We start from the raw sequence: 115,343 nt of genomic DNA, 5'->3' as shown, positions 1-115,343 counted from the left end.
AAAGGTGCGCAGCATGAAACTCTCCAAAAACGTTCCAGCAGTGATTCTGGCATTTAAAGGAGACTTTGCGGGGTTTGCATCTGTTCCGCAGAAATAGCGCAATGGCAGGTTTGAGCCCCGAGCGGATGCGCATGCGCTCAGGGCAACCCTTCCCCAGCTGCTTCAACCACTCAGGAATCGTGCCGGGTGCCCTGTTGCAAGGCATCCAGCTGTTGTTGGGCGTGGGCAGCCTGGCAATACGCGTTGAGGATCTCGGCGATCTGGTCGCACTCCAGCGTACGGCCGTCATGCATCAGGCCAGCGGATTGAATGAGGACGTGCGGCTGGGGCTTCTTAAGGGCCAGCGCCTGGTTGCCGAACAGCTGGCGCGCGGAACGGTGCACAGGCAGGGGCGCATCCGCGCGCAACAGCAGTTTCTGCACGGTCAGCCAGCCTGGCTCACTGACCTCGAGATCGACGATGTCGGCCAGCTCGATCGGCGCGCTCAGGGTGTCGACAAACAGCTGGCGACGGGTCAGGCGCATAAAGACGTGTTGCCCGGCGTTGCGGTGCTGCCAGGTGAGTAGCCCGAACACCACCGCCATCACCGCAGCACACACGGCCAGGCCGGTGGAGCCCCGATGCAGGGCGAACCCCAGCAAGCCCAGCGCAATCAGCAAAAACAGCGGCCCGCACAGCTTGTAGCGGCGCGAGTTGGTGAATTCGGTCTGCTCGGGCACACGCTGGATGACCTGCTCCAGTTCGGCTATCGCACGCTCGCGCTGAGCCTCGCGGGAGTCGGCATAGTCCTGGCTAAGTGCGCTGGCAAGGTCCGACAGCGGGTCGCGGGGTTGGGTCATTGATCATTCTCCTTGAGGGTTTGTTATACGGGTGAGTTCACTGAACCAGTGTCGGTCGTGTTCGGTGGGCGCCCGGGTGGCCTGGGCCAGCAGTGCGTCATCCAGCACCACGCCCAGTTGCTGCAGGCGAAATACCGTTGGCGGGTGCGTATCAAAAGGGTGTGCGATGGCGTGGTCCAGCACCGCGTCGTTCAAGCGCAACGGGGTGTGCCGCAAGTGGTCGGCCAGGGCCTGGATCAGGTTGGGGTGGTGTTCGGCGAGCAGCCGGTTGATTTCAGCGTCCAGCGCAATCACGCGCAGCAGCGCCTGGCAGAACAACCGCGCACCGGCGATGTTGCCGCCCACCCGATCCGCGACCAGTTCCTGAGCGCGGCCCCAGTGATGCACCGCCAGGTGCCAGTGATGCAGGAAACGCTGCGTCATCCAGAGTGCCGGACGCTCGATCCACGCAGGCTCGGCCTCCTCAGCACTGAGAGAGGAAAAGTGCCGGCACATCAGGCTGAACTGCGCGCCGATTACGCTGCCGCGCTCGGTGTCGCGACTGCTGAAATGGCCCAGCTCATGGCCGATGATCGACGCCGTCTCGGCCTGGCTCAGGGTCGAAAGGTAGGTCAATGGCAGGTAAAGGGTGCGCCCGGTGAGCCGTTCGCCCGCCGGTTGCAGCGCCACATCGACGCTGGTCACGAAAAACGATTGGTCGATGCCCACCACGATATGGTCGGGCACCGGCGCGCCGGCGGCATGCGCCAGTTGCGCAATCCACGCCCATAAGGCCGGGGCCTTGTCGCGCCCCAGGGTTTGTCCCAGAAATGCCGAGGACGGGCGCTCCAGCACGTGCCATTGCTGGCGCAGCCGCTTGATCAGCAGGCACCCCGCCCACAGCACGCCAAGCACCGGCACCGCCACCAGCAGCATGAACCAGCCGCCAGCCTTGAAATGGCTCCAGCCCCAGCTCAGTTCATACGCCAGGCTCAGCGCCAGCGCGCCGACCAGCAGCGCAGTGTAGGCCACCAGCCAATGCCCCAGGGCACGCCAGCAGAGGAGCAGGCGGTCGTAGAGAAAGTCCCTGGATTGCCGCGCGCGCCAGGCGTCCAGCCGCAGCTTGAGCCACGTCGCGGGCCCCGCCACCAGCGCGGCGAGGGCCAGCCAGTACGCCAGCGCCGCCAGGGCCTGACGTACACGGATCCAGACGGGGTCGATGACCTGTGCCTCTCGCAGCACCTCATCGGCGCGCCAGCCCTGCACACTGGCCCAGCCCATCAGCGCCAGCGGTAACAACAGCAGCATCAGCGCCCATGACCCGCGTCCGAATCGGCCCATGGCTCAGTTGGCCTGCAGATAATCGGTCAGGAACGCCTGCGCATTGCCTTGGCTGGACAGCGACTCGTCATAGCCGACGCTCAGCGCTTGGGCTTCGCCGGGCAAGTACAGCTCGCCCCAGCTTTGTTGCAGCACCAGCACCACGAATTTCTGGCCGTCCACGCGGGTGGAGTAGCGGGTGTCCTTGGCGGTCTTTTCCACGGTCATTTTCTGGATCTTCAGGTTCCAGTCGTGATCCACGCCCTCCACCTGCACCAACGCCTGGTTGTCACTGCGCGCACCGATGCGCAGGGTCCAGACCTTCACACCGCCCGCGCCGGCATAGGCCAGCACTTTCTCCGCGACTTCCGGGCGATTGTCAGCGTGGGCAAGCCCCGCCATCACGGCCAGCACCAGGCCCAGCAGGGCCGCCCACTTGCGATAAATCAACATATCCGCTTCCTCAAAGTTTCAAAGCCGATCATTGAAATCAACACGCGGGGGTCTGCCAAGCGGTCCGGCCGCTGCGCACAACAATTAGGCCGTGGCTCACAACAACTGATCCGGTTGCCCGATGTCGGTATCATGCAACGCTGCCAACCAGCTCTGACGGACGCTTTTTCAATGGACCGCCGCAACCCGTATCTCGATACCCAATTCTGCTTTGATCATCCAGAAGCACTGGCCCAGGCCGGCGTATTCGATGACAGTGCGCGGCAGGTCATGGGCAGCGCAATCGGGCATTACCGTGCGCAGACGGTGCAGCCGTACTTGCAGTATTTCGACTGTGACTTGCTGTTCCCCGAGCCGTTGAGCATCCATAAAGTGCTGCCCGACAGCGTGTGCATCGTGCAAGTGCTGGGTGGGCAGTGGCAGCATCGGGTGGACGGCGTGCTGAACCACTACACGCCCGGCGCCCCCCATGTGCTGGGCTTGAGCGAAAGCATGGAAGCCATGGACCAGATGCCCGCAGGCAGCCGTGCACGCATGGCCGGGCTGCGCATCGGTGGCGACTACCTGCGCGAGATGGCCGAAGAAGACCCGGCACTGCAACCGTTGTCCACGCTGCTTGGTGATGGGATGCACTTTTCAGAGCTGAACGGCTGCCACGCCGTTGGGCGCTTGCTCGAGCGGCTTTATCACTCACCTTACGAGGGCACGCTGGAACGGCTGAACCAGGAAAGCCTGAGCCTGGCCGTGCTGGTCGAACTGGCCGCGCATCTGTCTGCGCCGCCGGTCGAGCCTGCGGCCACGCTGCGCAGCCATTCGGACCTGGCACACGAAGCACGCTTTCAGCTCGACGCCAACCTGATGAACCCGCCCGGCACCCAGGCGCTGGCACGGCAGTTGGGTGTGGGCGAAACCACCCTGAGACGGGCTTTCAACCGCGTGTATGGCCAGTCGATGCTCGATTACGTGCGCCACCAGCGCCTGGAACTGGCGCGCACCCTGCTGCGTCAGCGCAAATGGCACGTGGCGCAGATTGCCCACCGCGTGGGCTATGCCAACCCTGCCAACTTCAGCCATGCCTATAAAGCGTATTTCGGCCATCCGCCGGGGGCTGAATCCTGATGCCTGCTGCGCCTGAGCCCTTGAAAATCGTGGCCTGACCATTTTTTGCGCTTGCCTGTTCAAGGACAAGGCATTGTGATATCACTGCTCTCAAAGCCGCGATCCAAAGCGGCTGGCCTGGAGAGCTGGCGATGAGGGTATTTGGCCTGGCAGTACTTGTCCCAACCTGCGCCGTCAGCTCGCTGATCTGTACGGGTGACACGGCGATCGCCTTGGCAGCCAGTTTCCTGTTTTATCTCAGCGCCGTTTTGCTCTACATGTACCCATCGATCTGCGTCGCCCTCCTCCACCCGAACCCTCCGCGTGCCTTGCTCAAGATCAATCTCCTCGCGGGGTGGACCGTATTCGGTTGGGTCAAGGCCTATCGTTGGGCGCTTGCCGAACTGCATGAGCAGGAGGCCAATGTACTCAAGCGCAAAGATTGAAAGTGATGGCCTATTGGCACTTTTTGCACGCGCACGGGTCAATCGTGCATCACTACTTACGCTAGTACGTCATCATGCACAGCTGGAAGAAAATATCGTTGACTGAGGGTCTGGAGCGGAGTCTGCCGGGGCATACGGTGGATTGCGTTTTGATCAACGGCTGGACGGCCACCGTTTTTGTCAGGCAGCCAGAACATGAATCGATGTTTTGCACGACGGGTATCAACCTGGCCAAGCTGGCAGACAGCTCGAGCGTTCAGCAACTCGCTGACGAGATAACGTTTGAGGTTGATATGTCCAGGAACAGGAGCGCCGGCTAGCGCTCCCCTATCGACTTATTCTGCAGTGCTGGCGAGGTATTCGCCGGCTCGGCGAACAAGCTTCCTCCACTCTCTCCCATTGATGAGGCCGGTGCTCTCCATATCGTCGGCCCTGCTCAGCAACTTGAAATATTGATCCTCAATATCCTCGTGGTTTACGGCCTGGGCATACATTTCAGCCCAGCTTTGCACAGCGGAACGCCGCATTGGATGTTGCATGTGAGCACCTGATTATGTCCGCGCAGATAGAGCGGTGCCCTTCAAAAATCGTTCAGTAGTGCGAGGGGAGATCCGACCAACGGTGGCGCGAGGCCATTATCGATATCGATACCGCGCAGGTTGCGCTCGGTGTTTTCAAATGGCACACCCTCTCAATTTCGCTGCAAAAGCGTGTTGGGCGCGACGCCGAACTCCTTGCGAAACGCATGGCTGAAATGCGAGAAGTCAGAAAACCCGAAGTCCAGCGCGGCCTGCGAGACACTGCGCACCTGGCCACGCTCGATCGCTTCCCGGCTGGCATTCAGCCGTTCTCTCCAGATCTCCGCCGCAGGGGTCTTCTGGTAGCGCGCAAAGGCACGCGTAACGGTGCGGGTAGATACATTGTGGGCTTGGGCGATGGCCTCGATCGACAGATCCGGCTCGGCCAGATGGCGTTGGATGTACTGCATGATGCGGCCGTAGAGGTCCAGTTCCTGGTGAACGGCCTTCAGGTCCTGGAGTTCCAGGCTGATCACCAGCAGGTCGAGCAACGCCTCTGAATAACGACTGGAAATGCCTTCATCCTGGAATGCAGCAGGCGTATTAGCCGCGTGGCGCAGCATTTCACGCAAGGGGATCACGCCAGGCCGTCGATCATCGAGGACCATCGCGGTGTAATCCGCAATACGCGGCAGGCGTTCACTGAGCAGGGCTCGCGGGATGCGCACCAGGTGGTTTTCGGTACCACCGAGGCTGAATCGGAACGCTTGCGTTGCGTCATAAAGAAACAAATTACCGGTTGCCAGGCTGGCTTTCCTGCCGCCCTGTTCAATCTGGCCATGACCGTTTCTGGCAAACCCCAACCATAAATCGTCGGCCGGACCGCTGCGCAGATGCTGCTCGGAACGCTCCCAATAATGCAGTGGCGATGACAGCGAACAGATGTCCAGAGCGCCTAACGCATTGACCGCGAGCGCGCCATCGAAACTGCTCTGGGACAGGGGTTTGCTGTCGGCCGCCAGGCAATGGCGACAGACCACTTCTTTCCAGTATTCAAAGCGACGGGGTGCGGCGACAGCGAGGGTCGAATACTGAGTACTTGGATTCATGACACTGACCTCGGTACAGCAATGCAGTAAGAGCTGGAAAAGGTGTTACCGGCTTTTCAGCGCTAGCAATTAACAGGCCAGGCGCCTTCAGGGGCGCAGGTGAGTGATCGACACGCGTCTGTCACCGACATTGTCTCCCCTCGCCCGTATGCCGGGTGCCGACCTCGCCCTACCCATTAAGAGGCACGGCCCCGTGTGTTTACAGCGGTGGTGCACCAACCTCGATCATGCCCGCGCGCGCCTGCTTACGCTGTCTTTTCCAACCAAACGGTTGTCTCGACGAACCAAGCGGCTGCGCGTCGTCACGCCTAATTTCCACCTCACAGCAACTCAACCCCCGCTGATGAGGCTCGCCATGCATCGACCCTGTTCACCCCCCTTGGCTGACACCTCCTGGCTCCTGCAGAGGCGCGACCTCGTGCCTGAAGAGTCGGCGTATTGGTTGATCGAGTGGGGGGCGATGAAGCTGCTGCACCGACGACAGACCGCCAAGCGCGGCCAGCCGCCCAAGTACTGATGCCCAACCGTAGGCCTGAACCAAAATAACGAGGAGCCCAACATGGAATCTGCAATCGACACACATCTCAAATGCCCACGCACCCTGTCTCGCCGCGTCCCCGATGAGTACCAGCCGCCCTTTGCAATGTGGGTGGCACGCGCCGACGAGCATTTGGAACAGGTGGTGATGGCTTACTTCGGCGTGCAGTATCGCGGCGAAGCGCAGCGCGCAGCCGCGCTGCAGGCGATGCGTCATATCGTCGAAAGTTTCAGCCTGGCCGATGGCCCGCAGACCCATGACTTGACCCACCACACCGACAACAGCGGCTTCGATAATCTGATTGTGGTCGGCTACTGGAAGGACCCGGCGGCTCACTGCCGCTGGCTGCGCTCGGCACCGGTCAACGCCTGGTGGGCGTCAGAGGACAGGCTCAACGACGGCCTTGGCTATTTTCGCGAGATCAGCGCACCGCGCGCCGAGCAGTTCGAGACGCTGTACGCCTTCCAGGACAACCTGCCCGGTGTCGGCGCGGTCATGGATAACATCAGCGGCGAAATCGAAGAGCACGGTTACTGGGGCTCGATGCGCGACCGCTTCCCGATCTCGCAGACGGACTGGATGAAGCCGACGAGCGAGCTGCAAGTGATCGCCGGTGACCCGGCCCAAGGTGGGCGCGTGGTGGTTTTGGGGCATGACAACCTCACGCTGATCCGTTCCGGCCAGGACTGGGCGGATGCCGAGGCTGAAGAGCGCTCGCTGTACCTCGACGAAATCCTGCCGACCTTGCAGGACGGCATGGACTTCCTGCGAGACAACGGCCAACCGCTGGGCTGCTACAGCAACCGGTTCGTGCGCAATATCGACCTGGACGGCAACTTTCTCGACGTCAGCTACAACATCGGTCACTGGCGCTCGGTGGAGAAACTCGAACGCTGGGCCGAATCCCACCCGACCCACCTGCGCATTTTCGTGACCTTCTTTCGCGTGGCCGCGGGCTTGAAGAAGTTGCGGCTGTACCACGAAGTATCGGTATCGGACGCCAAGAGCCAGATCTTCGAGTACATCAACTGCCATCCGCAGACCGGCATGTTGCGCGACGCGCAAGTATCGCCCGCCTGACGCCAGCCCTGACTCCACTTTTAGCCCTGCGCTTTGCCTGACTGGCGATAGCGGGGCTCTTTTTGCCCGCAAAAAGGATCCTCGACCATGAAACAGTTTCGTTACCTGTCGCTTGCAGCCCTCCTCCCCAGCCTTTGCGCTCACGCGGTCGAGGTAGCCCCTGGCGACTACGAGCAGTTACCCGCTGATGCAACGCTTGGCCTGCTCTACTACCAGCACTCCACCACGAACAGTGCCTACGCCCAAGGCCACAAAATCAGTTCCGATTTCAACCTGACTTCCGACGTTGGCATTCTGCGACTGCTGCACGTCTACCAGCTGAGCGAGCGACTCACCGTCTCGCCACAACTCCTGTTGCCCTTCGGCCATGTCTCAAGCGGCGGTGACGCTTCCGCCTTGGGCAACACCAGTGGCGTGGGCGACCTCATTCTCACCGCGCCGCTCAAATACACGCTAAACGATGCCAAAGACGTCCTCGGCGCCACCGCTTACCTCTACGTGCCTAGCGGCAACTACGACAAGAACGACGCGCTCAACCTGGGCGAGAACCGCTGGAAGGTTGACCTCCAGGCGGCCTACATCAAGCACTTCTCGGAAAAGTGGGCCGTCGACCTCGTAGGCGATGCCATTTGGTATGGCGACAACAACGACTTCGGCGCCAACTCCGCCCGCAGGGAGCAGGACGTTTCCTACGAAACCCAGTTGATGGGCCGCTACATGCCTGACCCGACCACCGCGCTGGCCATTGGCTTTGGCCACAACTGGGGCGGTGAAACCCAGGTCGCGGGTGTCAACCAGGACGACAAGATGCAGACCACCAACTTTCGCGTCACCGCCACCAAGTTCGTCACCGCCAAGGACCAGCTTCAGCTGCAACTGGGCCGCGACCTGTCCGTGGAGAACGGGCCAAAGGAAAACTTTCGCATGAACCTGCGTTACGCACGGGTTTTCTGACCCCTGTCCGCCTGGATCAAACGGTTGTCTTCACCAGCCAAGCGTGCGCGCGAGAGCAGATCTAACGTGAACCCGCCAGCCGTAGCCAATGAGATTGTCCCCACTGAAACGGAGAAATCACACATGACCGACCAACAACCCGCCCTGGAACAACAGCCCTCCCTCTACACGCGCCTTGGGGGCTACGACGTTATCTATCAGTTCGCCGGCGCCGTGTTGAGAAAAACAATGGGCCACCCTGCCATCGGGCACATCTGGGCGCATATGTCCGAATCAACGTTCCAGAAAGAACACATCAATTTTGTCGATTTCCTCTCTGAGCACTGGGGCGGAAGCGCCAAATACCGGGGGCGGGACATGGTCACCGCGCATCGAGGCATGGGGCTTACCGAGGTGCACTGGCAAGCCGTGCTCGATTGTCTCGAGGAGTGCTACAACGACTACGACCTGGCGGCGAACCTGCGCAAAGAGGTCAATGACTTTCTCATCAAGTTCAAGCCGGCGGTGATAGGTAGCCCCTCCTATCGGGACGTCGTACTCGCCCACCCTGAAATGGACCCCGCCAAGGGCATGAAAAGCGTCGGCGTTATCTGGCCCAAACACGAGAAGTCATCTGCGCAAGACGCAACGCCTGAACCCCAGAAATAAGCCGTTTGGATCTTCAGGGCATACGCCCTGCTGCCGGGGTTCGCCCTGGCAGCTGAAGCTCACGGGACACACCCGTCCCTTTCAACCAAATGGCTGTCTTGCTCAACCAAGCGCCGTTCGATCACCAGAGATAGCTTAGTCACAGACCCCAGTCACGCGGACGCCTTTGCAGGACCTCGCCGCGAGACATGTGCACAGACATTTGCCAGCCCACTTCAGGAAACAGGACGTCTCATGGCCATCATCCGCCCGACTGTCGAACAACTGCAGGACCTCGCCACCAGCCTGCACATACAGCTGACACGCGAACAAGCCAGCGAATATCTGGCACTCATGCAACCCAGTTTCGATGCGTACGACCTGGTCGATGATCTGCCCGATTTCACACCGCTGGTGCGCTACGAGCGCAGCGCGGGCTATCGCCCCTCGCACACTGAAAATACGCTCAACGCCTGGTACTACAAGACGGAGGTGATGGGCGCCAGTTCAGGCACGCTGGCGGGCAAGACCGTCGCTCTCAAAGACAACATCGCCCTGGCCGGCGTCCCGATGATGAACGGCGCCGCGCCACTGGAGGGGTTTGTCCCTTCGTTCGACGCCACCGTGGTCACGCGTTTGCTCGATGCCGGCGCGACCATCCTCGGCAAAGCCACCTGCGAGCACTACTGCCTCTCGGGGGGCAGCCACACCTCTGACCCAGCCCCGGTGCACAACCCTCATCGTCACGGTTATGCCGCTGGCGGTTCCTCATCGGGCAGCGCTGCCTTGGTCGCCGCCGGTGAGGTGGACATCGCCGTGGGCGGCGACCAAGGCGGCTCCATCCGCATCCCGTCGGCTTTCTGCGGAACCTACGGAATGAAGCCAACCCATGGCCTGGTGCCCTACACCGGCATCATGGCGATTGAAGCAACCATCGATCACGTCGGCCCGATTACCGCCAACGTGCGCGACAACGCGCTGATGCTGCAGGCCATGGCCGGTTCCGATGGCCTCGACCCACGCCAGGCAGCGCCGCAGGTCGATGACTATGGCAGCTACCTGGGGCGGGGCGTGAGCGGGCTCAGAATCGGCGTGGTGCAGGAAGGGTTCGCGCTGGCCAATCAAGACCCGCGTGTGGCGGACAAGGTGCGCGAGGCCATCGCCCATCTCGAGGCCTTGGGCGCGCAGGTCGAGCCGGTGTCCATTCCCGAACACAACCTGGCGGGATCGCTGTGGCACCCCATCGGCTGCGAAGGTCTGACCATGCAGATGATGCATGGCAACGGCGCCGGCTTTAACTGGAAAGGCCTGTACGACATCGGCCTGCTGGACAAACAAGCCGGCTGGCGCGAACAGGCCGACCAATTGTCCGCATCTCTCAAGCTCTGCATGTTCGTCGGTCAATACGGCCTGACGCACTACAACGGGCGTTACTACGCCAAGGCCCAGAACCTGGCGCGCTTTGCCCGGCAAGGCTATGACAAGGCATTGCAGTCCTATGACCTGCTGGTGATGCCGACCACTCCCATCACGGCCCAACCGCACCCGCCAGCGCACTGCTCGATCACCGAATACGTGGCGCGCGCCCTGGAAATGATCGGCAACACCGCGCCTCAGGACATCACCGGGCATCCCGCCATGTCGATTCCGTGCGGCTCGGTGGACGGCATGCCCGTCGGCTTGATGCTGATCGCCAGGCACTACGCCGAAGGCACCATCTACCAGGCGGCGGCGGCGTTCGAAGCCGCGGTGGACTGGCGCACGCTCTGAGTTTCAACCCTGCAAAACAATAAGAACGACCGGCACGTTTCAATCACTCCACAACCGCGTTGACTGATAGGAGATACCTCAATGAGTCCATCTACGCCCACTTCTGCGAACACCTCGACACCCGGCGAACGAGCCTGGGCATTGTTTCAAGTCCTCAAGAGCAAGGAGCTCATCCCACAGGGTTACGTCGAGCAGCTCACGCAATTGATGGAGCACGGCTGGAGCCCGGAAAACGGTGCCCGCGTGGTCGCCAAGGCCTGGGTCGATCCGCAGTTCCGGGCGCTGTTGCTCAAGGACGGCACTGCCGCCTGCGCCCAGTTTGGCTACACCGGCCCGCAGGGCGAATACATCGTCGCCCTGGAAGACACGCCCCAGCTGAAAAACGTGATTGTCTGCAGCTTGTGTTCCTGCACCAACTGGCCTGTGCTCGGCCTGCCGCCTGAGTGGTACAAGGGCTTCGAGTTCCGTGCGCGCCTGGTTCGGGAGGGCCGCACCGTACTGCGTGAGCTGGGCACCGAGCTGCCGAGCGACGTGGTGGTCAAGGTCTGGGACACCAGCGCCGAAAGCCGCTACCTGGTGCTGCCGGTACGGCCTGAAGGCACCGAGCATATGAGCGAGGAGCAGCTTCAGGCCCTGGTGACCAAAGACGTGCTGATCGGCGTCGCCCTGCCCCGCGTTGATTGAGACAAACAACGCCCCATCGTTCAATTACCGGAGTTTCAATTATGGATGGTTTCCACGATCTCGGCGGTTTCCAAGGCTTTGGCAAAATCCCTCACACCATCAATAGCCTGGACTACAAAAAGGTCTTCAAGCAGGACTGGGAGCACCTGGCCTACAGCTTGATGTTTATCGGTGTCGATCAACTGAAGAAGTTCAGCGTGGACGAAGTGCGTCACGCCGTCGAACGCCTGGATGTTCGCCAACATGTCGGCACCCAGTACTACGAGCGCTATGTCATCGCGACCGCTACCCTGCTGGTCGAAACCGGCGTGCTCACCCAGGCCGAACTCGACCAGGCGCTGGGTAGCCACTTCAAGCTGGCGAACCCGGCGCATGCTGAAGGCCGTGCGGCGATCACCGGGCGAGCACCGTTTGAGGTCGGCGATCGGGTGGTGGTGCGCGACGAATATGTGGCGGGGCATATCCGCATGCCGGCCTACGTACGCGGCAAGCAGGGCGTGGTGTTGCATCGCACCTCGGAAAAATGGCCTTTCCCGGATGCCATAGGTCACGGCGATACCAGCGCGGCGCATCAGCCGACCTACCACGTCGAGTTCCACAGCAAAGACCTGTGGGGCGACGCGGCAGATGAAGGTTTCGTGGTGGTCGACCTGTTCGAAAGCTACCTGGACCCGGCCGAGGGCCGTCCAGCGGTGAACGTGTGATGGACGGCGCCCAGGCGGGCCGACTGCCGGTGACCGTGCTTTCCGGCTTCCTCGGCGCCGGCAAGACCACCCTGCTCAACCACATCCTGCGCAACCGCGAGGGCCTGAGAGTCGCGGTCATCGTCAATGACATGAGCGAGATCAACATCGATGCCGCAGAGGTGCAGCGCGATGTGTCGCTGCACCGTGGCCGCGATGAGTTGATCGAGATGAGCAATGGTTGTATCTGCTGCACGCTACGCGCCGATCTGCTCGAACAGATCAGCGCGCTCGCGCGTCAACAGCGCTTCGATTACCTGCTTATCGAGTCCACCGGGATCTCGGAGCCGATGCCGGTCGCGGAAACGTTCGCCTTCCTTGACGCCGAGGGCTTCAGCCTCAGCGAACTGGCGCGGCTCGATACCTTGGTGACGGTGGTCGACGGCAGCTGTTTTCAAGCATTGCTGGAGTCACCGGACGGCGTCGCCCGCGACGACGCCCAGGCAGACGCGCCCAGACGCCCGCTGGCGGACCTGCTGATTGAGCAGGTGGAGTACGCCAACGTGATCCTCGTCAACAAGCTGGACCTGATCGACGAGCCGGCCTATCAGGCTGTGCGGGCGATCCTTGCGGGCCTTAACCCGACCGCGCGGATCCTGCCGATGACCCAGGGCAACGTCAGATTGGCCAGCATCCTCGATACCCGTCTGTTCGATCTACCCAGCCTTGCCGCAGCACCGGGCTGGATGCGCAAGCTGGAGCCTGACAGTGCAACGGCGTCCGAGTCGGACACCTACGGCGTGACCTCCTGGGTGTACCGCGAGCGCGCACCGTTTCACCCCCAGCGCTTGCTCGACTTGCTCAAGCGCCCCTGGAGCAACGGGCGCCTGTTGCGCAGCAAAGGTTACTTCTGGCTTGCCAGCCGACACCTGGAAACCGGCTTGCTGGTACACAGCGGCAAGCAGTTCCAGTGGGACTATGTGGGGCATTGGTGGAGCTTCATAGCGCCGTCGCAATGGCCAAAGGACGAATACCGCTTGCAAGGCATCATGGCCAAGTGGGACGGCGTGGTCGGCGACTGTCGGCAGGAGTTGGTCTTTATCGGCCAGGACCTCGATACCCAGGCGTTGCAGCGCGAACTCGACCATTGCCTGCTCAGCCCCGAGGAAATCGCCGCGGGCCCGGCGGCCTGGCCCGCCCTGCCGGGGGCGACGACCTTTGACACCCGTGCCTTGTCGGCCAGCCCGACGGCGTCCATTTAACCGAGCTAGAGGTGTTTATGCTTTTTTTCAGCCGCACCGCCCGCTGGGTATTGGCGCCGCTCGCCGACAGGTTGGAGCAACCTGACCAGGCCTGCGCGCCCGTGTCGTCGAACAACCCATTACTGCGCCGCCTGCTGACCGGCGTCGACCACCTGCTGCAGGAGCGGCAAACCCTGAAGGCACAGGCACGTGCGCTGGCTGCGCAAGTCGCCCAATTGGAAGCACACCTGGCCGATCGTAACCAACAGACGCGCCAACATGAGGCGTACTGGGACCTGGTCAGCCAAGGCGCGGATGAACTGTTCTGGGTACTGGAACTGCAGGGCACCCCGGCCCCCGCGCCGACCTCTGCCATGCAGTGGGCGGGACCGACGTCGATCCAGGTCCAGGGGGTTAATCAACTGAGCCGATGGAGCGACCAGTTGCACCCGGCAGACCAGCCAGTGCATCTGGATGCGCTTACCCGGCATCTGGCCGATCGCAGTGGGCGCACGCCGTTTGCGTTGGACGTGCGCATGAAGCCTGCCGGCGACGGCGACTATCGCTGGTGCCGGGTCAGCGGAGTAGCGCGACGTGACGCACAAGGCATGGCGCTGGCCATCGGCGGCAGCGTGCGTGATATTCACGAGCAGCACCTGCATCACGAGGGCCTTGAGCTTGCGGCCACCCGCTTCGATATATCCCGGGAGATGCTGCATGACGGGCTGTGGGATATCGAGGTGGTGGCCGGCGACCCGGCGAACCCGAAAAACACCATTTGGTGGTCGTCACAAATGCGCCGGCTGCTGGGCTGCAACACCGTCGAGGAGTTCCCCAACACCCTGGAAAGCTGGACCTCGCGCTTGCACCCCGAGGACAGCGCGCGGGCCATTACGGCGTTTGTCGCCCATGTTGAAGACCGTAGCGGCAAGACCCCTTTCGACGTGGACTATCGCCTCAAACACCAGAACGGCAGTTACCGCTGGTTCCGTGGCCGCGGGCAAACGCGCCGGGCGCAGGACGGCTCCCCGCAGCGGGTGGTGGGCGCGATCACCGATATCCACGCCCGCCATGAAGAAAGCACGATGCGCGAGGCGCAGGCACAACAACATCGGGTGATGCAGGACACCCTCAACAAGCTCACGCAGATTGTCGCCACCATCCAGGGCATTGCCAGCCAGACCAACCTGCTGGCGTTGAACGCCGCCATCGAGGCGGCACGCGCTGGCGATGCCGGGCGCGGGTTCGCGGTGGTCGCCGATGAAGTACGCAAACTCGCCACCCGCACCAGCCAGGCAACCCAGCAAGCGGCCGAGATGATGCACAACTGATCAGATGAACAGCCCACGCGGCAGGCGTGGACACACAACCTATTCCAACAATAACAATCGGGTGCGTTATGCGCGATTACACCTCAGCAGTGAACTCTTTCGACTTTCTACAATTGGCCGCCCGGGACTTGCACGGCGAGCTGAATGCCTTGAATGCCTGTGTCGAATGCTGCGACCGGCACGCCGAGGGCGATGCCGTCGCGTTGTATTGCGAAACGCGGGATGGCCGCGCCACGCGCCACACCTTCCGCGAACTGCAGGACCACGCGGCGCGCTTCGGCAATTTCCTGCGCGAGCAAGGCGTCCAACCGGGAGATCGTGTCGCGGGCCTGATGCCCCGCACGGTTGAATTGTTGATCGCCATTCTGGGGACCTGGCGCATCGGCGCGGTCTACCAGCCGCTCTTTACCGCCTTCGGTCCCAAGGCCATCGAGCAGCGGTTGGGTTGCTCGAAGGCACGCTGGATCGTGACCGATGCCCTCAACCGCCCCAAGCTGGATGATGTCAGCGACTGCCCGCCCATCATCGTGACTGACGCAGCCCCGGTGCATCCGGGCGATTACGACTTCTGGCGTACGCTGGATCAGCACACGACGCAATGTACGCCGCAATTGCTGGACGCCAGCGCACCGTTTTTGCTGATGTGCACCTCCGGAACCACGGGGCCGGCCAAACCGCTGGAGGTGCCCTTGAGCGCCCTCCTGGCCTTCAAGGGCTACATGCGTGAAGCGATCGATCTGCGCGAAGACGACCGCTTCTGGAACCTGGCCGACCCGGGTTGGGCCTATGGCTTGTATTACGCGGTCACCGGCCCGTTGGCGTGCGGCCACGCCACGCTGTTCTATGACGGCGCGTTCTCGGTGGACACCACCTGCCGGATCATCAAAAAATACGCGATCAGCAACCTGGCCGGCTCACCTACGGCCTATCGCTTGCTGATCGCGGCGGGCGCGGAGTTCGCCGACGCTGCGCGGGGTCAGCTGCGTGTGGTCAGCAGCGCCGGCGAGCCGCTCAACCCCCAAGTCATCCGTTGGTTTGCCGAGCAGGCCGGCGTGGTCATCCATGATCATTACGGCCAGACCGAAATCGGCATGGTGCTGTGCAATCACCATGGGTTGCAGCACCCTGTTCGTGAGGGCTCGGCCGGTTACGCGATGCCGGGCCATCGGATTGTCGTGCTCGATCATCAGCAACGGGAACTGCCGGCCGGCCAGCCTGGCGTGTTGGCGGTGGACCGCGAGCGCTCGCCCCTGTGCTGGTTCAATGGATACTTCGGCATGCCGACCCAGGCGTTTGTCGGCCGTTATTACTTGAGCGGCGATATCGTTGAGCTCAATGACGACGGCAGTATCAGCTTCGTCGGCCGCAACGACGACGTGATCACCACCTCGGGCTATCGCGTCGGGCCGTTTGATGTGGAGAGTGCTCTCATCGAACACCCGGCCGTGGTTGAGGCTGCCGTCATCGGCAAACCCGACCCGCAACGCACTGAGCTGATCATGGCGTTTATCGTGTTGAACCGTGAGTACCTGCCCAGCTCCGAGTTGGCTGAGGTGCTGCGCCTGCATGTCCGACAGCGCCTGGCCGCGCATGCGTACCCTCGGGAAATCGAATTCGTCGAGCAACTGCCCAAGACCCCTAGCGGCAAATTGCAGCGATTCATCCTGCGCAACCAGGAAATCGCCAAGCAGCAGGCACTCGCCACATGACCCAGCGGAGGAGAATCTTGTGCTGAGCCGCTCGGAGTTCCAGCGTCGGGCGCTGGAGGTGTTCAAGGAGCGCAGTTTCAGCCAGGTCAGCATGCGTGAACTGGCGGCGCACATCGGCATAAGTCCCGGCGCGATCTATCACCATGTGGAGAGCAAGGAAACGCTGCTGTTCGAGTGGTTGATGGAGCTGTATCAGGCGTTGCTGGCGCACGTCGAGCGGGTCACAACGCAACGACTGACGCCTGCGCAACGCCTGACGACACTCATCGAAGGCCATCTTCAATTGCATGAAACCATGGGCGCGCACTTCAAGCTGGCGGTCATGGACGCCAACTGCCTGAGCGCGCCGATGGAAGACTGCGTGCGAGGGCTGAGAGCAGCCTATGAGGCCAAGATACTGGGCCTGGTCGCACAACCAGGCCCTGAACCCTGCGGCGCCTTGCGCAACAGTGCACTCACGACCCTCTTGCCGATGCTCAACAGCCTGCCTACGTGGTTGAGCCCGATGATCGAAGATTCCCAGCGCAGAATCATTACGAAGACCATCGCCGTTGCGGTAGTGCGCGCTATCAAGTCGCTGCCCTGAAGCTCGTTCTCGGTTGTAGTGAGCGGGCTTGCCCCGCGCCGGGTGGCAGAGCCGCCCCGACAAGGACGCCGTGGTGTTTCAGGAAGATCGCAGTGACTGGATTTGGGGCGGCTGCGCCACCCAGCGCGGGGCAAGCCCGCTCACTACAACGATGCCAGATTTCAGATGTTTCTTTATGATGTGGCCTTTCGCTCAATGCCTCAGGAATCACCATGCCCGCCCTCACCTTCCGCAACGCACTGCCTGCCGACGCCGCGCGTTGCTTTGAGATCGAATCCAGCGCCTACGAAGGTGACGAAGCCGCCACCCTGGAGAAGATCACCACACGCATCGCCCAGTACCCGCAAGGTTTTTTGATCCTGCAAGCCGATGGCGCCGTGGTGGGTTTCATCAACTCTGGCTGCGCCCATGAGGTGGTGATGTCGGATGAGGCGTTCAAGGAGCTGGTAGGCCATTCGCCGCAAGCGCCGAATGTGGTGATGATGTCGGTGGTGGTCGACCCGGCTCATCAGGGCAAAGGCTATTCCAGACTGCTGATGACCGAGTTCGTGCAGCGCATGCGGGCGCTGGGCAAGCAGACCATTCACCTGATGTGCAAAGAGCAACATGTGCCGCTGTACAGCCGCATGGGCTACCGCTATGTGCAGCCTTCCCCGTCGGATCACGGCGGTATGGCGTGGCATGAAATGATAATGGCTTTTTAATAGCCTCCTATAGACCTTATTACCGGGGTGCCGTCCAACGAGGCACCACGAATTGACTCGGAATGCATTGATGTACAGGAATCAGCTTAGCCGTCTGTTAGCCTCCTCGTTGATTGCAAGCACCTTGATGACCATCGTGCCGATTGCCTTAGGGGCCACAGCCCAAGACATCGAGCACCTGCGCAACTCATCCATGGAACAGCGCCAGCGCGAAGCCAACCAGCGGGCCGAAGAGCAGGCACGCCAGGTCAGAGAGCAGATGCGCAGGACGGCTGAGGAGAATCGCCAACGGGCCAAAGACCTTGAAGACACGATGCGCCGCCACGAACAGGAGCGTGTGGAAGCCGATCGCAAATTACGCCTGGAGGCACGGGAGAAAGAGATGGCGCAAGAGGCTGCAAAGCGAATGCCGTTGAGGGTGCCGCCTGCTCACGCCTGCAAAGATTTGCCTGAGTGCGCATCAGACGCCTCGCCCCATTAATCGCTTGAAGCTTTGTAACCAGGCGTATGTCGAGTCAGACGGCAAAGTCGGATGGCAATACACGTAACACAACCGAGAAACCGCCATGACCACGCCCCTCATTGAAATCGGTGACCAACCCAACCCCGCAGCCGAGGGCATCCTCGGTAGCGGCCTGGCCGCATTTAATGAAGGCATTACCGGCGTGAACGATCGCCTGCCGCTGACGGTATTGCTCAAGTGTCCCGACACTCAGCGAATTCTCGGCGGCATCACCGGCAAGACCAGCCTGGGCATGGCCTTTCTCGACCTGTTCCACCTGCCCGAGTCGCTACGCGGTTCGGGCCTTGGCAGCCGATTGCTGCAAGCCTTTGAAGACGAAGCCCGCCGCCGAGGTTGCGCGCATGCGGTGCTGTACACCCTGAGTTTCCAGGCACCGGGGTTTTATGAGAAGCACGGCTGGCTGCGGTTTGGTGAAATCCCGTGTGAGCCTGCGGGCAGCTGTCGGGTGTTTCTGTCTAAGCCGCTGTGACACCCAGGCGTTTGCCAAACAACCGATTGCCATGGGTCTCCCCCTGGAAGGTGTAGGTCGGCGCGCCCAGCGCCACATACCCACGCCGCGGGTAAAAACCCAGCGCACGCTCGTTGCCCTCCCACACCGTCGCCCATAATAGCGAAGCGCCTGCTTGCACGGCACACTGCTCTGCCGCTTGCAACAACCGATAACCGACGCCCTGGCCGGTGAAGCGCTCCTGGATGTACAGACGCTGCAACTCGGCAACGTCCGGCGCCTCGATCATCGGGTGGCGCGTATCGAGTCTGATCTGGGCGAAACCAACCAGGTGTCGGTCGGCTTCGGCGACAAGCAGCGCAATGCCGGGCTCGGCCATCAGCGCCGTGATTGCATCCGGGGCGAACGCTTGCAGTGCCTCATTGGCAATCGAGCTTCGGATACCTTGGGTCGCGTAGGTGTCGAGAAACACCTGCATGCCCAGCACACCGATGCACAGGGCATCCTCGGTGGTGGCGGGGCGAAGGGTGATGGCGGGCATCGAGTGTCCTTATTCAAATGGATGAGGATTAAAGTCTTACCAACTGCCCGATGCCCCACCGCCGCCACTGGAACCGCCGCCCCCGGACGAACTGCTGCTGGAACTGGAGCTGCTGGAACCCGAATCGCTTGAGCCGCTCGAACCGGAGCCCGAGCCGCCAGTGGTCTTGGCAAAAATGAACAAGGCCACGAACGACGCAATCGGAAACGCCATCAGCCACCCGTGACGCCCGGCGTCGGCGATCAGCCCTGCCGCCACATACACCGCCACCGCCGCGCATAGGCGTATGGCAAATCCAACCCGACTGGTGTTCCAGGCGCTTCTCATGACCATCCACAGCACCAGGTAGGCCCCCAGTACCGCCAGTGCGCCCAGCGGCAATGCGAGCCAATGGATAAAGTTGACGTCGAGATACCAGTGGTCCACCACCAGCAGGCCAATGATGTAGGCCAGCAACCCCACCACGCCGTAAAACACCGGGCGCGCCATCCATAACGCGCCGAACGTGGCGCCGCCGATCAGCAAGGTCAGCGGCAGGATGAACAGGTTCGCCAACCACTCCCGGCCGCCGGCCAAAAAGCTCAGCAGCAGGGTCAGCACCACCGCTGTCACCAATGCCTTGCGCCAGCGCAGCTTGCCGGCAGCCATCAATACACCGCCAACCGCCCCCAGGATAAACGCGAGCGCTATCGCCAGCGCTTGGGGGTTCAAGCCGGGCCCTGCGACTTTGGGCAAGTCGCCGCCGTCCACCAGCACGGTCAGGTCATTGACCGCCTGTTGCACGCCGCCCGCATAGTCGCCCTGGCGAAACGCCGGGGTGATGTGTTCCTCGATGATGCGATGGGCCAGCAGGTCGGTCACCGTACCTTCGAGCCCGTAACCCACCTCGATGCGCACGTTGCGATCATCCTTGGCCACCACCAGCAGGATGCCGTCGTTGACGTCCTTGCGCCCCAGCTTCCAGGCGCGGAACAGTTGGTTGGCGTAATCCTCGATGCTAGAGCCGCCGGTGGTGGGCACCAGCAGTACCGCCATTTGTGCGCCTTTGCGCTGTTCGAGGGCCGCCAGTTGTTGTTTCAGACCGGCGGTAGTGCCCGCGTCAAGGGTGTTGGTGAGGTCAATCACCCGCTGGTCAAGAGCCACGCCGATGGGCGATGTGTCGGCCCGGGCCAGGCTGAGCAGGCCCACGAGCAGCAGTGCCACGAGGCTCACAACCGATTGCCGCAAAATCACCAGCATGTTTTGTTACCTGAAGTTTCTTCCTGAAGCTGCCGACTCTACCTTATCGGCGCTATAAGGCGTGACCCAGAGGGCGCGACTCTCTAAACTCCTAGAGCTATAGCACTAGGCCATAATCGAGAACTCATCCATGGACCTCCGCCACCGCAACAATATCCACGTGATGGGCAACGGCTGTGCGACGCTGGTGTTCTCCCATGGTTTTGGTTGCAACCAGGCGATGTGGAACTACCTGGCGCCGCATTTCCTGGAGCGTTTCCGCGTGGTCCTGTACGACCTCGTCGGGGCCGGCCTGTCGGACCTGGGCGCCTTCGACAAACACAAATACAGCGTGTTGGACGGTTACGCCCGCGACCTCAACGAAATTATCGACGCTTACGCCCAGGGCCAGGTGATTCTGGTGGGCCATTCGGTCAGCGCGATGATTGGCACCCTTGCCGACCGCCTGGCGCCCGGCGGCATTGCCGCCCATGTGATGATCGGCCCCTCGCCGCGCTATATCGACACCGATAACTACGTGGGCGGCTTCAATCGCAGTGATATCGATGACCTGCTCGACACCCTCGACAGCAACTACCTCGGCTGGTCGAGCGCCATGGCGCCGGTGATCATGGGCGCGCCGGGCCAACCGGCGCTCAGCACGGAGCTGACCGAAAGTTTCTGCCGCACCGAGCCGGACATCGCCAAGCAGTTCGCGCGCGTCACCTTCCTCTCGGACAACCGCGAGGACGTGCTCGGCCTGAACGTGCCGGTGCTGATCCTGCAATCGAGCGATGACCTGATCGCCCCGGTTGCCGTGGGCGAATACTTGCACAGCGTGCTACCCGACAGCACCTACTGCCTGGTCGACAACGTCGGCCATTGCCCGCACATGAGCGCGCCGCTGGCCTGCGCAGCGGCAATGGACGCCTTCCTGGCCCCCTGGGCGACCACCGATGCTGTCTGAGCTGTTCGACAACGCCGCCTGCGCGCTGGCCGTCACCGCTGAAGACGGCACGATTGTGCGAGCCAATGCTCGCTTCGGCGACTGGCTGGGGTTCGACCCAGACGAGTTAGGCGGCCGCCGTTTCCAGGATCTGCTGACCATGGGCGGGCGGATTTTCCACCAGACCCACCTGGCACCCATGCTGCGCATGCATGGCCGCATCACCGAAGTGAAGCTCGACATCCTGCACCGCGACGGGCACAAAGTGACCGTGCTGCTCAACGGTATCAAGCGCGAGGTGCCCGAAGGTGCGGTCTACGACCTGGCGCTGTTCGGCACCACCGACCGCGACAAGTACGAGCGCGAACTGCTCAACGCACGCCACCTCGCCGAAGCCCTCGTGCAGGAAAAAACCGCCGCCGAGGTCGCGTTGCAACAGGCCCAGGCTGAACTGCACGAGGCCTATGCGATTTCACAGCGCCGTGCATTGTTTGCCGAGCAGATGGTGGCGATCGTCAGCCACGACCTGAAGAATCCGCTGACCGCCATCCGCATGGCGTCCGACTTTCTCAGCCGTGGCGAACGCACAGCCCGGGAACAACAACTGCTCGGGCATATCAGCCAATCGTCCGAGCGCGCCCAGCGCATGATCGCCGACCTGTTGGACTTCACCCAGGCCCGGGTCGGCCAGGGCATCACCATCAAGACCGCGCCGCTGGACTTGCATGCGGTGATTCGCCACGCCGTGGATGAGTTGCGCGTGGCGTTCCCCAAGGCCACACTGGAACATCGAGCCGAGGGCCAGGGCCATGCCTGTCTGGACGCCGACCGGGTGCAGCAGATCATCGGCAACCTGGTGGCCAATAGCGTGGCGTATGGCGACCTGCAACAGCCGATCACCATCACCTCACGCCTGGGTGACGGCGGCTGCGAAGTGGCGGTGCACAACCACGGCGCGGCAATTCCCAAAGCGCTGCTGGCGGGGCTGTTCGAACCCATGACCCGGGGCACCGACCAAGGCAGCGACGTACGCAGCGTGGGCCTGGGCCTGTACATCGTGCGCGAACTGGCCAAGGTGCATGGCGGGGATGTGGCGGTGAGCTCCGATGCGGCCGACGGCACGACCTTTACCGTGACGTTTCAAAGCCCGTAGGCACTGCCCTGCATGATCGGCTCGACGCTGCCGGTCAATATCACCCCGCCCTGCCCGTCCCACTGCACGGTGACGGTGCCGCCGTCGCACTGCACGGCCACCGTGTCATCCAGTAAACCGCGGCGGATCCCGTTGACCACCGCCGCGCAGCAGCACGAACCGGAACCCAGCGGCACGCCGCCACCACGCTCCCAGATGCGCAGACGGATGTGGCGGCGGTCCAGTACCTGCACGAAATGCACGTTGGTTTTGGCGGGGAACCATGGGTGAACCTCCAGCGCCGGGCCCAGCGCCGCCACGTCGATGGCGGCGACGTCGTCGACAAAATACGTGCAGTGCGGGTTGCCCATGCTGCACGCCGCCGGCGCGCCGTCGATGGCCAAGGCGCGGGTGTCCATCGCTTCGGCCAGCGGCACGTCAGCCCAGCCCAGCGACGGCGGGCCCATGTTCACCGCCACCTGCCGCCCCGGCGCACGCGTGCAGGTGAGCAGGCCGCGGTCGGTGCGCAACACCACCGACTGCGTGCCGGTTTCATGCATCAGGCGGTCGGCCACCCCACGGGTGGCGCTGCCGCAAGTGGCCAGCGGCGTGCCGTTGGGGTTCCAGAATTTGACGCGCGCAGCGGCGTCCGCGCAGTCGAGCACTACGGCCAGTTGGTTGAAACCGATGCCGGTGTGACGGTTGCCCAAGCGACGGGCGATTTGCGCGGTGATCAGGTCGTCCTGGCCGCGACGGTCGATGATGATGAAATCATCGCCATGGGCGTGCATTTTCACGAACGGCAAGGGCATGGACAGTCCTGTGGGCGAGCGGGCGGTGAACGCCAGCATACTGAGTCGAGGGGAGTTTCATCAAACCCGGTCCAGCCCCATGCTAGCGTGGTCGCGTTCCAGCCCAGCCGAGCTTTTCATGAAAACCAACCGACTCGCCTTAATTGCGGCACTCGCCGTGTTGTCCCAGGGGGCCATCGCGGCCACTCTTTGCCAGCCGGTCGCCACCAGCCCGAATGCCAAGGTGTTGCTGGCGGCGGCGCAACGGCACTTGGGCGACACGCCCAACCCGCTGCCCCGTGTGCATACCGAAGGGACCTTGCCCAACCAGGGTATCCGCGAGCAGAGCATCGCCGCCGAAAAGGACTGGCCGATCATGCGCCAGGCCGCGCTGGCCTGGCGCATGAGTGGCGACCCGCGCTACCTCAAGCAAGTCGATAACGACCTGGCCGCCTGGGCCGACGTGTATCAACCGGACTTCAACCCCATCGACGAAACCAACCTCGACATGCTGATCAGCGCCTACGCGCTCACCGCCGACCACCTGCGGCTGGAGACCCGCGACGCCAGCCGTCGCTTGATCCAACGCCTGGGCAACGGCTACATCGCGCAGATCCAGCAATTTCACGGCGCGAAGAAAGGCACCCAGACCAATAACTGGCAGAGCCATCGCGTCAAGCTGGTGACCGTTGCCGCCGCCGCACTGGGTGATCGGCCGATGCTGGAGCAGGCGCTGCAACTGTTTAAACAGCAGATCACCGACAATGTCCTGCCCGATGGTTCGGTGACCGACTTCCAGGACCGCGACGCTCTGCATTACGTGGTCTACGACCTCGAACCGCTGGTGCAGGCCGCACTGGCGGCGAAACCCTACGGCATCGGCGGCGACTGGTTGAAGCTCAGCGCCAACGGCGCTTCCCTGGGGGCTGCGCTGGACTGGCTGGTGCCCTATGCCAACGGCCAGCGCAGCCACCAGGAGTTCGTGCACACCCATGTGCAATTCGACAAAGACCGCGCCAACGTCGGTGAAGCCGGCTACAGCGGCACCTGGCAACCCAAGAGCAGCGCCACGCTGTTCTGGTTGGCGGCACAACTGGACAGCCGTTACCTGCCGGTGGCCAAACAATTGGCCGAGCACCCGGCGGACTGGATCAGCGCCTGCTATTTGAAGTAGACATCGCTAGACTGGCTGCGCCCACTCTTCGAAGGATCGACCATGCTTATTGTCTTCAGCGGCCTGCCCGGCACCGGCAAGACCACCATTGCCCGGGAACTGGCACGCCGGCTGAGTGCGGTTTACTTACGTATCGATGTGATCGAGCAGGCGCTGCGCGAGGCGGCCGTATTGGCCGGCGAGGTGGGGGCCAGCGGCTACCACGTGGCGAATGCGCTGGCCCTGAGCAACTTGCGCTTGGGGCTTGGAGTGGTCGCCGACTGCGTAAACCCCGTCGAAGAAAGCCGGCAAGCCTGGCGCGCCGTGGCGACGACGGCGAGCGTCGAGCTGATGAATATCCAAGTGACCTGCTCGGATCGCCAGAAACACCAACGTCGCGTGGAAACCCGCACAGGCGATATCCCAGGGCTGACGCCGCCGACCTGGCAGGCCGTTGCGGCCCACGAGTACGTCGCCTGGACCGAGCCGACGTTGACGCTCGACACCGCGAACGTCACGCCGGACCAGTCACTGGCGCTGATCCTCGAACGGCTCAGCCGGGGAAGTTAGCCCGCAGCGCCTCAAGCCCGCCGCGGTAGACCCCGGCGAACAGCGCTTCAACCTGCTCATCCGTGGTGCCGGCCGCCGGGGTGAACACGCCGGACCAGGTCGCCTTCGCCGACGTGTCAGTCAAGGCTTCAACCTGCAAGGTCGCGAGGTACGCCGACACCGGGAACGGCGACTGTTCGATGGTGTAGCTGTAGGTGCGCGCCACGTTGTCGAACGTCTGCAGACGCTCGACCACCACACCGCCATCGGCCGCTTGCAGATGACGCACACGGCCGCCTTCGCGGGTTTCGCTCTTGACGATCAAGGGCAGCCACTCGGGCAGCGCATCGAAGCCGCCGACCAATTGCCAGACCTCATCGGCCGATGCCGGTATTTCAATCACGCAAGCTGCTGTTGCCACGGGTCATACTCCATTGCAGAAAAATCAGATCGCCATGCTGTCGACGACACCACCATCGACTCGCAACGCCGCACCAGTGGTGGCCGACGACAGCGGTGAAGCAATGTACGCCACCAGGTTCGCCACTTCATCCACATTGGCTGCGCGCTGGATGATCGACGTCGGCCGGGCGTTTCGCACAAACACATCCGCTTCATCCCGGGCACTGCGTCCGGATTTGGCCGTGGCGTCCTTGAGCATCTGCTCCAGGCCATCGGTAAAGGTCGGTCCCGGCAGGATCGCGTTGACCGTCACACCGGTGCCCGCCAGGCGTTTGGCCAAACCATGGGACACCGCCAGGTTGGCACTTTTGGTCACGCCGTAGTTGATCATGTCGGCCGGGATCGCAATGCCGGACTCCGAAGACACGAAGATCACCCGGCCCCAGCCCTGCGTCACCATGCCCGGCACATAATGCCGCGCCAGGCGCACGCCGGAGATCACGTTGACCTCGTAGAAACGCGCCCACTCGCTGTCGGGCGCGTCGAAGAAGTCCACATCATTGAAGATGCCCAGGTTGTTGACCAGGATGTCGGCATGCGGCTCGGCGGCGAACAGTTTTTCTGCGCCCTCCAGGGTGCCGAGGTCGGCGACCACGCCACGCAGGTCCGCTCCCGGCACGTCCTGGCGAATGCTTGCCAGCGCCGCATCCACCTTGCCCGCCTCTCGCCCGATCACCACCACGGTGGCGCCGGACTGCGCCAGGGCGCGGCCGATGCCCAGGCCGATCCCGGCGGTGCTGCCGCTGACGATGGCGACTTTGCCACTCACATCAATATTCATCATCGAAATCCTCACGTTGAATCAACCAGTCTCAGGGTCGTCATGACCGTTGAAAAGATCCTAGACGGCAAAGATCGGACCGTCCAAGACATACTGCGACCAACTTGAGTCCTTCAAGGTCTAGCCAGCGACAAGCCCGCGCAAACGCAAGCCGAGCATGCCCAGGGCTAACAACGGTGATCGCAACAGCTTGCCACCGGGGAAGGTCATGTGCGGCACGCGACTGAACAGGTCCAGGCCCCGGCTCTGCCCGGCATGAATGCCTTCGGCCAGCAAGCGCGCGCACCAGTGGGTCACGTTGAGCCCATGCCCGGAATAGCCCTGGGCATAGAACACGTTAGGGTACTGCTGCAACCGCCCGACCTGGGGAAAGCGATTGGCGGTAATGCCGATCTTACCGCCCCACTGGAACTCGATAGCGGTGCTGGCCAACTGCGGGAACACCTTGAGCATCTTCGGTTGCATGTACGCCGCGATGTCGGCGGGGTCGCGTCCCGAATAATGACACGCGCCCCCGAACAACAGGCGGCGATCAGCTGAAAGGCGGTAGTAATCCAGGCCGATTTTCTGGTCGCACAGCGCAAGGTTTTGCGGGATCAGTTGCCTGGCCTGCGTTTCGCTCAACGGTTCGGTCGCGATGATGTAACTGCCCGCCGGCAACACCTTGCCGCTCAGGCGCGGTTCCAACTCCTCCAGGTGGGCATTGCACGCCAGCACCAGGTGGCCGGCGCGCACCGTGCCGCCCGCGCAACGCACCTGTACCCTGTCGCCGTGGATCAGCTCCAGCACCGGGCTGTGCTCGAAAATCCGCACCCCGAGGGCCTCGGCCACGCGGGCTTCGCCCAGCACCAGATTGAGCGGGTGCAGATGCCCGGAGCCCATGTCCACCAGGCCACCGGCATACACCGTGGAGTCCACCACCTGCGCCATCGCGTGGCGTGGCACCAGACGGGTTTCGGGGGTGTACCCCAACTGCGCCAGGTGTTCCTGCTCACGCGTGAACGCAGCGAACTGCGCCGGGGTGTTGGCCAATTCGCAAAAGCCCCAGCGCAGGTCGCAGTCGATGCCGTGCTCGCGGATGCGCTCGCCGACCAGCGCCACCGAATCGATGCCGGCACGCTCCAGGTACGCCACGCCCTCCTCGCCGATGTACTTGGCGAACCCCGAGACATCGTGGCCGATGCCGCGAATCAACTGCCCGCCATTGCGCCCGCTGGCGCCCCAACCGATGCGCCGGGCCTCCAGCAGGATCACCGAAAGCCCGCGCTGGGCCAGCTCGATGGCGGTATTGACGCCGGTGAAGCCACCGCCGATCACACAGACATCGGCGTCAAGATCCGCGTCCAATACCGCACGCTCAGGCATGGCATTGGCCGTCGCCCGGTAATAGGAACGGGCGTGCTCACTGGACTGCATCATTTGTTGGTCTTCACTTTGCTCCAGGCGCGGGTCATCAGGCGCATGGTCGCCGGGGTTGGCGTGGTGGAAATATAGAGTTTGTCGAGCACCGCCTGGGGTGGGTAAACCTCAGGGTTGTTCACCAGTTCCGGGGCCATGAACGGCTTGGCCGCGGGGTTGGCGTTGGCATACCCCACCGAGGCACTGACCTTGGCGATCACCTCGGGGTCCAGCAGGTAGTTGATGAAGGCGTGGGCTTCTTTGACGTTGCCGGCGTCGGCGGGAATGGCCAGCAGGTCGAACCACAGGTTGGAGCCTTCCTTGGGGATCGAATAGGCGATGTTCACCCCGTTCTTGGCTTCCTTGGCACGGTTGGCGGCCTGGAACACGTCGCCGGAATACCCGAACGCCACGCAGATGTCACCGTTGGCCAGGTCCGAGATGTACTTGGAGGAATGGAAGTAGGTGATATACGGCCGCAGCGTCAGCAGCTTGGCTTCCGCCTCCTGGTAATCCTTGGGGTTCTCGCTGCGGGGGTCCTTGCCCATGTAGTTGAGGATCGCCGGGAACAGCTCGTCCGCCGAGTCGAGGAAGGCCACGCCGCACTGGTTGAGCTTCTTGATGTTTTCCGGCTCGAACAGCACCGCCCACGAGTCGATATGGTCGATGCCCAGCACCTGCTTGACCTTGTCGACGTTATAGCCGATGCCGTTGGTGCCCCACAGGTAGGGCACCGAGTGCGCGTTGCCTGGATCATTTTTCTCGAGCAGCGCGAGCAACTTGGGGTCCAGGTTCTTGAAGTTGGGCAACTGCGCACGGTCGAGCTTGAGGAACGCCCCCGCTTTCACCTGCCGTGCCAGGAAGTGGTTGGACGGCACCACCACGTCATAGCCGGTGCGCCCGGCCAGCAGTTTGCCCTCCAGGGTTTCGTTGGAGTCGAATACGTCGTAGATCACTTTTATCCCGGTCTTGGCCTGGAAATCCGCCAAGGTGGTGTCGCCGATGTAATCGGTCCAGTTGTAGACACTCACCGTTTGCGCCGCCTGGCTGGTGCTGCTGAAGGCGGCTACCAGGGCCAGCGGGAGAAGCTTTTTCACAAGACGCATATCGACACCCCTTTTTTGGTTTTTTAGACGCTCAACAACAGGAACTCACGCTCCCAGGAACTGATCACGCGCTTGAAATTCTCATGCTCGGCGCGCTTGACCGCGACGTAGCCCCGCACGAACTTGTCGCCCAGGTAGTGCTTGACCGTGTCGCAATCCTCCATCCGCGCCAGCGCGTCTTCGAGGGTGAACGGCAGGCGCAGGTTGCGGCGCTCGTAGGCACGCCCTTCAACCGGCGCACTCGGCTCGATCTGTTCGACCATGCCCAGGTAGCCGCACAGCAAGCTCGCGGCAATCGCCAGGTAAGGGTTGGCATCGGCGCCGGGCAGGCGGTTTTCCACGCGCATGGCGTCGGGGCTGGAGGTGGGCACGCGCAGGCCGACGGTACGGTTTTCTTCACCCCACTCGACGTTGACCGGCGCCGAGGTGTCCGGCAAAAAGCGCCGGAACGAGTTCACGTTGGGTGCAAACATCGGCAGCAGCTTGGGGATGTACTTCTGCAAACCGCCGATGTGGTGCAGGAACAAGGTGCTCATCTTGCCGTCGCCATCGACGAATACCGGTTTGCCGGTGGCGATGTCCACCACGCTCTGGTGCAGGTGCATGGCGCTGCCCGGCTCGTCGGCCACCGGCTTGGCCATGAAGGTGGCGGCGACGTTGTGCTTGAGCGCGGCTTCGCGCAGGGTGCGCTTGAACACGGTGATCTGGTCGGCCAGGTCAAGGGCGTCACCATGACGGAAGTTGATTTCCATCTGTGCCGGGCCGTCTTCGTGGATCAGCGTATCGAGGTCCAGGCCCTGGGCTTCGCACCAGTCGTAGACGTCTTCGAACAGCGGGTCGAACTCGTTGGCGGCGTCGATGGAAAACGACTGGCGGCCGGTTTCGGCGCGCCCGGAACGGCCCACCGGGGTTTTCAGCGGCAGGTCCGGGTCTTCGCAACGCTGGGTCAGGTAGAACTCCATTTCCGGCGCGACAATCGGCTGCCAGCCGCGCTCGGTGTAGAGCTGCAATACCTTCTTCAGGACGTTGCGCGGCGACAGCTCGATGGGGTTGCCCTGCTTGTCGAAGGTGTCGTGGATCACGATCGCGGTGGGCTCTATGGCCCAGGGCACCACATAGGTCGCGTTGGATACCGGGCGGCACACCATGTCGATGTCGGCCGGGTCGAGCAGGTCGTAGTAGATATCGTCGTCGACGAAGTCCCCGGTCACCGTTTGCAGCAACACACTTTCCGGCAGGCGCATGCCTCGCTCATGCAGGAACTTGTTGGTGGGCGCAATCTTGCCGCGTGCGATGCCAGTCAAATCACTGATCACGCATTCGACTTCGGTAATCTTGTGTTCTTTCAGCCAGGCGGACAGCTGATCGAAGGGGGCGTTCATAAGGACCTCGTCATGGGTGGGATACACACGCCGGCTTGTACTCTCGGCGCATTGAGGTCTATCTTGGGCCAGCCTCCAACAGGCATCTATCCACTTTGCACGAACCATAACGCACCAATAGAGTGCGCCAAGGTCATTCATGACACAGGCAACCGCTTTGCGCGTACAGGCCTTCACCACCGGTGATGTGGCCGCTCAATGCAATGCAACACCCGGCTGGGTGCAGCAGTACCAGCAGATGTCACCGGGGCATTTTGCCGGGCAGGTCCGCTACCTCGACCTGCAAGGTGTGCAGGTGTACGAAGAGTGCATGAACACCCGCGTGGAACAGCATTTCAATGCACCGCCGGGCTCGCTGGCGTTCTGTTTCGACGGCAGCGACAACGCGCTGTACATGCTCAATGGCGAAAGCCGCAACACCTGGATCACCCCGGAAAACTACCGTGAGGTGGCCGTGGTATTCGGCCCGCAGTTCGTGCAGCGCCAAGGGTTGGACGTGGCGAAGCTGGACGGTTTGTTCATGGCGCCGCTGACCTGCCGGCAAAACGCGCTGTTCACCCGCTGGCTCAGCGGCACCCTGACGCGCTTGTCCGCCGTCAGCGACCCGATCAGTCGCGACGCCCTCACCCAGCAACTGCTCGATGACTGCCTGTTCATTCTCGATAACGCCTGCGTGTGCCTGGACGACAGTTCATTGCAACGTCGCAGCGCCGAACGCCAGTTGATGGCGCGCATCGGGGCTTGGGCGGCGGATGCGCCGGATGAAACCGTCAACCTGCTGGAACTGGCGCAGATTGCGGGGGTGCCGCTGCGTCAATTGCAGCAGGGCTTCAAGACCTACACCGGGATGAGCCCGGCGCAGTGGTTGCGCTTGCGCCGCTTGAATGGCGCCCGGCGGGAGTTGTTGAACTCGCCGGGAACGACCGTGGCCCAAGTGGCAATGAACTGGTCGTTCTGGCATTTGGGGCGGTTTTCCAATAGCTACCGTGCCCTGTTCAAGGAATTGCCCAGCGAAACCCTCAAGCGTCACGGTTGAAACTGTAGGAGCGAGCTTGCTCGCGAAAAACCTCAACGATACCCCGTGTTGCCTGAATCAACGCGGCGCCTGTGAGTGCTTCGCGAGCAAGCTCGCTCCTACCCTGGATGCCTCAAGGCTGTGACTTGAGAAACGCCGCCATCAACAGGTTGACCCGCTCCGCGGCCTCCAACTGCACCATATGCCCCTGCCCCGACAGGATCTCTACCCGGGCCTGCAACCCCTCGGCGTGGTTGGCCGGGATGATTGCATCGTCACTGCCCCAGATCACCAGGCTCGGTTGCCGCCCCACCACCTTGCGCAAATCCAGCGTCTGCCGCCCGCCGTCGAACAACTTGGCATTGAGCTGCCGCAACGCCTGATCCACCCCTTCCAGGCGCTTGAACTTGAGCATGTCCTCGAGCATCTGCCGCGTCACCAATGCGGGGTCGCTGAACAGCTGGGTCAATTGCGGCTTGAGCGCGTTGCGGTGGTTGGCCTCGACAAAGCCTTGCAGGTAATCACCATTGATATCCGGTCCCAGGCCGGCGCTGGCGATCAGCGTCAGTGAAGCAATACGCTCGGGGGCCTGGTCGGCGAGCGTCAGCGCGACCAACCCACCCATGGAGTGGCCCGCCAGGTGCACGCGGTCGAGTGCAAGGTGATCGAGCAACGCCAACACCGCATGGCTCAACTCGTGTGCATCCGCACTTTGCAGGTGCTTGCCCGACTCGCCATGCCCTGGCAGGTCGAGCGCGATCACGCGGCGTTCGGCGGCCAATGCCGGCTGGTTGAACAGCCAGTTGTTCAGGTCACCGCCGAAGCCATGGATCAGCACCAACGGTGTGGCGCCCTCGCCCAGGTCGAGATAGCGCAGCAAACGCCCGCCCAGTTCAACCTTCTGCGCGCTGGGGCCAGACGCTTGGACTTCATCCGCGCTGGCGACAAACCCGGCGTTGAAGCTTTCGATCACTGCATCAATCTGCGCGTCGGTGGCCTCGCCCTCCACCACAATCCCCAGCAACGCCCCCACCGGCAACGTCTCGTCGCTCTGCGCCAGCACCCGGCGCAGTACGCCATTAAACGGCGCCTCGACGCTGCTGGAGATTTTGTCGGTCTCCACGTCCAGCACCGCCTCGCCCTTCTCCACCCGGTCCCCGGGTTGCTTGAGCCAGATGTCGATACGGCCCTCGGTCATCGACAGCCCCCACTTGGGCATGGTCAAGGTATGGATCATGCGGCGGTCCTCTTGTCGGCGATCTTCAGCACCGCGGCTTCGATCTTCGCGGCGTTGGGGATGTACAGGTCTTCCAGCGCATCGGAAAACGGCACCGGCGTGTGCGGCGCCGTGATCATCTGGATGGGAGCACGCAGGCATGAAAACGCCTCCTGCGCCACCAACGCACTGATATCCGTGGCGATGGAACAACGTGGGTTGGATTCGTCGATCACCACCAGGCGCCCGGTTTTCTCGACGCTTTCCAGGATGCTGTCTGCGTCCAGCGGGCTGGTGGTACGCAGGTCGAGCACTTCGCAATCGATGCCTTGGCGCGCCAGGTTGGCGGCGGCTTCCAGGGCGATATGCACCATGCGCCCGTACGTGACCAAGGTGACGTCCTGGCCTTCGCGCACAAAGTTGGCTTCGCCGAAAGGCACGGTGTACAGCTCTTCCGGCACTTCGCCTTGCAGGCTGTAGAGCATCTTGTGCTCGAGGAAGATCACCGGGTCGTTGTCGCGGATAGCCTGGATCAGCATGCCCTTGGCGTCATAGGGCGTGGCCGGGCACACCACCTTGAGCCCGGGAATGTGCGTCCACATCGAGGTGAGCATCTGCGAATGCTGGGCGGCGGCGCGCAGGCCGGCACCGTACATGGCACGCATCACCAACGGCGTGGTGGTCTTGCCGCCGAACATGTAGCGGAACTTGGCGGCCTGGTTGAGCAACTGGTCGAGGCAGCAGCCGATAAAGTCGACGAACATCAACTCGCACACCGGGCGCATGCCGCGGGTGGCGGCGCCCACCGCCATGCCCACGTAACCGACTTCGGACAACGGCGCGTCCAGCACGCGGTCGGGAAATTGCGGATACAGGCCCTTGGTAACTCCCAACACACCGCCCCAGGCGTCCTGCTCGCCGGGCGAGCCGGTGCCGCCGCAGACGTCCTGGCCAATGATGAAGACGCTCTGGTCGCGGCGCATTTCCTGGGCCAGGGCTTCGTTGATCGCCTGCTGATAGCTGATTTTGCGAGCCATAAAATTCTCTCCACGTAGTTGTTGTTATGAGTGGTACGCGACGTACACATCGCTGAGCAGGTCGGCGGCCTGAGGCTTGGGGTCGGACTTGGCCAGGCGCACAGCGTCGTCAATCAACTGCGCTACCTCACGGTCGATGCGCTCCAGTTGCGCGACTTCCAACCAGCCTTCGGCGTCGCAACGCTGACGGAACAGCGTCAGGCAATCGTGGGATTCACGCAGGTTTTTCACTTCATCGGGGCCGCGATAGGTTTGCGCATCGCCTTCGAAATGGCCGTAGAAGCGGCTCAATTTGACTTCCACCAGGGTCGGCCCCTGACCGCTGCGGGCACGCTCCACCGCGACGCCGAGCGCTGCATGCACCGCGAAGAAATCATTGCCATCAACGATCACCCCCGGCATGCCAAACCCTACGGCACGCTCGGCGATGTCCTTGCAGGCTACCGACCAGCCGGAACCGGTGGCCTCGGCATAGCCGTTGTTTTCGGCAACGAACAGGCAGGGCAGCCGCATGATCGCAGCCAGGTTCATCGCCTCGAATACCGCCCCCTCGTTGGAGCCACCGTCGCCAAAGAACGCCACGGCCACGCCTTGGCTACCCTTGAGTTTGGCGGCCAGCGCCGCACCGGCCGCCAACGGCGCACCGGCCCCGACGATGCCGTTGGCACCGAGCATGCCCTTCTCCTGATCGGCGATGTGCATGGAGCCGCCCTTGCCGCCACACACGCCGGTTTTCTTGCCGTAGATCTCGGCCATCATGCCGAACACATCGACGCCCTTGGCGATGCAATGCCCGTGGCCACGGTGGTTGGAAGCAATGCAATCTTCATCGTTGAGGTGGGCCATGACCCCGGCGGCGCAGGCTTCCTGCCCGGCGTACAGGTGCACAAAGCCTGGGATCTCGCCGGTGGCGAACTCCACGTGCAGGCGTTCTTCAAAATCACGGATGGTGCGCATCACGGTGTAGGCATGCAGCAATTGATCGGTGGACAGGTGAGTGGACATCTTGTTGTTCTCCAGGTTGTCTCGACACACAAAAGGCTGGCTTCGACCAGCTACAGGCCCTTCAGCACAGCCTGTGCCAAGGCCTTGGAAAACCTCGCAAACACCAGATCCAGAGCGGCGCCGCCAGCCTGTGCCCACGCCCCGGGCCAGCGCCGCATGAGACGCGGCAGTGCAATACGCAAGCAGCGTCTCGCGCCGGATGAGACGCTGCGTCTCACGCCAGGCATTTGGTCAGGCTGCCCTTGTCCCTCCCGGCGCATACGCGCTTAATGGCGGGCATAACAACAAGGATCGAGAACCGGAGGCCTTATGCTCGCCGCGAACTCAAGGGGGCTGACCCCCAAGGAGCATGTCGACTGCGTCAGCCGCGTGGTGCGCAATGCCGATCGCCTGCCCCAGGCGCCGGTACCGTCGGTGATCTTCGACTCCTGGCGCCGCTCCATGGAGCAATACCACCTGGACCCAGGTTCGCTGCAAGGGCCACGCATCCTCACCGAACCCTTGCTCAAGGAATGCCGCGAACGTGCCGAGCTGTTCATGCGCATCGCCAGCGAAGCCGTCGGCCAGTTGCATCACCGCGTGCGTCACGCCGACTATTGCGTGATGCTCACCGACGCTCAGGGCCAGACCATCGACCATCGCGTGGACACCACGATTCGCAGCGACTGCCGCAAGGCCGGCCTGTACCTGGGCACCTGCTGGTCGGAAGCCGAAGAAGGCACCTGCGGCGTGGCCACGGTGCTGACCAGCCAGTCGGCGGTGACGGTGCATAAACGCGACCACTTCCGCGCCGCGTTTATCGGCCTGACCTGCTCCGCCGCGCCGATTTTCGATCCCCAGGGCAACCTGCTGGGCGTGATGGACGCCTCAGCCTTGCAGTCGCCGGACGACCGCCGCAGCCAGCACCTGGTGCGCCAGCTGGTGGCGCAGAGTGCGCAGGCCATCGAGAATGCCTTCTTCATGCACAGCGCTCGCCAGCACTGGGTGCTGCAAGCCCACAGCACACCGGGTTACGTTGATAGCCAGCCTGACCTGCTGCTGGCCTGGGACCAGGACGGTCGCCTGCAGGCGCTCAACAGTAAAGCCCGCCAAGCCCTGCGCCGACGCTTCGGCCAGGTGCCGGCGCATATCGGCGAAGTGTTCGACCTGGAGGCGTTGCGCGCAGTGACGGATCAACACGCCCAGCAACTGCATTGGCTGGGCGAACCGGGCGCGCTGCACGTACGCGTCAATGCCCCGCGGCGCCAGCCGGTACGCGCCGCAACGGTGGCGCAGGTGGACGCGCGCGTCGAAGAGCATTTGCGCCTGGCCGTGCGGGTCAAGGACCGCAACCTGCCGGTGCTGGTACAAGGTGAAACCGGCGCCGGCAAGGAAGTCTTCGCCCGCCAGTTGCATGCACAAAGTGCTCGCCGCAATGGGCCGTTCGTGGCGGTGAATTGCGCAGCGATTCCGGAAAACCTGATCGAGAGCGAACTGTTCGGCTATGTGGCCGGGGCATTTACCGGCGCCTCCAGCAAGGGTATGCCGGGGTTGCTGGTACAAGCCGATGGCGGCACGCTGTTCCTCGACGAAATCGGCGATATGCCGCTGGCACTGCAAACGCGGCTGCTGCGGGTGATGGCCGAAGGCGAAGTGGCGCCGTTGGGCGCGGCAAAGGCGCGCCATGTGGATATCCAGGTGATCTGTGCCAGCCACCGCGACTTGGCGGAATTGGTCAGCCAAGGGCGCTTTCGCGAAGACCTGTACTTTCGCCTCGGTTGTGCGCGCTTCTGCCTGCCGCCATTGCGCGAGCGTACCGACAAGCTGGCGTTGATCAACCGACTGCTGGAACAGCAAGCGCGCAACAGCGGCGTGACGCTGGGCCTCAGCGAGGCGGCACTCCAGGCGCTGCTTGGTTATGCCTGGCCGGGCAACGTGCGGCAATTGCAGCATGTGCTGGCGTATGCCTGTGCGGTGTGCGAAGGCGATACCTTGCAATTGGCGAATTTGCCGGTGGAGGTGCGCGGGGAACAGGTTGAGGCACGGGTGCAACAGAGTGTCAGCCCGGAACGCCAGGTCGTGCTGGACGCGCTGATTCGACATCGTTGGAAGCCGCTGCCGACGGCGCAGGCGTTAGGGATTTCGCGGGCGACGCTGTATCGCCGGGTCAACCGGTTGGGCATCGACATGCCCGGCAAGCGATGATCTGACGCGAACAGCCCGCGCCTGCAAAAAAGTCTTCCGTGACTGATATTTGGGCTTGCCCACTGCCGCATTGCCCCCTAGCTTATGCGCCCCCTCCCCGCGCTTTAAGGCCCTGCCCCATGGTTTTGCGTTTTCGTCCCGTCGCTCCTTCACATTTTGCCCTCGGCCTGCTGCTCAGCGGCGGCATCGGCAACAGCCTGGCGGCTGAAATAGAGCTGCCGGCGGTGAAGGTCCAGGGCCAGGAAGCATCCGGCTACCGCAGCGACACAGCCTCGGTCGGCGGCTTCACTGAAACGCCATTGCTGGACACCCCGGCCTCGATCACAGTGATCAACGCCGCCATGCTCAAGGACCAGCAGGCCCACCTGCTCAGCGAAGTGCTGCGCAACGACGCCGCAGTGGGTGACAGCTATGCGCCCATTGGCTATTACGAAAACTTTGTAGTGCGCGGCTTTTCGCTGAATGCGGCGAGCAGCTACAAGATCAACGGGCGCACCATCACCGGCGAGCAGAACGTCGCCCTGGAAAACAAGCAGCAGGTGGAAGTGCTCAAGGGGCTGGCCGGCTTGCAGAGTGGCATCTCCGAGCCCGGCGGCGTGATCAACTATGTGACCAAGCGCCCGGAGGATGTGCGCTCGGTCAGCGTTTCCAGTGACGATCGTGGCAGTGGTTATGTCGCCACCGACGTCGGTGGCTGGTTCGGCAGCGAACAGCAATTTGGCCTGCGCGCCAACGTGGCCCATGAAGACCTGCACAGCTATGTGGAGCATGCCAATGGCCAGCGTGATTTCGTGTCCCTGGCGTTCGACTGGAATATCAGCCCCGATGCCGTGCTGCAACTGGATGCGGAATACCAGAACAAGCAGCAGCGTTCGGTGCCGGGCTATCAGTTGCTCGGCGGCACCGAAGTGCCCCATGACGCGTCGCCGAAAAAACTGCTCGGCCATCAAACCGGCGGCCGCCAGGTCGGTATCGATTCGTTGAACCTCAACGGCAAGTTCGAGTACCGCTTCAGCGACCAGTGGACAGGCACCGTCAGCGCGGCACGCAGCAAGGTGGTGATTGACGATTACAGCTCGTTTGCCTGGGGCGGCGACACGACGGGCCTGGGCAACTATTTTTCTGCGCAAGGCGATTACGGCATCTACGACTACCGCAGCCCCGACGACACGCGCCGCGATGACGAAGTGCAAGCGGCCATGACCGGGCTGTTCGACACGGCGGGCCTGGGCCATGAGCTGACCTTCGGCACCAGCGCGTTCCGCCGGGTGATCGACAAGCGCAAACCGGTCAACGAGTACATCGGCAGCGGCAATATCAACGAAGATGCGCCGAGTTTCCCAGCCACCGACGTCCCGTTGAACGACAGCCACCGTAACCTCGACAGCCGCCAGTACGGCCTGTTCGTCACCGACCGCATTCGTTTCAACGAGCAATGGCAGACGATTCTCGGCGGACGTGAAGTGCGCCTGGATGAAAAAGCCTTCGACAGCGATGGCAACCCGGCGCGTCATACCCAGCAGTCTGTGTTTCTGCCCCAGGCGTCGTTGATCTATAAACCGATTGAAAACCTCTCGCTGTACACCAGCTACAGCAAGGGCCTGTCCCTGGGCGGGAGCGCGCCGTGGTTCGCAACCAATGCCGATGAAACCCTCGCCCCGACCACCTCGCGGCAAATCGAAGCCGGTGTGAAATACGACTGGCGCCGTATCAGCTTCGCCGCCGCCGTGTTCCAGACGCGCCAGGCCTATCAGTACGCCAAACCCGAAAATGGCCAGTTCACCTACGTGCAACAAGGCCGGCAGCAGAACACCGGGCTGGAGTTGTCAGCCAACGGCTGGGCCACTGAGCGCCTGCAAATCGCCACCAGCGTGGCGGCGATCCGTGCCCGGGTGGACGGCAGCGGCACGCCGGCTTACGAAGGCCATCAAGCGATCAACGTGCCCAAGCTGCGCGCCAGTGTGTACGCCGACTATGCCTTGCCGTGGGTCAACGGCCTGGCGGTACTCGGCGGCGTGCAATACAGCGCCAAGAAGTACGCCAATCGCAGCGGCAACGTGGAGGTGGGGGATTATGCGGTGGTCAATGTGGGCAGCCGCTACACCACCCGGCTCGACGGCTATGAAACGGTGTTTCGCCTGAGCGTCGACAACCTGTTCGACAAGCGCTACTGGCGCGACGCGGGCGAGTACCTGGGCGATGACTACCTGTTCCAGGGCGCGCCCTTGACGGCGCGCCTGAGTGCCTCGGTCAATTTCTGATTACTTGGGCATCTTGCGAAAGCCCACTGCCAGGCGGTTCCAGCTGTTGATCGTACTGATCGCCACGCTCAGGTCGACCTGCTCCTGTGGGCTGAACTCAGCCGCCAGTGCGCTGTAGTCGGCGTCGGCGGCGTGGGTCTGGCTGATCAGGGTCAGGCTTTCGGCCCAGGCCAGGGCGGCACGCTCACGGGGGGTGAAGAAGGGTGTTTCGCGCCAGGCCGACACGGTGTACAGGCGGCGCTCGGTTTCACCGCCCTTGCGCGCATCGGCGGTGTGCATGTCGAGGCAGAAGGCGCAGCCGTTGATCTGCGACACGCGCAGGCGCACCAGCTCCAGCAACGGCAGTTCAATGGACAGTTTGCCAACGGCGGCTTCCAGGGCAAGCATGGCTTTCATGGCATCTGGGGACGCGGTGTAGAAATCGGTACGGGCCTGCATGGTGATACTCCGGGAACGGTGGGAACGCTGAGCAGATTAGTCAGCGCGGCGTCCCGGAGAAATAGCCAATTCGGGCGAAGAACAGGTGACCAATCTACAGGCCACGGTTGCGCAGCCACTGCAGGAACCCGGTCTTTACCGGCGCTACCGGTGTGGCTTGAGTCAAGGTCTGGGCCGCGTGCAGGCGGAAGTCGAGCAAGGCTTTCATGGCCTCGCTGATGTCATGCCGCGCATCCAGGCAAGGCTTGAGGTATTCCTTCTCGACGCGGTACAGGGTGCAGTAGGTCTTGGCCAGGAAGTCTGCCGGCACGCCTTGATCGGACAGAATCCCCGCTTCGCCAATCACCTCACCTGGCCCCATGCGCCCGGCTTCGAATTTGCGCCCATCCTTGGTCAGCATGACCGAGACCACACCGGAGGCGACGATGAACAAGTGGTCGCTGACCTCTCCCGCCGGCAAGATCATCTCGCCGCTACGAAACGATTGCAGGACCATGTTCTGGCTGAAGGTGTCCTTTTCTTCCTGGCGCAGGGTGGAGAAAATCGGCGACCGCTCCAACAGTGCCCGCGCCCCGGACACCAAGCTTGGCGCGCTGCTTTCGGTGGCGGACAACAGGCTGACGCCCGCAGCCTGCAGATGGCGGAATGCCAGGTCATACAGTTGGTTGCGCACATCGCGCTTGAGGCCCATGGCCGGCACGAAACCACTGATCTCATATTCGACGCCGCCACTGCCCGAGGACTTGAATGCCACGCTTGGGGCAGGCGTGGCCAGCAACGGCCGGCACCCGAGCATCGCCCGTTCCAATGCTTCGATCACAGTTTGCGGGCGCGCGTGGGGGCTCACTTGCAGGCTGACCGCCAACCCGAACATGTCCGCCGGGCGTGAGAAGTTGATGATCTTGGCTTTGGCCGCCAGGGAGTTGGGAATCACCGCCAGGCTGCCCTGGGAGGTTTGCAGGCGCGTGGCGCGCCAGTCGATATCCGTGACGCGGCCTTCGGTGCCGTCGATGGAAATCCAGTCATCGAGTTGATACGGCTTGGTGGTGTTGAGCACGATCCCGGAAAACACATCGCTCAAGGTGCTCTGCAGCGCCAGGCCGACGATGATCGCCACCGCGCCGGAGGTGGCGAGCACCCCCTTGACCGGCAGGTCGAGCACATAGGCCATGGCCGCGATGATCGCGATCAGGAAAATCACCGCGCCCATCAGGTCCTGCAACAGCCGCCCGGTGTGACCGACCCGCTGCATCATCACGGTGCCGAGCAACACCGTGAGGGTGCGCGCCGCGAACAGCCACCAGCCGATCTGCAGGGCCGTGGCGGCCAGGTGCAAGGTGGTGTCGTCGGCATAGGGCGCCAGTTGCATGGGGTTCATGCCGTCGTTGAACAGCACGGCACTGAAAACCGCGAAAATCACCAACCGCGCCGCCAGCTTCCAACTGGCCAGGTTGACGGAAATCAGCCGCCACACAGCAATGTCGATAAAGATCAGCGCCAACGCGCAGAGCATGGGGTGTTCAGCGATAAATGTGGGCATCCAGGCGACTCCAGGGCGAATGCGCAGAAGATCGCATGAAATAGACAGATCAGGTATAGCGCCAAGCAAAATGTGGGAGCGGGCTTGTTGTGGTGAAGGGGCTTGCTCGCCACAACAAGCTCCCCAGCCACAACAAGCCCGCTCCCACAGGGGGGTTGCGACAACCCTTGGCTTCACATCCGCCCAAACTTGCCCGACTGGAAGTCAACAAACGCCTGGTGTATTTCCTGCTCGGTGTTCATCACGAACGGACCGTGGCCGACGATGGGTTCGTCGATCGGCTCGCCGCTGAGCAGCAGCACCTTGGCGTCGTCGTTGGCCTCCAGGGTCAGCTGGCTGCCATCGCGCTCGAACAAGGCTAACTGGCCTTGGCGTGCGACTTCCTCACCGTTGACCAGCACCGTGCCGCGCAGGATCACCAACGCGGTGTTGCGCCCGGCATGCAGGTCCAGCGTCAGCGCTTTACCGGCGTTGAGGCGCAGGTCCCACACGTCAATCGGCGTAAAGGTGCGCGCCGGGCCCTGGGTGCCGGCGAACTCACCGGCAATCAGGCGCAGTTGCCCGGCGCCGTCAGCCAACGGCAGCAGCGGAATGTCGCCATTGACGATGGTCTGGTAGCCCGCGTCGGCCATTTTGTCCTTGGCCGGCAAGTTGATCCACAGTTGCACCCCCTCCAGTGTCCCGCCGCTGCGGGCAAAGGCTTCGGAGTGGAACTCCTCGTGGAGGATGCCTTTGGCCGCCGTCATCCACTGCACATCACCAGGGCCGATTTTGCCGCCGGCCCCCGTGGAATCGCGGTGCTCGACTTCGCCGTCGTAGACGATGGTCACGGTTTCAAACCCACGATGAGGGTGCTGTCCGACGCCACGACGTTGCTCGGTGGGGGTGAAATCGGCAGGGCCTGCGTGGTCCAGCAACAGGAATGGGCTGATGTGCTTGCCCATGGTGTCGTAGGAAAACAGCGTACGCACCGGGAAGCCGTCGCCGACCCAGTGGGCGCGGGGGCTGGTGTAGATACCGATCAGTTTTTTCATGGTGTACCTCCAAAGTGCATACACCTTAAATCCGATACCAATTGAGCGCTAGATAGCAGCCACAGCTCTTACTGTCCCACAGGTGAGACAATCAACCGCTTATGGCTAGGCAGCCGCCAGCGCCGGCCGGCGCTCACGCAACAGGTGAAACGCGACGAATGCCGCCACCGCAAAACTGGCCTCGAGCATGATCATGGGCACGGCGCTGCCATCGCGCAGTTGGCTCAACAACAAGCCGCTGCAGGTTGCGCCGAACATCTGGGAAAAGCCCATCAAGCCGGCGGCCAGGCCGGCGCGGTGGGCATTGGGCATCACCCCACCGGTGACCGAGCCTGGCAACACCAGCCCACCGCCGAGGGTGACCAGCGCAATCGGCAGGTCCAAGCCGACGACCGAGAGGCCGAACACTGCGTAAATCAACACGGCCGACAGACCGCCCACAGCCACTATCGTCACGCCCATCGCCACAATCCGTTGCGCGCCCAGGCGCAGGATATTGCGCCGGGTGTAGGTGGAACCGAGGATCAGCATCGACACGATCAGGCCGAAGTTGATGCCGTATGCAAGGCTGCTGAAACCCAAAAGGTTGATAAACACCGCCGAGGAGCCGGCAATCACTGCAAACATGGCGCCATAGGTACAGGCGAGCGCGACGGCGTAGGCGCGGTATTGGCGGCTTTTGAGCAAATCCAGGTATTGCCCGCCCAGCGTGCGCCAATGACCGGCCTTGGGATCGAGGGAATGGTTGCTCTCGCGGAAAAACAGCAGCGCCAGCAGCAACACCGCGCTACCGATGAGCAACGAGAGGACGATAGGCGCGCGCCAACCGAAGAGTTTGATCAGCAGGCCGCCGATCATCGGTGCGACCACAATGGCGTAGAGCATGCCGATCATGGTCAACGCCAGGGCCGGGCCCGCCTCGGCTTTCCAGACATCGCGCACCACCGTGCGCGCCAACACCAGCGCGGCGCAGGCGCCCAGCCCCTGCGCGACCCGGGCGGCAATCAATTGGTGAATGTCGCTGACCAACAGCATCGACAACGTGGCCAGCGCATACAGGACCAAGCCGCCGATCAGCACGGGACGGCGACCTATGCGGTCCGACAGCGGGCCAAACAGCAGTTGCCCAAGGCCAAACGCCGCGACAAATGCCGACATCGCCATCAATGCCGAACCGGGCGGCGCCGCCAGCGCCTGCTCGATAGAGCCCAGGCCCGGGATGATCAATTGGGTCGAGACTTCACCCAGTGCCGTCAGGGCAACCAATAAAAACAACAAACTGCGTGAGGGTGTCGGGGCGTTTGCCATGGGGATGATCCGGGGCTGGATTAATTTATATTTCGACCATAATATGAGCAAAAAATTATGTCCATAATTTTCTGCTCGATCCCCCTGGAGCCCATCATGAACCCTCTAGCCCTGCGTCTTCTCACCTCCCTGGCCTTGCTGAGCGTCCTCGCCGGTTGCAACAGCAAGGCCGATACCGCCGCCGAAGTGCCCGTGCCCCGCCCGGTATTGGCGGCCAAGGTCGAGGCCGCCGGCACCCAGCAAAGCGCCTACACCGGCGTGGTGGCAGCCCGTACCGAAAGCGACCTGGGCTTCCGGGTGGGCGGCAAGGTCATTGAACGCAAGGTCGACCCCGGCCAGCATGTCTCGCGTGGCGATACGCTGCTGGTATTGGATATCGGCGATTTCGAACTGGCCCTGCGCTCGGCGAAAAACCGCGTCAACGCCGCCCAGGCGCAGTTGCGCCAACGCCGTGACGACGAAAACCGCTACCAGCGCCTGGCCAGTACCGGCGCCGTGTCGCGGCAGATTTTCGACCAGTCGGCGACCAACCTGCGCGTCGCCGAAGCCGAGTTGGCCGCGGCGCAATCGGATGCCAGCCAGATCGAAAACCGGCGCACCTACTCGGTACTCAAGGCCGACGGTGACGGCATCATCACCGACGTCCGCGTGGATCGCGGCCAGGTGGTCGCCGAAGGGCAAATCGTCGCGCGGCTGGCCCACGATGGCGCCCGTGAAGCCATCGTCAACCTGCCGGAAACCCAGCGCGACCAAGCCTCGCAAAAGGCCTTGGCGTTCCCCTTCGGCGCCCCGGAACAAGCCCTCACGGCCACCCTGCGGGAGTTGTCCGCCAGTGCCGACCCGGTCACCCGCACCTACCGCGCCCGCTTCGTGCTGCATGGCGGCGTCGAGCGTTTCGCGCTCGGTTCCACCATCACCGTGCGCCTGCAAGGCAGCGGCCAGGCCCAGCAAACCCGCGTGCCCATCGGCGCGCTGCTGGACGCCGGACATGGCAGCGGCGTGTGGGTGATCGGTGATAACGACAAGGTCCACTTCGCCCCGGTGCAAGTCGCCAGCCTCGGCCAGGAAGACGCCCTGCTCGACAGCGGCGTGAGCCCCGGGCAAATCATCGTCGCCCTCGGCGCGCACCTGCTACACGAGGGTGACGCGGTGCGCCTGCTGCCGGCCCAAGCCCTGGCCCTCAACCGTAAACAGGACCATTGAGCATGCGTGGCATCAACCTCTCCGAACTGGCCGTGAAGCACCGTGCGGTCACGCTGTTCTTGATCATTGCGATCCTCGCCGCCGGGGTCTTCTCGTTCGGCAAACTGGGGCGCGCCGAAGACCCGTCGTTTACCGTCAAGGTCATGACCATCAGCGCGGCCTGGCCCGGCGCAACCGCCCGGGAAATGCAGGAACAGGTGGCCGACCGCCTGGAAAAGCGCCTGCAGGAACTGGACTACTACGACCGCGTCGAGACCATCGCCCAACCGGGTTTCGTGTCGATGCGCATGACCTTCAAGGAGTCCACGCCCCCCGGCGAGCTCCAGGACCTGTTCTACCAGGCCCGCAAAAAGCTCAGCGATGAAGCCGCCAAACTGCCCAACGGCGTGGTCGGGCCGTTCTTCAACGACGAATATTCCGATGTGTACTTCGCCTTGTACGCCCTGGAAGCCGAGCACCTGCCCCACCGCCAGCAGGTGCAGATGGCCGAAACGCTACGCCAGCAGTTGCTGGACCTGCCGGGGGTGAAGAAGGTCAATATCCTCGGTGAGCAGGCGCAACGGGTGTTTGTCGAGTTTTCCTATGAACGCCTGGCAACCCTGGGCATCAAGCCGGACCAGATCTTCGCCGCCCTCGCCGCACAAAACGCAGTGGCGCCGTCCGGCTTTGTGGAAACCGCCGGGGCGCGCGCCTATATCCGCATCGACGGTGCCTTTGACAGCCTGTCGCTGATTGAAAACGTACCGCTGGAAGCCAACGGACGTGTGCTGCGCATCGCCGATGTGGCCAGCGTCAGCCGCGGGTATGAAGACCCGCCCAGCTACCGCATCCGCCACCAGGGCGACCCGGCGCTGATGCTCGGCGTGATCATGGAGAAACACTGGAACGGCCTGGAGCTGGACAAAAGTCTCAAGGCCGAGGAAACCAGGATCCAGGCCGACCTGCCGCTGGGCGTGAACTTCGCCAAGGTCTCCGACCAGGCGAAAAACATCAGCCTGGCGGTCAATGAATTCATGCTGAAATTCTTCGTCGCGCTGGCCGTGGTCATGGTGATCAGCCTGCTGGCCCTGGGCTTTCGCGTCGGGTTGGTAGTGGCCGCTGCGGTGCCGCTGACCTTGTCGGTGGTGTTCGTGATCATGCTGCTCACTGGGCGTGAGTTCGACCGTATCACCCTGGGTGCGCTGATCATATCCCTGGGCTTGCTGGTGGATGACGCGATCATCGCCATTGAAATGATGGTGGTGAAACTGGAGGAAGGTTTTGATCGGATTCACGCCGCCACCTTCGCCTGGAGCTCCACCGCCGCGCCGATGCTCACCGGCACCCTGGTGACGATTATCGGCTTTCTGCCGGTGGGGTTTGCCCGCTCGGCCGCGGGGGAATACGCCGGCAATATTTTCTGGATTGTCGGCTTTGCATTGATTTCCTCCTGGCTGGTGGCGGTGGTATTCACACCGTACCTGGGCGTGAAGCTGCTGCCGCAGATCAAACCGGTGCCCGGTGGCCATGACGCGATCTACGCCGGGCGCTACTACCGCAAACTGCGTAGCTTGGTCGAAGCCTGCGTACGTGGGCGCTGGCTGGTAACCGGCCTTGTGGTCGCAGCCTTTGTACTGTGCGGGCTGGGCATGGCCGTGGTGAAGAAACAGTTCTTCCCCAACTCCGACCGTTCCGAGTTGATTCTTGAGGTGTACATGCCGCCCGGCAGCGCGTTCAAAGCCACCGAGGCGGTGGCGGCGCAGTTGGAAAAAGCCCTGTTGCAAGAGCCGCAAACCAGCCTGGTGGACACTTATGTGGGCGGCGGCGCGCCACGGTTTTTCCTGTCGCTGAACCCGGAATTACCCGACCCGGCTTTCGCCAAGCTGATCGTGCAGACCCCGGATTCGCATGCTCGCGATGCGTTGAAATTGCGCATGCGTGAGCGCATCGCCGCCGGTGAATTTCCGGCGGCCCGTGTGCGCGTGACGCAGTTGCTGTTCGGCCCGCCGGTGCCGTTCCCGGTGGTGTTCCGCGTGTCCGGGCCGGATGTGGATGTGCTGCGCGGCGTGTCCGAAGAGGTGCGTCGTGTGGTGGCCGCCAACAAGCTGACCAAGGAAGCCTTCCTCGACTGGGGCGAGCGCACCAGCACTTATCGCCTGGTCCTGGATCAAGATCGCCTGCGCCTGCTGGGTTTCACCCCCAATGAGGTCAAGTCCCAGCTTAACGCCTTGCTCAGCGGCAACCCGATCACCGAAGTGCGCGAAGGCAACCGCACCGTTGCCGTGGTCGCCCGCGCCCAGGGCAGCCAGCGCGAGAACCTCGGCAACCTCAACAACATGACCCTGACCAACAGCGCCGGCACTTCGGTACCGCTGGCCCAGGTCGGGCAGTTCCAGGCCGTGATGGAAGAGCCGATCCTCAAGCGCCGCAACCGTGCGACGACCGTGGAAGTACGCGCCGATATCATCGACAGCGTGCAACCGCCCGACGTGGAAATGGCCGTGTACAAGGACCTGCAACCACTGATCGCCAAGCTGCCTGCCGGCTACCGGATCGACATCGGCGGCCCGGTGGAGGAAAGCGCCAAAGCCAACGTCGCGCTGGCGGCGCTGTTCCCGATCATGATCCTGCTGACCCTCACGGTGATCATGTTCCAGGTGCGCTCGTTCGGCGTGATGTTCATGGTGTTCGCCACCGCGCCTTTGGGGTTGATCGGCGCGGTGCCGACGTTGCTGTTGTTCAACCAGCCGTTCGGGTTCAACGCAATCCTGGGCTTGATCGGCATCGGCGGGATTCTGATGCGCAACACGCTGATCTTCACCGACCAGATTCGCCAGAACCAGGAACAGGGCATGGCGATTCGCGAGGCGATCGTCGAAGCCACCGTGCGACGAGCCAGGCCGGTGATCCTCACCGCGCTGGCGGCGGCGCTGGCCTTCATCCCGCTGACGTTCTCGGTGTTCTGGTCGTCCCTGGCGTATGTGCTGATTGGCGGGGTGTCGGTGGGCACCGTGTTGACGCTGTTGTTCCTGCCGGCGCTGTGCAGCCTGGTGCTGGGGCGCAAGCACACAGACTCCGTCGAAACATCCCACACAAGCGCCGGATAAGCTCTACTCCCCTCCCCTGAAAACCTCTGCAAAGTCCCTCGCCTGAATACACAGTGCGAGGGATTGCCGATGTTTCTTTACGTTAGAACCCTGTCTTTCGGGGTTGCCTCTTGATCGCCGTGACCAGCCAGACCATCGGTCTGCTGGTATTGGCCGCCATGGATTCAAAGACCCGCGACGTCGAGTCGGTCATCAGCGACTTCAAGCGCTGCCTCAACCATTACGACGATTGGGCAGAGAGCTTTTTCAGCTTTTCGGCGCTCGATATCGAGCAGGTCTTCAAGGTCGGCAATGAAGTGGCGCTCGTGGCGCCGATCAACCGCTCGATCCTGCCCAGCAGCACCGTCGCCACCTGCCAAGCCAATGGCACCCTGACCCTGGTGCATATGTTCCAGAGTTCGCGTTTCGTGCCGATAGGCAATACCCCGGTGATCGTGCAGCGCGTCGATCCTGACGGCGGGCCATTGGGCGAGCCGATTCATCACACCATCGGGCCCAGTGGCATTCTGGAAATCACCGAGTGTGATCGCAACCAGCAATACCGGGTCAACTTCTACCCCGATGTCTCCAAGGCGCACTTCAAGGCGCTGTACGCCTCGTATCAGTCGCTCATCGCACCGTTGGAAGACTGGCTGCGCGCAGAGTGGCACACCACTTTCAAGCCACTGTGGAAGGGTTACTCCGAAGCAAACTTCCTCAAGCGCTACCTGACATTGCACCACGCCTATGCCCGAGGCTTTGGTAACGCGCTCTACTCGCTCTGGGACGACCTCAAGCAGCTGTTTCAATGGTTGAGCGACCCCTTGGCCCATGCGGAAAAACTGCTGCACTACCTGTCCCAGTCTGAGTTCGAACAACTGCTGAAAGTCAGCACCGAAGCCCTCGCCAAAGGCCTGCTGGTGCTCAGCGATGAGCCACTGTTGTTTATCTACCTGGCGGCCATGGTCAGTTGGATACGCATGCTGCCAGCGCCGTACATGAACGAATTGCTGGGGCAAATCAGCGCCGAGGTCCTGATCAATTTGTTGCTGTGCCGCGCCATAGGCGGGATGGGCCTGGCGATAGGCATGAGCACGAAGGTGCTGGGCGCGATCAAGTCCCGTCGTGCGCGGCGCTGGCTGGAACAGATGGCTGGGCAATTCGGCAAATCTGATGTGGATGATCACGTCGAGATGGCTAAGCCAGTTTGGCTCGGTAGCGCGCCGACGCCGATCAACACGGTGCCGATCGGGCCGTTGAAAGCTGGCGATCAGTTGGTTTCCAACCCCGTGTCGGCAGTGCGGGACAAGGCGGCGCAGCGCACCGTACTGGTCAGGCAGGAGACTGTCGACGATGTGCCGTCCTCTGGGAAAAACCTCAATGGGGAGGCTTCGGCATCGGCGGACAAGACCGCCTCCCATGGCTGCCCGGTGTCGATGGTCACCGGCGAGGAGTTGCTGACGCTGACCGATGGCACGCTGGATGGCGTGTTGCCGTTTGAGTGGACGCGGCTGTATCGCACCAGTGCCGTGGAGGTGGATTGTGGGTTGGGGTTTGGCTGGAGCCATGCGCTGGCGCACAGGCTTGTCGTTGATGGCGATTCGGTGGTGTGGACGGATCATGAGAATCGGTCGACCACGCTGCCCTTGCCGTCTATTTCCCGGCCCGCAATAACCAACAGTTTGGCCGAAGTAGCGATCTACCTGGGCATTCTGCCCGATGAGTTAGTGCTGGCCCAGGAATCACGCTTCTACCACTTTTGCGACGGTGTGCTGACCGCCATCAGCGATGCGTACGACAACCGGCTGCGTATTCTGCGGGATCGCTCGGGGCGCATTGAACGGCTGGATAACGGCGTCGGCCGCTCGCTGTTTTTGCGCTATGAGCTTGAGCGCATTGTGGCGGTGGACTATCAGGTTCAGCGCGCCAAAGGCCATGAAGCCTTCACTTGGGTGACCGAATACAACGTAGTGTCCTACGCCTATGACCACGCTGGCCGACTGGTGTGTGCGACCAATGCCGTGGGTGAGCGCGAGGTTTATCGCTACGACGCTCAGCACGTCATCCTTGAGCGGCAGTTGGCCGGTGGCGCGAGTTTCTACTGGGAATGGGAACGTTCCGGCAAGGCGGCGCGCTGTGTCCGGCATTGGGCCAGCTTCTCGCAGATGGACGCGCGTTATGCCTGGGGTGACGACGGCCAGGTCACGGTGTTTAACGCCGACGGCAGCCAGGAAGTCTACGTGCATGACCAGCGCGCACGGCTGGTACAGCGTATCGATCCGGACGGCGCCAAGCATTTCAAGTCCTACGACGACAAGGGCCGGCTGACGGTCGAGCAAGACCCATTGGGCGCGGTGACGGCCTATCAGTACGACGATGCCGGACGCTTGGTGGCTGTGTTTCCGGGGGATGACGAACCGACCTCCTACGAGCATGACAATGGCTTCGTACGCGTGGTGCGGCGCGGCCAGGCGGTCTGGAAATATGAGCGCAATGACCAGGGCGATGTGACGCGTCGGACGGATCCCGCCGGGCACATCACCGACTACAGCTACAACCCATCCGGGCAACTGACGGGCGTCTGGTATCCCGATCACAGCTGTCATCGGCTGGTCTGGAATGAACGCGGGCAGTTGCTGGAGGAGCAACTGCCCCATGGCGCCATCAAGCGTTATCGCTATGACGACGTTGGGCGGCAAGTGGCGCGTGAGGATGAGCACGGTGCGCTGACCCAATACCAGTGGGACAGCGTAGGCCGCCTGGTTCGCGTGGTCTTGCCGGGCGGTGCGTGTCGGGAATACAGCTACAACCCCTACGGAAAAATCACCGCCGAACGCGACGAACTCGGCCACGTCACCCGTTACGAATACGCCGACGGCCTGCACCTGATCAGCCGCCGCCTCAATGCCGACGGCACCCAGGTCAAGTACCGCTACGACAACGTACGGTTGTTGCTGACCGCGATTGAAAACGAAGCCGGCGAAACCTATCAGCTTGATTACCACCCCAATGGCCTGATCCAGCAAGAGATTGGCTTTGATGGCCAGCGCACGGCGTATGCCTACGACCTCAACGGCAACCTGCTGGAAAAGACCGAACACGGTGACGATGGTAGTCAGCTTGTTACGCGGTATGAGCGCGACCACGCCGGGCGCCTCGTACGAAAAACCCTTGCCGATGGCAAGGTGGTTGAATACGCCTACGACCGCCAGGGCAACCTGCTCAGTGTCGACGACGGCCACTGGGCGCTGGCCTACGAATACGACGTCCAGAATCGCCTGACCGCCGAGCACCAAGGCTGGGGCACCCTGCGCTACGGCTATGACGCCTGTGGTCAGTTAAAGCACCTGCGCCTGCCAGACAACAACCGTCTGGTGTTCAACCATGACAAAGGCGGTCACCTTTCCACGGTTGAACTCAACGGTGCGCTGCTCACCTCACACCTGTTTAAAAACGGTCGCGAACACCAACGCCAACAAGGCCAGTTGCTCAGCCACTACCACTACGACGACCAGCACCGCCTGCACGCCCACGCCATCACCCAGCAGGAACACATTCTTTACCAACGCCAATACGACTACGACAAAAGCGGCAACCTCACCCGCCTGCTCGACACCCGCAAGGGCCAGCACGACTACCACTACGATCCCCTCGCCCGCCTGACCCGCGCCAACCACTCGCAAGACGTACAGGAACGCTTCGGCCACGACCCGGCGGGCAACCTGCTGATGCAGAACCGCCCTGGGCCGGACATCGTCGCGGGCAATCGCCTGATGATCCAGGGCGATCATCACTATGACTACGACGCCTTCGGCAACCTCATCCGCGAACGACGCGGCAAAGGCCAGCAACTCGTCACCGAATACCGCTACGACTGCCAGCACCGCCTGATCGGCCTCACCACGCCCAACGGGCAAACCGCCCACTATCGCTACGACCCATTTGGGCGGCGCATCAGCAAAACCGTGGATGACACGACCACGGAGTTTTTCTGGCAAGGCGACAAGCTGATTGCCGAGCATCATGCGGAGCGCCATCGCAGTTACCTCTATGAACCGGACAGCTTCCGCCCGCTCGCGATGCTGGAAGGCTTTGGGCCAAAAGAAACAAAACCCTACTACTACCAACTCGACCACCTCGGCACGCCACAGGAACTAACCGATAGCGACGGCGAAATCGTCTGGTCCGCGCACTACCGCGCCTATGGCGAAATAGCCCGCCTTGATGTCGGCAAAATCGACAATCCGTTGCGTTTTCAAGGCCAGTACTGCGACGCGGAAAGTGGACTGCACTACAACCGCCATCGCTACTACAATCCGGATATTGGTCGCTACCTGACGCCGGATCCGGTGAAGCTGGCGGGTGGGATTAACGCGTACCAGTACGTGCCGAATCCTACGGGGTGGGTGGATCCGCTGGGGTTGAGTACGTGTCCTGGTGGGGATGGGTGCGGACCAAGCGCTGAAGCTGAAAACTCTGCTGAAGCTGTTAATCATGGCGAACCCGCGCCACCGCAACTGAATCGCGCACAGAGACAGGCAAGGATTGATGAACTTGCAGAAGCAAATGCTCACCGGCGCTTATCAGAGCTTGAAGCGTCAATCTCAGGGGCACATTTTTTGGAAAGGCATGGTGCTCAGACTTCATTAGAGTCTCAACTTGAACGAGTGATGACAGCGAGAAATCCAACCACCGGTGCGATTGAGACATTTGATAGAGGTCGAAGAGCAGGACAACCCAGACCTCCAAGTGCAGCTACACACTTCGTGAGCCACAGAGATCAGTTAAATTCCATAGATCGAGCAATACTAGTCTTTAAACTCACGGGGCGCGCTAATACCTCCGCATCAATGGATATGGGAAAGATCATTGGTGAAGGATACAAACGAGACGGCCTTATATATGGCACGCAGAGAAAAGCCGTTGTATATCTAGACAACGACGGCAAACCAATCACTGCCTTTACGGAATTTTGACATGAAAAACAAACCAAAACTCTCAATACTTCGAGGCCTGCTATTTACTTACTGCGTCGAGAACTCTAAAAATCTTGAGCGAGAAGAAACAATAGCTTCTAAAGACGTCAACAGTTCGAAAGAGCTAGCAGAACTCTTCGATATATTGACGAAACCTGAGTTCCTATCATACAGAGAAGATGAACAGCAGTGGTTCATAGAAACCCTTCAACACTTCTTAGAAGCAGGAGAAAGCTTTGAATCCGTTTTTTATTTATTCGACACCTATTTCGAAGATGAAATATTAGATAAAAGAGCTTTTATGGAGACACTACTTGAAAGACTAAAAATTTATAACAGCGAAGCAAGCGGTGGATTTAAAAATCCAACCTAAAGACAAGCCAACCACTTCAAAAACACATAACAGCAAAAACGGAAGAATCTACTCAATTTAATAAAAATATTCAGGGCACCCCATTCAAAATCAAAATAGAAAACAAAATGAAAACACAAAAAATAAGCGCCATAATAAAAAATCAAAAAACAGAGGTAACCGTAAAGTACAGCGTTACAAAGCTGACAATGACTTTCTCAGAAGCCGACAACTTCAAAAAAATTTACAAAGGAAGAGACATATATGTCTGCCTTGCAAAAATCAGGGCAGACTTCCCTAACATAACATTCCTATGCAAAGGCGCAAAAATAAACGTTAAACCCTCAAGAATGGCATCTCAAATGAGCTCCGGCCTTGTCGCCTACGAAATGACTTTAGGCGAACAAGCGACAAACGAAAACATAGTCCATTTATTCGACTATGAAGATGAAAACTTAACAAACAACCCACAAGACCAGATCGATTTCTTTAAAAAATGGCTAGCCTCACTAGGCGCGCAGAACTACGAAAAATTCAACTGAGATCACCCTACAAGCTGCGACACAAAGTTATCATCATAAAACTGAAAAATGGTATGACTTTTAGGCAAAACTGCATTGCAATATCAAATGAACCCTTTCACCTTTTTAAAATTAAAAATGAAAAACAAACCCAGCATATCAATAATTCGTGAACTACTGTTCACTTACGATATTGAAAATACCGAAGATTTAGAGCGAGAGCAAATTATCGTCTCAAAAGACATAAATAACGAGAGAGAGCTTATAGAGCTTTTTGACGAATTGACCAAACCAGAATTTCTAAATTTTACAAAAAGTGAGTAGGAGTGGTTTATTGCCTCCATCACACATTTTTTGGCTACGAATGATAACTTTGATAAAGTCTCTAAAAGAATGGCGACCTACTTCAACGCACCTGTAATTAACCAAAGAGAATTCATGAAAATTCTCTTAGCTTGCTTAAATAAATATTACAACACATCAAATTCCGAAAATTAAAAAACACCAAACTTTCTCTATCATCAACGATTCCCAACCCAATCACCGCTTCGAAAACTCCAGAACCATGCGACTCAACAACCCGAATCGTAAGGGACGAATTTACTTAAGTTACGGGAAAGGAATCCCCATGAAAGCACGCGAGATTACTACCGTCAAAAACGGCATAACTGAAATCGTGACAGTAGAATATGAAGAAGGCAAGCCTACTCTTCATTTGTTATTAGCTGATGGATCCCAAAAATCCTATACAGCTCTCGATCTTTTTGAAAGCTTCGGATTATTGAGAGCAGACATGAAACATATAAAATTTTTATGCAAGGGCTCAAAAATCAACGTCCACACCTCCGGTATGTCTTCACACATGTCGAATGGCTTGGTTGCTTATGAGTTAACGATGGGGCAGCCAGATGGTGAACTTGTACATATTTTCTCCTATGAAGAAAACGATCTAACCAACGACATAGAAGAGCAACATGACTTCTGCCGACGCTGGGCAGATTCGACTTAGGAGACACCAGCCCTGCCGCTCCCACAATAGCATTTTTACTCAATCTAATCTGCGAAAGCCTTTCACAAATAGCATTTCTTAGACGCCCTGAAATAAAAATGAAAACAAAGAAAATCAAAGCCATAAAAAACAACACAGAGACCTATGTTACTTTTAAATATGACTCCAACCACATAAAACTAAAATTTTCCGAAGCAGATAACTTTGCCAAAGTTTACACTGCGGAGGATATGTACAAATGCCTCGCCAAAGTCAGGTCTGACTTCCCACACATTCAATTTCTTTGCAAAGGCGCAAAAATAAATGTTAGGCCATCAACCATGGCCTCACAAATGAGTGGTGGAATGGTCGCGTATGAGTTGACACTAGGAAAGCGCGCAGCGCGAGAAGATCTAGTCCACATATTTGACTATGAAGAGCACGACCTCACAAATGATCCACAGGATCAGGACAATTTTTATAAAAAATGGATCACATCAATAGGGGCTGACCGTGTCGACCCTCAACAACCAAGCAAGAATAATGATTGAACACCTAAAGCTCACTTACAAACCCAAGAAACAAGATGAAAAAATTAGAAATATCTATAATCAAAAATCACCTTCGAGAAAAAGCGACTATAGAATATGAAAGAAAAACATCAAGCCTTTCAATAATATTTTCGAACGGAGTAAAAAAGACTTTTATCGAGGTAGACATCTACACATGTTTCGCTTCATTAAGAAAAGAGTTCAGTGAGATCAAATTCCTCTGCAAGGGTTCTAAAATAAATGTTTACCCCTCAGCAATGGCATCACAAATGTCAGGTGGAGTCGTTGCCTACGAGGTGAAAATCGGGGTTCCAAGCGCAGTCCCCGTAAGAATATTCGACTACGAAGAACATGACCTCACAAATGACATAAATGAACAAGTAGCTTACCGAACAAAGTGGGCGAAATCCATTTAAGCCCACCCAACATAACTCGCCTGCCAGATCAACACCTACAAGGAACCCTAAAATCAAACTTAACCCCAAGCTCTCAATAATCCAAAGCTTACTATTCACTTACAGCATAGAAAACTATGACGACCCAAAAAGAGAGTCTTTCATCGCCTCAAAAAACATAAATGACGCGACAGAACTTTGCGAACTATTTGACAAACTAACCAAACCGGAATTTACTTCATATAAACGCGAAGAGCGCCAATGGCACATCGACACACTTCGGCATTTTCTAGAGACCGAGGAAAATTTCAACTCCGTTTTTTATCTATTCGACACCTACTTCAACGATGAAATCATGGACAACAGGGCGTTCATGAAAACTTTATTGAAATGCCTCGAGCGATATGAATCCGAATTAGCCCAGCAAGCTGACTATACAGCTCAAGTTTAACCTCAACGATACCAAACCAGAATCGATCTGTTCCCCATCTAGGACCGACGAATGCTACTTCACCCTTCCTCCGAACACATACCTTTCGACTCAAGCCTTTACTATTTCGTAGGAGTTTTTGATATTTACGATAGAGAGGAAACTAAAGGCTACGCCCTCGCCCACTTCAACCCCAACAAAAACAAAGATCGAGAAGCGCTCATACCTAAATACTGTCTAGATCCTTACAACAAGCTTTCCTATCGCCATAGATACAAACTAATGAAAGAATTACTCCAAGCTCTAAACACTGAAAACTTTAACTTCCACTCTTATTTTGAGGACGATCCAGATGCGTATTCAAAAATGGCTTGGGACGAAACAGAAATAGCTGATCCTCGGGGCTTCTTCGCCGACATATATCGACTAGCCAGCGAGGCTTGGAAAGATGACCTCCAAAAAGCCAGCCTCGAAGACCCATCAACTTGGTAACACCGCACCGCTCTGCAACGCGACACCGCCTCCTGTGGCGAGCGAGCTTACTCGCGCTGGGCCGCGAAGCGGCCCCAAGGTCCGGCGACGGGTGTTTTCAATTGAATAGGTATTGTCTGTTTTGGGGCTGCTGTGCAGCCCAGCGCGAGCAAGCTCGCTCGCCACAAAAAAAGGGGGGCGATCATCATCTCGATAATGCCCCACCCCAATCACCGCTTCGACAGCTCCATAATCATCCGGCTCAACAAATAAACCCGAGGCACTACGCTCTCCACCTCCGCGTACTCTTCCGGCGTGTGAATATTGCCGCCCACTATCCCGAACCCATCCAGCGTCGGCGTGCCCACACCCGCTGACAAGCTCGCATCCGCCGCGCCGCCGCTGCCTTCAATGGTCAAGGTCTTGCCTAACTCGCCGTAGATGCCTTGGGCAATCGCCACCAGTTTGTCCGACTCCGGCGTTTGCGGCATGGGTGGCAAACCACGGTGCAGGCTGGTGGTCACTTCGGTGTCGGGGATCAGTTTGTTGGCCGACACTCGCGCCAGGTCTTTCTCGATGCGATCAAACTCTTCCGGTAACGCCGCGCGGACGTCGGCCTTGGCGGTGGCTTGGTCGGGGATCACGTTGACGCGGTCACCGGCCTTGAGCACGGTGAAGTTGATGGTGGTTTTCTTCTCTTCATCGCCCAACTTGCCCAGTTGCAGGATCTGGTGCGCGGCTTCCATGGCCGCATTGCGGCCCAGTTCCGGAGCGACACCGGCGTGGGCGGCTTTGCCTTTGACTTCGACGACGGCGGTCGCGCTGCCTTTGCGCCATACCACCAGGCCGTCCGCAGGGCGGCCGGGTTCGAGGTTCAAGGTCACGTCGTGCGCCTTGGCGGTTTTGCGGATCAGCTCGGAGGCTGCTTCAGAACCGGTTTCTTCGCTGGCGTCAAGCAGGAAGGTGATTTGCGCGTAGTCCTTGAAGCCCTGGTTTTTCAGGACCTTGAGCGCATAGATACCGGCGACGATGCCGCCCTTGTCATCCATCACGCCGGGACCATAGGCGCGGCCGTCCTTGATGTGAAACGGGCGCTCGGCGGCCGAGCCTTCCTTGAAGACGGTATCCATATGGGCCATCAGCAAAATCCTGGCCTTGCCGGTGCCCTTGAGGGTGGCGACCACATGGCTGTTGTTGGCGGCTTTGTCCGGTACCAACTCAATGCTGAAACCGAGCTGTTTCAGTTCATCCACCGCAATGTCGCGCACTTGGGTCAGGCCCGGCTCGTAGCCTGAGCCCGAGTCGATATTCACCAGGCGCTCCAGCAACTTCAAGGCTGGGGCCTTGGACTGTTCGGCATCCGCCTGGATCTGTTTGTGGGGTTCGGCACTGTAGGCCGGCACGACGACGGACAAGGCCAGGGTCGCGGCCAAAAGGGTACGGGGGAAAGTAAAAAGCATTGAACCGATCCTTGTTTTTGTTGAGAGGGGCCGCGTTACCCTACCCCACTAAACTGATCGCAACAAACTCCCCTGGGCCGAACTGACGCGGTTACGCCCACTGCTTTTGGCTTCGTATAACGCAAGGTCAGCGTCGTTGAGCCAACTCAGCGAATCGGCGTGGCTCGGTTGATACGGCGCCAGGCCGATGCTCAAACTGGCGCGCAAGGTGGGATCCTGGGCGTACACCAAGGCGTTGAAGCGATCGCGCAGGGCCTCCATCATTTCGGTGGCATGGTCGAGCGGCATGCCCGGCAGGATCACGCAGAACTCATCGCCACCATAACGCCCGGCCAGGTCGGTGATGCGCAAGCTTTGGCGCAACACTTTGCTCAGTTGGCGCAGCACGATGTCACCGGTCACATGGCCGTAGGTGTCGTTGATGGTCTTGAAGTGATCGATATCGATCAGGGCGATCGCCGCGCCGGCCGGACCACGGCGGCACCGTTGAAATTCGATTTCGAGGTGGTCTTTCCAGGCGCCGTGGTTGAGCAGGCCGGACAGGCTGTCGGTGCGGCTCAGGGCAAGCAGTTCACGTTTGTGCCGCGCCAGGGTCACGGCCTGGCGATAGCAGATCCAGCCCAGGACCAGGGGATACACCGTCAGGATCGGCAGGCAGGCGTAGAGTTGCGCCTGGCTGGTCACGGCAATGAACGCCGGCGTGAACAACAGCAGGGACACGCCAATGCCGAGCGCTTGCGCCACCCAGCCCATGAACATGAAACGCGATCCGCCGATGGCGACGTTGTTCATGGTCATCATCGACAGCGTGGTGACGCTGGGCAATGGGTTGAAGTGCATCGCACCGACCCAGAAGCCCCCGCAAAAAGAATCGAACAGCAGATTGCGTCGCTCACTGCGCAACGAATTGCTCGCACGTCGCGAGCACTGATAGGCCAGGTGCGGCCACACAAAGGCATTGATCAGCATCCAGGCCCAGACCCAGGCGGACGGGTGCAGCGGGTACATGGCAAACACCACGCACACAAAGCCGAGCGTCAGCCCCAATGCGCGGGATTTGTATAGGCGCGAAGCGAGCGGAAGTCCCTTTCCTCCGGCGGCTGGCATGGTGTGGGTGTAATCCAGGCTAAGTGCCTGGAGTCTATCAGGGCAGAGTCAAATCGCCACTACCGCTTATGGGCTAATACTTCAGTGCGAAAACCCGCGTGCCAACATCCCCGCAACCCCCACCAGCATCAGCGCCGTGCAACGCTGTAGCAGCACTCGATGCCTGGGGTTTTCCAGCACGCCCTTGATGCGTTGGCCGAAGTAGCCATACAGGCAGCCACTGGCAAATTGCAGCAGCAGGAAGGTCAGGCCCAGGATCGCGATATCCGCCATGGAACTGTGTTCCCCTGCCCCGGCAAACTGCGGGAACACCGCGCTGAACAGAATGAGCGTCTTGGGGTTGGAAAACCCGGTCAACAACCCCTTCCCGAACAGGCTGCGCGAACTTTCCGGGGCGCCGCCCTGAGCGATGATTCCGCCGGTGCTGGTCCATTGTTTGTAGGCCAGGTAAAGCAGGTAGGCCACGCCGACCACCTGGAGGGTCTGCGTGATGACAACGTTGCCCTTGATCAATTGTGAAAAGCCCACGGCAAAGATCAGGATCGAAATCAGGTACGCCACACTGGCGCCGACCTGCGCGGGAATCGAACGACGCAGGCCGTCCCTCAGGCCCAGGCTCAACAGCAGCAAGGTCATGGGGCCGGGGCTGAAGGTCATGGTGGCGCAAAACACCAGGAAATAGAGAAACGAAGACAGGGTTAACGCACTGGTCATGGTCAGGGGGCCTTGGAGGGGGTAGCAAAGAGATTTGGGCGTCGTCGCCAGCCGGGCCGGCGTTACACCCACGACCAACAGCGGCGCCTGGCGCGCAGTCTAGGCCAGCGTCATTGCACAAGGCAGGTAAAGTGGTGTCTAATCCGGCCTGACTTCACCGGTAAAATCACCGGTAAACACCAGGAAGGTTTATGTTCATATCCGCCATCGCCTTTGTGGAAGGCACGCCGAAGGTTCAGCAGATCGTCGAGGCGTTCAGCCAGGCCATCGAAGGTGGCGAGTGGGCGCCCGGCAGCAAGTTGCCGTCGGTACGCGAATTGACCCAGGTGCTGGGCGTCAGCAAGTTCACCCTGAATGAGGCGTTGGACCGCCTGCGCGGGCGCAACCTGCTGACGTCCAGCCAGGGCCGTGGCTATTTCGTCGCGATGGAAACCGCCCGGCCGGCGTCGGTGGCCTGGGTTGATCTGTTGCCCCAGGACTTGCTCAGCGTATTGCGACGCCCCTTGGCCAACGCCGACAGCGAACTGCGCCCGGGCAGTGGGCACTTGCCGGAAGACTGGTTGAACACCGAAGCCATCCGCCAGGCCCTGCGCAGCGTGGTGCGCGCGCCCTCACTGCGGATCGCCGGGCTGGGGACGCCGGCGGGCTTGTTGCCGTTGCGCCAGGCCCTGCAACAAAAGCTGCACAGCGACGGCCTGGTGGTGCCGGTGGAGCAGATCATCACCACCCCCAACACCGTGCAGGGCCTGGACATGCTCATGCGCCTGCTGGCCCGCCCCGGCGACACCGTGCTACTGGACGCGCCGTGCTACTTCAACTTCCACGCCAACCTGGCTCTGCACGGGGTCAAGGTGGTGACGATCGAGCGTCGCCCCGACGGTCTGGACTTCACCGCACTCGAGCAATTGCTCGCCGAACACCGGCCCAGCCTGTACCTCACCACCAGCGTGCTGCAAAACCCCACCGGTCACTCCTTCAGCCCCAGCCAGGCGTTTCGCCTGCTGCAACTGACCCGGCAGTACCACTGCCACATCATCGAGGATGACCTCTACGGCGACCTGCATCCCAACCCTCCCCCGCGCCTGGCGGCCCTGGCCGGGTTGGACCAGGTCACTTACCTGTCAGGCTTCTCGAAAATCCTCAGTGCCAACACCCGCGTCAGCTACGTGGTGGCCGCCCCGCAACTGGCGGCCAACCTGACGCATATGAAATTGATGAGCGGCGGCGTCACCTCCGAACTGTTCGAGCACGTGGTGTACCGCATGCTCAGCGAAGGCAGCTATGCCCGGCACCGCAAACGCACGGTGCAGCGCCTGCAGGAAGCCGGCGGACGAGTCGAGCAATGGCTCAAGCGCTGTGGCTGCGAACCGGCGATGGCTTATGAGGGTGGGATGTTCATCTGGGCGCGCCTGCCTGCGGGAGTGAATGCCGAGCAACTGGCGCAGGCGGCGTTGAAACACAGCATGGTGCTGGCACCGGGCGCACTGTTCGGTTATGACCCGGCCAATGGCGATTCGATGCGTTTCAATGTGGCCCATACCGATGAGCCACGGGTTCAACGGTTATTCGAAAGCTTGTTGCTCAAGGCCGTGCGCGCGTGAACAGGCGGTAGAAGCGCAACGACGTGCCCATGACGTCAAACATCATGCGGCTGTTTTTTGCGTCGCCGTGTATCTACTTATCGCCAGATACAGTGCAATACAAAGGGCACAAGGCAACGGTGCCCATAATGGCTAGACTGCGCGGCACTGACATTTTTTGAGGAACGCAGCATGGAGCATGTCGATCACATCCTGATCGTCGATGACGACCGCGAAATCCGCGAGCTAGTGGGCAATTACCTGAAGAAAAACGGCATGCGCACCACCGTGGTCGCCGATGGCCGCCAGATGCGCAGCTTCCTCGACACCACCCCCGTGGACCTGATCGTGCTGGATATCATGATGCCCGGCGACGACGGGCTGCTGCTGTGCCGCGAGCTGCGGGTGGGCAAGCACAAGGCGACGCCGGTGCTGATGCTCACGGCGCGCAACGACGAAACCGACCGCATCATCGGCCTGGAAATGGGCGCCGATGATTACCTGGTCAAACCCTTCGCCGCCCGTGAGTTGCTGGCGCGGATCAACGCCGTGTTGCGCCGTACGCGGATGTTGCCGCCCAATCTGGTGGTCAGCGAAACCGGACGCTTGATTCGTTTTGGCCGCTGGCGCCTGGACACCACCGCCCGCCACCTGCTGGATGAAGACGACACGTTGGTAGCCCTGAGCGGCGCGGAATACCGGTTGCTGCGGGTGTTCCTCGACCACCCCCAGCGCGTGCTCAACCGCGACCAGTTGCTGAACCTGACCCAGGGCCGTGACGCGGACCTGTTCGACCGCTCCATCGACCTGCTGGTCAGCCGCCTGCGCCAACGCCTGCTGGATGATGCCCGCGAACCGGCCTACATAAAGACCGTGCGCAGCGAGGGCTATGTGTTTTCCCTGCCGGTGGAAATTCTCGGGGCCGCGCCATGAAGTGGCGGTTGGGTTGGCCACGCACGCTGGCGTCGCAGTTGTCCCTGATCTTCTTGATCAGCCTGCTGTGTGCCCATGGCTTGTCGTTCAGTGCGCAGTTCTACGAGCGCTACATCAGCGCCCGCACCGTTATGCTCGGCAACCTGGAAAACGATGTGTCGACCTCGGTGGCTATCCTCGACCGCTTGCCCGCCAACGAACGCGCAAGCTGGCTGCCACGCCTCGACCGGCAGAATTACCGCTACCTGCTCGATGCCGGCGAAACCGGCGAACCGCTGAGCAACGATGACGTGCCCATGGCGGCAACCTCGATCGCCAGCGCCCTGGGTGAGCACTATGCCCTGACCTTTCGTGACCTGCCCGGCCTGCGCAAGCATTTCCAGGCGCACCTGACCTTGGCCGACGGCAGCCCGATCACCATTGATGTGCGCCCCGCCGCCCAGCCGGTCGCTTATTGGTTGCCGGTTGTGCTGGTGCTGCAACTGGCGCTGCTGCTCGGCTGCACCTGGATCGCCGTGCGCCTGGCCATCCGCCCGCTGACGCGCCTGGCCCGCGCCGTGGAAACCCTCGACCCGAACGCCCATCCCACGCCCCTGGACGAAAAAGGCCCCACCGAAGTGGCCCACGCGGCGGTGGCGTTCAATCAAATGCAACAGCGCATCGCCGAATACCTCAAGGAACGCATGCAGATCCTCGCGGCGATTTCCCATGACCTGCAAACACCGATTACCCGCATGAAGCTGCGCGCCGAGTTCATGGAGGACTCAGTCGACCGCGACAAACTGTGGAACGACCTGGGGGAAATGGAACATCTGGTGCGTGAAGGCGTGGCCTACGCCCGCAGCGTCCACGGCGCCACCGAAGCCAGCCACCGCATCGACCTGGATGCGTTCCTGGACAGCCTGGTGTTTGACTACCAGGACATGCATAAAAACGTCAGCCTCAGCGGTAAAAGCGCGGTGCTGCTGGACACCCGCCCCCACGCCCTGCGCCGGGTGCTGGTGAACCTGGTGGACAATGCGCTGAAATTCGCCGGCAGCGCCGAGCTGCAGGTGAGTTCGACGGCCAACGGCGAATGCTCGCTCAAGGTGCTGGACCACGGCCCCGGTATCGCCGAGGAAGAACTGGTGCAAGTAATGCAGCCGTTTTATCGGGTGGAAAGCTCACGCAACCGTGGCACCGGTGGCACCGGGTTGGGGCTGGCGATTGCGCAGCAATTGGCCGTGGCGATTGGCGGGTCACTGACCTTGAGCAATCGCGAGGGCGGCGGTTTGTGTGCCGAGGTGCGTATAACGCTCTGATCAACCCGGCAACGGGATCACCCGCAACGGCCTGACCGACTTGTAGGAAAAACTCGAATAGATCTCTTTGACACAGGGCAGGGTCTGCAAGACCTCCCTGGCGAACTCGCCAAACGACTCCAGGTCCTTGGCCACCACTTCCAGCAGAAAGTCATAGCGCCCCGACACGTTATGGCACGCCACGATTTCCGGAATTTCCAACAGCCGTTTCTCGAACGCCCGGGCAATGTCCTGGGTGTGGCTCTCCATCATGATGCTGACAAACGCCGTCACCCCATACCCCAGCGCCTTGGGCGACAAGATCGCCTGATAGCCGCTGATCACACCGCTGTCTTCCAGGTTTCTGACCCGTCGCCAACAAGGCGAGGTCGTCAGGGCCACCCGGTCGGCCAGTTCGGCGACGGTCAGGCGGGCATTGCCTTGCAACGCGTTTAAAAGGGCTTTGTCGGTACGGTCCAGACTAATGGGCATAACGTGCCTCTGATCATTATTTTTATAGGTTTTTCATCCCTTGACGCGGGAATTGTCGGCAAATTTGGCAACGTTCATCTGCGGTTATGAGCATAGCATTGTAGGAAATAAGGAGCGCTTGAGATGAACAATAAACACCCTGCCTTCGGATTTTCCACCCGCGCCATCCACCACGGCTATGACCCCAAGGACCACCACGGGGCTTTGGTGCCGCCGATCTACCTGTCTGCCACGTTCGCCTTCCCCACGGCCGAATATGGCGCCGCCTGCTTCGCCGGTGAAGCGAACGGCCATTTCTATACACGTATTTCCAACCCTACACTGGCTCTGCTCGAGTCGCGCATGGCCACCCTGGAGAATGGCGAGGCCGCCGTTGCGTTCAGCTCCGGCATGGGCGCCATTGCCGCAACGTTCTGGACCCTGCTGCGTCCGGGCGACGAAGTCATCGTCAGCCGGACGCTCTACGGCTGCACCTTCGCCCTGCTGCACCACGGCATCGGCGAGTTCGGCATCAAAGTGCGCCATGTCGACCTCACCGACCTGGCCGCCCTTCGCGCGGCACTGTCCCCTGCCACCCGCATGATCTATTGCGAGACCCCGGCCAACCCGACCCTGCAATTGGTCGACATCGCCGCCGTGGCGCAACTCGCCCATGAGCAGCCGAATGTCACGCTGGTGGTCGACAACACCTACTGCACGCCCTACCTGCAACGGCCCCTGGAATTGGGCGCCGACGTGGTCGTGCATTCGGCCACCAAATACCTCAGTGGGCACGGCGACATTACCGCCGGCGTGGCGGTGAGCAGCCACGCCTTGGCGCAACGCATTCGCCTGCAAGGGCTCAAGGACCTGACCGGCGCAGTGATGTCTCCACAGGATGCCTCGCTGTTGATGCGTGGTCTCAAGACCCTGGCCCTGCGCATGGAACGTCATTGCAGCAGCGCCCAGACGGTGGCCGAAGCCTTGCAGGCGCACCCTGCCGTGCAGTGGGTGACTTACCCTGGGCTACGCTCTTTCCCACAGTACGAATTGGCGACGCGCCAGATGAAAATGGCCGGCGGCATGATCGCGTTTGAACTCAAGGGCGGGATTGAGACCGGTCGGCGCTTCATGAACGCGCTCAAGCTGTTTACCCGCGCGGTCAGCCTGGGCGATGCGGAATCACTGGCCCAGCATCCCGCGAGCATGACCCATTCCACCTATACCCCGGAAGAACGTGCACACCACGGTATCAGTGAAGGTCTGGTGCGTTTGTCGGTGGGGCTCGAGGACGTCGCCGACCTGTTGGCCGATGTGCAACAAGCCTTGGCCAAATGCATGCGCGAGACGACCCGCCGGCCCTCGACCGTCGAACATGCCCTGAAATAAGTCCCAAGCTCGGCGTTATCCTTTCCCACAAACGGTGGTCGGACTGGTCCGACCGCCGTTATGCGTTTTAATCTGATTTTTTACCGATTGGATCCCCATCCCTGCGTCAGGCTGTACTAGCATAAGGCCAAATATCTGCACCTGAAATTCATGGATGAATGGATGAACTCACACCTGTTCCCACAGATAGGCAAGGTCATCGCCAGCACTGGCAGTCGCCATTTCCCACGCTTGCTGCATGACCTTATCCGTACCCAACTGGCAGTGGACGCCAGCCATATCAAGCAGTTGCAGGTCAGTTGCACCGGGCACGCCCACCGTGAGATCAACCCGGTCTACACCGATTCGGTGGTGACCCTGGACCCCGAGCAACCTGCCGCCCAGTTGCACCTGACGCATTGCAAGGACAATGTGCGTTACGTGCTGTCGGTGTATCGCGGCCAGCAATCCGAAAACTTTTCGCCGCAAGAACGCAGCCTGCTGCGGGATTTTTCCACCCTGCTGCTGCCGATGGTGGAAAAACACATCACGGCGATACATCCCTGCCGCCAGGACGGCGAGCCGCCGCTAACGGATAACCAGGGCCTCGAAGCCTTGCGTCAACGCATCCAGGAGCGCCTGGTGCAAGCGGGGCTGAAGCTGTCCAAGCGTGAGCTGGAAGTCTGTGTCGGCCTGCTGGCCGGGCGCACCGCGCGCGAACTGGCGGAACAATTGGCGCTGAAGGTCAACACCATCGAGAGCTACCTGAAGCGGGCGGCGATCAAGCTGGGGATCAGTGGACGGCACTCATTGTTGCGATGGATGTACGCCACCGACGATGTACCGCTCCCAGAATAAACAGGGCGGGCAAACCCTGATGCCTGTCGGTTAATCGATAGAACGGACGACGACTAACTTGTGGCGAGGGAGCTTGCTCCCGCTGGACTGCGTAGCAGGCCCAGTCTTTTCAAACCAAAAGCCGGGGCCGCTTCGCGGCCCAGCGGGAGCAAGCTCCCTCGCCACATGAGTGAGAGGCACAATCAGTCGCGGGCCAGTGCTTCGATCGGGTCCAGTCGCGCCGCATTTCGCGCCGGTACGAAGCCGAACACAATGCCGATCAGCGTCGAACAGGCAAACGCGGTGATGATCGAGCCCAGGGAGAACACCATCTCCCACTCCTTCACGAACAGCGAAAACAGATAGCCGATCGCGTAGGACAGCGAAATCCCGATCACCCCACCGATCAGGCACACCATCACCGCCTCCACCAGAAACTGCTGGCGGATATCCGACTGCCGTGCGCCCACGGCCATGCGGATACCGATCTCGCGGGTACGCTCGGTGACGGACACCAGCATGATGTTCATCACGCCGATCCCCCCCACCAATAACGAAATGACGGCGATCAGCGACAACAGCAACGCCAGGGAACGGCTGGTTTTTTGCACCGTCTGCATGATGCTGTCGAGGTTGTTGGTGAAGAAGTCCTTGGTGCCGTGACGTTGCAGCATGAGTTTATTGACGTTGTCTTCGACCACCTTGCTCGGCTGGCCATCCTTGATGCGCACAGTGATGCTGTCCAGGTGGCGCTGGCCCAACACGCGGCCCGCCGCCGTTTCATAAGGCACCCACACATTCAGCGCTTTGCTGGCGGCGAACATGTTTTTATTGTCGGCGGTAACCCCGATCACCGTACACGGCAGCTTGCCCACCAGGATCACCTGGCCCAGCGGGTCAATATTCGGCCCGAACAAACGCTGACGCGTGTTGTGGTCGATGACCACCACTTGCGCCTGGCGTCGCGCATCATTTTCGCTGAAGGCAATCCCGGCTTCGAGCTTCAAGCCCTTGACCTTGAAATAGCGCTCACTCACGCCATTGACCTGCGCATCCACGTCGATGTTGCCAAAGCGCAGCAACAGGTTGCGGCCCACCACCGGCGTGGCACTGTCGACGTAATACAGCTGGTTCAACGCCTCCACATCCGACGGCATCAAGGTCTCGATGGCCGATGCGCGGCTGTCACCAAAACTGGTACCGGAGAAGATATCGATGGTGTTGCTGCCGATCGCCTGGATGTCCTTGAGGACATAGCGTTTGGCACCCTCGCCGATCGCCGAGATCGACACCACCGACGTAATGCCGATGACGATCCCGAGCATGGTCAACAAAGTCCGCATGCGATGGGAAATCAGCGCAACCCAGGCCATGTTGAACGCTTCCTTGAACAGCCCCAGGCTTGCCACCAAGCGTCGTGCGCCGCTGCGTCTGGGTTCGATGGGCGCTTCGCTGGGCAAGTCCAGGCCGACACGTTCGTTGGCCTGGTCTCTGACGATTTCGCCGTCGCACACCTCGACGATACGCTGGGCATTCGCCGCCACCTTGGGGTCATGGGTGACGATGATCACCGTATGCCCGGCGGCGTGCAGCTCAGTGAGGATACGCATCACCTCTTTACCGCTATGGGAATCGAGTGCCCCGGTGGGCTCGTCGGCGAGAATCACTTCGCCGCCGTTCATCAAGGCCCGCGCAATACTCACCCGTTGCTGTTGCCCGCCGGACAACTGGTTCGGTCGATGGCTGATGTGCCCCGACAGCCCCAGGCGCGCCAGCAACTCCCGAGCGCGGCTGTGCCGTGCGGTTTGCGGCGTACCGGCGTAGATCGCCGGCATTTCCACGTTGTGCAAGGCACTCAAATGCGCCAGCAAGTGGTAGCGCTGGAAGATGAAACCAAAATAATCCCGACGCAGCTCCGCCAGTTGCTCATCCCCCAGGGAGCGGGTTTCGATGCCGTTGATCTTGTAGCTGCCGGCCGTGGCGTAATCAAGCCCACCGAGGATGTTCATCAGCGTGGATTTGCCCGACCCCGAGGCGCCGATGATCGCGACCATTTCCCCGGCCTGGATCGTCAGATCGATGCCCTTGAGCGCAACGAACTCACGCTCGCCGGCCATGAAACTGCGAGTGATGCCCTTGAGCTCCAACAGCGGCTGAGCCATGCGTCAGCTCCCTGCCACGGCAGGGGTTGCATCGCCGATCACGACTTTATCGCCCTCAGCCAGGCCCTCGAGGATCTGCGCCTTGACGTTGTTGTTGATACCGGTCTTCACCTCACGGGGCACCGCCTGGCCCTTGGCATCCAGTACCCGCAGCGTGTAGCGGCCATCGGGGCTGCGCGCACCGAGTGCTGCCACCGGCACCAGCAACGCGGCCTGGGCGGTGTCGAGCACGATGCGCACCTGCGCGGTCATGGAGATGCGCAGGCGATGGTCGGGGTTGGGCACCTCGAACAACGCGTTGTAGAACACCGCGGTGTTCTGCTTCGACGTGCCCGCGGCCTGGGTTTCCAGGAAGTTCTGCGGCGCCGGCTCCGTGCCGCGCAGCTTCGCGTAGTAGCGTTTTTCAGGCTCACCCAGGATGGTGAAATACACCGGCTGGCCGCTGCCGATATGAATCACATCGGCTTCCGACACCTGAGCCTTGACGGTCATGGTGTCCAGGTCCGCCAGCTTGAGCAGCACCGGCGCCAGTTGGTTGGCGATCACGGTCTGGCCTTCCTGGGTGACGATCCCCACCACGTCGCCGTCGATGGGCGCGACAATGCGCGTATAGGCCAGGTTGACCTTGGCGGTGTCGATCTGGATCTGCGCGCTGTTGATCTGCGCATCCAGGGACACCAGGTTGGCCTGCTGCACCTGGAAGTTCGACTCGGCGTTCTCGAAATCCTGGCGCGACACCGACGCGTCGCTCTGCAAGTCCTTGTAGCGTTCATACACCGACTTGGCTTGCTTGAGCTGGGCCGCCGTGGCCCGGCGTTGGGCCTGCAGGTTTTCTTCATCCACCTGGGCTTTGCGCAGCGTGTTTTGCAGGATCAACGGGTCGATTTCGGCAAGCCACTGGCCCTTCTTGACCTTGTCGCCGACCTTGACCTTGAGCGACTTCAACTGCCCGGAAACCTGGGCGCCGACATCGACCTGCTTGACCCCTTCCAACAGGCCGGTGGCCAACACGGCATTTTCAATATCACCGCGTTCGGCGGGCGCGGTGAGGTATTGCGGGGCGTCGGCGGGCGCTTGCACCGTGTAGATGACCAATGCCGCCGCGACAACCAGCGCCAGGCCGAAGCCGACTTTGCGAAACTTTGACTTTTGCATAAATGACCCTAAAGCAGTGATGAGGTCCGTTCTAAAGCGGAACAGTTAAAAATGGGCGCGTTGCATGGCCTTCAAGACACCACCTCCCCAATCACCAAATGCTCAAGCCACCACTGCGCCACTCCCTGAACATTCGGCGCTTTAAGCAAGGTGAAATGATTCCCCTCGCCATACCCCACCTCCAGCCCACTGCCTTGGCGCCGCCAGCCTTCAATCATCAAACCCTGCTCACGCTGATTGCCCGCCATATCCAGGGTCGCGTCGCGTGCCAACACCAGGCGCACCACCCCGCGATACGGCCGCGCCGGCCGATACACCGTGCGCAACGCCGCCGCATAGGTACGCGCAGGCCCCACCATCGCATCCACCGCAGCGCGGGCAGGCAGCAACCCCACGCGCACCATCCCCGCATGCAACGCCTGCCGTTGGGCCACCTCATCGCGCAGGGCAAAGTCCGGCGGATCGATGCCCAGCGACTTGCCGGCCGACACCTGCATGGACTCGATCAAGCGCAGCAGCGCTGCCGTCGAGGTGTATGGCCGCCCTATCACACCGTTGCCACCCGGCGACTCACTGTCGATCACAGTCAATGACGCCACTTCACGCCCCGCAGCCTGCAAGCGCAGCGCCATTTCCAGCGCGACCCAGCCGCCAAACGAATGTCCGATAAGATGCACCGGCCCCTGCGGGCACTCATGCTCCAACGCAGCCAGGCAACACTGCGCCGCCGCTTCCACTTGGCTGTGGGGCACCGCTTCGCCGTCGAGGCCACGGGGTTGCAAGCCATACAGCGGCCAGTCACGCCCCAGCGCCTCACTCAAGCCGACGAAGCCGGTGACGCTGTCACCCGCCCCCGGCACGCAAAAGATCGGCGCATGCCCTGCGCGGCCGCTTTGAATGCGCAGCAGCGGTTGATGCACGGCCTCTTTGACCGGCACCCCCGTTGCCAATGCCTCGTTCAATGCGCGGCCCAACGCCTGGATATGCGGGGCTTGCATCATGCTCTGGTGATCCCCCGGCACTTCGATGCGGCGCAGTTGCCCCGGCGCCAACGCGTCGCTCCAGCCCAGCGATTCACTGCGTCGCGACAGCTCGGTAGGCCGTTCCTGGGCACTGAACAGATGCACCGCCAGCGGCAGCGGGAACAGGCTGTAATGCGCCAACGCATGTCCATGCCCGACTTCCCGCTCGATGAAATTCAAGAGGTCGGTGTCCGTCGCCGCCGCCATTTGCGCGTATAGCAGACCTTGATCGCGACAGCGTTGCAGCAGGCCCGCAAAGTCCAGCTGTCCAAGGCCTGCCTCCAATTGCTCAATACTCGCCAACTCATTGATACCTCCCTGGGCTTTCCAATAGGCGCTGCACTGCAACAGCAAGTGGCGCTTGAGCGCGTCCGTACCGCTCCAGCGCGCCTTGCCTTGGTCGGTCATGCGCGGCACGTAGCTGTCGATCAGCCCGAGAAACGCGACCGGCTCGTCCAACCCCAGCAGTTGCATGGCGACTTCATAGGCCAGCACCCCGCCAAACGACCAACCGGCGATCCGGTACGGCCCATGGGGCTGGAGGCCGCGAATCAGACCGACCAGGCGCGCCGCCAACCCTTCCATGGTGTTCAAGTGCGGCTCGCCGAGGGGCACGCCCGGCAGGCCATAGATGGGGTAATCGCCGGGCAGATGCTGGCCCAGCGCCGGGAAGTACACGTCCATGCCGCTGAACTCGTGCACCAGGAACAGCGGCGGCTGCGAACCGCCGCTGCGCACCGTGACCACCGACGTCTCACGCACCGGCTCATCGGCACGCTCGCGCAGCATCGCCGCCACGGAGGCCACGCTGGCATGCTGGAACAGCTCGGCCAGGGACACCGGCAAACCGGCCTCCTCCATCAGCTTGACCAGGCGGATCGCCAACAGCGAATGCCCACCCAACTCGAAGAAGCTGTCATGCCGCCCCACCTGCTCAAGTTTCAGCACCTCGGCCCAGAGTGGCGCCAAGGTTTGCTCCAAAGCGTCCATCGGGGCTTCGAAATCGCGATGGGCCAACGCCTCCCTGTCAGGTATCGGCAAGGCTTTACGGTCGACCTTGCCATTGGCGGTCAATGGCAACTGCGCCAAGGGAACAAAAGCCGACGGGACCATGTACGCCGGCAACTGACCTTGCAGAAAGGCACGCACCGCGTCGACGCCGACCGGTTCGCCGGACCAGGTGAAATACGCGACCAGACGCTTGTCGCCCGGTACGTCCTCACGCGCCAGCACCACCGCCTCCCGGACGCCGGTGCAGGCGGCCAGGCGCGCTTCGATCTCGCCCAGCTCGATGCGGAAACCGCGGATCTTCACCTGGTCGTCATTGCGTCCGATGCACTCCAGCAGGCCGTCCGCCGTCCAGCGGCCGAGGTCGCCGGTGCGGTACATCAGGCTGCCCGGGTTGAACGGGTCATCGACAAACTTCTCGGCGGTCAGCTCAGGCCGGTTCAAATACCCCTTGGCCACGCCGTCGCCGCCGATGCAGATTTCGCCGCTCACCCCCAACGGCAGCGCTTGCAGTTGCGCATCCAGCACATAGACCTGGGTATTGGAAATCGGCCCGCCAATCGGCACGCTGTCGGCGCTTAGCGCCAGCGCACGCACTTCATGCGTGGTGGCGTAGGTGGTGGTTTCGGTCGGCCCATAGCAATGCACCAGGCGCACAGTCGGTGCCCGTGCCAGCAACGTGCGGAAGGCGGCCGGGTCGGCCCGCTCGCCGCCACACAACAATATGCGCAAACCGGCCAATGCGTCCGGGATCATCTGCACATACTGGTTGAACAGCGCCGTGGTCACGAACAGCACCGTGGCGCCGGCCAGCGCCGCGCCGAACGCGGCCGGGTCGAGCAAGGTGGCATGGTCGATCACCTGCACCTGGCCGCCGTTGAGCAAGGCGCCCCACACGTCCATGGTACTGGCGTCGAAAGCCGGGTTGGAGGCAAAGGCCACGCGGTCACTGGCATTGAAGTCGGCATAGCCATTGTTGAGCACCAGCCGGGTAATGCCGCGATGCGGCACCAGAACGCCTTTGGGCGCGCCGGTGGAGCCCGAGGTGTACATGATGTACGCCACGCTGTCCGACGCCTGCGACAGGGCCGGGTTATGGCTCGGTTGCGGGTCAAGAACCAGGGTGTCCAGGTCCAGCCGCTGCGCCGAATGCACGGTACGCATATCGCTGCGGGTCAACAGCCAGGTCGCGCCGCTGTCTTGCAGCATGAAGTCCTGGCGCTCGGCCGGCGCGTTGAGGTCCAGTGGCACGTAGGCGGCCGCGCATTTGAGGATCGCCAATTGGCAGACCAGCAGGTCCAGCGAACGCGGCAACAGCATCGCCACAGGCTCGCCCGGCTGCACGCCCAGCCCCAACAGATGATGGGCCAGGCGGTTGGCGCGGGTGTTCAAGTCAGCGTAGCTCAAGCCGTGTTCGCCATGCCGTGCCGCCACGGCATCCGGTCGTGCCTGGGCCTGGGCTTCGTACAGGCGCTGCACCGTGTGTTCACGCGGGTACGCCCGAGTGGTCGCGTTGAAGCGCAGCAACTGCCGTTGCTCGACGTCGGGCAGAATCGGCAAGCGCCCGATGGCGATAGCGCTGCCCTGCTCCAGCGCCTGCACGATGTGCTCAAGGGCGACATTCAGGTAGTCACACAGGCGTCGGGCACCCGGCCCCATGGCCTTGAGGCTGAAACCGTCGCCCAGGTCATCCACACTCAGCGACAGCGCATAGTTGGTGTGCTCCTGCGCCTTGAGCAATTGAATGCCTTGCCACGCCTCGGCCACTCCAGTGGCGTGCGGCGCGCTGTGGCGATAGTTGAACAGCACGTTGAACAACGGTGTTCCCACCGGCACACCGCTGCAACGTTGCGCCACGGCCAGCGGTGCGTGTTCATGGCTGAGCAGTTGGCTCAGGCGTGCGTGGGTGGCGCGCAGGGCATCACGCACCGCGTGTTCGCCGAGGTCGACGCGCAGCGGCAGAGTATTGATAAATACGCCCATGGCCCGCTCGGCGCCTTCGCCGCCTTGCAGGCGGCCGAGCATCACCGTGCCGAACACCACCTGCTCACGCCCCGCCACCTTGCCCAACACCTGGGCCCAGGCCAGGTGCATCAGGCTCGCTGCGCTGACACCCGACAGACGCGCCTGGCTGCGCAGGCGCTGGCTGAGTGACGGGTCTATTGCCACCTGCACCGGCTCATCAGGCCCCAGCGGCTCGACTTGCGTCGGCTCATCGATCTCACTGAGCATCTCGCGGAAGAAGCCTTCGTGATCGTCCCCACCCGGTCGGGTCTGGGCCAGCGTCTGGGCTACATAGTTGCGATACGGAACGGCCTCTCCCAAGGTGTCCGAAGCCCCCAGCAGAAAGGCTTGCAGCTCCTGTTGCAGGATGTCCAGGGCGACGTGGTCCATCACCAAGTGGTGGAACAACAGCGTGGCGACCAGCCCTTGCGCCGCCTCGGCGCACACCAGGCGCATCAACGGTGCCTGGCCCAGGTCCAGACGTTGCGGCAACGCGCCGGTTTCAACCCGCAACACCGCGTTGCGCCACACGACTTGTACCGGCTCCTCCAGGCCGTCCCAGTGGAACGATGAGCGCAGCACGTCATGCCGCTGGATCACCGCCTGCAACGCCTGGGTAAAGGCGTCCAGGCGCGCCTGGCTGTCAAAGCCGAATTGCGCCTGAAGCACATAAGCGTCAGCGCCCTGCGTCGCACGATGCTGATACAGCATCCCGGCCTGCAACGGCGCCAGCACGTAGATATCCTGCACATTCGCCACGCCCCCCGGGATGCAGGCGACGATCCGGTCGATGGCCGGTTGATCGAGCTGGATCAACGGCAGCATATCCGGGGTGATCCGGGTGCAGTCCGCGGCAATCCGATTGGCCGGCACCGCCACTTCGCGCCCGCCGCCCAACGCCGCCGCCAGACCCGCCAGCGTCGGTTGGCCGAACAGCACCTTCACATCCGCCGACAAGCCCAGGCGGCGCATGCGCCCCATCAGGCTGACCGCCAGCAACGAGTGCCCGCCCAACTCGAAGAAGTTGTCGTGACGGCCTACGCGCTCCACGTTGAGCAGCTCGGCCCAGAGGCTGGCCAGGCTGATTTCCGTATCGCCCTGGGGCGCTTCGTATTCGCGCCTCCCCAGCGCATCCACATCCGGTGCCGGCAGTGCCTTGCGGTCGAGCTTGCCGTTGGGGCTCAGCGGCAAAGCCTCAAGATGGACGAAGACGGCCGGGACCATGAATTCCGGCAGGTGGTGCAGGAGGTGAGCACGCAGTGCTTCGACCGCAGTCGGCACGCCGGTGTAATAGGCGATCAGCCGGTCTTCGCGCGCCACCACCGCCGCTTCGTTGACCTGGGCATGTTCCAGCAGTCGCGCCTGGATTTCCCCCAGTTCGATCCGCAGGCCACGGATCTTCACCTGGTCATCGTTACGGCCCAGGTACTCGATATTGCCGTCGGGCAAATAGCGGCCCACGTCCCCGGTGCGATACAGGCGCCCGTGGGTGAACGGGTCGTCGAGGAAACGCTCGGCGGTCAGTTCCGGGCGGTTCAGGTAACCCCGTGCCACTTGCACACCGCCGATAAACAATTCACCGACCACGCCCAGCGGTACCGGCTGCAACTGCGCGTCCAGCAGGTACATGCGGGTATTGGCAATCGGCTTGCCGATCGGCGTGTTGTCCGGAGTCAGCGGCCCGGCGCAGTTCCACGCCGTCACATCCACCGCCGCCTCTGTCGGGCCATACAGGTTGTACAGGGCGATCCCCGGCAACTGCTGCTTGAAGCGGCGCACCAGGCTGCCCGGCAACGCTTCGCCGCTGCACATCACCCGCACCAGCGCGGCTGCCTGGCTCAGATCGTCGTGAGCGAGGAACACCTCGAGCATCGACGGCACAAAGTGCAAGGTGGTGATGCGTTCGGCCTCGATCACCTCGCACAGGTAGGCCGGGTCTTTGTGCCCGCCCGGGCGCGCCATCACCAGGCGTGCGCCGGTGAACAGCGGCCAGAAGAACTCCCACACCGACACATCGAAACTGAACGGGGTTTTCTGCAGCACCGTATCATCGGCGGTCAGCCCGTATTCGTCCTGCATCCACAGCAGGCGGTTGACCACCCCCGCGTGCTCGTTGATCACGCCCTTGGGCTGGCCGGTGGAGCCGGAGGTGTAGATCACATACGCGGTCTGGCTGGCTACCTGGGGATTCTCCGCCGACAGGTGCTGCCAGGTCGGGCGGTCCAGGTCGACCACCGGCACCTGGCCGAGCAAGGTATGCGTCGTGCCCTGGGCCAGCACTACCCACGGCGCGCTGTCCTTGAGCATGTAGGCGATGCGCTCCAGCGGGTAGGCCGGGTCCAACGGTACATAGCCGGCACCGGCCTTGAGAATCGCGTACAGGCCGACCACCATTTCCAGGCCGCGCTCCACGCAGATAGCGACCCGCGCGCCCGGTTGCACACCCAACGCCATCAGGTGATGGGCCAACCGATTGGCTTGTGCATTGAGTTCGGCGTAGGTCAACTGCCGATCACCGGCCTTGACGGCCACGGCGTGCGGTGAACGCTCGACCTGAGCCTCGAACAACCCATGCAGGGTCTGGTCGAGGTTGTAATCGACCTGCGTGGCGTTGAAGTCGAACAGCAGGTGCTGGCGCTCGCGCTCATCCAGCAGCGGCGCATGTTCCAGCACGGCCTGGTCGTTATCGACCATGGCCTGCAAGACCCGCTCGAAGTAACCGACATAACGCTCGATTGTCGACTCATCGAACAGCGCCACGGCGTATTCCAACGATCCGATCAAAGTGCCCTGCACTTCTCCCAGGTCCAGGGACAGATCGAACTTGGCAAAGTGGCTGTTCTCCACAATGCTCTCCAACGCCAGGTCACCCAGCGCCAGGGCCGGGGCGCTGCTGTCCTGCCAGGTCAGCAGGGTCTGGAACAGCGGGCTGTGCGCCAGGCTGCGCACCGGGCGGGTAATCTCCACCACTTGTTCGAACGGCAGGTCCTGATGGGCCTGGGCCGCCAGCGTCAGGCGCTTGACCCGCGCCAGCAGGGCCTCGGTGCTCAACTCACCCGAGGTATCGATGCGCACCGCCAGGGTGTTGACGAACAGCCCGATCAGCCCTTCCACCTCGCTGCGCGTGCGGTTGGCCACCGGCGAGCCGATCACCAGGTCCTGCTGCCCGGACAACCGCGCCAACAACGACGCCCAGGCCGCCATCAAGGTCATGTACAGCGTGGTGCCATGCCGCTGGCTCAAAGCCTTGAGCCCGGCCGTGAGGCGTTCATCCAGGCGCACGGCGACGCTGTTGCCGGCGTAGTCCTGCTGCGCCGGGCGCGGGCGATCGGTGGGCAGCGTGAGCAAGGCCGGGGCGCCGTCCAGCGCCTGCTGCCAATAGGCGCTCTGGCGCTGCAGCACTTCACCGCTCAACCACAGGCGCTGCCACACGGCAAAGTCGCCGTACTGGATCGGCAGCGGCGGCAACGGGTCTGGCTGGCCGTGGCTGAACGCCCGGTACAGCGCCATCAGCTCACGGGTCAGCACGCCCATGGACCAGCCATCGGAAACGATGTGGTGCAGGGTCAGCAACAGCACATGGTGATCGTCGGCCATCACCACCAGGCGGCCGCGCAGCAATGGGCCCCGCTCCAGGTCGAACGGCGCCGACGCTTCGCCCTGGATCAGCGCATCCAGCGCCTGTTGCGGTTGTGGGTGGCGGCGCAGGTCCTGTACTTGCAGGGGCAGCATCTCCTCGGCCGGAACCACCAGCACTTGGGCTTCGTCACCGTGCTGGGCGAAACGGCTGCGCAGGGTTTCATGCCGCGCAACGATGCGTGCCAGTGCGCGCTGCAACGCCTCTACGTGCAACTGCCCGCGCAGGCGCAGGCCAATGGGGATGTTGTAGGCGGTGTTGGCGCCTTCCATCAGCGCCAGGAACCACAGGCGCTGCTGGGCGAAGGACAGCGGGATGTGTTCATCGCGGTTGGCCGGGAGGATGTCCGGCAAGGTGCTGCGGCCGGCCTGGGCCAACACGTCGCTGACAGCGGCAAGTTCCGCGTTGGCAAACAAGTCCCCCAGCAACAGCTCCACGTCCAGGCGCTGGCGTACCTGGGACACCATGCGCATGGCCAGCAACGAGTGCCCGCCCAGTTCGAAGAAATGGTCGTGCCGCCCGACGCGCTCGACCTGCAGCACATCGGCCCAGATCTGCGCCAGCTGGGTTTCGATTTCGCCTTGGGGCGCCGCGTATTCACGGCTAAACACCGCCGCCATGTCCGGCGCCGGCAGGGCCTTGCGGTCGAGCTTGCCGTTGGCGGTCAGCGGCAACGCGTCGAGTTTCACGAAGGCCGCCGGTACCATGTAGTCCGGCAGGTGCGCCACCAGATGGGCACGGATGCCTGCCACCGTCAGCGGGTCCAACTGCGGCTTCTCGGTGAAATAAGCCACCAGCCGCTCGTCACGCACCAGCACCACGGCTTCGAGGATGCCGGGCAGTTGGTTCAGTTGGGTTTCGATCTCGCCCAACTCGATGCGCATGCCGCGGATTTTCACCTGGTCGTCATTACGCCCCAGGTACTCGAGGTTGCCGTTCGGCAGCCAACGCGCCAGGTCGCCGCTGCGGTACATGCGCCCGCCGTTGAACGGGTCTTGCAGAAAGCGTTCTGCGGTCAGTTCCGGGCGGTTCAGGTAACCGCGCGCCACGCCCTTGCCGCCCACATACAACTCGCCTGCCACGCCCAGGGGCACCGGGCGTTGTTGTTCGTCCAGCACGTACACCGTGGCATTGGCGATGGGTTTGCCGATATGCAGCGGCTGCCCCACTTCGACCTTGCCGGAAGTGGCAACCACCGTGGCTTCGGTGGGGCCATAGTTGTTGATCAATGCAAAGCGCTGCGCCCGCGCAAACTGGCGCAGGCGGTCGCCGCCGATCAACAGGGTGCGCAGCGTCGGATGTTCGATCTGTTGGCTGAAGGCGTACTCGGCCACCGGTGTCGGCAGGAAGCATACATCCAGAGGTTGCGCGCCCCACCACGCCAGCAAGGCGTCGATGTCTTCACCGCCCTCCTGGGTCGGTGCCAAGTGCAGGGTCGCGCCCACACACAGTGCCGGCCACACTTCCCAGGCCATCGCGTCAAAGCCGAACCCGGCCACGCTGGCGGTATGGCGCCCGGCACACAGGTCAAAGGCGTGGCAATGCCAGTCCACCAGGTTGGTCACGGTGTGGTGTTCCACCATCACGCCCTTGGGCAGGCCGGTGGAACCGGAGGTGTAGATCACGTATGCCAGGTTCGACGGCGTGACGCCGGTCTTGGGATTACTCGCCGAGTGGTGCTGCCAGGTGTAGCGATCCAGGTTGATCACCGGCACGTCCAGCACCGGCAGACGCTCGAGCAACGCCTGCTGGGTCAGTACCGCCACCGGGGCGCTGTCGCTCAGCAGGTAGTTCAGGCGCTCGGCCGGGTGGGAGGGGTCCACCGGCACATAGCAGGCCCCTGCCTTGAGGATCGCCAGCAACCCGGCCAGGGTGTCCAGGCCACGGCGGGCGACGATGGCCACGCGGTCGTCGGGCTGCACGCCCAGCGCGATCAGGTGATGAGCCAGCAGGTTGGCTTGCTGGTTCAGCTCGGCATAGGTGCGTTGTCGGCCTTGGTGCACGGCGGCAACGGCGTCGGGCGTGAGCGCGGCCTGGGCCTCGATGCGCGCGTGCACCGAGGTGCCCTGGGGGAAGTCGGCCTGGGTCGCATTGAACTGCTCCAGCAGCAGCTGTTGTTCGCAGGCAGGTACGACCGCGATCTGGTTGAGCGCCGTGTGGGGCGCCTGCTCCAGCGCCGTCACCAGGTTTTCCAGGGCGGTTTGCAGGTAGGCGCAGACGCGTTGCGGGTCCACTTGGGTACTGGCCAGCAGGCTCAGGCCAAAGCCTTCGCCGAAGTCATCCACGCTCAAGGTCAACGGGTAGTTGGTGCGTTCTTCGGCGCTGAGCGCGGTGATGCCGGCCCAGGCCGATAAGGCCTGCGCATCCGTGGCCGACGCGCTGTGACGGTAGTTGAGCAAGGCGCTGAACAACGGCGTCGGTGCCACCACCCCACTGCAACGCTGCGCCAGGGCGAGCGCCGCATGTTCATGGCGCAGCAAGGTGGTCAGGCGCACGTGCGTGGTCTTGACCCCGGCACGCACGTCCTGGTCATCCACGTCCACGCGAAACGGCAAGGTGTTGATGAAGATTCCCAGCGCACGCTCGGTGTCATGGCTGCCTTGCATACGGCCCATCAAGACCGTGCCGAATACCACCTGCCGCTTGCCGGCGAGCACGCCCAGCACCTGTGCCCAGCCCATATGGAACAGGCTGGCGGCGCTCACCGCCAACAGCCGTGCCTGTGCACGCAGGCGCTGCCCCAGCTGCGGCGACAGCGGCAGGCTGACTTCAGTGATGCCACGGGCATCGCCCTGTACATCCTGCAAGCCGAACGGCAAGGTCGGCTCGCTGATATCGCCGAGCATCTGGCGGAAGAACGCCTCGTGCTCCTGCTCGCTGACCCCCAGTCGCGCCTGGGCCACATAGTTGCGAAACGGCACCGGCTGACCGAGCGCCGCGCCCTGCCCCAACAGGCACGCCTGCAGTTCATGGCACACCACTTCAAGGGCGCTGTGGTCCAGAGCCATGTGGTGAAACAGCAAGGTGGCGACAATCCGCGCATTCACCGGGTCATCGGCGCGCACCAGGCGCAGCAACGGCGCCCGGGTCACGTCGAGGCGATAGTGACGAACGTCGAACAGCCCGTGCAGTTGCGCCGCGATGTCGCCATCGGCGGGGTCCAGCTCAAGGGCCTGCACCGGCAGGCGAGCCTGGCGCCAGACCACTTGCGAGGGCTCGCACAAGCCTTCCCAGACCACACTGGTACGCAGGATGTCGTGCCGGTCCATGACGGACTGCAGGGCCTGGACAAACGCGTCGAAACGCTCAAGGCTGTCGAAGGCGAACTGCGACTGCATCACATACGGGTCACCGTGCTCGGCGCTGACGTGATGGAACAGGATGCCTTCCTGCAGCGGCGCCAACGGGTAGATGTCCTGGATATTCGCGACACCGCCATCGACCGTGGCGATGAGGCCGTCGATCTCCTCCTGGCTCAGCGTCGACAGGCTCAACATCGCCGGGGTGATGCGCTCGGCACCCAGCGGGATGCCATTGGCCGGCACCGTTACTTCACCGGCCTTGGTCGCCGAGTATTCGCCGCCCTTGATCAACTCGATCAGCGCCGGTTTGTGTTCGCGCAACGCGGCCAGCAGTGCCGGGTCTTGCAACGCTTGTTTATTGCCTTGCACCGACAACTGCTCACCCTTGAGCGCCAGTTGGACACCCTTGGTTTGCAGCGTCGCCAGTAGTTCGAGGATGCTCACAGGACGATCTCCATTTGTTCGATGACGGCGGCGTAGCCCGCCAGGGTCGGCTGTTCAAACAGCGCCCGCACATCGGCTTCCATGCCTTCCTGGCGCAAGCGCCCGATCAAGCTCACGGCGAGCAGTGAATGCCCGCCCAGTTCAAAGAAATTGTCATGGCGCCCTACCCGCTCCACGCCAAGCAGCTCGGCCCAAAGCCGGGCCAGCAGGGTCTCGGTGTGACCTTGCGGCGCCTGGTATTCGCGCACGATCAATGCCTCCATGCCCGGCAGCGGCAACGCCTTGCGGTCAAGCTTGCCATTGGGGCTCAGCGGCAGCGCGTCGAGGTGCACGAACAGGGCGGGCACCATGAAGTCCGGCAGGTGCTGCAACAGATGGGCGCGCAGTATTTCGATGTCGGTGTGCACGCCGGTGTAGTAGGCGATCAGCCGCTCTTCGCGGGCCACCACCGCTGCTTCATTGACCTGCGCATGCTCCAGCAGGCGCGCCTGGATTTCGCCCAGTTCAATGCGCAGGCCACGGATCTTCACCTGGTCATCGTTACGGCCCAGGTACTCGATATTGCCGTCGGGCATATAGCGGCCCACGTCCCCGGTGCGATACAGGCGCCCTTGGGTGAACGGGTCGTCGAGGAAACGCTCGGCGGTCAGTTCCGGGCGGTTCAGGTAACCCCGCGCCACTTGCACCCCACCGATGAACAACTCACCGACCACGCCCAGCGGCACCGGCTGCAACTGCGCATCCAGCACATACATCCGGGTGTTGGCGATGGGTTTGCCGATCGGCGTGTTGTCCGGTACCTCGGGGCGTGCGCAGTTCCAGGCCGTCACGTCCACCGCCGCTTCTGTCGGGCCATACAGGTTGTACAGGCCGCTCCCCGGCAACTGCTGCTTGAAGCGCCGCACCAGGCTGCCCGGCAACGCTTCGCCACTGCACATCACCCGCACCAGCCCGCTGGCCTGGCCAACATCGCCATGGGCCAGAAACACATCGAGCATCGACGGTACAAAGTGCAAGGTGGTGATGTGTTCGGCCTCGATCACGTCGCACAGGTACGCCGGGTCTTTGTGCCCACCCGGGCGCGCCATGACCAGGCGCGCACCGCTCAACAGCGGCCAGAAGAATTCCCACACCGACACGTCGAAGCTGAACGGGGTTTTCTGCAACACCGAGTCATCGGCCTTGAGGCCATAGGCGTCCTGCATCCACAACAACCGGTTGACCACGCCCGCGTGTTCATTGATCACGCCTTTGGGCTGGCCCGTGGAACCCGAGGTGTAGATCACATAGGCCGAGTGCCGGACGCTCAGGCCGGGCAACTGGGGGTTGGTGGCGGGCTGGTGCTGCCAGGTGACCGAATCCAGATCAAGCAGCGGCACGTCGCCCAACAACGCGCGGGTGGCACCTTGCGCCAGTACCACCACCGGTGCGCTGTCTTGCAGCATGTAGGCGATGCGCTCCAACGGGTACGCCGGGTCCAGCGGCACGTAGGCGCCACCGGCCTTGAGGATGGCCAACAGGCCGACCACCATGTCCAGGCCCCGCTCGACGCAGATACCCACGTGTGAATCCGGCTGTACTCCGAGTTCCCGCAGGTGATGGGCCAGGCGGTTGGCACGTTCATTAAGCTCTGCGTAGCTCAGTTGCTGCTCAGCGGCCTTGACCGCCGGCGCATTCGGCGTTTTCACCACCTGCGCCTCGAACAGGCCGTGCAGGGTCTGGTCGAGGTTGTAGCTGACATCGGTGGCGTTGAACGCCACCAGCAGTTTCTGGCGCTCGTCGTGGCCCAGGACCGGCAGACGATTGAGCGCCTGGTGCGGTGCCTGCTCCAAGGCGTCAACCAGGCCCGCCAGGGCCGTCTGCATATAACCGCACACTCGCTGCGCATCGAACTGCGCCAGGGCGGTGACTTCGTAGCCATCGCCCAGGTCATCCACGTTCAACGTCAGCGGGTAGTTGGTGCGCCCATCGTTGACCAGCGTCTGCATGCCTTCCCACGCCTGCTGTGCCTCGGCGGCACGCGTGGCGGCGCCGCGATGGCGATAGTTGAGCATCGAGCTGAACAACGGCGCCGGTGCCGCCACCCCACTGCAACGCTGGGCCAGGGCCAGGGACACGTGTTCATGCCCGAGCAACGCGGTCAGCCGCGCATGGGTGGCCCGCACGGCCACACGGGCGCCTTGCGCATCGATATCCAGGCGCAGCGGCAAGGTATTGATAAACACCCCGAGCGCCCTGTCGGCGCCCTCGCCGCCTTGCATGCGCCCGACCAGCACCGTGCCGAACACCACGCTGTGGCGCCCCGACGTAGCCGCCAGCACTTGGCCCCAGGCCAGGTGGAACAGGCTTGCGCTGCTCACGCCAAGCAACCTGGCCTGGGCGCGCAGGCGGCGGTTGAGCTCGCTGTCCAGGCGCAGGCAGTGTTCCTCGATCTCACGGCCGTCGCCGCGCACATCCTGCAAACCGAACGGCAAGGTCGGCTCATCGACGTCGCCGAGCATCTCGCGGAAGAACGCTTCGTGCTCCTGTTCGCTGACGCCCAGGCGCGCCTGAGCCACGTAGTTGCGGTACGGCATGGGGGCGACGGTTGGCGCGGCGTGGCCGAGCAAATGGCCCTGCATTTCGCGCAGCACCACGTCGAACGCGGTGTGGTCCAGCGCAATGTGGTGATACAGCAACGCCGCGACTACGCGTTGGTTGGCCGGGTCCTGGGCGAACATCAAACGAATCAGCGGGGCCTGGCGGATATCCAGGCGATAGCGGCGGGCATCGGAGTGTGCGTACAGCGCCGCCAACACATCGCCGTCCAACTGCAACTCTTCCAGCGGCAACTCGGCACGGCGCCATACCACTTGCAGCGGCTGCACCAGGCCCTCCCAGACCACGCCGGTGCGCAGGATATCGTGACGGTCGATCACCTGTTGCAGCGCCTGGGCAAAGGCTTGCAGGCGCTCGAGGCAATCAAAGGCCAGGTGCGATTGCAGCAGGTACGGGTCGCCCTGCTCGGCGCTGAGGTAGTGATACAGCATGCCTTCCTGCAACGGCGCCAGCGGGTAGATATCCTGCACATTGGCCGCGCCACCGGGCACCTGGTTGACCACCTGGTCGAGGGTCGATTGATCGAGGTCGACCAGGGTCAGCATATCCGGGGTAATACGCGCACAATCGGCGGCAATCCGGTTGGGCGGCACCTGCACTTCGCGGCCACTGCCCACGGCGCCGGCCAGGGCGGCCAACGTCGGCTGGCTGAACAACACGCGCACGTCGGCGCTCAGGCCGACCTGGCGCATGCGTTCGATCAGGCTGACGGCCAGCAACGAATGCCCGCCCAGCTCAAAGAAGTGGTCATGGCGCCCGACACGCTCCACTTGCAGCACCTCGGCCCAGATCCGCGCCAGGGTGGTTTCCACATCGCCCTGGGGCGCCTCGTAGTCGCGGCTGAGCAACGCAGCCTGATCGGGCTCCGGCAGGGCCTTGCGGTCCAGCTTGCCGTTGGCGGTCAGGGGCCACGCGTCGAGCTTGACGTAGGCGACCGGCACCAGTGCGTCCGGCAGTTGCGCTTGCAGTTGCTCGCGCAGCGTCTCGATGGCCGGCGCTTGCTGCGCGGTAAACCAGGCCACCAGGCGAGCGTCACGCACCAGCACCACCGCTTCGTCAACGCCAGGCAAGGCGGCCAGGCGGCTTTCGATTTCGCCCAGTTCAACGCGTACGCCGCGCACTTTCACCTGGTCGTCGTTACGGCCCAGGTACTCGAGATTGCCGTCGGGCAACCAGCGCGCCAGGTCGCCGGTGCGGTACATGCGCCCAGGGTTGAACGGGTCTTGCAGGAAACGCTCGGCGGTCAGGTCCGCACGGTTCAGATAGCCCCGCGCCACACCGCAACCGCCCACGTACAACTCGCCGACCACACCGACCGGCACCGGGCGCAACTGCGCATCGAGCAGGTAGGTGTGAGCATTGGCGATCGGCCTGCCGATGTGCAGCACCTGCCCGGCGCGCACGCGGCCGGAAGTGGCGACCACCGTGGCTTCGGTGGGGCCGTAGTTATTGATCACCGCAAAGCGTCGTTCCTGGGTGAACTGGCGCAGGCGGTCACCACCGATCAGCAGGATGCGCAATGTCGGGTGCAGCAGGTTCTGGCTGAAGGCGTACTCGGCCACGGGCGTGGGCAGGAAGCTCACATCCAGCGGCTGTGCCAGCCACCAGTCGAGCAGTGCGTCGATGTTCTCATTACCCATTTGGGCCGGCGGCAGGTGCAGGGTCGCGCCGGCGCAGAGTGCTGGCCAGACTTCCCAGGCCATCGCATCAAAGCCGAAACCGGCGACACTGCTGGTGTGGCTGCGCGCATCCAGGCCGAAGGCTTCGCAGTGCCAGTGCACCAGGTTTTCCACGGTCCGGTGTTCCACCATCACGCCCTTGGGCTGGCCGGTGGAGCCGGAGGTGTAGATCACGTAGGCCAGGTGCGCGGGGGTCAGGGTCGGCAGTTGCGGGTTGCTGACGGGGTGGTGCTGCCAACGGTCGCCCTGCAGGTCCACGGTGGGCACCGCACCGAGCAGGTCACGGGTGCCGGCCTCGGCCAGCACCGCCACCGGGGCGCTGTCCTGCAACAGGTAGGCGATACGCTCGGCGGGGTAAGCCGGGTCGATGGGCACATACCCGGCGCCGGCCTTGAGAATGCCCAGCAACCCGACCAGCATCTGCGGGCCGCGACGGCAGCACAGCGCCACGCGGTCATCCGGCTGCACACCCTGTTGCAGCAGGTGATGAGCCAACTGGTTGGCGCGTTGATTGAGTTGCTGATAGGTCAGCGACTCCTCCTCCTGCTGCACGGCAATCGCGTTGGGCTGGCGTTCGACCTGGGCTTCAAAGGCGCCATGCACGGTATGCCCGGTGGGGAAATCCACTGCAGTGTTGTTGAACTCGCGCAGCAGGGTTTCACGCTCAGCCGCCGGCGGGATCGACAGCTGATTGAGCGCGGTGGTGGCGCCGCTTTCCAGGGTCGCGACCAGTTGCTCGATGGCGGCGTGCATGTAGCCGCACAGGCGCCGGGCGCCGATCTGCGGCAGCGCCAACACGCTCAGGGCAAAGCCTGTTCCCAGGTCATCGACACTCAAGGTCAGTGGGTAGTTGCTGCGTTCTTCACCGCCCAACAATTGCACGCCTTGCCAGATGCCCTGGCCGTCGCGGGCCATTTCGTCAGGCGTGCTATGGCGGTAATTGAGCAGCGCGCTGAACAGCGGCACGGCCGCCGCCACGCCGCTGCAACGTTGCGCCAGGGCCAGCGACGCATGTTCGTGGCCGAGCAATGCACTCAAGCGCGCATGGGTGGCCTTGACCGCCACCGTCGCGCCGACGGCTACATTGACCCGCAGCGGCAAGGTATTGATGAACATGCCCAGCGCACGGTCGGCACCGTCGCCGGCCTGCATGCGGCCCATCAACACGGTGCCGAACACCACGTCGTCGCGCCCAGACACCAGCCCCAGCACCTGCGCCCAGGCCAGATGCATCAGGCTCGCCGCGCTGACGCCCAGCAGGCGCGCCTGCTCACGCACCCGCAGCGCCAGGGCTGCCTCCAGCGGTTGCTCGGCTTCTTCGATATCCCGCCCATCGCCCTGCACATCCTGCACGCCAAAAGGCAAGGTCGGTTCATCGACATCGGCGAGCATTTCGCGGAAGAACTGTTCATGTTCCGCCACGCTCACCCCCAGGCGTGCCTGGGCCACATAGTTGCGAAACGGCGACGGCGCAGGCAAGGCATCGGCCTGATCGAGCAGGCAGGCGCGCATTTCCTGGCCGACCACGGCCATGGCGGTATGGTCCAGCGCCAGGTGGTGGAACAGCAGGATCGCCGCGACTCGCTGATGGTTCGGGTCCTGCGCATAGACCATGCGCAGCAGCGGCGCCTGGGTGATGTCCAGGCGGTAGTGGCGGGCGTCGAAACGCGCGTGCAGTTGTTCGATGACACTACCCTCCGCCGGGTCCAGGGTGACTTCCTGCACCACTAGCTGGGCGTCGCGCCACACAACCTGCACCGGGCTGTCCAAGCCTTCCCAGACCACGCCCGTGCGCAAGATATCGTGGCGCGCAACCACCTGTTGCAGCGCGCCCATGAAGCCTTGCAAGCGCTCGAGGCTGTCGAACGCCATGCGCGACTGCAACAGGTAGGGATCGCCCTGCTCGGCGCTGATGTGGTGATAAAGGATGCCTTCCTGCAGCGGTGCCAGCGGGTAGATATCCTGCACATTCGCCGCGCCCCCCGGGACGCTGGCGACGATCCGCTCGATCGCCGCCTGATCGAGTTGCACCAGGCTCAGCATCGCCGGCTCGATGTGCGTGCAACCCGCCGGGATACCGTTGGCAGGCACCACGACCTCACGGCCGCTGCCGACCGCCGCCGCCAACGCGGCCAGGCTCGGCTGGCTGAACAGCACGCGCACATCGGCGCTCAGGCCCACCTGGCGCATGCGTTCGATCAGGCTGACGGCGAGCAACGAATGCCCGCCCAGCTCGAAGAAATGGTCGTGACGCCCCACGCGTTCCAGCTTGAGCAGGTCCTGCCAGATCTGCGCCAGCAGGGTTTCCACTTCGCCTTCCGGCGCTTCGTAGCCACGGCTGAGCAGCGCGCTCTGATCCGGTGCCGGCAAGCCCTTGCGATCCAGCTTGCCGTTGGCGGTCAGGGGCAACAGCGCGAGCCAGACATAGGCCGAAGGCACCATATAGTCCGGCAAGCGTGCTTGCAGGTGGGCACGCAACGCTTCGATCGGCAACGCCGCGTCGCCGGTGTAGTACGCCACCAGGCGCTTGTCGCCAGGCTGGTCTTCGCGGGCCAGCACCACGGCGTCCTTGACCCCGGCAAACGTGGCCAGGCACGTCTCGATTTCGCCCGGTTCGATACGGAAGCCGCGAATCTTCAATTGCAGGTCATTGCGCCCCTGGTAGAGCAACGTGCCGTCGGCCTGCCAGCTTGCCAGGTCGCCAGTGCGGTACAGCAGGCCGTCACCAAAGGGGTTGGCGATGAATTTTTCGGCGGTCAGTTGCGGCTGGTTCAAGTACCCCTTGGCCACACCCGCACCGCCGATATACAGCTCACCGACCACACCCAGCGGCAGCGGTTGTTGACGGGCGTCGAGCACATAGGCCTGGGCATTCGCGATTGGCCGGCCGATGGGGATGCCGCCCTCGCCCACCGCAGTGATCTCGTGGGTGGTGGAGAACGTGGTGGCTTCGGTCGGCCCGTAGCCGTTAAGCAGGTGCCGGGGCTTGCCGTGCCGGAGCACGCGGCCGATCACCAGCGGGTCGAGGACGTCGCCGCCGACGATCAGGTAACGCAACTGAGGCAACACCGGCATCAGCGCATCGGCGTACTGATGGAACAGCCCGGCGGTCATCCACAACACACTGACGGCCTGCTCCTGCAGCAATGCGGCGAACGCCGCCTGGGACAGCAGCACGGCCTGGTCGACCACCACCACGCAACCGCCATTGAGCAATGGCGCCCATACGTCGAGGGTGCTCGCATCGAACGCCGGGTTGGAAGCGAAGGCCACGCGGTCGCGTTCGTTGAAATCGGCATAACCGTTGTTGAGCACCAGGCGCGAGATGGCGCGGTGCGGCACTTGCACACCCTTCGGGGCGCCGGTGGAGCCGGAGGTGTAGAGGATGTACGCCACGCTTTCCGAGCTTTGCGCCAGCTCCGGATTGCGCGCTGACTGCGCCTCCAGATTCAGGTCGGCCAGGCTCGTGAGCACCCGGTGTGCGCCACTGTCCTGCACCATGTACGCCTGGCGGTCCACCGGGGCGTTGATGTCCAGCGGCACATACACCGCCGCGCACTTGAGGATCGCCAACTGACACACCAGTAGATCGAGGGAGCGCGGCAGGGCAATCGCCACGCTTTCGCCGGGCTGCACGCCTTGCTGGAGCAAGTGATGGGCCAAGCGGTTGGCGCGCCGGTTAAGGTCACGGTAACTCAGCGACAACGCGCCGTGCACAGCCGCCACCGCCTCCGGCCGGGCCAGCGCCTGGGCTTCGAACAGTTGCTGCACGGTGAGTTGCGACGGGTATTCGCGGTGGGTGGCGTTGAACGTCACCAGCAGTTGATGACGCTCGGCGGGCGGCAGGATCGACACCGCCTGCAACGGCGTGGTCGGCGCTTGCTGCAAGGCGCTGACCAGGTGGCGCAACGCGGTGAGCATGTATTCGCCCACACGTTGCACATCCAGGCTGGCCACGCCTTGCACGGTGAGCGCGAACCCGCTGCCCAGGTCATCGACGTTGAGGACTAGCGGGTAATTGCTGCGCTCTTCGGAACTGAGGATTTGAATGCCCGCAGCGGCGAACGGGCTGTCGCCCGGGGCTTCATCCGGCGCGCTGTGGCGGTAGTTGAGCAGCGTGCTGAACAACGGCAATGAACCCGGCACACCGCTGCAACGCTGGGCCAGGGACAACGAGGCGTGCTCATGCCCGAGCAATTGCGCCAGCCGCGCATGGGTGGCACGCACCCCGGCCTGTACGCCGACAGTGCCGAGGCTGACCCGCAGCGGCAAGGTATTGATGAACATGCCCAATGCGCGGTCGGCGCCCTCGCCGCCCTGCATGCGGCCCAGCAAAACGGTGCCGAACACCACATCCTGCTGGCCGGACACCTGGCCCAGCACCTGCGCCCAGGCCAGGTGCACCAGGCTGGCAGTGCTCACACCCAGTTGCCGCGCCTGTTCGCGCAGGCCCTGGCCAAGGGACGGCTCCAGAGGCAGGTGGGCTTCGAGGATGCCGCTGCCGTCGCCGTTCACGTCCTGCAGGCCGAACGCCAGGGTGGGCTCATCGAGATCGCCGAGCATGTCGCTGAAGAAGGCTTCGTGCTGCGCCTGGGTCACGCCGAGGCGCGCCTGGGCCACGTAATTGCGGTACTGCACCGGTTCCGGCAAGTGCGCGTCATCGCCGGACAGGCTGGCGCTCATCTCCTGTACCAGCACTTGCAGCGCGGTGTGGTCGAGCAGGATGTGGTGCAACAACAGGATGCCGACCAACCCGTCCGGCGCCTGGGCATAGGCAAAGCGCATCAGTGAGGCGCGCGACAGGTCGAGGCGATAGTGGCGCGGGTCAAAGCGCTGCTGCAGTTGCGCCAACGCATCCTGGCCCGGGCTTTCCAGGCGCTCGACGGCCAGCGGCGCCTGGCGCAGCACCACTTGCACCGGTTCCTCCAGGCCCTCCCAGAGAATGCCGGTGCGCAGGATGTCATTGCGTTCGATCACGCGATGCAGCGCCTGGACGAACGCGTCCACTGCGGCCTGGTCGGTGAAACGCAACTGCACCTGCAACACGTAGGGATCGCCCTCGGTGGTTGCCAGGTGGTGGTAGAGGATGCCGGCTTGCAGCGGGGCCAGGCCGTAGATGTCCTGCACGTTGCCAAGGCCGCCGGGTACGCCGGCGATGATGTGGTCGATCGCCGCCTGGTCCAGCTCTACCAACGGCAGCATCTGCGGCGTGATCTGTTCGCAGGTTGCGCTGATGAGATTGGCCGGGACCTGGACCTCCCGCTGCCCGCCCACCGCCGCCGCCAACGCGGCCAGGGTGGGCTGGCCGAACAGCACGCGCACATCGGCACTGAGGTCGGCCTGGCGCATGCGTTCGATCAACTTGACCGCCAGCAACGAGTGCCCGCCCAGCTCGAAGAAGTTATCGTCACGCCCCACGCGGTCGAGCTTGAGCAGCTCTTGCCAGAGGCCGGCGATGGTGGTTTCCACCGCGCCCTGCGGGGCGGCATAACCACGGCGCACCAGCGCATCGGTATCCGGGGCGGGCAACGCCTTGCGGTCGAGCTTGCCGTTGGGGGTGAGCGGCAACTGGTCCAGCCGTACGAAGGCGCTGGGCACCATGTAGTCAGCCAGGCTGCGCAGTAGATGATCGCGCAAGGCGGCGGTGCTGAGTTCGCCGTCGGCAATCACATAGGCCACCAGGCGTTTGTCGCCCGGTTCATCCTCACGGGCAATCACCACGGCGTCACGCACGCCGTCGGCGGTGGCCAGGCGCGCTTCGATTTCGCCCAGTTCGATGCGGAAGCCGCGGATCTTCACCTGGTCGTCGTTGCGCCCCAGGTATTCAACGCTGCCGTCGGCCAGCAGGCGGCCCAGGTCACCGGTCTTGTACAGGCGCTGGCCGGTGACCGGGTCAGTGAGGAAGCGTTCGGCGTTCAGCGCCGGTCGGTTCAAGTAACCACGCGCGACACCGGCACCGCCGACGTACAACTCGCCGGCCACGCCAAACGGCAAGGGCTCGCGAGCCGCATCGAGCACGTACAACTGCAAGTCGGGAATACGCACGCCAATCGGGCTGACACCCACCAACTGGGCATCCGCCGCCTGCAAGGCGCGATAGGTCACGTGCACGGTGGTCTCGGTGATGCCGTACATGTTCACCAGTTGCGTGCCGGCATTGATTGCACGGGCATACCACGGCTTGAGCAGGCCCGGCTCCAGGGCTTCACCGCCAAAAATCACCTGGCGCAGAGAGTGCGCTGCGGGGCTGCGGCCTTGGGCGGCGATCAACTGCCGGAACGCGCTCGGCGTCTGGTTGAGGATGCTCACGCCCGCCTCGCAGAGCAGCGTGTAGCACTCATCCGGCGAGCGGCTGACCAGTTGCGGCACGATCAGCAACTGGCCGCCGTGCATCAGCGCGCCCCAGATTTCCCACACCGAGAAGTCGAAGGCAAAGGAATGGAACAAGGCCCACACATCGTTGGCATTGAAGCCAAACCAGTGCTCGGTGGCCGTGAACAGCCGCGCCACTTGGCGGTGTTCGATCATTACGCCCTTGGGCAAACCGGTGGAACCGGAGGTGTAGATCACGTAGGCCAGGTTGGCCGGGCCCAACGCCAGTCGCGGGTTGACGATGGATTCCTGGCCCAGGTGGTTGAGGTCGATCTGTGTCAGCTCACCGACCAAGTGCGCAGTGTTGGCCTGCACCAGCACGGCCACCGGCTCGCTGTCGTGCAAGGTGAAGGCGATACGTTCCAGCGGGTAAGCCGGGTCGATCGGCACGTAACCGGCGCCGGCCTTGAGAATGCCCAGCAGGCCGATGATCATTTCCAGGCCACGCTCAACGCAGATCGCCACGCGATCGTCGGGGCGCACGCCTTGGGCCAGCAGGCGGTGAGCCACCTGGTTGGCGCGTTCGTTGAGCTGACGGTAGGTCAAACGCCGGTTATCGAAACGCAGCGCGACCGCCTCGGGGTGGGCGGCGGCATGGGCTTCGACTTGCTGGTGGATCAGGGCGTTATCGGCATGATGCGTGGGGCTTTGGTTGAGGCCGTGCAGGAGGGTCTGGCGTTCGGCGTCGGGCAGTATGTTCAGGCCGCTGAGCGGCATATCCGGTCGCTGCTCCAACGCATCGGCCAGGCTTTCGAGGGCCGTATGCAGGTAGCCGGCCACCCGCCCTGCGCCGATGGAAGCCTCGACGATCACGCTCAGTGCAAGGTCTTCGCCCAGGTCATCGACGTTGACCGTCAGCGGGTAGTTGGTGCGCTCCTCGGCGCCCAACACCTGGATGCCGGGGGCGACCTCGATGACGGCCGCCATATCGGTGGCGGCGCTGTGACGATAGTTAAGCATCGCACTGAACAGCGGCGTCGGCGCGGCGACGCCGCTGCAACGTTGCGCCAGCGCCAGGGAGGCATGTTCATGATCGAGCAAGGTGGTGAGGCGCGCATGGGTCGCCCTGACCCCGGCGCGGATGCCCTGCTCGCCCACGTCCACGCGCAACGGCAAGGTATTGATGAACATGCCCAAGGCGCGTTCACCACCTTCGCCCGTGTCCATGCGACCGAGCATCACCGTGCCGAACACCACCGCTTCACGGCCGGATACCACGCCCAGCACACGGGCCAGGGCCAGATGCAGCAGGCTCGCCATGCTCACCCCCAACGGGCGTGCCAAGGTCCGCAGGCGCCGGCTCAGGCCGCTGTCGACGGGGATACGCGCTTCATCGACGCCGTGGCCATCGCCTTGCACATTCTGCAAGCCGAACGGCAACGTCGGCGCGTCGATATCAGCCAGCATCTCGCGGAAAAACGTTTCGTGAGCCTGCTCACTGACGCCCTGGCGTACCTGGGCGATGTAGCTGCGAAACGGCACCGGCTCGCCGGCCTGGGCGTGCTCGCCGGCCAGGTACAGCTGGAGTTCATGGCGCACCCCGTCGAGGGCGGTGTGGTCGAGGATGGTGTGGTGGAACAGCAGCATTGCCACGACCCGCTGGTTGGCCGGGTCGTCTGCGAAGACCAGGCGCAACAGCGGCGCCTGGCCCAGGTCCATGCGGTAAGTGCGCGCGTCATAACGCGCCTGCAACTGGGCCAGCGCATCGCCGCCGTCGCAGCGGATGTCTTCGCACACCAGCGGCGCCTTGCGCCACACCACTTGCAGCGGTTCGTCGAGGCGTTCCCAGACCATCGAGGTGCGCAGGATGTCGTGGCGGTCGATCACCCATTGCAAGGCTTCGGCGAAAGCCTCCAGCCGTGCGCGGTTGTCGAACACAAACTGCGCGTGCAGCACGTAGGGGTCGCCTTGCTCGGCCGAAAGGTGGTGGTAGAGCATGCCTTCCTGGAGCGGCGCCAGGGGGTAGATGTCTTGCACATTCGCCGCGCCACCCGGGATCGCGGCGACGATACGGTCGATGGCGGCCTGGTCGAGGTTGACCAGCGGCAGCATGGCCGGGGTGATGCGGTAAGCCGGGCTCAGCCAGTCACCGCCGTGCTCGGCCACCAGTGCCAGCAGTGCGGGCTTGTGGGCGATCAGTTGATCCCACAGCGCGTCGCTCAGGGCTTCGTCGTCGCCCAGGATGATCAGGTCGCCCTCTTCAGTTTGCAGACGGATCGCATGGGTGGAAATCGCTGCCAATAATTCGCTGAACTGCATGGGGTAACCTGCCTGATAAGTCACGGTTGAGAAGAAAGTCCGTTTTCAGCTGCCGCTTGAATCGGGTGCGCTGCGCGCCCTGGGAAAATAGCGGGCGCAGCCGGGGGGCCTGGGGGGCTTCCGGCTGGTCTGGGACGTTAAGGGGTTTGGCGGGTGGGGGGTGACATGGGAAGTGGGGACACGGGCGGACTTGCGCCGCTCTAGGCAGGGCTTGGGTATCTACAGGATCGGGTACATATCCGTTGCTGCGGAAACGGCGGCTTAGGGTTCCGCTCTTACAGCGGGTCACTTTGGAAAGGAGCCCCAAAGTAACCAAAGGGCTCCTGCCCCACCACTCGGCACCTCGCTCAGGCTCGGTGTGCCCGAACACAGGCTTGAATCCGTGGGCCGCCGTCATGGGCCATCCCTGGCCCAGGACGGCTAACCCGGCGTCCTGCCGGGTTACCCACGGATTCAAGCCTGCGTTCGGCCAGCGTGGTTTAACGGGGCGCCTGAGATCAAGATCAAAGGCAAGATCAAAAGCAGATCAAAAGCAGATCAGAAGCACGGCAGGCGGTGTATGGGCTATTCAGGTGGGCGTTACGCCCTGCCCGAAGCGTCGGATGGCCAGGCAGTAGCCGATCAATGCCAGGGTTGCCAGCAGCCCGCCAGCGGCGCCGATCCAGGCGAAGCCGAAGTGGCTGCCGACCCAGCTGCCCATCAGGGCGCCGCCGCCGATGCCGATGTTGTAGATGCCGGAGAACATTGCCATGGCCACGTCGGTGGCGTCCGGTGCGAGCACCAGCACCTTGGACTGCATGGCCAGGCCGAAGCCCATGATCGCGATGCCCCAGAATATGCTCAGGCCGACGAGATAGGCCTCTGCGCCACTCAACGGCAGCAGCAAGGCCAGGCACGCCGCCAACAGGAACACCGTGCCGACCACGAATAGATGGGGGTTGAAGCGGTGTATCAGGCTGAACAGCAGCGAGCCGATGATGCCGGCGCCGCCGAACACCAGCAGGATCAGGGTGACGGCGTTGCCGCCCATGCCGGCCACGCCTTCGACGAAGGGTTCGATGTAGCTGTAGGCGGTGAATTGGGCCGTCACCGTCATGGCGGTGAGCACGTAGAGCGCCACCAGCGCCGGGCGCTTGAACAGCAGCGGCAGGCTACGCAACGAGCCGGAGTTCTGGCTCGGCAACAACGGCAAGGTGCGCGCCAGCCAGAACACCAGGGCCGCTGCGAACGCGCCGATGACCAGGAACGTGGTGCGCCAGCCCATCGCTTCACCGAGCAGGCGGCCCAGGGGAATGCCCAACACCATTGCCAGGGAGGTGCCGGTGGCGAGCAGGCCCAGCGCCTGCACCTGTTTGCCTGCCGGCGCCAGGCGCACCGCGAGGGATGCGGTGATCGACCAGAACAGCGCATGGGACAACGCGATGCCGATACGGCTGAGCATCAGCACGCCGAAACTGGTGGCCACGCTGGAGAGGATATGGCTGGCGATAAACAGCCCGAACAGCACGATGAGCAGTTTGCGCCGTTCGACGTTGCGGGTCAGCAGCATCACCGGCAATGACGTCAACGAGACGATCCAGGCATAGATGGTGAGCATCAGCCCGACGCTGGCGATGGGCATGTCGAAGCTGGTGCCGATTGCGCTGAGCAGCCCGACGGGCACGAATTCGGTGGTATTGAACACAAACGCGGCCAGTGCGAGGGCGATGACCGGTTGCCAGTTGGCTTGGGGGGTTGTGGCTGAAAGGCTCATGGGTTGGCGCGGTACTCTGACGGTGATCAAGCGGCCACCCGGGACAAGCGCCGCCGCCGAGCATTCTATAGGTTTCTCGGCGGTGTGTTGGCGATGTTCCTGATCAAAAAGCCGTCAGGGTCATCAAGGCGCGGTCATGGTGACGATGTAGGCCCCCGACTGAATCGGCTTTCCGCCCGCATCCACCAGCAGATACCGTTGGTCGTAATAACGCCCATTGCTGCTGTCGGCCACCAGCTTGACGTTGGCTGTCGCATTGCCCAGCGCCTGTACGCTGCCCACGGGCTGCACGTCGAACCGGCTGCCGCGCATGGCCTGAGGGCAGCCATTGAAGGCCACGGTGGAGCCGCCCGGCGTGGCGGAATCGCAACCGGGCTCGACAATGCTGCCGTGAAATTGAATGACCCCCGAGGAGGCGGCCATGCAGGTCCCCGCCCATACCGCGAGCAAGCCCGTAACCACTGACAAACGTATAACGTTCATGACGACGCTCCTTCTGGGTTGTTAAGAAGGTCATCGTCCGTTCGGGTGCAGACTTGAGAAATTTCGTCGCTTTAAGAATCGCCTGATAGCCAGGCGACGCTGCCCTACGGGTCCACTTGCCCCATCAATTCTGGAATGCTTTCCGGCCGTTTGGCATAACGCTGCGCCAACGCCGCGCAGACCATCAACTGGATCTGGTGGAACAGCATCAACGGCAGGATCAGCACACCCATGGTCGCCCCGGCGAACAACACCTGGGCCATTGGCACGCCCGTCGCCAAGCTCTTCTTCGAGCCGCAGAACAGGATGGTGATGCGGTCTTCCTGATTAAAGCCGAACGCCTTGCCCAGCAGCGTCGATGCCACCAGCACCAGGCCCAGCAATACGCAGCAGGCGACCACCAGGCCACCCAGTTCCCACAGCGGGATCTGGTGCCAGATGCCTTCATTCACCGCTTCGCTGAACGCGCCGTACACCACCAGCAGGATCGACCCCTGATCGACAAATTTCAGCCAGGATTTGTTGCGCCCGACCCAATCACCGATCCAGCGCCGGGCAACCTGCCCGGCAATAAAGGGCAGCAGCAGTTGCACGCTGATTTTCAAGATTGCGTCGACGGTGGAGCCGCCCTCGCCGTGGACATTGAGCAACAGCGTCACCAGCAACGGCGTGAGGAAGATACCGAACAGGCTCGACGCCGCCGCACTGCAAATCGCCGCCGGGATATTGCCGCGCGCCAACGAGGTAAAGGCGATCGCCGATTGCACGGTGGCCGGCAACGCACAGAGGTACAGCATGCCCATGTACAGGTCTTTGCCGATCAGTGGCGACAGCAGCGGTTTGAGCGCCAGGCCCAGCAACGGGAACAGCACGAAGGTCAGGCTGAACACCAGCAAGTGCAGGCGCCAATGACCGGCACCGGCGACGATGGCCTGGCGTGACAGTTTGGCACCGTGCAGGAAAAACAGCAGCGCAATGGCCAGGTTGGTCACCCAGCCGAACGCAACGGCGGTTGGCCCGGTGGCGGGCAACAGGGAAGCAATGATCACCGTGGCCACCAGGGTCAGGGTGAAGTTATCCGGTAGAAAACGTGGGCGGGTCATAAGCAAGTCGTCCAGGGGTTGCAAAACGCGTCACCGCGACTCTAACGTAACGGCTTGTTACCGACTAACGCCAATGAGCCAGTAAATGCCGCCGAAAGGACATAATAAAACCGTGCGCCGCAGTGTCCCCGGGCTGTCCAGCCTGCCGCGGCCGGTGTATGGGCGTACCGAATCCCTGCCCAACCGCGCCTTGACGCGCCGGCACAGCCATCCGTGGGTGCAGCTCTCCTACGCGATTTCCGGCGTGCTGGAAATCCAGACCAGTGCCGGCCGGTTCGTCGCTCCGCCCCAGCGCGCGGTGTGGATTCCCGCAGGTGTGCCGCACCGCGTGTTCAGTTCGCCGCATACCGAAATGCGCAGTTTGTACCTCGATTGCAGCGTCACCACCTGGGCGGCCGAGCGCTGCCAGGTGCTGGAGGTGAGCAGTTTATTGCGCGAGTTGATCCGCAGCTTCAGCGAGCTGCCGGTGGAGTATGCCGAGGATGGCCCGGATGGACGCCTGGCCCAGGTGGTGCTCGACCAACTCGCCGCCGCCCCGCAGGTGGATTTGATGCTGCCGCTGCCCCATGACCCACGGCTGCGCCAGATCTACCGCAGTTTGAACCTGCACCCGGAGCAACAGACCACACTGGGGCACTGGAGCGGGAAGCTGGGCGTCAGCGAAAAGACGCTCAGCCGCTTGTTCCTGAGCGACACGGGGCTGACCTTTCGCGCCTGGCGCCAGCGCCTGCGACTGCTGAGCGCCCTGCCCGCCCTGGAACGAGGCGAGCGAGTCACGGATGTGGCATTGGGGTGTGGGTATGAGTCGACGTCGGCGTTCATTGCTGCGTTTCGCCAGCAGTTTGATGCCACTCCAGGTGAGTTTTTTCGCTGATCTGGCTGGGGCCGCTTCGCGGCCAGACGGCAGCAAGCTGCCTCGCCACAATAACAGCGCCTCATCCCACAGGCCGGTCAGCTACCGTTGCCGCCATGGGCCTCTTCAAAGAAGTAGTCCTTCCAGCTCCCGGCCTTGTTCTTCAACACGCCAAGCTCCTGGAGTTTCTCGGCATAGATAAAGGTGCGCTGGGGCACGATGGTGAAGTCGATCTCCGGGTCCTGGACGATTTTCTCCACCAGGTCCAACGGCAGCTTGGACTGCTCCACACGGATATACGCCTTGGCGGCGGCCGGTTTGTCGGCCTTGATGATCTGCTCGGCTTCGGCCAGGGCGGCATAGAACGCCTTGTAGGTCTTGGGGTTCTCGTCGTGAAACTTCTGCGTGGTGTAGAGCACGTTGAACGACGCCGGCCCGCCCAGGATGTCGTAGGAACTGAGCACCTTGTGCACGTTGGGGTTCAACAACTCCTGATACTGGAACGGCGGGCTGGAGAAGTGCGAATTGATCTCTGAACCACCGGCAATCAACGCGGCGGTCGCGTCGGGATGGGCCAGGCTGATGGAAATATCGTCGAACTTCTTGTAGTTCGCATCGCCGAACTGCCTGGCGGTCTCAATCTGCAAGGTGCGCGACTGGAACCCTACACCGGCGGCAGGCACGGCGATGCGGTCTGTTTCGGTGAAGTCCTTGAGGGTCTTCACCTTGGGATTGTTGGTCAGCAAGTAGTTGGGCATCGAACCGAGGGAGGCGATGGCCTTGACGTTCTGCTTGCCCTTGGTGCGGTCCCACAGGGTGAGCATGGGTGGCACACCCGCCGAGACCACATCCAGGGCACCGGCCAGCAGCGACTCATTCATCGCGGTGGCGCCGGAAATGCTGTTCCATTCCACCTGGATGTCCAGCCCCTGTTCCTTGCCGTGTTTTTCGATCAGGTGCTGGTCGCGCACCACGTCGAGGATCAGGTAGCCGATACCGAATTGCTGGGCGATGCTGATCTTGCCTTCGGCCTGGGCGCCGAGACTGATCAAGGCGCTCGCAGCAGCCAGGAGGGTCAGGGAGGAACGCTTGAAAGTCATGTAGGAATCTGCCGCGCTTTTTAAGAAGGTGATGGAGCGTAGCGGCGATTTTTAAGACGGGAAAAGAATATCGGGATCTATTGTTATGCAAATAATCCCCAAAACCCCGCTCGGCTGGTATTGTTTCGCGCTTTGAAAAACAGCTACATGTCTGCGAGGAAATGGCCGTTGAACACTGACGAAAAAATGACCGGTGACCTGTTCGAGGTGGATAAGCGCCTGTCACTCAAACCCGTGGTGGACTTCAACGCCTACCTGCACAGCGCGTTCGGCGACGGCCCGTGCACCTGCGTTCGATGCGCGGCGGCCAATGGCGATGAAACCGGCTACGCCTTCCAGCACACGTTCAACTTCGACGGCAAACCCACCCACCGCCGCTTCGCCGCCACGGCGGGTAGCGATGTGTTGCAGGCGTTGAAGAAGGCATGGCTGTCGTACACCAAAGCCGAGTTGCCGCTCAGCGGCGTGTTGGCACTGGACACGGTGAAGGAGTTCGTCGAGCCGCAACTGCACAAGCGCCTGGCACCGTTGTTTCTGGCCAGTGGGTTGGTCAAGGACGTGGAAGGTGAGCTGCACATTCAGCCACAGGCGGCAGCCTGATCAGGACCATGTGGAAGGAGGTAGGCCTCTTTCCACAGGGTTTACCGTTTTCCCAGCTGAACAGGCTTATTTACGCGCCGCCTCCCACGATTTAAGCAAGTCGCTGTAAGCCACCGTTTCACCTTTCGGTTTCTCGTTGGCCAGTTTCGGCTTCGGCGCACCCGGCTGGTCGAACCAGTATTGCGCGTCACGCTCGGGGTTCATTTTCGGACCGCACACCGGCTGCACCTTGGAGCGTTCCAGGCGCGTCATGATCGCGTCCTGTTCCTTGGCCAGGTTGTCGAGGGCCTGTTGCGGGGTTTTCTCGCCACTGGCGGCGGCCGCGATGTTGCTCCACCACAGTTGCGCCAGGCGTGGGTAGTCCGGCACGTTGGTCCCGGTCGGGGTCCACTCCACCCGTGCCGGGCTGCGGTAGAACTCCACCAGGCCACCGAGTTTCGGCGCCAGGTCGGTCATGGCCTGGGAGTTGATGTCGGACTCCCGAATCGGCGTAAGACCCACGATGGTTTTCTTCAGCGAGACGGTTTTCGAGGTCACGAACTGGGCGTAGAGCCAGGCCGCGAGTTTCTGTTTCTCCGGCGTCGATTTGAGGAAGGTCCAGGAGCCTACGTCCTGATAGCCCTTCTTCATGCCCTTTTCCCAGTAAGGCCCAACCGGCGATGGCGCCATGCGCCATTTCGGCGTGCCGTCGGCGTTCACCACCGGCAGGCCCGGCTTGGTCATGTCGGCGGTAAACGCGGTGTACCAGAAGATCTGCTGGGCGATGTTGCCCTGGGACGGCACCGGGCCGGATTCGGAGAAGGTCATGCCCGCCGCTTCCGGCGGAGCGTAGGCTTTCATCCAGTCCACGTATTTCTGGGTGGCGAACACGGCGGCCGGGCCGTTGGTGTCGCCGCCACGGGTCACGCTGGAACCGACCGGGTGGCAGTCCTCCACACGAATGCCCCATTCGTCCACCGGCAAGCCGTTAGGCAAGCCTTTGTCGCCGCCGCCAGCCATGGAGAACCAGGCGTCGGTGAAGCGCCAGCCCAGGGACGGGTCTTTCTTGCCGTAGTCCATGTGCCCATAGATGCGCTTGCCGTCGATTTCCTTGACGTCTTCGCTGAAGAATTTGGCAATGTCTTCATAAGCCGACCAGTTCACCGGCACGCCGAGCTCATAGCCGTATTTTTCCTTGAACTTGGCTTTCAACTCCGGACGTTCGAACCAGTCGGCACGGAACCAATACAGGTTGGCGAATTGCTGGTCAGGCAACTGGTAGAGCTTGCCGTCCGGTGCGGTGGTGAAGGAGGTGCCGATAAAGTCCTTGATATCCAGGGTCGGCGAGGTGAAGTCCTTGCCTTCGTTGGCCATCAGGTCGGTGATGGATTCGGTCTTGCCGTAGCGAAAGTGCGTACCGATCAAGTCGGAATCGTTGACCCAGCCATCGTAGATATTCTTGTCGGACTGCATCTGGGTTTGCAGCTTCTCGACCACGTCGCCTTCCTGCAGCAGGTCATGGGTCAGCTTGATGCCGGTGATTTCGCTGAACGCCTTGGCCAGCACCTTGGATTCGTACTCGTGGGTGGTGAGGGTTTCCGACACCACGTTGATCTTCATCCCACGGAACGGTTCCGCCGCCTTGATAAACCACTTCAACTCTTCGAGCTGTTGGGCGTCGGTGAGCGTGGACGGTTTGAACTCGCTGCCGATCCATTTTTTCGCGGCATCTTCATACGCATCCGCCCAGGCCGTAGCGCTCAAACCGCTGAGAGCCAGTACGCCAGCCAATGAAATGCTATGTCGCAGCTTATTGTTTTTATCGAACATAGAGACCTCCTGGTTAATTTCGAACGGGACTACAACCGCCACACAGCCCCTGTAGGAGCGAGCTTGCTCGCGAAAATCGTTAACGATAACGCGGGCATTCTGGATGCTCGCGGTGTTCTCGAGCTTTTCGCGAGCAAGCTCGCTCCTACAGGGCGTTTGCCTAGCCCCAACGCATCACACACAACAGCCACATCAGGGACAGCACGCCGGCCACCCAGATGCTCCAGCCGGTGACGCCGATTACCAGCAGATGCAGGTAGGCGCTGCCGAGAAGACCGATAAACAGCCGATCACCACGGGTGGTGCTGATCGGTAAAAAACCGCGCCGTGCAATACTCGGTGAGCGCAGTTCCCATGTGGTCATGCCCACCAGCAACAGGGCAATCGCCGCGAAGAACAGGGCTGTGGGGGTGGTCCAGGCCATCCATTCCATGATCGACTCCTCAGACCCGGCCCAGGGCAAAGCCCTTCGCCACGTGGTTGCGAACAAACCAGATCACCAGCATGCCGGGCAGGATGGTCAACACCCCCGCCGCTGCCAGCACGCCCCAATCGATACCCGAGGCCGAGACCGTGCGGGTCATCACCGCCGCGATGGGCTTGGCGTTGACCGAAGTCAGGGTGCGCGCCAGCAACAGTTCGACCCAGGAAAACATGAAGCAGAAAAACGCCGTGACACCGATGCCCGAACCAATCAGTGGGATAAAAATCTTCACGAAAAATTTGGGAAAGCTATAACCGTCGATGTAGGCGGTTTCGTCGATTTCCTTGGGCACGCCGGACATGAAACCCTCCAGAATCCAGACCGCCAGTGGCACGTTGAACAAGCAATGGGCCAGGGCCACCGCAATATGCGTGTCGAACAGGCCGATGGACGAATACAGCTGGAAAAACGGCAGCAAGAACACCGCCGGGGGCGCCATGCGGTTGGTCAGCAGCCAGAAGAACAGGTGCTTGTCGCCCAGGAAACGGTAGCGCGAGAACGCATAGGCCGCGGGCAAGGCCACGCTCAATGAGATCAGCGTGTTCAGGCTCACGTAGTACAACGAATTGAGGTAGCCGGTGTACCAGCTCGGGTCGGTGAAAATCACCCTGTAGTTGGCCAGGGTGAAATCCTGCGGAAACAGCGTCAGCCCGCCGAGGATTTCGGTGTTGCTCTTGAACGACATGTTCAACAACCAATAGATCGGCACCAGCAGGAACAGGATGTAGACCAACAGCGGAATGACCTTGCGCTTGCTCATGTTGGCGGCCTCAGCGGTTGGCGTCGGAATGGGTCATGGCGGTGTAGAACAGCCAGGACACCAACAGGATGATCAGGAAGTACACCAGGGAAAACGCCGCCGCCGGGCCAAGGTCGAATTGGCCGACGGCCATCTGGGTCAATGTCTGGCTCAGGAACGTGGTGGCATTCCCCGGCCCGCCACCGGTGAGCACGAAGGGTTCGGTGTAGATCATGAAGCTGTCCATGAACCGCAGCATCACGGCGATCAGCAGCACGCTTTTCATCTTCGGCAACTGGATATGCCGGAATACCGCCCAGGCCGATGCACGGTCTATGCGTGCGGCCTGGTAGTACACATCCGGAATGGCGCGCAGCCCCGAGTAGCAGAGCAGCGCAACCAATGACGTCCAGTGCCAGACATCCATGACCAATACGGTGACCCAGGCGTCCGCCGTGTTGGCCGCGTAGTTGTAGCTGATGCCCAGCGCGTTGAGGCTGGAACCGAGCAAGCCGATGTCGGCGCGGCCGAATATCTGCCAGATCGTGCCGACGACGTTCCAGGGGATCAGCAGCGGAATGGCGAGGATGATCAGCACCAGCGACGACCAGCGGCCCTTGGTCGGCATGGTCAGGGCAATGGCAATGCCCAGGGGAATTTCGATCAGCAGTACGCAGGCCGAGTAGATGAACTGGCGCAGCAACGAGTCGTGCAGACGCGGGTCGAGCAGCACCTGTTTGTACCAGTCGGCGCCGACAAAGTAGCGGCTGGACTGGTCAAAGATGTCCTGCACCGAATAGTTGACCACGGTCATCATCGGGATCACCGCACTGAACGCCACCAGAAGGAACACCGGCAGCACCAGCCACCAGGCCTTGTTGTTCTGCACCTTGTTCATGGCTGCACCTCCAGCAGGTAGTCGTCGGCATAGACCATCAGCCACTGGGCGGGGAAGCTGATCGAGGCGTTGCCTGCGGGCACCGGTTTGTCTTCGGCCAGGCGTACCTTGAGCAATGCGCCGTCGAGGTTGAGGGTCATGATCTTGTAGGTACCGAGGTCTTCGAGATGGCAGACATCCGCCTGCAGTGCGTCAGGGTTGTGCTCGTCCCATACGTGGATAAATTCCGGGCGAATCCCCACCTGCAGTTTCCGATAGTTCGTCTCGACGATGCGCTGCTGCAGCGCCTCAGGCAGCGGCAGCAAGGTGTCGGCAAACGCCACGCCGCCCGCCTCGGCCCGCACGTCGATCAGATTCATCCCCGGGCTACCGATGAAATAGCCGACAAAGGTGTGGCTGGGCCGCTCGAACAGTTCACGCGGCGTACCGAACTGCACGATCTGCCCGCCGTACATCACCGCAATCTTGTCGGCGAACGTCGACGCCTCAAGCTGGTCATGGGTGACGTAGACCATGGTGATATTGAACTGCTCGTGAATCTGCTTGAGCTTGCGCCGCAGCTTCCATTTGAGGTGCGGGTCGATCACCGTCAAGGGTTCGTCGAACAGGATCGCCGACACGTCATCACGCACCAGGCCGCGGCCCATGGAGACTTTCTGCTTTTCGTCGGCGCTGAGGTTGCGGGCTTTTTTGTCCAGCAGGTTTTGCAAGTCGAGGACTTCGGCAATTTCCTGCACCTTGCTGTGCACTTTCGCCTCGGTCATGCCCTGGTTGCGCAGCGGGAACGCGAGGTTATCGAACACCGTCATGGTGTCGTACACCACCGGGAACTGAAACACCTGGGCGATGTTGCGTTTTTCCGGGGTCAGCTGATTGACCACCTGGCGGTCAAACAGCACCTGGCCTTCGGATGGGCTGAGCAAGCCGGAGATGATATTGAGCAAGGTCGACTTGCCACAGCCTGACGGCCCCAGCAGCGCGTAGGCACCACCCTGCTCCCACACGTGGTCCATTTCGCGAATGGCGTAGTCCTCTGGACCACTCGGCGTAGGGCTGTAGCTGTGGGCGAGGTTCTGCAAATGGATCTCGGCCATCAGGCAACCCTCGCGATACGACGCCCGGGCGCCTGGAGCAAGCGCCCCTGGCCATCGAACACAAACAGTTTATGGGTGGGGATATACACGCGGATCGGCGCGTCGACATCGTACTCATGCACCCCCGGCAGGTGCAGCACCAGCAGGAAGTGTTCGCTGCGCACATGCAGGAAGGTTTCCGAGCCGCTGATCTCGGCGACTTCCACGGTCACGGCCAACTCCAGATCATCATCATTGCTCGGCACCAGGCTGATATGGCTGGGGCGCACGCCAAAACGGAACTCGCCCTCACCGAGCCCGCGCAGGTCGACATTCAACGGGAAGTGCACAAAATTCGCGAAACTCACCTCGTTGCCGCTGATACGCCCGGGCATCAGGTTGATCGGCGGCTCGGAGAACAGCTCGGCGGCCAGCACCGTCTGCGGCTGGTGGTACACCTGGGCAGCCTTGCCGCTCTGGATCACCCGGCCTTCGTGAAGAATGGTGGTGGTGCCCCCCAGCGCCAGGGCCTCGTTGGGTTCGGTGGTGGCATACACGGCAATGGTGTGGCGAGCCTTGAACAGTTCGCGCATTTCCTGGCGCAGTTCTTCACGCAGTTTGTAGTCCAGGTTCACCAGCGGCTCGTCGAACAGGATCAGTTCGGCGTCTTTCACCAGTGCACGGGCCATGGCCGTACGCTGCTGCTGGCCACCGGACAGTTCCAGCGGGTGGCGTTGCAGGAATTTTTCGATGCGCAACATCCTGGCGGTTTCCAGCACTTTGCTCTGGATCAGGTCCTGGGCCATCCCCGCTTGGCGCAATGGCGAGGCGATGTTTTCGAACACGGTCATGGTCGGGTAGTTGATGAATTGCTGGTACACCATCGACACGTTGCGCAAGCGCACCGGCCGCTGGGTGACGTCCACGCCGTTCATCAGGATGCGGCCGCTGTCGGGCTTGTCCAGGCCGGCCATCAAGCGCATCAGGCTGGTTTTGCCGGAGAGCGTACGACCGAGCAATACGTTGAACGAACCGGCTTCAAAGCGCAGGTTGGCGTCGTCGATCCAGGTTTGACCTTCGACGACGCGGGACACATGTTCCAGGGTCAATGACATGGCGCGCCCTTTTTTCTTATTGGAATGGATCTGGCCCGATGTCAGAGCCAGATTCATGCCAAAACCACAAGCGCTTGATGTGTAAGGAAAAGGGCAAAACAGCCTGTTCAGACGTGAACACAAATGAACAACCTGGGGTTGACAATGAACAGTACTGAACAACACTGTTCAGACTCGATCGCCCACACAATGCAGGTCAATTGTGAGAGGGGGCTTGCTCCCGATGGCGGTGTGTCAGTCGATTCATGGGTGGCGGTCGTACCGTCATCGGGAGCAAGCCCCCTCCCACATGACCGCTGGATTGTGCAAGATCCCATAACAATAAAAAGAAGGTCGCCCCATGGCCGCTCCCTTGGCTCACGACACGCTTATCCAGGAATCATGGCGCCGTTGCCGCGCCTTCGGCCTGGACCACCAGAGTGCTCCCAGCTTCGACCTGCTGCCCGCCGAGGGCATCAGCCAATTGCTGGAAAGCCAGCATTCTCTGGTGCAGACCACCCACCAGGAAGTGCTGCCCTATTACGAAAACATCCTCAGTAACTCCAACTGCCTGATCATGCTGGCCGACAATCAGGGCCAGGTCCTGACCTCGTGGGGCACCCAGCGCTTTATCACGCCGACCCTCGCGCGTGGGTTCAATGCCGGGGCCAGTTGGCAGGAACGCGCCACCGGCACCAACGCCATCGGCACGGCGCTGGCCTGCGCCCAAGCGGTGCATATCGAGCACGACGAGCATTTCCTCAAGGCCAACCGCTTCATGACCGGCTCGGCCGCGCCGATCTTCGATGCGCAGCGTGAAATCATCGCGGTGCTGGATGTGTCCAGTGACAGCTACCTGCCCCCCTCCCACACCCTGGGCATGGTCAAGATGATGAGCCAGACCGTGGAGAATCGGCTGATCCTCAACCTGTTTCGCGGCGAACATTTCCAACTGACCTTCAACACCGGCCTGAACAACCTCGACAGCCAATGGGCGGGCCTGCTGATCTTTGACGAGAGCGGCCAGGTGCTGTCGGCCAACCGCCGCGCGGACAATTTGCTGGGCATCAGCCTGTCGCGAGTGATGATCGACAGTTTGTTCAAAGTGTCGTTGCTGGAGTTGCTGAACCAACCGGAGGGGCTGCCGTTTTCACTCCAGGCCGCGGGACGCAACCGCTTCCAATGCGTATTGAAACGGCCGAAGAAAACCCCGGTGCAGGCGCGGGTCTTCACGGCGCCAGCGCCGAGTGAACCGACATCGCCAAGCCCCAGCGGGATTGGCCTCAACGCCCTGCACTTCGGCGATAGCCGCGTAGAGAAGGCCGTGCGCCAGGCCGAGCGTCTGCTGGAGAAGGATATCCCGCTGCTGATCCATGGCGAGACCGGCGTGGGCAAAGAGGTGTTCGTCAAGGCCCTGCACCTGGCCAGTTCCCGCAGCCGGCAGGCCTTTATCGCGGTGAACTGTGCGGCGATTCCTGCGGAACTGGTGGAGTCGGAGCTGTTCGGTTATGAAAAAGGCGCCTTCACCGGCGCCAGCCAGAAAGGCAGCATTGGCCTGATCCGCAAGGCCGACAAGGGCACGTTGTTCCTCGACGAAATCGGCGATATGCCGCTGCCGACGCAGGCCCGTTTGCTGCGGGTGCTGCAGGAGCGCTGCGTGCAGCCGGTGGGCAGCAGCCAACTGTTCCCGGTGGATTTGCGCATTATCTCGGCCACCAATCGCGTGTTGCGCGAGTGGGTGCAGGCCGGCCGCTTTCGTGAAGATTTGTACTACCGCATTGGCGGCCTAGCCCTGGAGTTGCCGCCCCTGCGCGAGCGCGCCGACAAGCAGGCACTGTTCCAGCAACTGTGGCAGCAACACCGGGAACCCAGCCAACGCGCCGGTTTAAGCGCTGAAGTGCTGAGGTTGTTCGAGCAACACCCGTGGCCGGGGAACTTGCGCCAGGCCAGCAGTGTGTTGCAGGTCGCGTTGGCGATGGCGGAAGACCAGCCGGTGCGCCCTGAACACCTGCCGGATGACTTTTTTGTCGACCTCAAAGGTGCTTCGCCACCGCCCCAGGCATACCCAGTTGATGACCTGGACCTGACACAACGCTTGAGGGCAGTAGGCGGGAACATTTCCCACCTTGCTCGGGAACTGGGCGTCAGCCGCAATACCCTGTACAAGCGTCTGCGCCAGAACGACGGCTGAGCCCGCCCCGCTCATGCGTGCCTCAGCCGTTCAACGCCAGCTCCATGACACGCCGGTGTAGATGCCTCGGCCATCCGCCGGTGTGGACCGGGCCAGGTCCATGCCTTTGTCGTCGTAACCCGGGGTGACGGTATTGGCGTAGCGGCGGTTGGTGAGGTTGCGCAGGTCGACCCACGCCTGCCAATCCTGCTTGGGCGCGTCGTAGCCGAAGGTAGCGCCCAGTGTGGTATACGCCGCGGCGTAGTAGGAATTGGCGTAGTCCACCGCCACCCGCGACGCATGTTCGGTGTTGAGGCTGGTGTACAACCCCGTCGGATGGCTGTAGCGCAGTTGCGCCTGGTAGTAGTGCTTGGGAATGCCCGGCAAGGTGTTGCCACCGAAGCGGTCGTCGTCGCGGTAGTGGAAGTCACTGAAGGTGTAGGCTTGGCGCAGGGCGAGCTGGCCGGTGCGACCACCGTCCCACAACGGGCTGAGCAGGCTCAGTTCCACGCCCTGATGAATCGTGGGGCTGGCGTTGTTTTCGGCGGTGATGGCATTGGTGGTAGCGGTCTGCGCCTGGGTTTCCACGGTGAGCAGTTCGTGGCGCACTTCGGAACGGTACAGCGCCAGGTCCCACTGGCCGAACCATTGCTCGCCACGGCCGCCGACTTCCAGGGTGGTAGCGGTCTGGTTTTTCAGGCTTACGCCTTCACGCGCCAAACCCTTGGCCGGGCCACCCGCAAAATACTTGTTGGAACCCCAGATCATCGACCACGCATGCGGCGGCTCGACCGAACGGCTCAGGTTGCCGTACACCTGCAATTGCGGGGTGAAGTCATAACGCAGGCCGATACGTGGGGCGTAGTCCCAATCGTGCTGGCTGAGCGGCGCCTGGCCATCGGGATAGGTGACCTGGGTTTCGCGACGTGTGTAGATCGCCGCCAGGCCGGTGGTCAGCCACAGGTCGGGGACCAGTTCCAGGTCATTACCGATATGCAGCACGGTGTCGGAGCCCAGGTAGCTGTAGTCGCGGGTCTTGGTGCCGGGTGCGTAGCCGGCGGTGTTCCCGGCAGGCGTGCGCACATATTCCGAGGCGCCGTTGTTGGGCATCGCCTGGGTGGTGCGCAGGCCGACCGTGGTGTTGCTGTCGCGACCGAACAGCGTGTCCTGGCGGATATAGTTGAGGGTGCTGCTGATATCGGTGTAAGCCACTTTCAGGCGGTTGGTGCCTTCGCGCAGGTCCATCGGGTAGTCGTGGTAAGCGAGGCCGACTTCGATGCGGGAATAGTCGTCCAGTTGCAAGGTGGTCTTGTTGGCGATCCAGGTGGAGCCGGGTTGCAAGCGCTTGGAATCACGGACGACGTTTAGGCTGTTGGCCGCCCGCGGGTCGTGGTTGATCTGGGCGCGGGTGAGTTTGCCCGGGGTGTCGTTGGTGGTTTCGCGATAGCGCAAATAGAAACGCGTTTCCAGGTTGGGGTTGAAGCGATAGCCGAAGTTGGCGGCGACGCCCTTGCCGGTGCCCGCACTCTGCTGCTGGTAGCCGTCGGACGCCGAATCGGTGAGGCTGAGGTAGTAATCCGCGTCCCCCAGGACCTGGCCCGAACTGATCTCACGCTGTGCGTAACCGCGACTGCCGGCTTCATAGCGTACCTGCAGCTTGGGCGCATCGTAGCCGGTGCGGGTGACGTAATTGACCGAACCACCGAGCGCCAGCGCGCCCTGATCAAACCCGTTGGCGCCCCGCAACACCTCGACCCGGCTCTGCCACAACGGGTCCTTGAGTTCATAGGGCGTGCCGCCAGGACCGGTCAGTGGCAAGCCGTCGAGCATTTCATAAATCCCGGAGGCATGGGCGCCAGGGCTGCGGTTCAAACCCGAACCACGGATAGAGAGCTTTACGCCCTCGTTGTTGGCCGCCTTGGCATAGACTCCGGCCTGATACTTGAACACGTCTTCGTTGCTACTGACGCGGCCCTGTTGCACGCTGTTCACGTCGATGAAATTGGTGCCGCCGGGCACGGCCTGGAGCTGGGCCCGGGCCACTTCATCCGCACTGGCTTCGTTGCTGGTGACTTCGACCGGTGCCAATTGCAGCTCTTCGGCGTGCACCATTGAACTGAACGCCAGGGCGGCAAAAAGCAGTGGAGGTTGTCGCAACAGCATGGGCAGGTCCTTGAAGTACAGGGGCATGACAGGCCGTGGCCATCACGCGAACAGTGATGGGAAGACGGGGGGCTGCCTGAGGTCACGTCTTATTGACGCGCTGCCCTGCCTCCAATCAAGGACCGCCCGACTGGCCCTGATCCGGCGAAGCTTGCAACGCCCTCATCAATTCATCCGCCTCCGACCCCAGTGGGAACCTGAAACCCTGCATTTCATCCTCGGACAGTATTTCGGCGAGGGCGTCGCGTAACTGCGTTTCGGTCGGCGAATCGCGCAGCAGTTTGTGTGCGGGCAACAACACACTCGCGCCAACCCCTTGGACGCTCGCGGCGTCGATCACGGCAAAGAGGATAAATCGCAGGCGAATTTCGCGATCCGTCGGCCAAACCTTTTTTCGCTTACCCAAAGCACGTACTCGTTTTTAAGAAAAGTCCGAGGCTATGGCCGACGGGGGCGGCGTTTCAAGGGAACGGGCAGCGGATCGTCCGATTCCTACGCAGGAAAAAGAAATGCCGCACTGTCAGATCGATGGAGGCTGCGACGGTGCAGGTCACTGCACCGGCAAACAATTAATCAGCGGCAGACATGCGCGTATATCGAGGCCAACGCGCCGGTAACGCTCATGCCGCCGTACCTCAGGTTTTGTTGCAGCCGATGCGCGCAGGCAGTTGCCCCTGCTTCGCTTTCAACGCGGCTTGAACCGGTTGCGGCAGATTGCTCCAGAACGTCAGCCCGGATCGCTCCTCGATCTGGTTCACGGTCACTTGGTAATCGCAGAAAGCCGCGCCTTTCGGGGTTTCCTGGTTCATCACGAACGAGGCGTAAATGCCGTCCTGCGGCGAACTGCCGACAAAGATGATTTTCCAGTAGCCGCTGGGGATGGTGTGGACCTTGTTCGTACCGGGAAGCGTGCCGACAAAGTGCTCGTACAGTGGCCCGGTGACCACATACACCTGGTCCACGCCGGGCTCTTTGGCGAGGTTTCTCTCCTGGTCTTCCAGGCGCGCCCAAGGGCCCTGGTTCAGATCAGCCTTCTGCGGGGTAATGTTCGACAAGTAATTGAGGGTTGGCCAGTCCGCCACACCGGCCATTGACGCGAGGTTGGCCTGATGGCCGCGGTCGACCTTGAGGGCGACATTCGCGCCGTTGTAATCCACGGGGTCGAGGGTTTCTCCGGGCGGAATATCCGGGTCCGTCGCCCAATTGCGCGCCCGGCCGCTCGCCGGTGTGTTCTTGGTGATTCGATATGACACCCAGTTGGCGAACTTGGTCGAGCCGTTGTTGTTCAGGGTGTATGCCTGGCGATTCAACGTCAGCGGACTGCCGCCGGTAGGACAGCCTACGCCACAGTTATCGAACGCCGGCACCTGCCCCGGCATCGCCTGGATGGCAACCGCAGGCTCGCGTGTTCTATCGGTGGTGGTACAGGCGGCAATCAGCGGGATCAACAAAAACGGCAGGTGCTTGAACTGCAGACTTCCTTGCATGGTGTAACTCCTTGTGGGTGAAGCAATCGTACCGATCATTCGGAAATCAGCTACAACGGTTCCTCCGTTGTCTGACGCACGCATTCAACCACAAGAAGGTTTCAATGTAAGGACTGTGACTGTCTCGGGGAGGGTATTTTCTTCGATAGTGCTTAGGAAATGGCAGCCTGTAACGCTACAGGCTGCCATCGACTGTTCAGGCGTCAGTCATCCCGATCATCGCGATCACGGCCGTGATTGCGGTCATACCGACGATCATCGTAGCGACGGCCTCGCCCCTGATCGTTGTCATCGCCCTGGTCGTAGTACCTGCGGTCGTGATCGTAGTGCCTGTAATGATCACGGCCATACCCGCCGCCGTCGTCCCACACAGGCACACAGCCCCCCAGCAGGAGAAGGCCGGTGGTGGCCAAGAGTATTACTGCTGCGCGCTTCATTCTGAATGTCCTGAAAGCTGGATTCACAAACCCCACCCAACCTGCGGTCCGGTGAGCTGCGAACGCCAATTAGTGGGAAGTTGAGTTGCCGGCCTGACTCAGTCCCTTCAGGTTGTGATCCCCTGGCGTAGTCGCCGAGATCGCCGTGGCCTTGGATAGTCCCTGGGTTGTTTTGGAGTGCGCTACACCGGATGTGGCAAGCCCATGACCCCGATCATTTTTGAGAGCGCGCCCAACATGATTGCCACTCACGCCATGATCTCGAACAGCCCTGCCCTGATGGTCGGCTTCGTGACCTTCAGCGAGACCTTTACCCGCGGAGCCGGCCGCGTGCCCCACGCCCGCATGCCCCCCCCCGCCTCCTCCGTTACCGCCGCCACCGCCATGCCCGCCGCCGTCTTTGGCATAGGCAGAGGCCATGACTGACAGTCCCGCAGGCAGCAGCGGCGCAGCCGCAAACAACATTGCGCACGACACAACGGCAACTAAGGATTTCTTTTTAAAACGCATGGAGGAGTCCATCGGGCTGGGGTTGAACTGCATGTCATATCTGACACACATTGTTACATCCAGTTCAACTCAAGCGACAAATGGATACGCAGCAATCAATGCTGGCAATCGGGCAGGTCTGGGGCTAAACGGGGAGCGCTTTTAAGGTAAAAGCCAGTCATCAATGACTGGCTCGAGAGAAGACGCAGGGCAGCAAGCTCAGGTTGAGCGCCCTTCACTGCGGTTTTGTTGTTTTTTAACGCCTTTTCCGGTCTTTCGTTCGTATTGATGGTGAATGAACCAGGCGACCAGAAGCACGCCAGCCAAGGAAAATATGAAAAGCAATAGCTCTATTGCGGCACCTTCATGTGAAAACATGTTTCGTTCCTCGTCCTGAAGTCGCACGACCCTGGAATGGGTCGCGCCCTAAATTGTTTGTAATGTTTCAAACATTTTCAGGGTAGTCGGCAAAAGCGGGTGTGGCAACCCTGAATTGCGTCGCAACCATTGATCTAGACGGGTTGACGACTGAGTTGGGCGGCCGAGGCCGTGCTACGTAGCTCTTTTCCCGGTTCAGCGTCAGTTTCAGACACGCTTCAGGAAACGCCCAACGCGACACGGCCCTCCCCGGTTTCGAGGCAGCGGGGTGTGAGGCTGGGTGCTCTTTACACTTTATTAAATAAATGCATCCCTATAGTGCTTTCAGGTTGAACTTATTCGATCCAGTACGATTCGCGGAATTAACTTTTCCTTCCCGGCCTGGCGCATAGACTCAACATATTTATGATAATAGCTTCTTGCTGTTTGTTTATCAGACGCCCACAAAACGTCCGCAATATTCAGTTGTAGAACCATTCGCTCAGGAGAAATCTGCTCAACAGACTTGAGCACTTTATAAGCCAAGTCATTTTCACCAGCCTGCCCAAGTGCGTAGCCAAAATCGTTATAAATAACGATATTTGACTTTCCAACAGGAAACTCTTTATTCAACTGCGCAACTCTGTCAGCATCCAGGTATGCCTTGATACCTTCATAATCCTCGTCTTTCAGACGAGCCAAGACTATTTGGTGAGCCAAATCCAGAGAGTCCGTCGACCTGCCCGACTCAAGTTCAATGAGTTTATCTTTGGCAATTTTACGTGGCACATACCATGCGTAACTATACCCACCCTCCTCCAGACTTCCCTCATAGCCAGAAAGAGTTCGAGAAAATACGACGTTTTTCTCAAGCGCACTTAAATGCTCGCCCTCGTATAAAAACACTTCATACTCAACACCGTTGATGCCAAGGCCTCGATGTTGGACAGGCCAGGCACATATGAATAAGAAATAGTTTTTCTTGGCGGTGACTACAAACGCATCTTTTAGCCCAGCATTTCCACCCTCAGGTTCGCAGGTATCGGAAAGGATAAATTTTTTACCGCTTTTATCAATCAAAGCGCCAGCAATCGTTTCGCCACGGCTGGTAGCTACGCCTGTAAACTCTGCCTTGAGTGCGCCGTTGAAAAGCGGGCTGAGATCATAAGTTTTATTTTCCGCACCTGCACACATCGACCATATCATCAATGCAACTGTTACTGCCTTATTCATCTGCCAAGCTCCCTCTTTACCCTACTGTGACCCCTGCCGATAAGGCAGCCGTCTCAAATGCAAAATGATACAGCAGCAAACATCCTATTTAGCATTCTGTTTAGACCCCTTGAGTACACGAACCGCTGTTTTTATATAACAAGAGCCAGATACGTTGATCGGATGACTACAATACATCAGCCCTCTTCAAGCTTGCGCCTGAGCCGCTTCATATCGCTATTGATGATCAGCTTATGGGCCGGACCTACCGGGAGCATATAAATGCGTCCAAACAGGTTATGCGTCACGACTGAAGAGGTAATCGTGAGAACGCGATCAACTATGGAAAGGCAGATCATGACATCCAGGTGCCGGTCACGCGCAGTCAAAACCAGCATGTCAGGCGCACTATGCTCCACCAGGAAGAAATCCAGGTAATCCCCCTCAAGCACCGCCTCTCGACTTCGCCCCGAAAATCCGCCTATGCGCCTCCCACCAAACAGCGAGGAGATCCTGTCTCGAATTCGAAAGGCCAGCTGCATTAGAGCCCCATGCCCAGCCGTAACGATGTTCCAAACCTCGAGGGCCGTGACTTCGCGAGGTAGTGGGGTCGACCTTACGTCGTAGTAATCAAGATCGGGTGGTGGGCGTAGCGTATGCACTGCGGATATGACTGCCAAGCGTTTCTCCCTGAATTGCCCATTACGATCAGACGGCGCTATCCAATAGCGTTGTCCCATAAGAATTGTCCACTACGCATAGCCACTTTTCCGAGACTTGCCGGAACACGTAGGTCGCCCTGCGCGAAATCTCGGTTTTTATGCCCACCTTATCCGTGGCCTGTAACAGGGTCTCCATGATAACCAGAGCGACGTCACCTCCCGGTATAACCTGCATATCCCCCTGCGTGACAACGATACTGTGATTGAAGTGCTCCGCAATGGCGACAAATGCTCGGCGGATGCTGTCTTTGCCTGTGACTGTCAGCCCTGGTTTAACCACGAGACTTGCGTCATCCGCATAAAACTTCATCAGTTCGTCGAAGTCTTCGGCGGTGATGGCTCGATCAGCGGCTTCGATAGTTTCCTTGAGAGTTCGGGTCAGTGTGTCCATTCCTGTGCTCCTGAGTGAGCCTCGGAAGCAGGCATGAAAAACCCCGCATCTGAGGCGGGGGTTCGGCAATCGTGCGCAGTCCCACCACCTAGGTGAAGGTGGTAATAATTGGGTTGGCGCAATGGAAACGGTGTCTGTTCATGGCATGAATTTGCCGCGTAAGGCCAAAAAAATCAACTGACACGACCTGATCGGTGTTTTCCAAAGACTGGTAACGTCATTCACGGCGATAGGCATCAAGCTCTCGCCAGCAACCGAAAGCCTCACCCGATAACTCTGATTATTGTGTGCCCGCGCTCGCAACCCATAAAGTGCATGAAGTCGCAGCCTGGGCAATCAGCCAGTCATGCTCGCCTTTTGCGAAGGGCTGAATCGCCCCGGATTCTCTAGACACCTTGCAAGCTCATTGCGTAACGCTTTTCAAACTCTACCGGTGACAGCTGAT

At 61.8% G+C, this 115,343-nt stretch carries 87 protein-coding genes and 2 pseudogenes (1 of these 89 running past the window's edge); 42 read left to right on the top strand and 47 right to left on the bottom strand.

What is annotated here, in order from left to right:
- The 4 genes from ACQRBT_RS20530 to ACQRBT_RS20515 form a co-directional block, all read right to left on the bottom strand.
- Positions 1-15 carry the start of an ABC transporter ATP-binding protein gene (locus tag ACQRBT_RS20530; RefSeq protein ID WP_412047318.1) on the bottom strand. Its footprint begins 1,839 nt before the window's first position, so 15 of the gene's 1,854 nt are visible here — the first part of the coding sequence; the start codon lies at positions 13-15; its stop codon lies off the left edge, out of view.
- Positions 16-170: 155 nt separating this feature from the next.
- Entirely contained in the window at positions 171-839 is a 669-nt protein-coding gene (locus tag ACQRBT_RS20525) for a hypothetical protein (RefSeq protein ID WP_198761739.1), read from the bottom strand.
- Positions 840-842: 3 nt separating this feature from the next.
- Positions 843-2,159, bottom strand: coding sequence for a M48 family metallopeptidase (locus ACQRBT_RS20520; protein ID WP_412047317.1), 1,317 nt, complete (start codon positions 2,157-2,159; stop codon positions 843-845).
- A 3-nt stretch (positions 2,160-2,162) separates the two neighbouring features.
- On the bottom strand, positions 2,163-2,591 hold the full coding sequence (locus tag ACQRBT_RS20515) for a hypothetical protein (RefSeq protein ID WP_161550288.1): 429 nt from the start codon (positions 2,589-2,591) through the stop codon (positions 2,163-2,165).
- Positions 2,592-2,762: 171 nt separating this feature from the next.
- On the opposite strand from ACQRBT_RS20515, the gene ACQRBT_RS20510 reads away from it, so the two are divergent.
- The gene (locus tag ACQRBT_RS20510) at positions 2,763-3,710 is read left to right on the top strand and encodes a helix-turn-helix transcriptional regulator (protein ID WP_090370447.1); all 948 of its coding nucleotides are present in this window, start codon (positions 2,763-2,765) and stop codon (positions 3,708-3,710) included.
- A gap of 131 nt (positions 3,711-3,841) precedes the next feature.
- Complete coding sequence (locus ACQRBT_RS20505; protein ID WP_126851400.1) at positions 3,842-4,135, top strand: superinfection immunity protein; 294 nt, start codon at positions 3,842-3,844, stop codon at positions 4,133-4,135.
- A 691-nt stretch (positions 4,136-4,826) separates the two neighbouring features.
- Here the strand turns inward: ACQRBT_RS20505 and ACQRBT_RS20500 are convergent.
- Positions 4,827-5,762 carry a helix-turn-helix domain-containing protein gene (locus tag ACQRBT_RS20500; protein ID WP_090370440.1) on the bottom strand — a complete coding sequence of 312 codons (936 nt, stop codon included), beginning with the start codon at positions 5,760-5,762 and terminating at the stop codon, positions 4,827-4,829.
- 559 nt (positions 5,763-6,321) lie between these two features.
- On the opposite strand from ACQRBT_RS20500, the gene oxdA reads away from it, so the two are divergent.
- From oxdA to ACQRBT_RS20430, 14 genes and pseudogenes are all read left to right on the top strand, one after another.
- On the top strand, positions 6,322-7,380 hold the full coding sequence (gene oxdA / locus ACQRBT_RS20495; RefSeq protein ID WP_090370438.1) for an aliphatic aldoxime dehydratase: 1,059 nt from the start codon (positions 6,322-6,324) through the stop codon (positions 7,378-7,380).
- A gap of 87 nt (positions 7,381-7,467) precedes the next feature.
- Positions 7,468-8,334 carry a transporter gene (locus tag ACQRBT_RS20490; protein ID WP_244699455.1) on the top strand — a complete coding sequence of 289 codons (867 nt, stop codon included), beginning with the start codon at positions 7,468-7,470 and terminating at the stop codon, positions 8,332-8,334.
- A 123-nt stretch (positions 8,335-8,457) separates the two neighbouring features.
- On the top strand, positions 8,458-8,982 hold the full coding sequence (locus ACQRBT_RS20485; RefSeq protein ID WP_058426053.1) for a group I truncated hemoglobin: 525 nt from the start codon (positions 8,458-8,460) through the stop codon (positions 8,980-8,982).
- A 234-nt stretch (positions 8,983-9,216) separates the two neighbouring features.
- Complete coding sequence (locus ACQRBT_RS20480; protein ID WP_412047316.1) at positions 9,217-10,731, top strand: amidase; 1,515 nt, start codon at positions 9,217-9,219, stop codon at positions 10,729-10,731.
- 81 nt (positions 10,732-10,812) lie between these two features.
- The gene (gene nthA, locus ACQRBT_RS20475) at positions 10,813-11,415 is read left to right on the top strand and encodes a nitrile hydratase subunit alpha (protein ID WP_412047315.1); all 603 of its coding nucleotides are present in this window, start codon (positions 10,813-10,815) and stop codon (positions 11,413-11,415) included.
- 41 nt (positions 11,416-11,456) lie between these two features.
- Complete coding sequence (nthB, locus tag ACQRBT_RS20470) at positions 11,457-12,119, top strand: nitrile hydratase subunit beta (RefSeq protein ID WP_412047314.1); 663 nt, start codon at positions 11,457-11,459, stop codon at positions 12,117-12,119.
- A complete protein-coding gene (locus ACQRBT_RS20465) occupies positions 12,116-13,360 on the top strand; it encodes a GTP-binding protein (protein WP_145977696.1) in 1,245 nt (414 codons plus the stop codon). The genes nthB and ACQRBT_RS20465 overlap by 4 nt, the downstream gene beginning before the upstream one ends.
- Before the next feature lie 17 nt (positions 13,361-13,377).
- A pseudogene (locus tag ACQRBT_RS20460) lies at positions 13,378-14,376 on the top strand (PAS domain-containing protein); the annotation flags it as partial.
- A pseudogene (locus ACQRBT_RS20455) lies at positions 14,377-14,661 on the top strand (methyl-accepting chemotaxis protein); the annotation flags it as partial.
- A 77-nt stretch (positions 14,662-14,738) separates the two neighbouring features.
- Positions 14,739-16,379, top strand: a complete 1,641-nt coding sequence (locus ACQRBT_RS20450) for an AMP-binding protein (RefSeq protein WP_412047313.1) — start codon at positions 14,739-14,741, stop codon at positions 16,377-16,379.
- Positions 16,380-16,401: 22 nt separating this feature from the next.
- Positions 16,402-16,965 carry a TetR/AcrR family transcriptional regulator gene (locus ACQRBT_RS20445; protein ID WP_412047358.1) on the top strand — a complete coding sequence of 188 codons (564 nt, stop codon included), beginning with the start codon at positions 16,402-16,404 and terminating at the stop codon, positions 16,963-16,965.
- A gap of 212 nt (positions 16,966-17,177) precedes the next feature.
- A complete protein-coding gene (locus tag ACQRBT_RS20440) occupies positions 17,178-17,669 on the top strand; it encodes a GNAT family N-acetyltransferase (protein ID WP_412047312.1) in 492 nt (163 codons plus the stop codon).
- A gap of 70 nt (positions 17,670-17,739) precedes the next feature.
- A complete protein-coding gene (locus ACQRBT_RS20435) occupies positions 17,740-18,150 on the top strand; it encodes a hypothetical protein (protein WP_104994061.1) in 411 nt (136 codons plus the stop codon).
- 85 nt (positions 18,151-18,235) lie between these two features.
- On the top strand, positions 18,236-18,661 hold the full coding sequence (locus tag ACQRBT_RS20430) for a GNAT family N-acetyltransferase (RefSeq protein WP_244383274.1): 426 nt from the start codon (positions 18,236-18,238) through the stop codon (positions 18,659-18,661).
- Here the strand turns inward: ACQRBT_RS20430 and ACQRBT_RS20425 are convergent.
- Entirely contained in the window at positions 18,648-19,181 is a 534-nt protein-coding gene (locus ACQRBT_RS20425) for a GNAT family N-acetyltransferase (protein WP_412047311.1), read from the bottom strand. The two genes, ACQRBT_RS20430 and ACQRBT_RS20425, sit on opposite strands and share 14 nt — an antisense overlap.
- Before the next feature lie 36 nt (positions 19,182-19,217).
- Positions 19,218-20,420, bottom strand: a complete 1,203-nt coding sequence (locus ACQRBT_RS20420; RefSeq protein ID WP_412047310.1) for a TPM domain-containing protein — start codon at positions 20,418-20,420, stop codon at positions 19,218-19,220.
- A 130-nt stretch (positions 20,421-20,550) separates the two neighbouring features.
- On the opposite strand from ACQRBT_RS20420, the gene ACQRBT_RS20415 reads away from it, so the two are divergent.
- Both ACQRBT_RS20415 and ACQRBT_RS20410 read left to right on the top strand, forming a co-directional pair.
- Entirely contained in the window at positions 20,551-21,366 is an 816-nt protein-coding gene (locus tag ACQRBT_RS20415) for an alpha/beta fold hydrolase (RefSeq protein ID WP_412047309.1), read from the top strand.
- Positions 21,356-22,498, top strand: coding sequence for a PAS domain-containing sensor histidine kinase (locus ACQRBT_RS20410; RefSeq protein WP_412047308.1), 1,143 nt, complete (start codon positions 21,356-21,358; stop codon positions 22,496-22,498). The genes ACQRBT_RS20415 and ACQRBT_RS20410 overlap by 11 nt, the downstream gene beginning before the upstream one ends.
- Here the strand turns inward: ACQRBT_RS20410 and dapF are convergent.
- A complete protein-coding gene (gene dapF, locus ACQRBT_RS20405; RefSeq protein ID WP_412047307.1) occupies positions 22,486-23,289 on the bottom strand; it encodes a diaminopimelate epimerase in 804 nt (267 codons plus the stop codon). The genes ACQRBT_RS20410 and dapF overlap by 13 nt on opposite strands.
- Positions 23,290-23,407: 118 nt before the next feature.
- Here dapF and ACQRBT_RS20400 point away from each other — a divergent pair, with 118 nt between their 5' ends.
- Positions 23,408-24,442 carry an alginate lyase family protein gene (locus ACQRBT_RS20400; protein WP_412047306.1) on the top strand — a complete coding sequence of 345 codons (1,035 nt, stop codon included), beginning with the start codon at positions 23,408-23,410 and terminating at the stop codon, positions 24,440-24,442.
- 42 nt (positions 24,443-24,484) lie between these two features.
- On the top strand, positions 24,485-24,991 hold the full coding sequence (locus ACQRBT_RS20395) for an AAA family ATPase (RefSeq protein WP_412047305.1): 507 nt from the start codon (positions 24,485-24,487) through the stop codon (positions 24,989-24,991).
- On the opposite strand, the gene ACQRBT_RS20390 is transcribed toward ACQRBT_RS20395, so the two are convergent.
- The 5 genes from ACQRBT_RS20390 to ACQRBT_RS20370 all read right to left on the bottom strand — a co-directional run bounded on the left by ACQRBT_RS20390 (position 24,975) and on the right by ACQRBT_RS20370 (position 30,099).
- A complete protein-coding gene (locus tag ACQRBT_RS20390; RefSeq protein WP_104994070.1) occupies positions 24,975-25,391 on the bottom strand; it encodes an SRPBCC family protein in 417 nt (138 codons plus the stop codon). The two genes, ACQRBT_RS20395 and ACQRBT_RS20390, sit on opposite strands and share 17 nt — an antisense overlap.
- A gap of 24 nt (positions 25,392-25,415) precedes the next feature.
- Entirely contained in the window at positions 25,416-26,213 is a 798-nt protein-coding gene (locus tag ACQRBT_RS20385; RefSeq protein WP_412047304.1) for an SDR family NAD(P)-dependent oxidoreductase, read from the bottom strand.
- Between the two features lie 120 nt (positions 26,214-26,333).
- A complete protein-coding gene (locus ACQRBT_RS20380) occupies positions 26,334-27,632 on the bottom strand; it encodes an NAD(P)/FAD-dependent oxidoreductase (protein WP_412047303.1) in 1,299 nt (432 codons plus the stop codon).
- Complete coding sequence (locus ACQRBT_RS20375) at positions 27,629-28,717, bottom strand: polyamine ABC transporter substrate-binding protein (protein WP_090370399.1); 1,089 nt, start codon at positions 28,715-28,717, stop codon at positions 27,629-27,631. Before ACQRBT_RS20375 ends, ACQRBT_RS20380 begins: the two co-directional genes overlap by 4 nt.
- A 23-nt stretch (positions 28,718-28,740) precedes the next feature.
- Positions 28,741-30,099 carry a glutamine synthetase family protein gene (locus ACQRBT_RS20370; protein ID WP_161550304.1) on the bottom strand — a complete coding sequence of 453 codons (1,359 nt, stop codon included), beginning with the start codon at positions 30,097-30,099 and terminating at the stop codon, positions 28,741-28,743.
- A gap of 139 nt (positions 30,100-30,238) precedes the next feature.
- Here ACQRBT_RS20370 and ACQRBT_RS20365 point away from each other — a divergent pair, with 139 nt between their 5' ends.
- The gene (locus ACQRBT_RS20365) at positions 30,239-31,135 is read left to right on the top strand and encodes a helix-turn-helix domain-containing protein (RefSeq protein WP_090370395.1); all 897 of its coding nucleotides are present in this window, start codon (positions 30,239-30,241) and stop codon (positions 31,133-31,135) included.
- 112 nt (positions 31,136-31,247) lie between these two features.
- On the opposite strand, the gene ACQRBT_RS20360 is transcribed toward ACQRBT_RS20365, so the two are convergent.
- The 3 genes from ACQRBT_RS20360 to ACQRBT_RS20350 are packed head-to-tail and all read right to left on the bottom strand — an operon-like array spanning position 31,248 to position 34,372.
- Positions 31,248-32,351, bottom strand: coding sequence for an acetoin dehydrogenase dihydrolipoyllysine-residue acetyltransferase subunit (locus ACQRBT_RS20360; RefSeq protein WP_412047302.1), 1,104 nt, complete (start codon positions 32,349-32,351; stop codon positions 31,248-31,250).
- Positions 32,348-33,367 (bottom strand): alpha-ketoacid dehydrogenase subunit beta, encoded by a 1,020-nt coding sequence (locus ACQRBT_RS20355; protein ID WP_412047301.1) that lies wholly within the window; start codon positions 33,365-33,367, stop codon positions 32,348-32,350. The genes ACQRBT_RS20360 and ACQRBT_RS20355 overlap by 4 nt, the downstream gene beginning before the upstream one ends.
- A gap of 24 nt (positions 33,368-33,391) precedes the next feature.
- The gene (locus ACQRBT_RS20350) at positions 33,392-34,372 is read right to left on the bottom strand and encodes a thiamine pyrophosphate-dependent dehydrogenase E1 component subunit alpha (protein WP_104994074.1); all 981 of its coding nucleotides are present in this window, start codon (positions 34,370-34,372) and stop codon (positions 33,392-33,394) included.
- Positions 34,373-34,681: 309 nt separating this feature from the next.
- Here ACQRBT_RS20350 and ACQRBT_RS20345 point away from each other — a divergent pair, with 309 nt between their 5' ends.
- Both ACQRBT_RS20345 and ACQRBT_RS20340 read left to right on the top strand, forming a co-directional pair.
- A complete protein-coding gene (locus ACQRBT_RS20345; protein WP_412047300.1) occupies positions 34,682-36,556 on the top strand; it encodes a sigma-54-dependent Fis family transcriptional regulator in 1,875 nt (624 codons plus the stop codon).
- 119 nt (positions 36,557-36,675) lie between these two features.
- A complete protein-coding gene (locus ACQRBT_RS20340; RefSeq protein ID WP_412047299.1) occupies positions 36,676-38,817 on the top strand; it encodes a TonB-dependent siderophore receptor in 2,142 nt (713 codons plus the stop codon).
- On the opposite strand, the gene ACQRBT_RS20335 is transcribed toward ACQRBT_RS20340, so the two are convergent.
- The 4 genes from ACQRBT_RS20335 to ACQRBT_RS20320 all read right to left on the bottom strand — a co-directional run bounded on the left by ACQRBT_RS20335 (position 38,818) and on the right by ACQRBT_RS20320 (position 43,137).
- On the bottom strand, positions 38,818-39,255 hold the full coding sequence (locus ACQRBT_RS20335; protein ID WP_090370387.1) for a carboxymuconolactone decarboxylase family protein: 438 nt from the start codon (positions 39,253-39,255) through the stop codon (positions 38,818-38,820).
- A 94-nt stretch (positions 39,256-39,349) separates the two neighbouring features.
- Positions 39,350-40,795 carry a cyclic nucleotide-binding domain-containing protein gene (locus ACQRBT_RS20330; protein ID WP_060752456.1) on the bottom strand — a complete coding sequence of 482 codons (1,446 nt, stop codon included), beginning with the start codon at positions 40,793-40,795 and terminating at the stop codon, positions 39,350-39,352.
- 173 nt (positions 40,796-40,968) lie between these two features.
- Complete coding sequence (locus tag ACQRBT_RS20325) at positions 40,969-41,829, bottom strand: pirin family protein (protein ID WP_412047298.1); 861 nt, start codon at positions 41,827-41,829, stop codon at positions 40,969-40,971.
- A 105-nt stretch (positions 41,830-41,934) separates the two neighbouring features.
- Positions 41,935-43,137 (bottom strand): multidrug effflux MFS transporter, encoded by a 1,203-nt coding sequence (locus ACQRBT_RS20320; protein ID WP_161550308.1) that lies wholly within the window; start codon positions 43,135-43,137, stop codon positions 41,935-41,937.
- Positions 43,138-43,233: 96 nt separating this feature from the next.
- Here ACQRBT_RS20320 and ACQRBT_RS20315 point away from each other — a divergent pair, with 96 nt between their 5' ends.
- The 10 genes from ACQRBT_RS20315 to ACQRBT_RS20270 all read left to right on the top strand — a co-directional run bounded on the left by ACQRBT_RS20315 (position 43,234) and on the right by ACQRBT_RS20270 (position 56,110).
- On the top strand, positions 43,234-44,340 hold the full coding sequence (locus ACQRBT_RS20315; RefSeq protein WP_412047297.1) for an efflux RND transporter periplasmic adaptor subunit: 1,107 nt from the start codon (positions 43,234-43,236) through the stop codon (positions 44,338-44,340).
- Positions 44,341-44,342: 2 nt separating this feature from the next.
- Positions 44,343-47,426, top strand: a complete 3,084-nt coding sequence (locus ACQRBT_RS20310) for an efflux RND transporter permease subunit (protein ID WP_412047296.1) — start codon at positions 44,343-44,345, stop codon at positions 47,424-47,426.
- Positions 47,427-47,584: 158 nt separating this feature from the next.
- Complete coding sequence (locus ACQRBT_RS20305; protein ID WP_412047357.1) at positions 47,585-52,381, top strand: RHS repeat-associated core domain-containing protein; 4,797 nt, start codon at positions 47,585-47,587, stop codon at positions 52,379-52,381.
- 1 nt (position 52,382) lies between these two features.
- The gene (locus ACQRBT_RS20300; RefSeq protein ID WP_104994079.1) at positions 52,383-52,754 is read left to right on the top strand and encodes a hypothetical protein; all 372 of its coding nucleotides are present in this window, start codon (positions 52,383-52,385) and stop codon (positions 52,752-52,754) included.
- A 107-nt stretch (positions 52,755-52,861) separates the two neighbouring features.
- On the top strand, positions 52,862-53,275 hold the full coding sequence (locus ACQRBT_RS20295) for a hypothetical protein (RefSeq protein ID WP_104994080.1): 414 nt from the start codon (positions 52,862-52,864) through the stop codon (positions 53,273-53,275).
- Positions 53,276-53,362: 87 nt separating this feature from the next.
- Complete coding sequence (locus tag ACQRBT_RS20290) at positions 53,363-53,578, top strand: hypothetical protein (RefSeq protein WP_342345928.1); 216 nt, start codon at positions 53,363-53,365, stop codon at positions 53,576-53,578.
- 304 nt (positions 53,579-53,882) lie between these two features.
- Positions 53,883-54,263: a hypothetical protein gene (locus ACQRBT_RS20285; protein WP_412047295.1), complete on the top strand. Its 381-nt coding sequence runs from the start codon at positions 53,883-53,885 to the stop codon at positions 54,261-54,263.
- Between the two features lie 98 nt (positions 54,264-54,361).
- The gene (locus ACQRBT_RS20280; RefSeq protein WP_412047294.1) at positions 54,362-54,793 is read left to right on the top strand and encodes a hypothetical protein; all 432 of its coding nucleotides are present in this window, start codon (positions 54,362-54,364) and stop codon (positions 54,791-54,793) included.
- Between the two features lie 35 nt (positions 54,794-54,828).
- Positions 54,829-55,209, top strand: a complete 381-nt coding sequence (locus ACQRBT_RS20275) for a hypothetical protein (protein ID WP_412047293.1) — start codon at positions 54,829-54,831, stop codon at positions 55,207-55,209.
- 481 nt (positions 55,210-55,690) lie between these two features.
- Positions 55,691-56,110, top strand: a complete 420-nt coding sequence (locus ACQRBT_RS20270) for a hypothetical protein (protein WP_412047292.1) — start codon at positions 55,691-55,693, stop codon at positions 56,108-56,110.
- Between the two features lie 209 nt (positions 56,111-56,319).
- Here the strand turns inward: ACQRBT_RS20270 and ACQRBT_RS20265 are convergent, their stop codons facing one another.
- The 3 genes from ACQRBT_RS20265 to ACQRBT_RS20255 form a co-directional block, all read right to left on the bottom strand.
- Positions 56,320-57,549, bottom strand: coding sequence for a M20/M25/M40 family metallo-hydrolase (locus tag ACQRBT_RS20265; protein ID WP_412047291.1), 1,230 nt, complete (start codon positions 57,547-57,549; stop codon positions 56,320-56,322).
- 48 nt (positions 57,550-57,597) lie between these two features.
- Positions 57,598-58,656 (bottom strand): diguanylate cyclase, encoded by a 1,059-nt coding sequence (locus ACQRBT_RS20260; RefSeq protein WP_205345056.1) that lies wholly within the window; start codon positions 58,654-58,656, stop codon positions 57,598-57,600.
- Between the two features lie 81 nt (positions 58,657-58,737).
- Positions 58,738-59,370 (bottom strand): LysE family translocator, encoded by a 633-nt coding sequence (locus ACQRBT_RS20255; RefSeq protein WP_090370374.1) that lies wholly within the window; start codon positions 59,368-59,370, stop codon positions 58,738-58,740.
- Positions 59,371-59,561: 191 nt separating this feature from the next.
- On the opposite strand from ACQRBT_RS20255, the gene ACQRBT_RS20250 reads away from it, so the two are divergent.
- From ACQRBT_RS20250 to ACQRBT_RS20240, 3 genes are all read left to right on the top strand, one after another.
- Positions 59,562-60,971 (top strand): PLP-dependent aminotransferase family protein, encoded by a 1,410-nt coding sequence (locus ACQRBT_RS20250; protein WP_412047290.1) that lies wholly within the window; start codon positions 59,562-59,564, stop codon positions 60,969-60,971.
- Positions 60,972-61,142: 171 nt separating this feature from the next.
- On the top strand, positions 61,143-61,883 hold the full coding sequence (locus tag ACQRBT_RS20245) for a response regulator (RefSeq protein ID WP_060755575.1): 741 nt from the start codon (positions 61,143-61,145) through the stop codon (positions 61,881-61,883).
- Positions 61,880-63,184, top strand: a complete 1,305-nt coding sequence (locus ACQRBT_RS20240) for an ATP-binding protein (RefSeq protein ID WP_412047289.1) — start codon at positions 61,880-61,882, stop codon at positions 63,182-63,184. The genes ACQRBT_RS20245 and ACQRBT_RS20240 overlap by 4 nt, the downstream gene beginning before the upstream one ends.
- On the opposite strand, the gene ACQRBT_RS20235 is transcribed toward ACQRBT_RS20240, so the two are convergent.
- Positions 63,185-63,655, bottom strand: coding sequence for an Lrp/AsnC family transcriptional regulator (locus tag ACQRBT_RS20235; RefSeq protein ID WP_412047288.1), 471 nt, complete (start codon positions 63,653-63,655; stop codon positions 63,185-63,187).
- A 123-nt stretch (positions 63,656-63,778) separates the two neighbouring features.
- On the opposite strand from ACQRBT_RS20235, the gene ACQRBT_RS20230 reads away from it, so the two are divergent.
- Together ACQRBT_RS20230 and ACQRBT_RS20225 are read left to right on the top strand one after the other, a co-directional pair.
- Positions 63,779-65,023: a methionine gamma-lyase gene (locus tag ACQRBT_RS20230; RefSeq protein WP_090370368.1), complete on the top strand. Its 1,245-nt coding sequence runs from the start codon at positions 63,779-63,781 to the stop codon at positions 65,021-65,023.
- Between the two features lie 162 nt (positions 65,024-65,185).
- Positions 65,186-65,860, top strand: a complete 675-nt coding sequence (locus ACQRBT_RS20225; protein ID WP_244383253.1) for a helix-turn-helix transcriptional regulator — start codon at positions 65,186-65,188, stop codon at positions 65,858-65,860.
- Between the two features lie 182 nt (positions 65,861-66,042).
- Here the strand turns inward: ACQRBT_RS20225 and ACQRBT_RS20220 are convergent, their stop codons facing one another.
- The 7 genes from ACQRBT_RS20220 to ACQRBT_RS20190 form a co-directional block, all read right to left on the bottom strand.
- Entirely contained in the window at positions 66,043-68,001 is a 1,959-nt protein-coding gene (locus tag ACQRBT_RS20220; protein ID WP_412047287.1) for a MacB family efflux pump subunit, read from the bottom strand.
- A gap of 3 nt (positions 68,002-68,004) precedes the next feature.
- A complete protein-coding gene (macA, locus tag ACQRBT_RS20215; protein ID WP_412047286.1) occupies positions 68,005-69,156 on the bottom strand; it encodes a macrolide transporter subunit MacA in 1,152 nt (383 codons plus the stop codon).
- 71 nt (positions 69,157-69,227) lie between these two features.
- Positions 69,228-80,573: an amino acid adenylation domain-containing protein gene (locus ACQRBT_RS20210; protein WP_412047285.1), complete on the bottom strand. Its 11,346-nt coding sequence runs from the start codon at positions 80,571-80,573 to the stop codon at positions 69,228-69,230.
- Positions 80,570-93,481 carry an amino acid adenylation domain-containing protein gene (locus tag ACQRBT_RS20205; protein ID WP_412047284.1) on the bottom strand — a complete coding sequence of 4,304 codons (12,912 nt, stop codon included), beginning with the start codon at positions 93,479-93,481 and terminating at the stop codon, positions 80,570-80,572. Before ACQRBT_RS20205 ends, ACQRBT_RS20210 begins: the two co-directional genes overlap by 4 nt.
- Positions 93,482-94,049: 568 nt before the next feature.
- Positions 94,050-95,234, bottom strand: a complete 1,185-nt coding sequence (locus tag ACQRBT_RS20200) for a sugar transporter (RefSeq protein WP_104994094.1) — start codon at positions 95,232-95,234, stop codon at positions 94,050-94,052.
- A 123-nt stretch (positions 95,235-95,357) separates the two neighbouring features.
- On the bottom strand, positions 95,358-95,717 hold the full coding sequence (locus ACQRBT_RS20195) for a hypothetical protein (protein ID WP_060755585.1): 360 nt from the start codon (positions 95,715-95,717) through the stop codon (positions 95,358-95,360).
- Between the two features lie 104 nt (positions 95,718-95,821).
- Positions 95,822-96,820: a bile acid:sodium symporter family protein gene (locus ACQRBT_RS20190; protein WP_198762405.1), complete on the bottom strand. Its 999-nt coding sequence runs from the start codon at positions 96,818-96,820 to the stop codon at positions 95,822-95,824.
- An 85-nt stretch (positions 96,821-96,905) separates the two neighbouring features.
- On the opposite strand from ACQRBT_RS20190, the gene ACQRBT_RS20185 reads away from it, so the two are divergent.
- Positions 96,906-97,694: an AraC family transcriptional regulator gene (locus ACQRBT_RS20185; protein WP_412047283.1), complete on the top strand. Its 789-nt coding sequence runs from the start codon at positions 96,906-96,908 to the stop codon at positions 97,692-97,694.
- A gap of 77 nt (positions 97,695-97,771) precedes the next feature.
- Here the strand turns inward: ACQRBT_RS20185 and ACQRBT_RS20180 are convergent, their stop codons facing one another.
- Positions 97,772-98,773: an ABC transporter substrate-binding protein gene (locus ACQRBT_RS20180; protein ID WP_090370346.1), complete on the bottom strand. Its 1,002-nt coding sequence runs from the start codon at positions 98,771-98,773 to the stop codon at positions 97,772-97,774.
- A 168-nt stretch (positions 98,774-98,941) separates the two neighbouring features.
- Between ACQRBT_RS20180 and ACQRBT_RS20175 the strand changes: the two genes are divergently transcribed.
- A complete protein-coding gene (locus ACQRBT_RS20175) occupies positions 98,942-99,373 on the top strand; it encodes a hypothetical protein (protein WP_104994097.1) in 432 nt (143 codons plus the stop codon).
- 66 nt (positions 99,374-99,439) lie between these two features.
- Here ACQRBT_RS20175 and ACQRBT_RS20170 read toward each other — a convergent pair whose 3' ends face one another.
- The 6 genes from ACQRBT_RS20170 to ACQRBT_RS20145 form a co-directional block, all read right to left on the bottom strand.
- Complete coding sequence (locus tag ACQRBT_RS20170; RefSeq protein ID WP_060755590.1) at positions 99,440-101,182, bottom strand: ABC transporter substrate-binding protein; 1,743 nt, start codon at positions 101,180-101,182, stop codon at positions 99,440-99,442.
- A gap of 160 nt (positions 101,183-101,342) precedes the next feature.
- A complete protein-coding gene (locus ACQRBT_RS20165; protein ID WP_060755591.1) occupies positions 101,343-101,615 on the bottom strand; it encodes a DUF2160 domain-containing protein in 273 nt (90 codons plus the stop codon).
- A 10-nt stretch (positions 101,616-101,625) separates the two neighbouring features.
- On the bottom strand, positions 101,626-102,426 hold the full coding sequence (locus tag ACQRBT_RS20160; protein WP_060755592.1) for a carbohydrate ABC transporter permease: 801 nt from the start codon (positions 102,424-102,426) through the stop codon (positions 101,626-101,628).
- Between the two features lie 10 nt (positions 102,427-102,436).
- Positions 102,437-103,303 (bottom strand): carbohydrate ABC transporter permease, encoded by an 867-nt coding sequence (locus ACQRBT_RS20155; protein WP_412047282.1) that lies wholly within the window; start codon positions 103,301-103,303, stop codon positions 102,437-102,439.
- Entirely contained in the window at positions 103,300-104,397 is a 1,098-nt protein-coding gene (locus ACQRBT_RS20150) for an ABC transporter ATP-binding protein (RefSeq protein WP_412047281.1), read from the bottom strand. Before ACQRBT_RS20150 ends, ACQRBT_RS20155 begins: the two co-directional genes overlap by 4 nt.
- Entirely contained in the window at positions 104,397-105,491 is a 1,095-nt protein-coding gene (locus ACQRBT_RS20145; RefSeq protein WP_090372380.1) for an ABC transporter ATP-binding protein, read from the bottom strand. The genes ACQRBT_RS20150 and ACQRBT_RS20145 overlap by 1 nt, the downstream gene beginning before the upstream one ends.
- Positions 105,492-105,831: 340 nt before the next feature.
- On the opposite strand from ACQRBT_RS20145, the gene ACQRBT_RS20140 reads away from it, so the two are divergent.
- The gene (locus ACQRBT_RS20140) at positions 105,832-107,661 is read left to right on the top strand and encodes a sigma-54-dependent Fis family transcriptional regulator (protein WP_244699480.1); all 1,830 of its coding nucleotides are present in this window, start codon (positions 105,832-105,834) and stop codon (positions 107,659-107,661) included.
- 30 nt (positions 107,662-107,691) lie between these two features.
- On the opposite strand, the gene ACQRBT_RS20135 is transcribed toward ACQRBT_RS20140, so the two are convergent.
- From ACQRBT_RS20135 to ACQRBT_RS20115, 5 genes are all read right to left on the bottom strand, one after another.
- On the bottom strand, positions 107,692-109,803 hold the full coding sequence (locus ACQRBT_RS20135; protein ID WP_412047280.1) for a TonB-dependent receptor family protein: 2,112 nt from the start codon (positions 109,801-109,803) through the stop codon (positions 107,692-107,694).
- A gap of 115 nt (positions 109,804-109,918) precedes the next feature.
- Positions 109,919-110,209 (bottom strand): hypothetical protein, encoded by a 291-nt coding sequence (locus ACQRBT_RS20130; protein ID WP_412047279.1) that lies wholly within the window; start codon positions 110,207-110,209, stop codon positions 109,919-109,921.
- Positions 110,210-110,438: 229 nt separating this feature from the next.
- Positions 110,439-111,290: a DNA/RNA non-specific endonuclease gene (locus tag ACQRBT_RS20125; RefSeq protein WP_090370333.1), complete on the bottom strand. Its 852-nt coding sequence runs from the start codon at positions 111,288-111,290 to the stop codon at positions 110,439-110,441.
- A gap of 203 nt (positions 111,291-111,493) precedes the next feature.
- Positions 111,494-111,727: a hypothetical protein gene (locus ACQRBT_RS20120; RefSeq protein ID WP_081087044.1), complete on the bottom strand. Its 234-nt coding sequence runs from the start codon at positions 111,725-111,727 to the stop codon at positions 111,494-111,496.
- Between the two features lie 69 nt (positions 111,728-111,796).
- Positions 111,797-112,237 carry a hypothetical protein gene (locus ACQRBT_RS20115; RefSeq protein WP_234016653.1) on the bottom strand — a complete coding sequence of 147 codons (441 nt, stop codon included), beginning with the start codon at positions 112,235-112,237 and terminating at the stop codon, positions 111,797-111,799.
- Between ACQRBT_RS20115 and ACQRBT_RS20110 the strand changes: the two genes are divergently transcribed.
- Positions 112,146-112,382, top strand: a complete 237-nt coding sequence (locus ACQRBT_RS20110; RefSeq protein ID WP_145977757.1) for a hypothetical protein — start codon at positions 112,146-112,148, stop codon at positions 112,380-112,382. The two genes, ACQRBT_RS20115 and ACQRBT_RS20110, sit on opposite strands and share 92 nt — an antisense overlap.
- A 53-nt stretch (positions 112,383-112,435) precedes the next feature.
- On the opposite strand, the gene ACQRBT_RS20105 is transcribed toward ACQRBT_RS20110, so the two are convergent.
- The 4 genes from ACQRBT_RS20105 to ACQRBT_RS20090 form a co-directional block, all read right to left on the bottom strand.
- Complete coding sequence (locus tag ACQRBT_RS20105; RefSeq protein WP_178126894.1) at positions 112,436-112,594, bottom strand: hypothetical protein; 159 nt, start codon at positions 112,592-112,594, stop codon at positions 112,436-112,438.
- Between the two features lie 324 nt (positions 112,595-112,918).
- Complete coding sequence (locus ACQRBT_RS20100; protein WP_412047278.1) at positions 112,919-113,806, bottom strand: tetratricopeptide repeat protein; 888 nt, start codon at positions 113,804-113,806, stop codon at positions 112,919-112,921.
- A 176-nt stretch (positions 113,807-113,982) separates the two neighbouring features.
- Complete coding sequence (locus ACQRBT_RS20095; protein ID WP_412047277.1) at positions 113,983-114,525, bottom strand: DUF2867 domain-containing protein; 543 nt, start codon at positions 114,523-114,525, stop codon at positions 113,983-113,985.
- Positions 114,494-114,898 carry a YybH family protein gene (locus ACQRBT_RS20090; protein WP_412047276.1) on the bottom strand — a complete coding sequence of 135 codons (405 nt, stop codon included), beginning with the start codon at positions 114,896-114,898 and terminating at the stop codon, positions 114,494-114,496. Before ACQRBT_RS20090 ends, ACQRBT_RS20095 begins: the two co-directional genes overlap by 32 nt.
- Positions 114,899-115,343 lie beyond the last annotated feature (445 nt).

The sequence above is a fragment of the Pseudomonas sp. R19M genome, assembly GCF_050312585.1.
Lineage (GTDB): Bacteria > Pseudomonadota > Gammaproteobacteria > Pseudomonadales > Pseudomonadaceae > Aquipseudomonas > Aquipseudomonas palleroniana.
Note: the sequence above shows the minus strand (reverse complement) of the source record. Positions and strands in the feature narration are given on the sequence as shown.

Bases quoted from the DNA above. Each gene is read 5' to 3' on its own strand.
- ACQRBT_RS20525 (WP_198761739.1), bottom strand. From the start codon at position 839: ATGACCCAACCCCGCGACCCGCTGTCGGACCTTGCCAGCGCACTTAGC.
- ACQRBT_RS20520 (WP_412047317.1), bottom strand. From the start codon at position 2,159: ATGGGCCGATTCGGACGCGGGTCATGGGCGCTGATGCTGCTGTTGTTA.
- ACQRBT_RS20515 (WP_161550288.1), bottom strand. From the start codon at position 2,591: ATGTTGATTTATCGCAAGTGGGCGGCCCTGCTGGGCCTGGTGCTGGCC.
- ACQRBT_RS20510 (WP_090370447.1), top strand. From the start codon at position 2,763: ATGGACCGCCGCAACCCGTATCTCGATACCCAATTCTGCTTTGATCAT.
- ACQRBT_RS20505 (WP_126851400.1), top strand. From the start codon at position 3,842: ATGAGGGTATTTGGCCTGGCAGTACTTGTCCCAACCTGCGCCGTCAGC.
- ACQRBT_RS20500 (WP_090370440.1), bottom strand. From the start codon at position 5,762: ATGAATCCAAGTACTCAGTATTCGACCCTCGCTGTCGCCGCACCCCGT.
- oxdA (WP_090370438.1), top strand. From the start codon at position 6,322: ATGGAATCTGCAATCGACACACATCTCAAATGCCCACGCACCCTGTCT.
- ACQRBT_RS20490 (WP_244699455.1), top strand. From the start codon at position 7,468: ATGAAACAGTTTCGTTACCTGTCGCTTGCAGCCCTCCTCCCCAGCCTT.
- ACQRBT_RS20485 (WP_058426053.1), top strand. From the start codon at position 8,458: ATGACCGACCAACAACCCGCCCTGGAACAACAGCCCTCCCTCTACACG.
- ACQRBT_RS20480 (WP_412047316.1), top strand. From the start codon at position 9,217: ATGGCCATCATCCGCCCGACTGTCGAACAACTGCAGGACCTCGCCACC.
- nthA (WP_412047315.1), top strand. From the start codon at position 10,813: ATGAGTCCATCTACGCCCACTTCTGCGAACACCTCGACACCCGGCGAA.
- nthB (WP_412047314.1), top strand. From the start codon at position 11,457: ATGGATGGTTTCCACGATCTCGGCGGTTTCCAAGGCTTTGGCAAAATC.
- ACQRBT_RS20450 (WP_412047313.1), top strand. From the start codon at position 14,739: ATGCGCGATTACACCTCAGCAGTGAACTCTTTCGACTTTCTACAATTG.
- ACQRBT_RS20440 (WP_412047312.1), top strand. From the start codon at position 17,178: ATGCCCGCCCTCACCTTCCGCAACGCACTGCCTGCCGACGCCGCGCGT.
- ACQRBT_RS20435 (WP_104994061.1), top strand. From the start codon at position 17,740: ATGTACAGGAATCAGCTTAGCCGTCTGTTAGCCTCCTCGTTGATTGCA.
- ACQRBT_RS20430 (WP_244383274.1), top strand. From the start codon at position 18,236: ATGACCACGCCCCTCATTGAAATCGGTGACCAACCCAACCCCGCAGCC.
- ACQRBT_RS20425 (WP_412047311.1), bottom strand. From the start codon at position 19,181: ATGCCCGCCATCACCCTTCGCCCCGCCACCACCGAGGATGCCCTGTGC.
- ACQRBT_RS20420 (WP_412047310.1), bottom strand. From the start codon at position 20,420: ATGCTGGTGATTTTGCGGCAATCGGTTGTGAGCCTCGTGGCACTGCTG.
- ACQRBT_RS20415 (WP_412047309.1), top strand. From the start codon at position 20,551: ATGGACCTCCGCCACCGCAACAATATCCACGTGATGGGCAACGGCTGT.
- ACQRBT_RS20410 (WP_412047308.1), top strand. From the start codon at position 21,356: ATGCTGTCTGAGCTGTTCGACAACGCCGCCTGCGCGCTGGCCGTCACC.
- dapF (WP_412047307.1), bottom strand. From the start codon at position 23,289: ATGCCCTTGCCGTTCGTGAAAATGCACGCCCATGGCGATGATTTCATC.
- ACQRBT_RS20400 (WP_412047306.1), top strand. From the start codon at position 23,408: ATGAAAACCAACCGACTCGCCTTAATTGCGGCACTCGCCGTGTTGTCC.
- ACQRBT_RS20395 (WP_412047305.1), top strand. From the start codon at position 24,485: ATGCTTATTGTCTTCAGCGGCCTGCCCGGCACCGGCAAGACCACCATT.
- ACQRBT_RS20385 (WP_412047304.1), bottom strand. From the start codon at position 26,213: ATGAATATTGATGTGAGTGGCAAAGTCGCCATCGTCAGCGGCAGCACC.
- ACQRBT_RS20380 (WP_412047303.1), bottom strand. From the start codon at position 27,632: ATGATGCAGTCCAGTGAGCACGCCCGTTCCTATTACCGGGCGACGGCC.
- ACQRBT_RS20375 (WP_090370399.1), bottom strand. From the start codon at position 28,717: ATGCGTCTTGTGAAAAAGCTTCTCCCGCTGGCCCTGGTAGCCGCCTTC.
- ACQRBT_RS20370 (WP_161550304.1), bottom strand. From the start codon at position 30,099: ATGAACGCCCCCTTCGATCAGCTGTCCGCCTGGCTGAAAGAACACAAG.
- ACQRBT_RS20365 (WP_090370395.1), top strand. From the start codon at position 30,239: ATGACACAGGCAACCGCTTTGCGCGTACAGGCCTTCACCACCGGTGAT.
- ACQRBT_RS20360 (WP_412047302.1), bottom strand. From the start codon at position 32,351: ATGATCCATACCTTGACCATGCCCAAGTGGGGGCTGTCGATGACCGAG.
- ACQRBT_RS20355 (WP_412047301.1), bottom strand. From the start codon at position 33,367: ATGGCTCGCAAAATCAGCTATCAGCAGGCGATCAACGAAGCCCTGGCC.
- ACQRBT_RS20350 (WP_104994074.1), bottom strand. From the start codon at position 34,372: ATGTCCACTCACCTGTCCACCGATCAATTGCTGCATGCCTACACCGTG.
- ACQRBT_RS20345 (WP_412047300.1), top strand. From the start codon at position 34,682: ATGCTCGCCGCGAACTCAAGGGGGCTGACCCCCAAGGAGCATGTCGAC.
- ACQRBT_RS20340 (WP_412047299.1), top strand. From the start codon at position 36,676: ATGGTTTTGCGTTTTCGTCCCGTCGCTCCTTCACATTTTGCCCTCGGC.
- ACQRBT_RS20335 (WP_090370387.1), bottom strand. From the start codon at position 39,255: ATGCAGGCCCGTACCGATTTCTACACCGCGTCCCCAGATGCCATGAAA.
- ACQRBT_RS20330 (WP_060752456.1), bottom strand. From the start codon at position 40,795: ATGCCCACATTTATCGCTGAACACCCCATGCTCTGCGCGTTGGCGCTG.
- ACQRBT_RS20325 (WP_412047298.1), bottom strand. From the start codon at position 41,829: ATGAAAAAACTGATCGGTATCTACACCAGCCCCCGCGCCCACTGGGTC.
- ACQRBT_RS20320 (WP_161550308.1), bottom strand. From the start codon at position 43,137: ATGGCAAACGCCCCGACACCCTCACGCAGTTTGTTGTTTTTATTGGTT.
- ACQRBT_RS20315 (WP_412047297.1), top strand. From the start codon at position 43,234: ATGAACCCTCTAGCCCTGCGTCTTCTCACCTCCCTGGCCTTGCTGAGC.
- ACQRBT_RS20310 (WP_412047296.1), top strand. From the start codon at position 44,343: ATGCGTGGCATCAACCTCTCCGAACTGGCCGTGAAGCACCGTGCGGTC.
- ACQRBT_RS20305 (WP_412047357.1), top strand. From the start codon at position 47,585: ATGGATTCAAAGACCCGCGACGTCGAGTCGGTCATCAGCGACTTCAAG.
- ACQRBT_RS20300 (WP_104994079.1), top strand. From the start codon at position 52,383: ATGAAAAACAAACCAAAACTCTCAATACTTCGAGGCCTGCTATTTACT.
- ACQRBT_RS20295 (WP_104994080.1), top strand. From the start codon at position 52,862: ATGAAAACACAAAAAATAAGCGCCATAATAAAAAATCAAAAAACAGAG.
- ACQRBT_RS20290 (WP_342345928.1), top strand. From the start codon at position 53,363: ATGAACCCTTTCACCTTTTTAAAATTAAAAATGAAAAACAAACCCAGC.
- ACQRBT_RS20285 (WP_412047295.1), top strand. From the start codon at position 53,883: ATGAAAGCACGCGAGATTACTACCGTCAAAAACGGCATAACTGAAATC.
- ACQRBT_RS20280 (WP_412047294.1), top strand. From the start codon at position 54,362: ATGAAAACAAAGAAAATCAAAGCCATAAAAAACAACACAGAGACCTAT.
- ACQRBT_RS20275 (WP_412047293.1), top strand. From the start codon at position 54,829: ATGAAAAAATTAGAAATATCTATAATCAAAAATCACCTTCGAGAAAAA.
- ACQRBT_RS20270 (WP_412047292.1), top strand. From the start codon at position 55,691: ATGCTACTTCACCCTTCCTCCGAACACATACCTTTCGACTCAAGCCTT.
- ACQRBT_RS20265 (WP_412047291.1), bottom strand. From the start codon at position 57,549: ATGCTTTTTACTTTCCCCCGTACCCTTTTGGCCGCGACCCTGGCCTTG.
- ACQRBT_RS20260 (WP_205345056.1), bottom strand. From the start codon at position 58,656: ATGCCAGCCGCCGGAGGAAAGGGACTTCCGCTCGCTTCGCGCCTATAC.
- ACQRBT_RS20255 (WP_090370374.1), bottom strand. From the start codon at position 59,370: ATGACCAGTGCGTTAACCCTGTCTTCGTTTCTCTATTTCCTGGTGTTT.
- ACQRBT_RS20250 (WP_412047290.1), top strand. From the start codon at position 59,562: ATGTTCATATCCGCCATCGCCTTTGTGGAAGGCACGCCGAAGGTTCAG.
- ACQRBT_RS20245 (WP_060755575.1), top strand. From the start codon at position 61,143: ATGGAGCATGTCGATCACATCCTGATCGTCGATGACGACCGCGAAATC.
- ACQRBT_RS20240 (WP_412047289.1), top strand. From the start codon at position 61,880: ATGAAGTGGCGGTTGGGTTGGCCACGCACGCTGGCGTCGCAGTTGTCC.
- ACQRBT_RS20235 (WP_412047288.1), bottom strand. From the start codon at position 63,655: ATGCCCATTAGTCTGGACCGTACCGACAAAGCCCTTTTAAACGCGTTG.
- ACQRBT_RS20230 (WP_090370368.1), top strand. From the start codon at position 63,779: ATGAACAATAAACACCCTGCCTTCGGATTTTCCACCCGCGCCATCCAC.
- ACQRBT_RS20225 (WP_244383253.1), top strand. From the start codon at position 65,186: ATGAACTCACACCTGTTCCCACAGATAGGCAAGGTCATCGCCAGCACT.
- ACQRBT_RS20220 (WP_412047287.1), bottom strand. From the start codon at position 68,001: ATGGCTCAGCCGCTGTTGGAGCTCAAGGGCATCACTCGCAGTTTCATG.
- macA (WP_412047286.1), bottom strand. From the start codon at position 69,156: ATGCAAAAGTCAAAGTTTCGCAAAGTCGGCTTCGGCCTGGCGCTGGTT.
- ACQRBT_RS20205 (WP_412047284.1), bottom strand. From the start codon at position 93,481: ATGCAGTTCAGCGAATTATTGGCAGCGATTTCCACCCATGCGATCCGT.
- ACQRBT_RS20200 (WP_104994094.1), bottom strand. From the start codon at position 95,234: ATGAGCCTTTCAGCCACAACCCCCCAAGCCAACTGGCAACCGGTCATC.
- ACQRBT_RS20195 (WP_060755585.1), bottom strand. From the start codon at position 95,717: ATGAACGTTATACGTTTGTCAGTGGTTACGGGCTTGCTCGCGGTATGG.
- ACQRBT_RS20190 (WP_198762405.1), bottom strand. From the start codon at position 96,820: ATGACCCGCCCACGTTTTCTACCGGATAACTTCACCCTGACCCTGGTG.
- ACQRBT_RS20185 (WP_412047283.1), top strand. From the start codon at position 96,906: ATGCCGCCGAAAGGACATAATAAAACCGTGCGCCGCAGTGTCCCCGGG.
- ACQRBT_RS20180 (WP_090370346.1), bottom strand. From the start codon at position 98,773: ATGACTTTCAAGCGTTCCTCCCTGACCCTCCTGGCTGCTGCGAGCGCC.
- ACQRBT_RS20170 (WP_060755590.1), bottom strand. From the start codon at position 101,182: ATGTTCGATAAAAACAATAAGCTGCGACATAGCATTTCATTGGCTGGC.
- ACQRBT_RS20165 (WP_060755591.1), bottom strand. From the start codon at position 101,615: ATGGAATGGATGGCCTGGACCACCCCCACAGCCCTGTTCTTCGCGGCG.
- ACQRBT_RS20160 (WP_060755592.1), bottom strand. From the start codon at position 102,426: ATGAGCAAGCGCAAGGTCATTCCGCTGTTGGTCTACATCCTGTTCCTG.
- ACQRBT_RS20155 (WP_412047282.1), bottom strand. From the start codon at position 103,303: ATGAACAAGGTGCAGAACAACAAGGCCTGGTGGCTGGTGCTGCCGGTG.
- ACQRBT_RS20150 (WP_412047281.1), bottom strand. From the start codon at position 104,397: ATGGCCGAGATCCATTTGCAGAACCTCGCCCACAGCTACAGCCCTACG.
- ACQRBT_RS20145 (WP_090372380.1), bottom strand. From the start codon at position 105,491: ATGTCATTGACCCTGGAACATGTGTCCCGCGTCGTCGAAGGTCAAACC.
- ACQRBT_RS20140 (WP_244699480.1), top strand. From the start codon at position 105,832: ATGGCCGCTCCCTTGGCTCACGACACGCTTATCCAGGAATCATGGCGC.
- ACQRBT_RS20135 (WP_412047280.1), bottom strand. From the start codon at position 109,803: ATGCTGTTGCGACAACCTCCACTGCTTTTTGCCGCCCTGGCGTTCAGT.
- ACQRBT_RS20125 (WP_090370333.1), bottom strand. From the start codon at position 111,290: ATGCAAGGAAGTCTGCAGTTCAAGCACCTGCCGTTTTTGTTGATCCCG.
- ACQRBT_RS20120 (WP_081087044.1), bottom strand. From the start codon at position 111,727: ATGAAGCGCGCAGCAGTAATACTCTTGGCCACCACCGGCCTTCTCCTG.
- ACQRBT_RS20110 (WP_145977757.1), top strand. From the start codon at position 112,146: ATGACTGACAGTCCCGCAGGCAGCAGCGGCGCAGCCGCAAACAACATT.
- ACQRBT_RS20115 (WP_234016653.1), bottom strand. From the start codon at position 112,237: ATGCGTTTTAAAAAGAAATCCTTAGTTGCCGTTGTGTCGTGCGCAATG.
- ACQRBT_RS20105 (WP_178126894.1), bottom strand. From the start codon at position 112,594: ATGTTTTCACATGAAGGTGCCGCAATAGAGCTATTGCTTTTCATATTT.
- ACQRBT_RS20100 (WP_412047278.1), bottom strand. From the start codon at position 113,806: ATGAATAAGGCAGTAACAGTTGCATTGATGATATGGTCGATGTGTGCA.
- ACQRBT_RS20095 (WP_412047277.1), bottom strand. From the start codon at position 114,525: ATGGGACAACGCTATTGGATAGCGCCGTCTGATCGTAATGGGCAATTC.
- ACQRBT_RS20090 (WP_412047276.1), bottom strand. From the start codon at position 114,898: ATGGACACACTGACCCGAACTCTCAAGGAAACTATCGAAGCCGCTGAT.